Origin of the sequence: Enterococcus sp. AZ088 (genome assembly GCF_051714845.1) — a bacterium.
GTDB classification, from domain to species: domain Bacteria; phylum Bacillota; class Bacilli; order Lactobacillales; family Enterococcaceae; genus Enterococcus; species Enterococcus faecalis.
On sequence record NZ_JBIOSQ010000001.1, the window covers coordinates 817,501 to 929,791 of the forward strand.

Annotated in this window: 131 protein-coding genes, 12 tRNA genes, 1 pseudogene and 2 riboswitches (2 of these 146 running past the window's edge); of the genes and pseudogenes, 114 read left to right on the forward strand and 30 right to left on the reverse strand. The window is 33.8% G+C overall.

Translation table 11 applies throughout. The features are described 5' to 3' along the window. From IGL17_RS03975 to IGL17_RS04020, 10 genes are all read left to right on the forward strand, one after another. Positions 1-44: transfer RNA gene (locus IGL17_RS03975), tRNA-Glu, on the forward strand; it begins 28 nt to the left of the window's first position. 27 nt (positions 45-71) lie between these two features. Then, a tRNA-Val gene (locus IGL17_RS03980) sits at positions 72-144 on the forward strand. A gap of 10 nt (positions 145-154) precedes the next feature. Further along, positions 155-230 (forward strand) — tRNA-Asp (locus IGL17_RS03985). 45 nt (positions 231-275) lie between these two features. Beyond that, positions 276-348, forward strand: a tRNA-Phe gene (locus tag IGL17_RS03990). A gap of 5 nt (positions 349-353) precedes the next feature. Further along, positions 354-434: transfer RNA gene (locus IGL17_RS03995), tRNA-Tyr, on the forward strand. 4 nt (positions 435-438) lie between these two features. After that, a tRNA-Trp gene (locus IGL17_RS04000) sits at positions 439-512 on the forward strand. Positions 513-548: 36 nt separating this feature from the next. Further along, positions 549-621 (forward strand) — tRNA-His (locus IGL17_RS04005). Positions 622-635: 14 nt separating this feature from the next. Then, a tRNA-Gln gene (locus IGL17_RS04010) sits at positions 636-707 on the forward strand. 25 nt (positions 708-732) lie between these two features. Then, positions 733-803 (forward strand) — tRNA-Cys (locus tag IGL17_RS04015). Between the two features lie 14 nt (positions 804-817). Next, positions 818-901 (forward strand) — tRNA-Leu (locus IGL17_RS04020). Positions 902-1,299: 398 nt separating this feature from the next. Here the strand turns inward: IGL17_RS04020 and IGL17_RS04025 are convergent. The 6 genes from IGL17_RS04025 to IGL17_RS04050 all read right to left on the reverse strand — a co-directional run bounded on the left by IGL17_RS04025 (position 1,300) and on the right by IGL17_RS04050 (position 7,168). Further along, positions 1,300-2,412: a tyrosine-type recombinase/integrase gene (locus IGL17_RS04025; RefSeq protein WP_033778484.1), complete on the reverse strand. Its 1,113-nt coding sequence runs from the start codon at positions 2,410-2,412 to the stop codon at positions 1,300-1,302. 1 nt (position 2,413) lies between these two features. Continuing rightward, positions 2,414-2,626, reverse strand: a complete 213-nt coding sequence (locus tag IGL17_RS04030; protein WP_002405208.1) for a DUF3173 domain-containing protein — start codon at positions 2,624-2,626, stop codon at positions 2,414-2,416. A gap of 350 nt (positions 2,627-2,976) precedes the next feature. Next, positions 2,977-3,576: a tyrosine-type recombinase/integrase gene (locus IGL17_RS04035; protein ID WP_368014504.1), complete on the reverse strand. Its 600-nt coding sequence runs from the start codon at positions 3,574-3,576 to the stop codon at positions 2,977-2,979. Between the two features lie 571 nt (positions 3,577-4,147). Continuing rightward, on the reverse strand, positions 4,148-5,977 hold the full coding sequence (locus tag IGL17_RS04040) for a hypothetical protein (RefSeq protein WP_368014503.1): 1,830 nt from the start codon (positions 5,975-5,977) through the stop codon (positions 4,148-4,150). A 177-nt stretch (positions 5,978-6,154) separates the two neighbouring features. Continuing rightward, positions 6,155-6,760, reverse strand: coding sequence for a hypothetical protein (locus IGL17_RS04045; RefSeq protein WP_174113007.1), 606 nt, complete (start codon positions 6,758-6,760; stop codon positions 6,155-6,157). A gap of 78 nt (positions 6,761-6,838) precedes the next feature. Continuing rightward, entirely contained in the window at positions 6,839-7,168 is a 330-nt protein-coding gene (locus IGL17_RS04050) for a winged helix-turn-helix transcriptional regulator (protein WP_002405202.1), read from the reverse strand. A 246-nt stretch (positions 7,169-7,414) separates the two neighbouring features. Here IGL17_RS04050 and IGL17_RS04055 point away from each other — a divergent pair, with 246 nt between their 5' ends. Further along, complete coding sequence (locus tag IGL17_RS04055; RefSeq protein WP_438839734.1) at positions 7,415-7,567, forward strand: hypothetical protein; 153 nt, start codon at positions 7,415-7,417, stop codon at positions 7,565-7,567. 424 nt (positions 7,568-7,991) lie between these two features. Here IGL17_RS04055 and IGL17_RS04060 read toward each other — a convergent pair whose 3' ends face one another. Both IGL17_RS04060 and IGL17_RS04065 read right to left on the reverse strand, forming a co-directional pair. After that, the gene (locus IGL17_RS04060) at positions 7,992-8,867 is read right to left on the reverse strand and encodes a replication protein (protein WP_173950774.1); all 876 of its coding nucleotides are present in this window, start codon (positions 8,865-8,867) and stop codon (positions 7,992-7,994) included. Between the two features lie 22 nt (positions 8,868-8,889). Next, positions 8,890-9,636 carry a hypothetical protein gene (locus tag IGL17_RS04065; RefSeq protein WP_368014501.1) on the reverse strand — a complete coding sequence of 249 codons (747 nt, stop codon included), beginning with the start codon at positions 9,634-9,636 and terminating at the stop codon, positions 8,890-8,892. Positions 9,637-10,991: 1,355 nt separating this feature from the next. On the opposite strand from IGL17_RS04065, the gene IGL17_RS04070 reads away from it, so the two are divergent. The 4 genes from IGL17_RS04070 (at position 10,992) to IGL17_RS04085 (ending at position 14,437) form a co-directional block, all read left to right on the forward strand. Continuing rightward, on the forward strand, positions 10,992-11,135 hold the full coding sequence (locus IGL17_RS04070) for a hypothetical protein (RefSeq protein WP_174113003.1): 144 nt from the start codon (positions 10,992-10,994) through the stop codon (positions 11,133-11,135). A gap of 253 nt (positions 11,136-11,388) precedes the next feature. After that, complete coding sequence (locus tag IGL17_RS04075) at positions 11,389-12,927, forward strand: RNA-directed DNA polymerase (protein WP_368014500.1); 1,539 nt, start codon at positions 11,389-11,391, stop codon at positions 12,925-12,927. Positions 12,928-12,945: 18 nt separating this feature from the next. After that, positions 12,946-13,728 carry an abortive infection family protein gene (locus IGL17_RS04080; protein ID WP_174112977.1) on the forward strand — a complete coding sequence of 261 codons (783 nt, stop codon included), beginning with the start codon at positions 12,946-12,948 and terminating at the stop codon, positions 13,726-13,728. Between the two features lie 73 nt (positions 13,729-13,801). Next, positions 13,802-14,437 (forward strand): hypothetical protein, encoded by a 636-nt coding sequence (locus IGL17_RS04085; protein WP_368014499.1) that lies wholly within the window; start codon positions 13,802-13,804, stop codon positions 14,435-14,437. Between the two features lie 557 nt (positions 14,438-14,994). On the opposite strand, the gene IGL17_RS04090 is transcribed toward IGL17_RS04085, so the two are convergent. From IGL17_RS04090 to IGL17_RS04100, 3 genes are all read right to left on the reverse strand, one after another. After that, the gene (locus IGL17_RS04090; protein WP_002358168.1) at positions 14,995-15,255 is read right to left on the reverse strand and encodes a hypothetical protein; all 261 of its coding nucleotides are present in this window, start codon (positions 15,253-15,255) and stop codon (positions 14,995-14,997) included. A gap of 64 nt (positions 15,256-15,319) precedes the next feature. Beyond that, positions 15,320-15,487: riboswitch (M-box (ykoK) riboswitch) on the reverse strand. A gap of 62 nt (positions 15,488-15,549) precedes the next feature. Next, a complete protein-coding gene (locus IGL17_RS04095) occupies positions 15,550-16,329 on the reverse strand; it encodes an ABC transporter ATP-binding protein (RefSeq protein WP_002360638.1) in 780 nt (259 codons plus the stop codon). An 88-nt stretch (positions 16,330-16,417) separates the two neighbouring features. Then, complete coding sequence (locus tag IGL17_RS04100) at positions 16,418-18,190, reverse strand: ABC transporter permease subunit (protein ID WP_438839735.1); 1,773 nt, start codon at positions 18,188-18,190, stop codon at positions 16,418-16,420. Between the two features lie 44 nt (positions 18,191-18,234). After that, positions 18,235-18,402: riboswitch (M-box (ykoK) riboswitch) on the reverse strand. 314 nt (positions 18,403-18,716) lie between these two features. On the opposite strand from IGL17_RS04100, the gene IGL17_RS04105 reads away from it, so the two are divergent. The 3 genes from IGL17_RS04105 to IGL17_RS04115 all read left to right on the forward strand — a co-directional run bounded on the left by IGL17_RS04105 (position 18,717) and on the right by IGL17_RS04115 (position 21,519). Then, the gene (locus IGL17_RS04105; RefSeq protein WP_002384763.1) at positions 18,717-19,232 is read left to right on the forward strand and encodes an AAA family ATPase; all 516 of its coding nucleotides are present in this window, start codon (positions 18,717-18,719) and stop codon (positions 19,230-19,232) included. A gap of 263 nt (positions 19,233-19,495) precedes the next feature. Further along, positions 19,496-21,094: an Nramp family divalent metal transporter gene (locus IGL17_RS04110; RefSeq protein ID WP_002382010.1), complete on the forward strand. Its 1,599-nt coding sequence runs from the start codon at positions 19,496-19,498 to the stop codon at positions 21,092-21,094. Continuing rightward, on the forward strand, positions 21,094-21,519 hold the full coding sequence (locus IGL17_RS04115; RefSeq protein ID WP_002358161.1) for a universal stress protein: 426 nt from the start codon (positions 21,094-21,096) through the stop codon (positions 21,517-21,519). The genes IGL17_RS04110 and IGL17_RS04115 overlap by 1 nt, the downstream gene beginning before the upstream one ends. Positions 21,520-21,573: 54 nt before the next feature. Here the strand turns inward: IGL17_RS04115 and IGL17_RS04120 are convergent, their stop codons facing one another. After that, positions 21,574-23,244 (reverse strand): PucR family transcriptional regulator, encoded by a 1,671-nt coding sequence (locus tag IGL17_RS04120; RefSeq protein ID WP_025193339.1) that lies wholly within the window; start codon positions 23,242-23,244, stop codon positions 21,574-21,576. Positions 23,245-23,624: 380 nt separating this feature from the next. On the opposite strand from IGL17_RS04120, the gene IGL17_RS04125 reads away from it, so the two are divergent. Continuing rightward, complete coding sequence (locus IGL17_RS04125; RefSeq protein WP_438759986.1) at positions 23,625-25,007, forward strand: peptide ABC transporter substrate-binding protein; 1,383 nt, start codon at positions 23,625-23,627, stop codon at positions 25,005-25,007. 71 nt (positions 25,008-25,078) lie between these two features. Here the strand turns inward: IGL17_RS04125 and IGL17_RS04130 are convergent, their stop codons facing one another. From IGL17_RS04130 to IGL17_RS04160, 7 genes are all read right to left on the reverse strand, one after another. Next, a complete protein-coding gene (locus IGL17_RS04130) occupies positions 25,079-26,215 on the reverse strand; it encodes a site-specific integrase (protein ID WP_104680727.1) in 1,137 nt (378 codons plus the stop codon). 17 nt (positions 26,216-26,232) lie between these two features. Further along, on the reverse strand, positions 26,233-26,550 hold the full coding sequence (locus IGL17_RS04135) for a hypothetical protein (protein WP_258076843.1): 318 nt from the start codon (positions 26,548-26,550) through the stop codon (positions 26,233-26,235). An 88-nt stretch (positions 26,551-26,638) separates the two neighbouring features. Then, the gene (locus tag IGL17_RS04140) at positions 26,639-27,604 is read right to left on the reverse strand and encodes an Abi family protein (protein WP_438839736.1); all 966 of its coding nucleotides are present in this window, start codon (positions 27,602-27,604) and stop codon (positions 26,639-26,641) included. A gap of 174 nt (positions 27,605-27,778) precedes the next feature. Continuing rightward, positions 27,779-28,213 carry a hypothetical protein gene (locus IGL17_RS04145; RefSeq protein WP_104680724.1) on the reverse strand — a complete coding sequence of 145 codons (435 nt, stop codon included), beginning with the start codon at positions 28,211-28,213 and terminating at the stop codon, positions 27,779-27,781. A gap of 273 nt (positions 28,214-28,486) precedes the next feature. Further along, a complete protein-coding gene (locus IGL17_RS04150; protein ID WP_104680723.1) occupies positions 28,487-29,632 on the reverse strand; it encodes a hypothetical protein in 1,146 nt (381 codons plus the stop codon). Between the two features lie 13 nt (positions 29,633-29,645). Continuing rightward, a complete protein-coding gene (locus tag IGL17_RS04155) occupies positions 29,646-30,113 on the reverse strand; it encodes an ImmA/IrrE family metallo-endopeptidase (protein ID WP_010711575.1) in 468 nt (155 codons plus the stop codon). A 17-nt stretch (positions 30,114-30,130) separates the two neighbouring features. Next, a complete protein-coding gene (locus IGL17_RS04160; protein ID WP_010711576.1) occupies positions 30,131-30,502 on the reverse strand; it encodes a helix-turn-helix domain-containing protein in 372 nt (123 codons plus the stop codon). A gap of 134 nt (positions 30,503-30,636) precedes the next feature. Here IGL17_RS04160 and IGL17_RS04165 point away from each other — a divergent pair, with 134 nt between their 5' ends. The 3 genes from IGL17_RS04165 to IGL17_RS04175 all read left to right on the forward strand — a co-directional run bounded on the left by IGL17_RS04165 (position 30,637) and on the right by IGL17_RS04175 (position 31,958). Next, complete coding sequence (locus tag IGL17_RS04165; RefSeq protein ID WP_258076842.1) at positions 30,637-30,891, forward strand: helix-turn-helix transcriptional regulator; 255 nt, start codon at positions 30,637-30,639, stop codon at positions 30,889-30,891. A gap of 184 nt (positions 30,892-31,075) precedes the next feature. Further along, the gene (locus tag IGL17_RS04170; RefSeq protein WP_010711578.1) at positions 31,076-31,651 is read left to right on the forward strand and encodes a hypothetical protein; all 576 of its coding nucleotides are present in this window, start codon (positions 31,076-31,078) and stop codon (positions 31,649-31,651) included. Then, complete coding sequence (locus IGL17_RS04175) at positions 31,641-31,958, forward strand: MarR family transcriptional regulator (protein ID WP_010711579.1); 318 nt, start codon at positions 31,641-31,643, stop codon at positions 31,956-31,958. The genes IGL17_RS04170 and IGL17_RS04175 overlap by 11 nt, the downstream gene beginning before the upstream one ends. 23 nt (positions 31,959-31,981) lie before the next feature. Here the strand turns inward: IGL17_RS04175 and IGL17_RS04180 are convergent, their stop codons facing one another. Further along, on the reverse strand, positions 31,982-32,164 hold the full coding sequence (locus IGL17_RS04180) for a YegP family protein (protein ID WP_002364224.1): 183 nt from the start codon (positions 32,162-32,164) through the stop codon (positions 31,982-31,984). A gap of 207 nt (positions 32,165-32,371) precedes the next feature. Between IGL17_RS04180 and IGL17_RS04185 the strand changes: the two genes are divergently transcribed. The 5 genes from IGL17_RS04185 (at position 32,372) to IGL17_RS04205 (ending at position 33,705) form a co-directional block, all read left to right on the forward strand. Then, positions 32,372-32,566, forward strand: coding sequence for a hypothetical protein (locus tag IGL17_RS04185; protein ID WP_104680721.1), 195 nt, complete (start codon positions 32,372-32,374; stop codon positions 32,564-32,566). Further along, a complete protein-coding gene (locus tag IGL17_RS04190; protein WP_002403882.1) occupies positions 32,557-32,730 on the forward strand; it encodes a hypothetical protein in 174 nt (57 codons plus the stop codon). Before IGL17_RS04185 ends, IGL17_RS04190 begins: the two co-directional genes overlap by 10 nt. Positions 32,731-32,784: 54 nt before the next feature. Next, a complete protein-coding gene (locus IGL17_RS04195) occupies positions 32,785-33,108 on the forward strand; it encodes a hypothetical protein (RefSeq protein WP_104680720.1) in 324 nt (107 codons plus the stop codon). Beyond that, positions 33,108-33,335, forward strand: coding sequence for a hypothetical protein (locus IGL17_RS04200; RefSeq protein ID WP_042888979.1), 228 nt, complete (start codon positions 33,108-33,110; stop codon positions 33,333-33,335). Before IGL17_RS04195 ends, IGL17_RS04200 begins: the two co-directional genes overlap by 1 nt. A 94-nt stretch (positions 33,336-33,429) precedes the next feature. Further along, complete coding sequence (locus IGL17_RS04205) at positions 33,430-33,705, forward strand: hypothetical protein (RefSeq protein ID WP_104680718.1); 276 nt, start codon at positions 33,430-33,432, stop codon at positions 33,703-33,705. Here IGL17_RS04205 and IGL17_RS04210 read toward each other — a convergent pair. Beyond that, on the reverse strand, positions 33,667-34,044 hold the full coding sequence (locus tag IGL17_RS04210) for a hypothetical protein (protein WP_002410219.1): 378 nt from the start codon (positions 34,042-34,044) through the stop codon (positions 33,667-33,669). The genes IGL17_RS04205 and IGL17_RS04210 overlap by 39 nt on opposite strands. A 72-nt stretch (positions 34,045-34,116) precedes the next feature. On the opposite strand from IGL17_RS04210, the gene IGL17_RS04215 reads away from it, so the two are divergent. The 14 genes from IGL17_RS04215 to IGL17_RS04280 all read left to right on the forward strand — a co-directional run bounded on the left by IGL17_RS04215 (position 34,117) and on the right by IGL17_RS04280 (position 42,119). Beyond that, a complete protein-coding gene (locus tag IGL17_RS04215) occupies positions 34,117-35,058 on the forward strand; it encodes a YqaJ viral recombinase family protein (RefSeq protein WP_104680717.1) in 942 nt (313 codons plus the stop codon). 2 nt (positions 35,059-35,060) lie between these two features. After that, positions 35,061-35,954 carry a recombinase RecT gene (locus tag IGL17_RS04220; RefSeq protein WP_002369907.1) on the forward strand — a complete coding sequence of 298 codons (894 nt, stop codon included), beginning with the start codon at positions 35,061-35,063 and terminating at the stop codon, positions 35,952-35,954. Positions 35,955-35,990: 36 nt separating this feature from the next. Further along, a complete protein-coding gene (locus tag IGL17_RS04225) occupies positions 35,991-36,989 on the forward strand; it encodes a Lin1244/Lin1753 domain-containing protein (protein ID WP_438759994.1) in 999 nt (332 codons plus the stop codon). 3 nt (positions 36,990-36,992) lie between these two features. Beyond that, on the forward strand, positions 36,993-37,292 hold the full coding sequence (locus IGL17_RS04230) for a MazG-like family protein (RefSeq protein WP_029678144.1): 300 nt from the start codon (positions 36,993-36,995) through the stop codon (positions 37,290-37,292). A gap of 8 nt (positions 37,293-37,300) precedes the next feature. Continuing rightward, a complete protein-coding gene (locus tag IGL17_RS04235) occupies positions 37,301-37,741 on the forward strand; it encodes a RusA family crossover junction endodeoxyribonuclease (protein WP_181033990.1) in 441 nt (146 codons plus the stop codon). After that, the gene (locus IGL17_RS04240) at positions 37,731-38,366 is read left to right on the forward strand and encodes a hypothetical protein (protein WP_104680714.1); all 636 of its coding nucleotides are present in this window, start codon (positions 37,731-37,733) and stop codon (positions 38,364-38,366) included. Before IGL17_RS04235 ends, IGL17_RS04240 begins: the two co-directional genes overlap by 11 nt. Continuing rightward, positions 38,359-38,502 carry a hypothetical protein gene (locus tag IGL17_RS04245; protein ID WP_002382585.1) on the forward strand — a complete coding sequence of 48 codons (144 nt, stop codon included), beginning with the start codon at positions 38,359-38,361 and terminating at the stop codon, positions 38,500-38,502. Before IGL17_RS04240 ends, IGL17_RS04245 begins: the two co-directional genes overlap by 8 nt. Positions 38,503-38,931: 429 nt before the next feature. After that, the gene (locus tag IGL17_RS04250) at positions 38,932-39,141 is read left to right on the forward strand and encodes a hypothetical protein (RefSeq protein WP_002411119.1); all 210 of its coding nucleotides are present in this window, start codon (positions 38,932-38,934) and stop codon (positions 39,139-39,141) included. Further along, a complete protein-coding gene (locus IGL17_RS04255) occupies positions 39,128-39,352 on the forward strand; it encodes a hypothetical protein (protein WP_002406924.1) in 225 nt (74 codons plus the stop codon). Before IGL17_RS04250 ends, IGL17_RS04255 begins: the two co-directional genes overlap by 14 nt. A gap of 52 nt (positions 39,353-39,404) precedes the next feature. Further along, on the forward strand, positions 39,405-39,728 hold the full coding sequence (locus IGL17_RS04260; protein ID WP_104680712.1) for a DNA-directed RNA polymerase subunit delta: 324 nt from the start codon (positions 39,405-39,407) through the stop codon (positions 39,726-39,728). Next, the gene (locus IGL17_RS04265; RefSeq protein WP_080292518.1) at positions 39,725-39,937 is read left to right on the forward strand and encodes a hypothetical protein; all 213 of its coding nucleotides are present in this window, start codon (positions 39,725-39,727) and stop codon (positions 39,935-39,937) included. The genes IGL17_RS04260 and IGL17_RS04265 overlap by 4 nt, the downstream gene beginning before the upstream one ends. Continuing rightward, positions 39,934-40,131, forward strand: a complete 198-nt coding sequence (locus IGL17_RS04270) for a hypothetical protein (RefSeq protein WP_016632675.1) — start codon at positions 39,934-39,936, stop codon at positions 40,129-40,131. Before IGL17_RS04265 ends, IGL17_RS04270 begins: the two co-directional genes overlap by 4 nt. A gap of 397 nt (positions 40,132-40,528) precedes the next feature. Next, positions 40,529-40,945 (forward strand): ArpU family phage packaging/lysis transcriptional regulator, encoded by a 417-nt coding sequence (locus IGL17_RS04275; RefSeq protein WP_202494467.1) that lies wholly within the window; start codon positions 40,529-40,531, stop codon positions 40,943-40,945. Positions 40,946-41,966: 1,021 nt separating this feature from the next. Next, positions 41,967-42,119: a hypothetical protein gene (locus IGL17_RS04280; protein WP_202494476.1), complete on the forward strand. Its 153-nt coding sequence runs from the start codon at positions 41,967-41,969 to the stop codon at positions 42,117-42,119. 14 nt (positions 42,120-42,133) lie between these two features. Here IGL17_RS04280 and IGL17_RS04285 read toward each other — a convergent pair whose 3' ends face one another. Beyond that, the gene (locus tag IGL17_RS04285) at positions 42,134-42,403 is read right to left on the reverse strand and encodes a DUF3892 domain-containing protein (RefSeq protein WP_016632917.1); all 270 of its coding nucleotides are present in this window, start codon (positions 42,401-42,403) and stop codon (positions 42,134-42,136) included. 237 nt (positions 42,404-42,640) lie between these two features. Between IGL17_RS04285 and IGL17_RS04290 the strand changes: the two genes are divergently transcribed. The 36 genes from IGL17_RS04290 to IGL17_RS04465 all read left to right on the forward strand — a co-directional run bounded on the left by IGL17_RS04290 (position 42,641) and on the right by IGL17_RS04465 (position 71,485). Next, positions 42,641-42,711 (forward strand) — tRNA-Arg (locus IGL17_RS04290). 295 nt (positions 42,712-43,006) lie between these two features. Then, positions 43,007-43,093 (forward strand): putative holin-like toxin, encoded by an 87-nt coding sequence (locus IGL17_RS04295; RefSeq protein WP_219842374.1) that lies wholly within the window; start codon positions 43,007-43,009, stop codon positions 43,091-43,093. Positions 43,094-43,425: 332 nt separating this feature from the next. Further along, entirely contained in the window at positions 43,426-43,659 is a 234-nt protein-coding gene (locus IGL17_RS04300; RefSeq protein WP_181033988.1) for a hypothetical protein, read from the forward strand. Positions 43,660-43,661: 2 nt separating this feature from the next. Then, complete coding sequence (locus IGL17_RS04305; RefSeq protein ID WP_104680710.1) at positions 43,662-44,858, forward strand: site-specific DNA-methyltransferase; 1,197 nt, start codon at positions 43,662-43,664, stop codon at positions 44,856-44,858. Between the two features lie 125 nt (positions 44,859-44,983). Then, positions 44,984-45,214 carry a hypothetical protein gene (locus tag IGL17_RS04310; protein WP_010711272.1) on the forward strand — a complete coding sequence of 77 codons (231 nt, stop codon included), beginning with the start codon at positions 44,984-44,986 and terminating at the stop codon, positions 45,212-45,214. A gap of 14 nt (positions 45,215-45,228) precedes the next feature. Next, entirely contained in the window at positions 45,229-45,954 is a 726-nt protein-coding gene (locus IGL17_RS04315; protein ID WP_104680709.1) for a terminase small subunit, read from the forward strand. Beyond that, positions 45,935-47,371, forward strand: coding sequence for a phage terminase large subunit (gene terL, locus IGL17_RS04320; protein ID WP_010711274.1), 1,437 nt, complete (start codon positions 45,935-45,937; stop codon positions 47,369-47,371). The genes IGL17_RS04315 and terL overlap by 20 nt, the downstream gene beginning before the upstream one ends. A gap of 20 nt (positions 47,372-47,391) precedes the next feature. After that, positions 47,392-48,786, forward strand: a complete 1,395-nt coding sequence (locus tag IGL17_RS04325) for an anti-CBASS protein Acb1 family protein (RefSeq protein WP_033918911.1) — start codon at positions 47,392-47,394, stop codon at positions 48,784-48,786. Further along, positions 48,776-49,558 carry a minor capsid protein gene (locus tag IGL17_RS04330; RefSeq protein ID WP_229255071.1) on the forward strand — a complete coding sequence of 261 codons (783 nt, stop codon included), beginning with the start codon at positions 48,776-48,778 and terminating at the stop codon, positions 49,556-49,558. Before IGL17_RS04325 ends, IGL17_RS04330 begins: the two co-directional genes overlap by 11 nt. An 18-nt stretch (positions 49,559-49,576) precedes the next feature. Further along, positions 49,577-49,789 (forward strand): LysM peptidoglycan-binding domain-containing protein, encoded by a 213-nt coding sequence (locus IGL17_RS04335; protein ID WP_010711277.1) that lies wholly within the window; start codon positions 49,577-49,579, stop codon positions 49,787-49,789. An 11-nt stretch (positions 49,790-49,800) separates the two neighbouring features. After that, entirely contained in the window at positions 49,801-50,907 is a 1,107-nt protein-coding gene (locus IGL17_RS04340) for a DUF2213 domain-containing protein (RefSeq protein WP_047648869.1), read from the forward strand. A 2-nt stretch (positions 50,908-50,909) separates the two neighbouring features. Further along, positions 50,910-51,356 carry a structural cement protein Gp24 gene (locus IGL17_RS04345; protein ID WP_033918908.1) on the forward strand — a complete coding sequence of 149 codons (447 nt, stop codon included), beginning with the start codon at positions 50,910-50,912 and terminating at the stop codon, positions 51,354-51,356. Positions 51,357-51,379: 23 nt separating this feature from the next. Beyond that, positions 51,380-52,261 (forward strand): DUF2184 domain-containing protein, encoded by an 882-nt coding sequence (locus IGL17_RS04350; protein WP_033918907.1) that lies wholly within the window; start codon positions 51,380-51,382, stop codon positions 52,259-52,261. A 16-nt stretch (positions 52,262-52,277) separates the two neighbouring features. Continuing rightward, positions 52,278-52,664 (forward strand): hypothetical protein, encoded by a 387-nt coding sequence (locus IGL17_RS04355; RefSeq protein ID WP_033918906.1) that lies wholly within the window; start codon positions 52,278-52,280, stop codon positions 52,662-52,664. A 10-nt stretch (positions 52,665-52,674) separates the two neighbouring features. Next, positions 52,675-53,016, forward strand: coding sequence for a DUF4054 domain-containing protein (locus IGL17_RS04360; RefSeq protein ID WP_033918905.1), 342 nt, complete (start codon positions 52,675-52,677; stop codon positions 53,014-53,016). Continuing rightward, a complete protein-coding gene (locus IGL17_RS04365; protein WP_033918904.1) occupies positions 53,016-53,618 on the forward strand; it encodes a hypothetical protein in 603 nt (200 codons plus the stop codon). Before IGL17_RS04360 ends, IGL17_RS04365 begins: the two co-directional genes overlap by 1 nt. Beyond that, positions 53,618-53,977, forward strand: coding sequence for a hypothetical protein (locus tag IGL17_RS04370; protein WP_033918903.1), 360 nt, complete (start codon positions 53,618-53,620; stop codon positions 53,975-53,977). The genes IGL17_RS04365 and IGL17_RS04370 overlap by 1 nt, the downstream gene beginning before the upstream one ends. After that, positions 53,964-54,440 (forward strand): phage neck terminator protein, encoded by a 477-nt coding sequence (locus tag IGL17_RS04375; protein WP_033918902.1) that lies wholly within the window; start codon positions 53,964-53,966, stop codon positions 54,438-54,440. Before IGL17_RS04370 ends, IGL17_RS04375 begins: the two co-directional genes overlap by 14 nt. Positions 54,441-54,478: 38 nt before the next feature. Further along, positions 54,479-55,429, forward strand: coding sequence for a DUF3383 family protein (locus IGL17_RS04380; RefSeq protein WP_438839737.1), 951 nt, complete (start codon positions 54,479-54,481; stop codon positions 55,427-55,429). A gap of 15 nt (positions 55,430-55,444) precedes the next feature. After that, complete coding sequence (locus tag IGL17_RS04385; protein WP_010711287.1) at positions 55,445-55,843, forward strand: phage structural protein; 399 nt, start codon at positions 55,445-55,447, stop codon at positions 55,841-55,843. A 52-nt stretch (positions 55,844-55,895) separates the two neighbouring features. Further along, the gene (locus tag IGL17_RS04390; protein WP_033918900.1) at positions 55,896-56,228 is read left to right on the forward strand and encodes a hypothetical protein; all 333 of its coding nucleotides are present in this window, start codon (positions 55,896-55,898) and stop codon (positions 56,226-56,228) included. 40 nt (positions 56,229-56,268) lie between these two features. After that, positions 56,269-56,409 carry a hypothetical protein gene (locus tag IGL17_RS04395; RefSeq protein ID WP_016619016.1) on the forward strand — a complete coding sequence of 47 codons (141 nt, stop codon included), beginning with the start codon at positions 56,269-56,271 and terminating at the stop codon, positions 56,407-56,409. A gap of 2 nt (positions 56,410-56,411) precedes the next feature. Then, positions 56,412-61,556 (forward strand): peptidoglycan DD-metalloendopeptidase family protein, encoded by a 5,145-nt coding sequence (locus IGL17_RS04400; RefSeq protein ID WP_438760001.1) that lies wholly within the window; start codon positions 56,412-56,414, stop codon positions 61,554-61,556. Then, positions 61,556-62,113, forward strand: coding sequence for a LysM peptidoglycan-binding domain-containing protein (locus IGL17_RS04405; RefSeq protein WP_010711291.1), 558 nt, complete (start codon positions 61,556-61,558; stop codon positions 62,111-62,113). Before IGL17_RS04400 ends, IGL17_RS04405 begins: the two co-directional genes overlap by 1 nt. Before the next feature lie 9 nt (positions 62,114-62,122). Further along, a complete protein-coding gene (locus tag IGL17_RS04410; protein WP_010711292.1) occupies positions 62,123-62,485 on the forward strand; it encodes a phage baseplate plug family protein in 363 nt (120 codons plus the stop codon). Further along, a complete protein-coding gene (locus tag IGL17_RS04415) occupies positions 62,485-63,315 on the forward strand; it encodes a phage protein (RefSeq protein ID WP_010711293.1) in 831 nt (276 codons plus the stop codon). The genes IGL17_RS04410 and IGL17_RS04415 overlap by 1 nt, the downstream gene beginning before the upstream one ends. Next, positions 63,315-63,647: a hypothetical protein gene (locus tag IGL17_RS04420; RefSeq protein ID WP_010711294.1), complete on the forward strand. Its 333-nt coding sequence runs from the start codon at positions 63,315-63,317 to the stop codon at positions 63,645-63,647. Before IGL17_RS04415 ends, IGL17_RS04420 begins: the two co-directional genes overlap by 1 nt. Continuing rightward, positions 63,647-63,997: a DUF2634 domain-containing protein gene (locus tag IGL17_RS04425; RefSeq protein ID WP_010711295.1), complete on the forward strand. Its 351-nt coding sequence runs from the start codon at positions 63,647-63,649 to the stop codon at positions 63,995-63,997. Before IGL17_RS04420 ends, IGL17_RS04425 begins: the two co-directional genes overlap by 1 nt. After that, positions 63,987-65,141 (forward strand): baseplate J/gp47 family protein, encoded by a 1,155-nt coding sequence (locus IGL17_RS04430; protein ID WP_010711296.1) that lies wholly within the window; start codon positions 63,987-63,989, stop codon positions 65,139-65,141. Before IGL17_RS04425 ends, IGL17_RS04430 begins: the two co-directional genes overlap by 11 nt. Beyond that, positions 65,125-65,754: a hypothetical protein gene (locus IGL17_RS04435; RefSeq protein WP_016619024.1), complete on the forward strand. Its 630-nt coding sequence runs from the start codon at positions 65,125-65,127 to the stop codon at positions 65,752-65,754. The genes IGL17_RS04430 and IGL17_RS04435 overlap by 17 nt, the downstream gene beginning before the upstream one ends. A gap of 19 nt (positions 65,755-65,773) precedes the next feature. Next, complete coding sequence (locus tag IGL17_RS04440; protein ID WP_010711298.1) at positions 65,774-66,754, forward strand: phage tail protein; 981 nt, start codon at positions 65,774-65,776, stop codon at positions 66,752-66,754. Positions 66,755-66,782: 28 nt separating this feature from the next. Beyond that, on the forward strand, positions 66,783-66,992 hold the full coding sequence (locus tag IGL17_RS04445; RefSeq protein ID WP_010711299.1) for a BhlA/UviB family holin-like peptide: 210 nt from the start codon (positions 66,783-66,785) through the stop codon (positions 66,990-66,992). 52 nt (positions 66,993-67,044) lie between these two features. Continuing rightward, complete coding sequence (locus IGL17_RS04450; RefSeq protein ID WP_438760003.1) at positions 67,045-68,151, forward strand: SH3 domain-containing protein; 1,107 nt, start codon at positions 67,045-67,047, stop codon at positions 68,149-68,151. 668 nt (positions 68,152-68,819) lie between these two features. Continuing rightward, a tRNA-Ile gene (locus IGL17_RS04455) sits at positions 68,820-68,893 on the forward strand. A 230-nt stretch (positions 68,894-69,123) separates the two neighbouring features. After that, entirely contained in the window at positions 69,124-69,891 is a 768-nt protein-coding gene (locus IGL17_RS04460; protein WP_104680705.1) for a hypothetical protein, read from the forward strand. A 331-nt stretch (positions 69,892-70,222) separates the two neighbouring features. Further along, on the forward strand, positions 70,223-71,485 hold the full coding sequence (locus IGL17_RS04465; RefSeq protein WP_104680704.1) for a hypothetical protein: 1,263 nt from the start codon (positions 70,223-70,225) through the stop codon (positions 71,483-71,485). Between the two features lie 242 nt (positions 71,486-71,727). On the opposite strand, the gene IGL17_RS04470 is transcribed toward IGL17_RS04465, so the two are convergent. Further along, positions 71,728-71,970, reverse strand: coding sequence for a hypothetical protein (locus tag IGL17_RS04470; RefSeq protein ID WP_104680702.1), 243 nt, complete (start codon positions 71,968-71,970; stop codon positions 71,728-71,730). A 193-nt stretch (positions 71,971-72,163) separates the two neighbouring features. Between IGL17_RS04470 and IGL17_RS04475 the strand changes: the two are divergent. The 5 genes and pseudogenes from IGL17_RS04475 to IGL17_RS04495 all read left to right on the forward strand — a co-directional run. Continuing rightward, positions 72,164-72,466, forward strand: a pseudogene (locus IGL17_RS04475) (peptide ABC transporter substrate-binding protein); the annotation flags it as partial. Then, positions 72,467-73,717 carry an amidohydrolase family protein gene (locus tag IGL17_RS04480; RefSeq protein WP_016618214.1) on the forward strand — a complete coding sequence of 417 codons (1,251 nt, stop codon included), beginning with the start codon at positions 72,467-72,469 and terminating at the stop codon, positions 73,715-73,717. It abuts the pseudogene before it with no gap. Then, positions 73,714-74,931, forward strand: coding sequence for an amidohydrolase (locus IGL17_RS04485; protein ID WP_016618213.1), 1,218 nt, complete (start codon positions 73,714-73,716; stop codon positions 74,929-74,931). The genes IGL17_RS04480 and IGL17_RS04485 overlap by 4 nt, the downstream gene beginning before the upstream one ends. 234 nt (positions 74,932-75,165) lie before the next feature. Then, complete coding sequence (locus IGL17_RS04490) at positions 75,166-75,645, forward strand: GAF domain-containing protein (protein WP_002360627.1); 480 nt, start codon at positions 75,166-75,168, stop codon at positions 75,643-75,645. A gap of 66 nt (positions 75,646-75,711) precedes the next feature. Then, positions 75,712-76,143, forward strand: coding sequence for a VOC family protein (locus tag IGL17_RS04495; protein WP_002382065.1), 432 nt, complete (start codon positions 75,712-75,714; stop codon positions 76,141-76,143). Between the two features lie 45 nt (positions 76,144-76,188). Here IGL17_RS04495 and IGL17_RS04500 read toward each other — a convergent pair whose 3' ends face one another. The 3 genes from IGL17_RS04500 to galM all read right to left on the reverse strand — a co-directional run bounded on the left by IGL17_RS04500 (position 76,189) and on the right by galM (position 78,283). Beyond that, positions 76,189-76,827, reverse strand: coding sequence for a sugar O-acetyltransferase (locus IGL17_RS04500; protein ID WP_002379300.1), 639 nt, complete (start codon positions 76,825-76,827; stop codon positions 76,189-76,191). Positions 76,828-76,947: 120 nt separating this feature from the next. After that, positions 76,948-77,094 (reverse strand): hypothetical protein, encoded by a 147-nt coding sequence (locus IGL17_RS04505; RefSeq protein ID WP_002384758.1) that lies wholly within the window; start codon positions 77,092-77,094, stop codon positions 76,948-76,950. Between the two features lie 130 nt (positions 77,095-77,224). Continuing rightward, positions 77,225-78,283 (reverse strand): galactose-1-epimerase, encoded by a 1,059-nt coding sequence (galM, locus tag IGL17_RS04510; protein ID WP_016618211.1) that lies wholly within the window; start codon positions 78,281-78,283, stop codon positions 77,225-77,227. Positions 78,284-78,481: 198 nt separating this feature from the next. Here galM and IGL17_RS04515 point away from each other — a divergent pair, with 198 nt between their 5' ends. The 18 genes from IGL17_RS04515 (at position 78,482) to IGL17_RS04600 (ending at position 91,872) form a co-directional block, all read left to right on the forward strand. Beyond that, positions 78,482-79,645, forward strand: a complete 1,164-nt coding sequence (locus IGL17_RS04515; protein WP_002382071.1) for a galactokinase — start codon at positions 78,482-78,484, stop codon at positions 79,643-79,645. 15 nt (positions 79,646-79,660) lie between these two features. Further along, entirely contained in the window at positions 79,661-80,650 is a 990-nt protein-coding gene (gene galE / locus IGL17_RS04520) for a UDP-glucose 4-epimerase GalE (protein WP_002361578.1), read from the forward strand. A gap of 14 nt (positions 80,651-80,664) precedes the next feature. After that, entirely contained in the window at positions 80,665-82,155 is a 1,491-nt protein-coding gene (galT, locus tag IGL17_RS04525) for a UDP-glucose--hexose-1-phosphate uridylyltransferase (protein WP_025193357.1), read from the forward strand. Between the two features lie 6 nt (positions 82,156-82,161). Beyond that, entirely contained in the window at positions 82,162-83,166 is a 1,005-nt protein-coding gene (locus tag IGL17_RS04530) for a LacI family DNA-binding transcriptional regulator (RefSeq protein ID WP_002360622.1), read from the forward strand. A 9-nt stretch (positions 83,167-83,175) separates the two neighbouring features. Beyond that, entirely contained in the window at positions 83,176-83,742 is a 567-nt protein-coding gene (locus IGL17_RS04535) for a kinase (protein ID WP_002408620.1), read from the forward strand. 27 nt (positions 83,743-83,769) lie between these two features. Further along, positions 83,770-84,069: a hypothetical protein gene (locus tag IGL17_RS04540; RefSeq protein WP_002390034.1), complete on the forward strand. Its 300-nt coding sequence runs from the start codon at positions 83,770-83,772 to the stop codon at positions 84,067-84,069. A gap of 66 nt (positions 84,070-84,135) precedes the next feature. After that, positions 84,136-84,648, forward strand: a complete 513-nt coding sequence (locus tag IGL17_RS04545) for a GNAT family N-acetyltransferase (protein ID WP_016618003.1) — start codon at positions 84,136-84,138, stop codon at positions 84,646-84,648. 48 nt (positions 84,649-84,696) lie between these two features. Further along, entirely contained in the window at positions 84,697-85,137 is a 441-nt protein-coding gene (locus IGL17_RS04550) for a GNAT family N-acetyltransferase (RefSeq protein ID WP_002369669.1), read from the forward strand. A 192-nt stretch (positions 85,138-85,329) separates the two neighbouring features. Further along, a complete protein-coding gene (gene emeA / locus IGL17_RS04555) occupies positions 85,330-86,484 on the forward strand; it encodes a multidrug efflux MFS transporter EmeA (protein ID WP_002358140.1) in 1,155 nt (384 codons plus the stop codon). Positions 86,485-86,631: 147 nt separating this feature from the next. Continuing rightward, positions 86,632-87,954, forward strand: a complete 1,323-nt coding sequence (locus tag IGL17_RS04560) for a Y-family DNA polymerase (RefSeq protein ID WP_002386016.1) — start codon at positions 86,632-86,634, stop codon at positions 87,952-87,954. A gap of 4 nt (positions 87,955-87,958) precedes the next feature. Beyond that, entirely contained in the window at positions 87,959-88,348 is a 390-nt protein-coding gene (locus tag IGL17_RS04565; RefSeq protein WP_002358138.1) for a hypothetical protein, read from the forward strand. Positions 88,349-88,419: 71 nt separating this feature from the next. Continuing rightward, entirely contained in the window at positions 88,420-88,617 is a 198-nt protein-coding gene (locus tag IGL17_RS04570; RefSeq protein WP_002375234.1) for a hypothetical protein, read from the forward strand. 17 nt (positions 88,618-88,634) lie between these two features. Further along, a complete protein-coding gene (locus IGL17_RS04575) occupies positions 88,635-88,940 on the forward strand; it encodes a hypothetical protein (protein ID WP_002358136.1) in 306 nt (101 codons plus the stop codon). Positions 88,941-88,992: 52 nt separating this feature from the next. After that, positions 88,993-89,424: a universal stress protein gene (locus tag IGL17_RS04580; protein ID WP_002391595.1), complete on the forward strand. Its 432-nt coding sequence runs from the start codon at positions 88,993-88,995 to the stop codon at positions 89,422-89,424. 70 nt (positions 89,425-89,494) lie between these two features. After that, a complete protein-coding gene (locus IGL17_RS04585; RefSeq protein ID WP_002377858.1) occupies positions 89,495-89,737 on the forward strand; it encodes a hypothetical protein in 243 nt (80 codons plus the stop codon). Positions 89,738-90,106: 369 nt separating this feature from the next. Then, on the forward strand, positions 90,107-90,553 hold the full coding sequence (locus IGL17_RS04590; RefSeq protein ID WP_002396414.1) for a GNAT family N-acetyltransferase: 447 nt from the start codon (positions 90,107-90,109) through the stop codon (positions 90,551-90,553). A 139-nt stretch (positions 90,554-90,692) separates the two neighbouring features. Further along, positions 90,693-91,406 (forward strand): DsbA family oxidoreductase, encoded by a 714-nt coding sequence (locus IGL17_RS04595; RefSeq protein ID WP_016618002.1) that lies wholly within the window; start codon positions 90,693-90,695, stop codon positions 91,404-91,406. Between the two features lie 70 nt (positions 91,407-91,476). After that, positions 91,477-91,872 (forward strand): DUF805 domain-containing protein, encoded by a 396-nt coding sequence (locus IGL17_RS04600; RefSeq protein ID WP_002358131.1) that lies wholly within the window; start codon positions 91,477-91,479, stop codon positions 91,870-91,872. Between the two features lie 185 nt (positions 91,873-92,057). On the opposite strand, the gene IGL17_RS04605 is transcribed toward IGL17_RS04600, so the two are convergent. Next, entirely contained in the window at positions 92,058-93,479 is a 1,422-nt protein-coding gene (locus tag IGL17_RS04605; protein WP_438760008.1) for a helix-turn-helix domain-containing protein, read from the reverse strand. Between the two features lie 174 nt (positions 93,480-93,653). Here IGL17_RS04605 and ebpA point away from each other — a divergent pair, with 174 nt between their 5' ends. From ebpA to srtC, 4 genes are all read left to right on the forward strand, one after another. Further along, the gene (gene ebpA, locus IGL17_RS04610) at positions 93,654-97,118 is read left to right on the forward strand and encodes an endocarditis and biofilm-associated pilus tip protein EbpA (protein WP_154212439.1); all 3,465 of its coding nucleotides are present in this window, start codon (positions 93,654-93,656) and stop codon (positions 97,116-97,118) included. 3 nt (positions 97,119-97,121) lie between these two features. Beyond that, on the forward strand, positions 97,122-98,552 hold the full coding sequence (gene ebpB / locus IGL17_RS04615; protein WP_016618000.1) for an endocarditis and biofilm-associated pilus minor subunit EbpB: 1,431 nt from the start codon (positions 97,122-97,124) through the stop codon (positions 98,550-98,552). Then, a complete protein-coding gene (ebpC, locus tag IGL17_RS04620) occupies positions 98,549-100,432 on the forward strand; it encodes an endocarditis and biofilm-associated pilus major subunit EbpC (RefSeq protein ID WP_002379310.1) in 1,884 nt (627 codons plus the stop codon). The genes ebpB and ebpC overlap by 4 nt, the downstream gene beginning before the upstream one ends. A 93-nt stretch (positions 100,433-100,525) precedes the next feature. Next, entirely contained in the window at positions 100,526-101,383 is an 858-nt protein-coding gene (gene srtC / locus IGL17_RS04625; protein ID WP_002360607.1) for an Ebp pilus assembly class C sortase, read from the forward strand. Between the two features lie 21 nt (positions 101,384-101,404). Here srtC and IGL17_RS04630 read toward each other — a convergent pair whose 3' ends face one another. Together IGL17_RS04630 and IGL17_RS04635 are read right to left on the reverse strand one after the other, a co-directional pair. Beyond that, the gene (locus IGL17_RS04630) at positions 101,405-101,683 is read right to left on the reverse strand and encodes a hypothetical protein (RefSeq protein WP_229201965.1); all 279 of its coding nucleotides are present in this window, start codon (positions 101,681-101,683) and stop codon (positions 101,405-101,407) included. Positions 101,684-101,696: 13 nt separating this feature from the next. After that, the gene (locus IGL17_RS04635) at positions 101,697-101,990 is read right to left on the reverse strand and encodes a hypothetical protein (protein WP_002358125.1); all 294 of its coding nucleotides are present in this window, start codon (positions 101,988-101,990) and stop codon (positions 101,697-101,699) included. A 197-nt stretch (positions 101,991-102,187) separates the two neighbouring features. Here IGL17_RS04635 and IGL17_RS04640 point away from each other — a divergent pair, with 197 nt between their 5' ends. The 8 genes from IGL17_RS04640 to IGL17_RS04675 all read left to right on the forward strand — a co-directional run bounded on the left by IGL17_RS04640 (position 102,188) and on the right by IGL17_RS04675 (position 107,387). After that, positions 102,188-102,391 carry a DUF378 domain-containing protein gene (locus tag IGL17_RS04640; protein WP_002381996.1) on the forward strand — a complete coding sequence of 68 codons (204 nt, stop codon included), beginning with the start codon at positions 102,188-102,190 and terminating at the stop codon, positions 102,389-102,391. A 360-nt stretch (positions 102,392-102,751) separates the two neighbouring features. After that, on the forward strand, positions 102,752-103,264 hold the full coding sequence (gene entV, locus IGL17_RS04645; protein ID WP_002358120.1) for an enterococcin EntV: 513 nt from the start codon (positions 102,752-102,754) through the stop codon (positions 103,262-103,264). Next, positions 103,249-103,434: a hypothetical protein gene (locus IGL17_RS04650; protein ID WP_002384733.1), complete on the forward strand. Its 186-nt coding sequence runs from the start codon at positions 103,249-103,251 to the stop codon at positions 103,432-103,434. The genes entV and IGL17_RS04650 overlap by 16 nt, the downstream gene beginning before the upstream one ends. Before the next feature lie 709 nt (positions 103,435-104,143). Continuing rightward, on the forward strand, positions 104,144-104,353 hold the full coding sequence (locus IGL17_RS04655) for a hypothetical protein (RefSeq protein ID WP_242508446.1): 210 nt from the start codon (positions 104,144-104,146) through the stop codon (positions 104,351-104,353). Between the two features lie 32 nt (positions 104,354-104,385). Further along, positions 104,386-104,574: a hypothetical protein gene (locus tag IGL17_RS04660; protein WP_104681237.1), complete on the forward strand. Its 189-nt coding sequence runs from the start codon at positions 104,386-104,388 to the stop codon at positions 104,572-104,574. A gap of 57 nt (positions 104,575-104,631) precedes the next feature. Further along, a complete protein-coding gene (locus IGL17_RS04665) occupies positions 104,632-105,018 on the forward strand; it encodes a hypothetical protein (protein ID WP_104874995.1) in 387 nt (128 codons plus the stop codon). A gap of 75 nt (positions 105,019-105,093) precedes the next feature. Further along, on the forward strand, positions 105,094-105,402 hold the full coding sequence (locus tag IGL17_RS04670) for a hypothetical protein (RefSeq protein ID WP_104681398.1): 309 nt from the start codon (positions 105,094-105,096) through the stop codon (positions 105,400-105,402). Positions 105,403-105,500: 98 nt separating this feature from the next. After that, positions 105,501-107,387, forward strand: a complete 1,887-nt coding sequence (locus IGL17_RS04675) for a hypothetical protein (RefSeq protein WP_174115539.1) — start codon at positions 105,501-105,503, stop codon at positions 107,385-107,387. Positions 107,388-108,026: 639 nt separating this feature from the next. Here the strand turns inward: IGL17_RS04675 and IGL17_RS04680 are convergent. Beyond that, complete coding sequence (locus IGL17_RS04680; RefSeq protein ID WP_438760012.1) at positions 108,027-108,872, reverse strand: hypothetical protein; 846 nt, start codon at positions 108,870-108,872, stop codon at positions 108,027-108,029. A gap of 707 nt (positions 108,873-109,579) precedes the next feature. Here IGL17_RS04680 and IGL17_RS04685 point away from each other — a divergent pair. Then, complete coding sequence (locus IGL17_RS04685) at positions 109,580-110,353, forward strand: hypothetical protein (protein ID WP_265614636.1); 774 nt, start codon at positions 109,580-109,582, stop codon at positions 110,351-110,353. After that, positions 110,346-112,291, forward strand: the 5' portion of a protein-coding gene (locus IGL17_RS04690) for a hypothetical protein (protein WP_438760015.1). 418 nt of this gene lie beyond the right edge of the window; the window shows 1,946 of its 2,364 coding nt (coding positions 1-1,946); the start codon lies at positions 110,346-110,348; its stop codon lies beyond the right edge, outside the window. Before IGL17_RS04685 ends, IGL17_RS04690 begins: the two co-directional genes overlap by 8 nt.

A 112,291-nucleotide genomic window follows, 5' to 3' on the forward strand; every position in this document is an offset into this window, starting at 1 on the left:
GCCCTTTCACGGCGGTAACACGGGTTCGAGTCCCGTACGGGTCATTTATTTTAATAGTAACATTCCTTTTTGGAGGTTTAGCTCAGCTGGGAGAGCACCTGCCTTACAAGCAGGGGGTCAGCGGTTCGATCCCGTTAACCTCCATTACTCGGTTGGTTCCGTGGTGTAGGGGTTAACATGCCTGCCTGTCACGCAGGAGATCGCGGGTTCAAATCCCGTCGGAACCGCCATTTAATGTTGTTACTTGAAAATTATTTGAACAAGCTTTTGTTTTAGGCGTGGTAGCTCAGTTGGTAGAGCAACGGATTGAAGCTCCGTGTGTCGGCAGTTCGACTCTGTCTCACGCCATTTATGGAGGAATAGCGAAGTGGCTAAACGCGACGGACTGTAAATCCGTTCCTTAGGGTTCAGTGGTTCGAATCCACTTTCCTCCATTTTAGGGGCATAGTTTAAAGGTAGAACAACGGTCTCCAAAACCGTTGGTGTGGGTTCAATTCCTGCTGCCCCTGCCATTTAATTATTTAATAGATACACTTTTTAAGATTACGGCGATCGTGGTGAAGTGGTTAACACACCAGATTGTGGCTCTGGCATTCGTGGGTTCGATTCCCATCGGTCGCCCTTTGTAATTTTATTGGGGTATAGCCAAGCGGTAAGGCAACGGACTTTGACTCCGTCATGCGTTGGTTCGAATCCAGCTACCCCAGTTTTTTTGTAACAAAAATGGAATATGGCGGTATAGCCAAGTGGTAAGGCAGAGGTCTGCAAAACCTTCATCACCGGTTCAAATCCGGTTACCGCCTTCCAAAAATATCTTGCCGGCGTGGCGGAATTGGCAGACGCGCTGGACTCAAAATCCAGTGATCTCACGATCGTGCCGGTTCGACCCCGGCCGCCGGTATACCAATAAACCCCTACTGTAAGTCTATCTTACAGTAGGGGTTTTCTTTTTATATTATGTGAAAACAGTAGTACCTATGCTGTAATATCATGTCTAACTTTTCTCTTTATTTTAGGAGAAAAAAGGAGAACTCCATTTTGTACCATTATTTTTTTTACATTTTTCTTTTTAACTTATCTCTTATAGTTTTTCAAATAAAAAGGATTGGTCATTATGTAAAAAGAGAAGATAACTAATACTATGTTCAAACTTGAATTATAACTCATTTTTTGAACTATTTAATTAAATTGATTCTGGTAACTATTTATTACTCCATATTATGTTCTGTATGAGTGTACCTGCTGACTAGAAAGAATAGTAGAACTTCATTCTACTTGAAGTTCTACTACTATCTATATCTATACAATTGCATTATTCAATTTATCGGCTAAGCTTTGTTGCTTATTTGGGTAGAGGTGTCCGTAAATATCATAGGTCGTATTAATTGAGGCGTGTCCTATGCGTTCTTTAATGATGAATGGATCTTCCTCATTATCAATTAAAAATGCTACGTGGGAATGTCTGAGGTCGTGAATTCGGATTCTTTTGAGAGTAGAACTACGTTCTACTACGTCATCATATTTCTTTGATACCTTGAAACGTGTCATGATTTCGGGGACGAATTGAAAGACTTGGAGTTTCTCTGTTTCTGGTACGAAAGGCGAGAGAAGCTCATGCTGTTTATCTTTCCAATCCCATAATTCATCTGATAAGTTGCTGTGAAGAGCAATTTGACGACTTCCAGCGCTCGTTTTGGGTTCATTGAGGACGTTTTTGCCTGTCAAATGAATCAAAGTTTTATTAACGTCTATAATGTTTCTGCGTAAGTTGATGTCTTCCCACGTCAGTCCTAAAAGTTCTCCCATACGCATACCAGTTGAGAAGGCAACTTTGAAAAAGAGCTTGTATGGATACTCATCAGGTTTAAAAAGTGACATAAAATGATTGAAGTCCTCCGTTGTCCAATAGTCCATCTTTTTCTTTTTGACAGGTAATTTCTTTAATTGTGTGCATGGATTTACTTTTAGAAATCCTTGTTTGACGGCTACATCTAAGAGTTTCTTTAGTTGTATCATGAGTTTATTAACCGTGTTATTGGATAAACCTTTATTCGTGAGTGAAGTACGAAAGACTTCTAGCTCTTTATAAGTTAAAAGCTCAATTTTAGCTTTCTCAAAGTACCCCTTAATATGCCTGTTGTAATTATACTCTTGTGTCTGTAAGTAGCTTTCCTTACGATTACTTCTTTTATCTTCTTCAACAACAATCTGATACAGCATTTCAATAGTAGCACCTGTAAGAGAGGTATCTCCAAACTTAGTAAATCTAAGTTCCTGTTCTAGTTTAATAGCTTCTTTACGGGTCTTAATTTGACGTTTGATAAATCGGTTACGCTTACCAGTAACGGGGTTAAAACCATCTGAAATATCTACAATCCATGTCCCTGTTGCTTTGTCTTTTCTGATTGTCATTTTAGTCTACCTCCTCAATTGGTTTTACTGCTAACTGAATGCCTAGTATTTCCTCTATGGCTTTAACAGGCACACGTCCAAGTCGTGTATTCTCATAGTAAGAGAATCCTTTGTGTACCATCAAAGCTTTAGCTCTCTTAATTAGGTCTTCTGCCGTACAGTGTCCATAGCCCAATTCGATTAAGTCGTGTTTAGTGATTGTTGGATTTGTCATAGTTTCTTGTCTCCTTTTATTATGTGACTAGATATAATCATCTGAAATAATTATTTTCAGGAAGTAAGAGAATGTAAATCATTTTCCATGGAATTGTTCTTCATTGCTTGTCTCTTTCTTCTATATACTAATTATAAGGGATAAGAAATTTCTTTGAAAGCCCTCCAAATAAGGGTTTATAGCGATTCCAAACAGAGCTGTCTTGTCAAATAGGTAGTCCAGATTGATAGTTAGATACATTGAAAGATAAGCAGTACCCCTAGAAGTGGAGAGTAGGTCGGACAATTTTAATGACAAAAATAAATTGGTTTTGAAATTATTTTCATTGTTTTTCACCATCTTTCATGGGTTTAACCGAAGTTAATCGTGTCAAGAAGCTCTTCTTTCTGTACCTCGTCTAGTCCTAAATAACTTAGGGTGGACTTTTGGTCAGAGTGATTCAGTAGTTTCATGACAAAACCTATGTTGTAGTTGGTCTGTTCGTAGACTCTGTAGGCACCTGTCTTTCTCATGGTATGAGTACCCAAGTAATTAATGCCTAAGAGATCGCCAGTCTTCTGCATGATTTTGTAGTATTGCTTGCGTGTAACTGGTGAATTCCAATCGGAAGAAGAGGGGAAGAGCCATTGGCTCTTGATGTCGTTATCATCAAGCCATTCTTTGTAGAGATACAAATCTTTTTCGATTGGTTTGAGGTACAAGGTATTTGGCTTGCCTGTCTTTTGGTCTCTGATGTAGGCACGTTCTTTCAATACCCCCTCAGCTGTAAATACGTCGGAATATTCGAGAGATAACACGTCACTGACTCTTAGTAGCGTTGCTTTGCCAAGCTGAAAGATGGTGTAGTTTCTACGTCCAGCTTTGAAACTGTCTAAAAGCGTATCCTGTACCTGTCTGAGTACATTTGAATCCTTGATTGGTTGGACGTTGGTCGTTTGTCTTTTTGCCATGATGATGGTCTCCTTTGTTCGTTATATTTGGAGAAACTATAAAAATAGCTCCTATTCTATTGGAACAAAGAAGCCAATCCTTGTCAGTAAAGGATTTCCGAGGTGTTAAAATCTCAAAAGGACTCCTGTTTACTTTTATTTCACCACTGATTAACTGTTATTTAATCTCTCTAAGTATTCTACTAGGCCAGATACCCCCATGTTAGATAGAAATAAGTACAGGGAGTTCATATAGCTATCAGACAAATAAAGATGCACTAGAAACAGCCTCATATAGCCATTCTTAGTGCTTTTTAATTGGTTATTTCATTCAGTTCTCTTTGGATTACTAGCTATCTAAGGTTCGATAGGTGGCACTACAAAAAGGACGAAAAATGCGATTTGCGGGATTTTCCTGCGTGGGGTAGGTCAAGTGTAGGGTAACGTATTTTCGGACGCTGAGGAGCAAATTTGGACTGTTTTTTAGTGGTTGGATAGCAGAGGAAAGGCTGTACCATAGGGATTCACACCACTATTCGTCCTTTTGAGATAAGGACTCCTGAGTGTGAGGAAAAAGGTATTTAGTTTCGTATCAGTCAAATGGATTAGTTGCATCTTCACCAGTATACCCCTGTAATGATTTTTCACCTTTAGGGTCTGTGTCGTTTTTATTCCCATCTGATTGATTTTGTTGTTTCTCTTCATAAGCTTTATCTGATTGTTTTTGTCGAGTATTTTTATTACTGGTTACAGCAATATAATCGCCAGTTAGATTTCCTACAGGCGTATCTGCTTGTAGTTTATACCCATCCCAATCACTATTTGGCGTTATATTCAAAAGAAACTCTTTACTTGATTCTTTATCTCTCATTTTAAACTGTACTGTTCCATCTGCAGAACTGTTAGCAACCCCAAGAAATTCGGCAGTTATTAGTAGTTTGCTACTGTCTTCAAATCGCCAACTTTTAGGAGATTCATTGAAATAACTAGCTGTATGATTATCAAGGTTATTTGTTATAAATTTACCACTGAATAAATGACAATAGCTTTCTATAGTTGCATTATCCATGGTTTCTTTACTGACATTAGCTGATGACAGAACTTCTTCACTTGTAGAACTATCCGCTTTCTTGGTACTTTTATTTGATATGGGCGTATAATCATGATTGATTTCACCTGCAGGAGTTTGTCCTGTGACATGGTAAGAGCCATTATCATTGTTCTTAATGGTAATATCAAAAGATTCTTTTGTCTTGGTATCGGTCATGGAGTATGTTGCAAAAAAAGTGTCAGTTCCATGATTCTCTTGTATACTATTGAAAGAAGCTTTTAATACTATCTTGTCGTCCTTTTGAAGTACCCATGAAGAAGGTGTAATGACACTACTAATAGTTTTATCATCATCTTGTGTCGCACGTTCATAGTACCCCATAGAAGCTAATGAATAGATTAGGTTTCTACTTAATTCTTCTTCAGACATATCATTTGGATCTTGTTTTTCCATTTCTTTTTTAGAAAACTGTCCCTCAATCATATCGGAAAAAGCATCGGATACAACTGTATCGCCTAGATTTAGGTTGTTTTCAAATGATGCCACAGCTTCAGGTCTTCCTTTTAAATCGAGATAATATCTGTATAGTGACTCTCCCCAAGATAGAATACCATAGGCGCCATTATCCCAATCAGTTTCGCGAATATCAGATGTAGTATTTTCTTCTGTATCTGCATTTGGATTATAGTCATCATAGCTGTAATCTAATTCGTCAGAGATTTTTTTACAGTATTGATTTGCGACATCTGTGTTTAATGGAAATTTATAGGCAGTAGGTATTAGGTCTGATTTTTCAATTGGGATATAGTAGGATTTGTTGTAGTCACTAATTATTTCCAATGATTTTTTAGCCCTATCTAAGCTATCTTTTACAGGCTTAAATTGATTTTTCCCCTCAGTAGTCAGACCATCAAAATAGGCGTACATTTTATCTAACCGCTTCTGTTCATCTTCAATCGAAAATTCTTTTGAAGTATCTCCAATATTACCCGCTTTACTGTACTCATTTCCTAAATCGGATAGGAGTTGTTCATCATGGCTGATTCTCTTAATTTGTTTTTGCTTTTCAAATCGAGAGGGGAGAAAATTTGTTTTATTCTCTTTATCCATCTTCTTACCGGTTGTTAATGGGATATACTTGTTATTTTTAGGATTCAATAAACTCAAATCTAGGTTTCCCTCTGATTCAATTTCTTTCCAGCGTTCATTGAAATAGTTAAGAGAGCTTTTCACTCTGTTCTGGGAATGAAAACTCATAGCTAGTAAGATCCCTAAGACTGCTAAAGTAGCAATGATAAGCTGAATAGAGCGTTTTTTTGTTAAAGTAAGTTTTTTAATTTTTGTTCTCTCCTTGGTTTCTCCTTTCCTCACAGAAATAATTTTCCCATGGAAGATAGTGAAAAGCAAATACTTTTTTATTTGAAGTGTTGCAAAATTGCAGATAATTAAATATATGTGATAAGAAGTATCTTTAATTGGTTATAGAAAGTATAAATAAAAAGAGCAGTAATAACTGCTCTTAGTAAGATCATGTTTATATTAGTCAAATTAATCAAACGATGTGATTCTTAAATCTTTAAAAAACCCCTCTGTTCCGATATCTACAAATAAACCAATCGCTCCTTTAGAATCTCCATGTTTCATATTTTCAACAACTAAAACTGGGTTTTCTTCATGATTAAGATAAAATTCTCCTCTTGCTCCATTTATTACCGCTCTTAAGGTAATCCATTCATTAAGCCCAATATCTGCTGAACCTTCGTAATCGATAATTCCTTTTTTTCTAAAATATTCAAATGTATATTTAGGGTAAGAGAAATATTGTATTGCTCGGTTTTTCCTTACTGAGTCATCAACCCTTCCATTGGTTGGTCTTATATAAAAGGATTCAAATTTCGAATCATCTTCATTGACTCTAAAAGTAATGCCAATAAAACCACGAGCAAAATCAGGAGCATCTGGTAATAATTTACTTAGCATTTTTACTTCAATAATTCCGTTATGAAAGGAATTATCAGCTAATTTAGCATAAGTATTCTCATCAAATTCCATAATTTTATTTGATTTCACTACTCTTGAAACAATTTCTCCATTTAAATTGACTAATCTTGAATCAACATTTATTGGTTTAAATTCAAGCATTTCTATATCCATATTATCACTCTCCTAAAGAATCTATATCTAAAGAATAACTGATTAATTTTAAGATGAGAAGTAGGCACAAAAATGTAACTATGCAATAAATTGTTTTTTATAAAACTGTCCCCATTTCCTCATAGCTTCGATTACAGGTAATAATGTATTTCCTAGCTCGGTTAGTTGATATTCAACGTGAGGAGGATTCTTCTGAAAATCAATACGCTCAACAATTCCATCCTCAATCATTGATTTTAAACTTTCTGTTAGTACTTTTTGAGAGATACCCTTTAGAGAACGTTTTAACTCAGAATTTCTTTTTGAACCAGTCATAAGGTCTCTAATAATTAATGTTTTCCATTTACTGCCGATTAATTGGACTGTAGTTGCTACATCACATTCGGGCATGTGATCTTTCATTATCATTTATTAACACTCCTTCACATAAGGTCTTTTCGCTTATTTTATCATAATTTCAAAAGAGTTTATCTTATTATAAATAGAACCACTTATATTATTGTAATATATTTGAAGGGTCATTTAATTTTGTATAGCTGATAAGTACCCCAAGTATAGTTAATAGCATGAAAAAGTTGGGAGATGAATACCACGACCCCCAGTAACAAGCTGTTCAGTGTTCAGAATAGATGAAAGCCAAGTGTACCAAGGGATTTGGTTTCTTTAAAGGTAGAAAGTCGGTTGTACCAATGGATTGCGGTGGTAGTGATGGTCAGAAGCAGTCTCATTGCTGATACCCGAGATAAGCAACTTGCCTTTGGGCTTGTACAACTACCAGCTATGATTTATACCTTTCAAACTTGGTAAATCTGCTATACATGGTAGATTTAAGAATCTTACTCACTGGGTGGGGTGGATTTAGTATCTAACCTTGAGTCATGGAAAATACCTTTGGTTTTCTAGTGATTTGATTTATCTGATTTTATTTGACATACTTGGAAAGTTTAATAGTCTTATTGATTGAATTCATTCTTTCAGTATCTACAAAAATACCCCTACTATCTAGTATCTATGGCATGATAGATAGTAGGGGAGAAGTAGAACAACTTATCAAAGAGGATTGAAAAGCTAAAAGAGGAGAAATACCTATTTTTTCAGACTGGGTATTTCTTATCCTCTATTAATTAGTCCTAATCTACTGAAATTACATTAGTCTGACTGTTAGTAGATTTATCAAGAGTTAGACTACTGATAAAAACTAAAAATTGGTAACATTGACATTGTCGAAATCTTACAAGCAAGACTCTTGGTATTCCTTTATTGTTAATGCCCATAGTTCCAAATCAATCCCTCTTGGCACTAAGGGTATGTTGTACGTTTGCGTATTACTATCAAAAGAATTTACCCACACTTTGGGCTTATTTCTTCGTATCGTACTTTCTAAATAGCTATTAATTTCAAGATAATTCGTATCCATTAAGTAGCCCCATTGAGGGGCTGTTTCATCTAAGAAATCGTACACAGCACTTATTTCTGTTATACCGTTGTCTTTAATGAAAGTACGAATGAAGTGTAGTCCTTTGTAGTTTTCATTCTGTTCGGACTTAGAACTATATCGACAGCTATTAATATAGTCTCTGATACCAATGTGGTATCTGTTGATGACGTACCCCCATCGTGGGGATTCTTCATCTGCATAGTCCATAAAGTCTTTCATTTCTTTGATATTATTTTCTCTGATAAACTTCCTTATTTCTCTCATCATGGCGGTTTGTTGGGTCTTACTTGGTCTTAGTATTTCTTTGACATCTAGTCCATTGAATGCCATGATGTCATCTTGCTCATATTGATACTTTTCAGGGTTATCAAGATGGAGCCAATACCTTACTTTTCCGACAATAGACTCACAGGGTTGTGGATTTGGTGCATGGAGTTTGCCAGTTATCTTTAGGATTTGTCTGTAAGACTTTAAGCTATTAAATTTGATAAGGCAATGGTAGTGGGGCTTTTTAGCCCCACCATATTCATTTTCATCTTTATCGTGCAAGGGACTATGCCCCCATGGTGCACCAATATCTGTTACAATATCTCTCCAGTTTTTTTGTGCTGAATCTGGATAGACAATAAATATCCAGTTTCTGTGTCTAGGTGTTGGTTGTTTAGTCATTATATTTTATTCCTTTCTCTGTTTAAAATGGAAGTTCGTCATCAGTAAAGCTAAATAGGTCATAATCAATAGTAAAGTTAAATAGGTCACAGTCATCTCTGTCATCATGGTCTTGAGCCGTTTTCTTTGGAAAAAGAGGTTCAGGCTGAAAATATGAGTCAAAGAGTCCTGGAGCAGTAGCAATCCCACAGTCATATTTGGAAAGAATTTGGTACAGTTTTTTAACATCATCGGGAGAGAGAAGCACACCTAAATAGATAAAATCTTTCATAAGATTATATCCTTGACACCATTTATTATTTATAAGGTCAAAGTTATCATCAAGTTCACATGGGTCAATATTTAAGACACATTCAATTTTAGAACGGATAGTTAGAATCGCCTCTTTAACATCATCTTTCAGTAGAAATACCTCAAATTCTTCATAGGGTGGTACGTCTTCTTTTCTGTTTTTACTTTTATTACGGCGGGTAGTATAGCCAGTTATTATCGGTAAGAACCAAGTATCCGACATATCAGTAATAACAGTTATTTTACAACCTAATTTAGATACGGCTTGGTACAATCCTTGACAGTTTTCAACCCAGTTAGGTTCATCTTGAAAGCAGAAAATGGTTCCAATTTCTATATTCTCTGTAGGGTCAACACGGTCATCGGTCGTTGTTACAAAAGCAAATTTATGGATAGTTTCATTTACTACCTCAGCGTCCTTTGGTGATAAAGTGATTCTAAATTCTAAAAATTCCTTACTACTTAATTTTTTTCCCATTATAAATTCCTCTTTTCTTATTTTATTGCTCCACCTTCATGGTACAAGCCAATCTCCATGCCTAAAGAGCCTGAATCCCTTGAGCCACTCGATTTCTTCCTTACTAGTTGCCACAATCCTTTGCAAGAGTAGGAGCGACAAGTAAATGTCCAGCGTTCAGCCTAATACTGGGGTCTTGGTTTTGGGTACGCCACAGGCAAAGGCTGAGACAGACGCCAGTCAATGGAAAAATACCCCTTGACGTCTTTAGAGCGCTTCTTAGTGTCCGCAAGAAAGCGATAATGTCTTTCTCTTTCCTCAAAGAAAAATCCACCTTGCGTCCCTTTTTGGCTCTACAGTACCCCAGTGAGGGGAGACGTGCAGACGAAATGGTTAAAAAGAATCTGCCAAGCCTCGTACTACGACCCCCAGTAATATACTGATCACTATTCAAAATAGCTGAAAGTCAAGTGTACCAATGAATGTGGTCTTTGATTCATGAAAAAATCGGTTGTACCAATGGCTAGAGTTGTTTTGATTGGTTATTTTTCTGTCCTAGTGACTTTGTGCGCTAAAAGTGTGGGACAGTTTGATATTTGCTAGGTAGCTACCATATCTATATTATTTACTGATAGTAATTCCTAAGCAACCCAGTCTATACCACGAATTTGAAAAGTTTTGGGTGGTAAAATCCGTATCTAACAGATATTATTTGAGAAGTCATTTCCGAGCTATTAAAGTCACTTGACTCAATTTCATCTAGCTATAGGGATTTTGAGTCTTGCCTTATTTGCTATTTGGACTCCTTTTGGTGTTCATTTTTTGGTCAACTCCTTTCGTTATACTGGTTAGATCCCCTATGTCTCTGCTGTTAAAATCTAGAGATAAAAGTTCATGTTGCCTATATATTTACTGGAGGGTTGGGCTTTAGGGGGATAAAAGTACCAAGTTACTTATCTAATGCTTTTCTTCCTGTGATGCTGCTGGCTTTAGTTGGCTAGAATAGTTATCTGTATGCAGACTTGATAGTCAGATGGATAATAGAAAAGATGTCAAGCATTTGAGCAAGAATTGCAGGAAGAGATTCCGTATCTCTCTTGAAATCAGCTTACTTGGGTGCTACTTTAAGCTTATCTTGGTTCAATCAGCTTAGCTGATGGGGAGTAGGCTGAATTTAGGTTGCTTAGTTATCAGTGGGGGGAAAAGGGGTATTTACAATAGAAGAAACTTATCTGCATTCGATAGCTGAAAGAAGGGTGGGGAGAAGCAAGAAGCATGGTTGCACAGAAAAATAGTCATACCAATCGGTCTCTGTGGTTATTGCTAAAATTCATCTCAAGGGTGCCTGACTGCATCACTGGTGGTGGCTGTGGCAGATGGCACAAATGACCATAGCCATACAATTATTTTTTCCATTGCCTAGCAAAGAAGCTGATTTGGAGAAAAAAGTTATGTGGGTGGGGGTGAAAAATCATGTTGCTGGAGATGAAAAAATGATAGTAATTTTCATATGCATCTGATTTATCGTAGAAAAAATAAATAGGTTGATAGCTAAGTAAATTTATTAAAAAGGGAAAGCAACCCTTCGGAAAACATAGAAGATTTTTAGTTTGGAATCTGCCAATAAATTAAGAGAATACCTAAAAAAATGTAAACAAGAAGCATATATAACTAATATCATAAAATAAAAGCTAGATGAATCTATAAAAATATGTCAGTCTGTAGCCACCTATAGTATAATAATATGAGAAATGGTCAAGTAGGAGTATAAATATGAGGAAAAGTAGAAAAAATATCATTGAAATGACACATTTTGAAGCTAGACGATTCTTATTAAAAAGTGAAAGTTATGTTAATTCCAGTCTTCCTAGCTACATTAATATTAGTTGTATGCTTGAAAAAGCAGAAATCCTATTAAAAAATACAAGCTTAGAAAATCTATCAAAAAGTAAAAGTGAACTTTCTAAACATGAAAACGTAAATCATGTGATATTAGCCAATAAAGATGGTAATTATGCATGGAGACCAATTGAATTAATTCATCCTATAGTATATGTAGATTTAGTTAATACCATAACTGATGAGTCTAATTGGAATACGCTCTGTAATAGAGTTAGAGAACTTAATTCTAAATCAGTAGTTGACTGTATATCATTACCTGCTGAATCTAAGTCTAATAAAAGTGATAAAGCGGAAACTATTCTAAATTGGTGGGAGAATTTGGAACAATCACAAATTAAATACTCTCTTGATTACGAATACTGTGGACATACTGATATTAGTAATTGTTATGGATCGATATATACCCATTCAGTTTCTTGGGCTGTACATTCTAAAGCTTGGGCTAAAACTCATAGAAGGCCGAATCAAGGTATAGGAAATAAAATAGACGCCAAGATACAATATATGCGGAATGGGCAAACAAATGGTATACCTCAAGGTAGTGTTTTGATGGATTTTATTGCTGAAATTGTTCTAGCATATGCGGATTATAAATTAACTGATAAATTACAGGAAGAGGATTTATCAAATTTTTATATTATGAGATACAGAGATGATTATCGTGTATTCTCAAATTCTAAGGGTGATGTAGAATTAATTATAAAATTATTATCTGAGATTTTGGCTGATTTAAATATGAAATTAAATGCAAATAAGACGTTTATATCTACAGATATTATTAAAGATGCCGTTAAACCAGATAAGCTATACTGGGATATGAAACGTTCTAGCATTGAATTGAAACAGTTTGGTGATGTGAAATTTAGTTTAGGTATTCAAAAACATTTAATACAAATAAAATTGCTGGCAGATAAATATCCACATTCTGGTAGTATAAGACGTGCATTAACGGATATATATAAATATAGGATTGAAAACATTGAGAATTCTCCTGAAGATATCAATCAGCTAATTAGCATAACTATTGATATAATGGTTAAAAATCCTAATACTATAGAACATTGTGTAGTGATACTAAGTAAATTGGTTACATTAATAGAGCAAGATGAAATACCACATATTATTGACAAGATAATTAAAAAGTTTGATAAGACACCTAACACAAATTTTGTAGAGTTATGGCTTCAAAGACTTTCTCTAGTTCATGATAGGGAAAAAGAATATAAATCAAGGATCTGTCAAAAAGTAAGAAAACCAGATGAAAATACTCTATGGAATTCTAAATGGTTGAAAAATGGTTTTGATGAATCGGGATTAATAAATGAATCATATATAGAAGACATGAATATTACTCTAACATCAGGAGAAATTGATTTATTTGCTAATATTTATGACAGTGAATTTATTTAGATTAATGGGGGATAATTATTGAATATTAGAGATAAAAATAGAATTAAGGCTTTTTTCAATGATGGTGGATATGTCTTTGACTTCAACAATAGTACATTTGACAGTTTTACAACGCAATCAATTGGTATTGCTATTCAAAGTGAATATGGACTTTCTAAGGGTAAGTCATTATCAAAATTTATTGATGAAGGTAAACCATTTCAAATAGTTAAATTAACTAAAGATTTGTTAGATTATTACGAAGATTTACCTAAAGAAACTATTTGGAGAACTGAACAGAAAGATTCGCAACTGAAGGTTATTAGAGATAGTATTGAAGAATATGTGAATTCTTCAGATATATATTTACAAGAAGAAGCTATAAATCTTACTAAAAAGTTTGATAGTTTATATATAGAAAAGCAAGTTGGTTTAATGACAGAGCTTATTAATACTCATCCTGCTGATTCTATAGGAAAAGCAAAAGAGTTGTTAGAATCATGTTTTAAGCATATTTTAGATAAAGAAAAAATTGATTATAGTTCATCTGTAACATTGCAAGAGTTGAGGAAAAAAGTTTTTAAATTATTGAATTTAGATGCAAATGAAAATATCAGTGCCCAATCTAACCAAGAAGTTAAAAAGATTTTGAGCAGTTTTGTCCAAATTATCGAAGGTATTAGCCATTTGAGAAACGAAAAAGGAGATGGACATGGTAAAGGTAGCGACTTTATAGAATTACCTTCTCGATATGCTAGATTGGTGGTTAATTCAGCTGTTAGTATTGTTTTATTTATATGGGAAACTTATGAAATGAGATAAGTATGTCTTTTTTGATTAATAGAAAGTATAATAATAGCATTAAAAGAGTGAAACTTTTTATAGAGGTGATTTTTTGGAAAGTGAATTATTAAGTGCTTTAGTTGGCGGCGTTATAGGAGTTGTGGGAACAATTATTACTCAAAGAGGGGCTAAAATTGTAAAAGAGTCAGAATTGAGACAAACTGAGAAGCAAGCAAAGAGGGGGATTTTAACTGAAGTATATAAATCTTTAATATCAGTAGTTGACTTATATCCTGAAGAATCACCAAATGATATCCTTGAACATATTCAATATGGTCCAAATTATAGTTTAGAAAGTTACGATGCAATATTCAATATTTTAGATATTAAGTTGGAGGATTATAAGGAGCAATTAAAGATAGTTAATATTGATTATCAGAGAAGAGCTGATATTGAGGTTGAAATATCAAATATAAACTATGCTAAAGATAAACTTGAAATGAATAGAGATTCTTATTACAAAGCAGTTAAAGAATATGCTTCTTTTTTAGATTCAGATAAAACAGTTTTTGAACTATATGCGAGTCAATCTGTTAAAAATTGCTTAGTAAGGTTTGAAGTTATTATTCACAATGTTTTTATTTCAGGTTATAGTGCGATGATTCCTGATAATCAAAATGAAAATATTATCAAAATGCGTCGACGTGAGTTGATTCAAGCTATGAGAGATGATATTGGCATTGTTTAAAGAGTCATAGGTGTTAAAATCCTATGACAGTATTAACTAGCTTGGAAAGAATTATCTGTGGATATTAAAAATATTGAACTTAGCTATGTAATTTTCCGAATGACTTATATTATGTAAAGAGCAGAAAATTCCAACAATCTAGGATGGGGGTTCTGCATGGATTCAAGCATTAGATACCCTATGATTTGCGTACCATCTACATATAGTAAAACGCAGTTTAGGTCATCTAAGTATGTTTGAAATACATCATCTAATCAAACTGAACAAAGAAGATACGAGGGTGGCAATCATCTAACTTAAATCTAGCTAAAAAATTCTGGACAAGGATAGAAATAGATGGTATACTTAGGATGTAGAAGTATACAGGTAAATAGAATCTCCAAATAATATCCTAGATGGCTAACCCATAACTTGTTTAAATCGGTTATAAATGGGTATAGTCTTATTTATTTTTGTCAGACTGACTTATAGTAATAAGAGCGGTAAAACTCAAAATCCAGTTCCTTCACGGGAGTGCCGGTTCGACCCCGGCCGCCGGTATACTAAAGACTGTTAAATCATTGATTTAACAGTCTTTTTTGTTTATTATTTTCTCGAATACATAAAAAAACCATCTCAAAAAAATGAGATGGAAAGTTAAGTGAGAGAGTGATAAGTATAGTGCGAATAAATACAAGGGTTACAGAAGAATGTGGGGGTTCTGCATCATCGTCATTAAATGTTCCTGCAGTAGGAATATGAATTTCTGTCATATTATATTCAATAACTTGAACTGTGATGATTGCAACAGTTCCAATGATTGCTAACATAGTAGTCATACTTTCACTCCTCTCTTAATTTTAAATAAAAGTACTTAACTGATTAACTAGAGACTAAAAAGATACATCAACATGAACGTTGAGCTTTAGCACTATACAACGTAAAGATCACTCTTAGCTATTTTGAGAAAAGCCTTCTCCTCGACCAGTCTTGTTCTACTCATTGGTGTCTCTCGACATTTCTGAGCAATAGCCTATGTTTGTATAGGAGCCTCACCTAACTTATTACAAAGAAATAATAGTCTTTTAAGTAACTCTTTGTCAAGACATAAGCAGAAGTCAAAACAGTTCTATTTACAAATGAATGCGACGAACCATTTCTTCTGTTATTTGTTCTACAATATCAATGGTTGTTTTTGGCGAACGTTGATTTCTGGGGATATCGATTGAGTAAATTTTGGCAATACGACCAGGATTTGCATCCATTAATACAACCCGATCAGAAAGTTGAACTGCTTGTTGGACATCATGCGTGATCATCACAATTGATTTAGTCGCAATTTGATTGTTTAGCCAAATTTCTAATAAATCGTTGGATAATTGGCTGGCTGTAATGATATCTAAAGCTGAAAAAGGTTCGTCTAAGAGCAATAAGCTAGGTTCGATGGCTAATGCACGAGCAAAGCCTACACGCTGTTTCATTCCACCAGATAACTCTCTAGGATAAGCTTTTTCAAAACCAGTTAAACCAATCATTTCAATGAGATTACTGACTCTTTTATTTATTTGTTCGCGAGAAATTTCTTTACGGTTTTCTAAGCCAAAGCTGATATTTTTTTCAACTGTCAACCAAGGAAAAAGGGCAAAATGTTGAAAAACCATGCCGATATTGGCATCAGGCTCATTAATGATTTTATCTTCAAAAGTAATTTCACCTCTAGTTGTACGAAGAAGTCCAGCAATACTTCTGAGCAACGTTGATTTTCCTGTTCCTGATTGTCCGATAATACTTAAAAATTCATTCGTTTTAACTGTTAAATCAATATTTTCAAGGACTTTTAAATGTTCTGAATGTCCTTCAATTTCAAATTCTTTATATACTGATTTTATGCTTAATAATTCTTTATTTTCCATCGTCTTATTAGATAGGTCAAGGGAAATCACCTATCGTTCTCCTCTCTAGTTTATCTTAAAAATTTAGTCGAGTTGAGTCGTCCAGCTATTAATAGTGAAATTTTTGTTTTGCTGCTCGATATAAAGGTTGCCAAACAAAGGCGATACATAAACCAACAACGAAACACATCGCTAAGGTTCCTAAGGCAGATTTATCTTTTACACCATCGTTTGCCGCAATATATTGTCCTAGACCAGTAACATCTATTGATTTTTTGCCCCATTGAATGCTTTCTGCTGCGATATCAGCGTTCCAAGCAGCACCAGCAGCGTTAATAATTGCTGTAATGAGGTAAGGTAAAATAGAAGGGATCAAAAATTTTGTCCACCATTGCCATTTAGATAATTTAAAAAGTTTGGTTACGTCACGAATATCATCAGGGATGGCTAAGTAGCCAGCAATTACATTAAAGAAAAAATACCATTGGCAACCAACCATGATGAGTGGTAGAATCCACCATTCTAATTTGTTGAAGCCCATACTAATAATCAACACAATGAATGGAGTATAAACATTTGACGGAATGGAGCCTAAAATTTGTCCAATCGGTTGAACGATACTTAAGCGCCGATTATCATTCGCAACCCAGATTGCTAAGGGAGTAAAGATAATGCCAGCAACGACCATGGCCAAGGTAACCCGTAGTGTAGTATAAAGGGTTAATCTAGGAATCATGCTGAAATCTTGATGGGGCAAGAAATGATAGAGCTTAATAGAACAATAAACCCCAATAATGGTTAAGCTGACATACCATAATGTTTTGAAGAAATGGCGTAATTTTGCTAGTAATCGATAGAGATAGTCTAGCTTGAAAAAGTACCAAACTTTTGGTAAATCGTAAATCCAAAAATGACTGAATTTCACAAAAGCTTTTGAAAAGTATTTCGTTAAAGTTGCTTTTTTTAATAAATGATAAATGATGGATTTAGGTGGCGTCGTACTTTCGACATCTGTTTCATATTTAAAATAATAAGTGGCTCGAACTAAAGGTTGAAAAACTAAAAAGTTTAAAATCACCACATTGATTAATAAGGCAAAAACAGCCCATAAACAGGATTTAAAGTCGGCTCGATTTAATGCTACTTGGATATAAGAACCAATTCCTGGTAAATAAAGGTTGGTTTCTTTAGGAAAGGCAACAGAAGCTTGCTTGCTGGCCACCAAGGCAAACCAAGCCGCAGTTTGAGAAATAATAACGTTCCAAAGTAAGCCAGGAATTGAGTAAACAAATTCAAGACGCCAAAATTTTTCCCAAGCATTGTACTTGAACTGATCGGTCACATTGACTAGATCTGAAGGAATAACTTCCATTATTTGATAAAGAGTCAACATGATGTTCCAAGCTTGACCTGTGAAGATGGCAAAAATAGCAACCGCTTCTGCGCCCATCACATTTCCTGGAAATAAACCAAGTAACCAAGCAGTTGTAAAGGTCAAAAAGCCTAGTAATGGAACGGATTCAAGGAAATTAACTAATGGTAAAATGACTCTTCGTGCCGTTTTATATTTTACGGCTAAAATACCAAAAACAAAGGAAAACAGGAAGGACCAAGCCATACCCACAATCATTCGAAACATGGTTCGAATTGAAAAGTAAAAAAGATTTGATGGAGATAAGAAATCATCTGTTTTACTTGGTGTTGCGAGGAATTCTTCTGAGGGAAGGGTGTGAAGAGGGCGATTCATTTTTAGCCAAGAGAAGACGATGATAAAAATGAAAATGCCTAAAATGATGAGTAAGGTAAGATTCCCGATACTTTTAGCAAGTAGGGTATTTTTCTTAGATGATGCAGTGACAGCTTTCAATTTAAAAACCTCCAATTAATCATATTAAAGAGGTCGCCGAATAAAAGAAGAAGATTATAGGGTAATCACAATAATTGAGCTTTGGCTTTCTGAGACGTAAGAAAAAAATTCTAGTTATCTTAGGAAAGCCTTAATTCGACAATCCCTGCTTTACTCGTTACTGTCTCTCGACATTTCCGAGCGATAACCTGTGTTCTTCAGAGTAACCTCACCTAATATGATTCTATTTGATTTACATGCTTATCATACTCGTGACTAAAAATAAAACAATTTCTAGCTGGTTATACCTGAATTACTGTTTGTTGTTATTCTATTCAATGATTCTTAAAAAGATTGCCCACATTCTGTTTTTTTAGGGAGAAATTATCAGATGAGTATGTTATGTAACCCGAGGTTAATAGCGTAGGATGTTGTATTTTTAGTTTGTCTCGTTTACTGTTAAAGATGTAAGTAGTAACTATAAGTGAATGGCTAAAAAAATTAAAAGTAATCTAGCACCTAAATTAAACAACAAAGAAATTTGTTCAGAAGAAAGGAAATTATGATGATTATTTGGTTAAACGGTGCGTTTGGAGCCGGAAAAACGACCATTGCACATGAGTTACAACAAAAACTTCCCAATGCAATCATTTATGATCCAGAAATTATTGGTAGTGCATTGATGGAGCTAGTTCCCGAAGAAATGAAAGAAAATGATTTTCAAGAGTATCAGGAATGGCGTTGCTGGAATGCTCATTTATTAAAACGAATGTCCAAAGAGTCTGGACGGCCGATTATTGTTCCAATGACCCTTTATAAAAATGAATATGAAGAAGAGCTGATTGGATATCTGAGACGAGCAGGCATTGACGTTTATCATTTTTTGTTAGCGGTCGAGAAAGAAGAAATTTTACAGAGATTATTGAAAAGAAATGATGGAACTTTTGAATGGGGGAAAAATAAGTTGCCCGAAGTACTTGAAGGTTTTCGTCAGATTCAGTTTACCGAGATTTTTAGAAATCATTCAGCTGACACGACAGAAATTGTAGCAACCATTCTTAATAGAATAACCGAATAAAAATAAGGGACCTAAGCCGAAATGACTTAGGTCTCTTATTTTCTACTTCTTAAGATAATCAACTACCAGCTACCCTGATTTCTTCAAACTTTAAGACCGCACATTTACGACAATCTATTTTTACACTGTCAAAATTTTCTTTCAAGTCTTGCATTTTGTTATTTTTAGCAGTATATTTTAGGTGTACCTAAAATATATTAGAGGTTAACCTTCTGACGGGAAGGGCCTTTTAAAATTATTGCAAAACGAAAGAAGGAATTGAATTGAAAAATTCAGAAGAACATGAACCAAAGCAAAGACATCATTTGATTGAATATGCAAATGGTCCTTCGCTTGAAGAAATTAATGGCACCATCGACGTGCCTAAAAATATGAGTTTTTGGAAAACGTTATTTGCTTACTCAGGTCCAGGAGCATTGGTAGCAGTGGGGTATATGGATCCAGGAAACTGGTCTACTTCAATTACTGGGGGACAAAATTTTCAATATTTATTGATGTCGATTATTTTAATTTCCAGTTTGATTGCAATGTTGCTCCAATATATGGCTGCTAAATTAGGCATTGTTTCACAGATGGATTTAGCACAAGCGATTCGTGCTAGAACTAGTAAGACGTTAGGTATTGTATTATGGATTTTAACAGAGTTAGCAATTATGGCTACAGATATCGCTGAAGTTATCGGGGGCGCAATTGCCTTATATTTATTATTTCATATTCCTTTAGGTCTGGCTGTCTTCATTACGGTATTTGATGTTTTACTTTTGTTGTTATTGACAAAAATTGGTTTTAGAAAAATTGAAGCTATTGTTGTTGCTTTAATTGTTGTTATTTTTGTGATTTTTGCTTATCAAGTGGCATTGTCAAATCCAGTATGGGGAGATGTAATTAAAGGGCTGGTTCCTAGCGCAGAAGCTTTTTCTACATCACATGCGGTGAATGGGCAAACGCCACTGACAGGTGCATTGGGGATTATTGGTGCAACAGTGATGCCTCATAATTTGTATTTACATTCTTCTGTTGTACAAAGTCGTAAAATTGATCGTAAAGATAAAACCGATATTCAACGCGCTTTACGTTTTTCAACTTGGGATTCTAATATTCAATTAACGATGGCATTTTTTGTTAACTCTTTGTTATTGATTATGGGTGTGGCCGTTTTTAAATCCGGTAGTGTCAAAGATCCTTCATTCTTTGGTTTGTTTGATGCTTTATCAAATCCAGCGGTTATGAGTAATTCTATTTTAGCGCATATTGCAGGTTCTGGAATTTTATCGATTTTATTTGCGGTAGCCTTATTGGCATCAGGACAAAATTCAACAATTACAGGAACGTTAACTGGTCAAATCATTATGGAAGGGTTTATTCATATGCGTGTGCCAATTTGGTTACGTCGGATGGTCACACGTTTGTTATCTGTTATTCCTGTCTTAATCTGTGTTTTAATGACCAGCGGGAAAAGTACAGTGGAAGAGCATATCGCGATTAATAATTTAATGAACAATTCACAAGTTTTTCTAGCATTTGCTTTGCCATTTTCTATGTTGCCTTTACTGATGTTTACAGATAGCCGTGTTGAAATGGGTGAACATTTTAAAAACTCGTGGTTAATTAAATTGTTAGGCTGGGTTTCTGTCATTGGCTTAATTTACCTCAATATGAAAGGCTTACCTGATCAAATTGAAGGATTTTTCGGTGATAATCCGACAGCGAGTCAAATTACGTTAGCCGATAATATTGCCTATGTCATCATAGCACTCGTCATCCTCTTGTTAGTTTGGACGGTTGTGGAATTATATAAAGGCGATAAACGATATGCACAGCAGCTTGCAGCTATGGAGCAACAAGTAGAGGAGGTTAAATAATGAAATTTTCAAAAATTATGGTTGGTGTTGAAGAGTCGCCAGATGCGTTAAAAGCATTTCATTATGCTATCCAAAAAGCAAAAGAAGAACAAGCTGAATTGGTTATTGTTTCGATTTTAGAAGAGAAAGAGATTAATGTTTACCAATCGTTAGATAAAAATTATTGGCAAGAACAGTTGGCGAAATTAGAGAAACAAACGGAAAAATATCAACAAGAAGCGTTAGCGAATGGCATCGATAAAGTAAGTGTAATTGTCAATGAAGGGAACCCAGGAGAATTAATTATTAATAAGCTTATTCCTTTGAATAAACCAGATTTGTTAATTATTGGCTCCAAGTCAACTAGCAAATTAAAAAGCTTTTTTGGTAGCCAAGCAGCTTATATGGCTCGATATGCACCAATTTCTGTAATGATTATTCGCTAACAAAATTGAAACAGTTAAAAAAGCCGCCACGATTTACTATTCGTGGTGGCCTTTTTATAGTAATTTTTGTTTATATAAATAAACAGCCAAACTTAGTTGTAGCGAACTATCAGGAAATTCTAAAGTTAAGTGAAGAATCTCTTCTATTTTTTTTAAGCGGTAAATAATTGTATTACGATGTACATACATATTTGTGGCAGTCAACGAAATATTTTTATTCGATTGAAAGTAGGTGTTGATGGTTTCTAGTAGGGAACTTTCATGTTTTTGATCTTCTTTTTCTAATGGTGCAATCAATCGTTGATATATTTTTTGTTTGGCTTGTTTGGTCAGGGTTTCGATCATTAAACGATAAAAAAAGAGGTCGTCATAATTCAAAATAGTTCGTTGTTGTAATTCTTGACTTGCTTGTGCTAAGTGGAATGTTTCTTGTGCTAATTTATAAGAATCACACAGATTGGTGATTTTCTTGACAGTTGGACCAATCGCTAATTTAAATGATAATTTTGGATTCAGTTTCATTAGTTGCTCTAGTAAATTCTTGGCAAGATGAGTGGTTTGTGCAAGGTAGGTGGCTTCCTCTTGCGCTGGATTTTCTAGTAATAAAATAAAGCCAGTTTGTGTAGGAAAGGCAGTAATTTTTTGTCGATATCCTTCTAAAATATGATTCAATTGATGGCCAATGCTATTCATTTGAATAGTCGGATTAAACAGTTGTTCCAATTGTTCAATGGCTACAAGCAAGAGACTAAATGTATCTTTTTCATTTAATTGCAGATAATTACTAAATTCTTGCCAAGCTTGAGGATTGGTATTTTTTTCTTGGATAAGGTCTTGAAACAGCGCCCCGATCTTTTGCCTCGTTGTTAAATTTTCCGAAGATTCTAATTGAAGTTGTGGTAAAAGGTAGTGAGCACAGACCTCCACAGATAATAAATCAATCGTCTGTAATTTTTTGGTAGTTTGCCAAATCACTAAGTAAGATAAGCTGAGATTTTTCTTTTTGATGGGTAAAATTCGCAAAGATAACTGATGGTTCGCTAAGGAAAATTCAACAGTCAATGGTTCTTTATAAAATAATAGTAGCTCATTGTTCTGGGCTTTTAAAGCTGTCTCAAACTGTTTTTTGAGAGTCGCGTTGTTTAAAATACTGGTGATTCTTGTTGGCGCATCAGGTAAATCAAAATGATTCATAATCTGAAAACGCTCATCTAAAAGCATTACAGGCGCTTGAATCGCGGCACTTAATACTTCCAGTAATTGGGTACTTTTTCCGCCAGCTTTGATAATTGTATAAAATTTATTATGCATATGAACAGAATGTTGGCTAATCGTTTCGTCAGGTTGATTGACTCGGCGATTGACCAATGAAATAATTTGAGAAAAGTTGTAATTATAAGGGATTGAGAGAATTGGTAATCCGACGTCATTCGCTAATTGGATCATCTCTTGTGGAACTTCATTGAAATAGCGTTGGACTTTAAAGCCTAGAGCAGCGCAGTTCATATTTGCTAGTTCTTGAATAAGACGTTTTTGCAAGCAAGGCTGATCTTTGAAAATATAGCCGGTAGTTAATAAAATTTCTCCTGGCGTTAACCAGTCAAAAGCATCAGGATTTTCTAAAATATTTGCTTGTAGAATTGGCGCATCTAAATTGGTCTCGTGCGTCAATAAGGTTAAACCAGGTAGTTCTTCTGCATGGAGTAGATCATTGACCGTCATCATTAGCAAGGCCTCCTTTTGTATGAATTATCTAAAAATTAAGTGTATTTATTGTAAGATGTTACAAAACTATTTTAGGGAAAATAAGGTATCCTTATACTAATAGAAAAAAGTTCCAAGTCATCACGTGATTGGTAGTCACAAGTGACCAAATAAGAACAATCAGCGCTTACAACCTATAGAAACGCATCGTTTAAAGATATAGCAATAGTATACTTAATTTTTAATGCTTTTACTATTGTTTCAGCTACTTTAAATTTCTCAAGTATTTCTATAATCTGTAAGTTTTTTGAGACTCTTATCAGATATGCTTCTTTTTCTATATTTTATCAGAAAATTCTGGTAACTTTGAAGGTTATAGTTTGTAAAATGGAGGGATCGGTATGAAGAAATTAAAAATGTTAGGATGCGTCGGTTTGCTTTTAGCTTTAACGGCTTGTCAGGCGGGAACGGGAAACTCGGCTGATAGTAACAAAGCAGCGGAACAAAAAATTGCAATTAGTTCTGAAGCGGCTATTTCGACAATGGAACCACACACAGCGGGGGATACGACCTCGACTTTAGTCATGAATCAAGTTTATGAAGGACTCTATGTTTTAGGTAAAGACGATGAATTAGAGTTGGGGGTCGCTGCCGAAGAACCAGCGATTTCTGAAGATGAAACCGTTTATACATTTAAGATTAGAGAAGATGCCAAATGGTCGAATGATGATCCAGTAACAGCAAACGACTTTGTTTATGCATGGCAACAAGTTGCTTCCCCTAAATCAGGATCGATTCATCAAGCTTTATTTTTTGATGTCATTAAAAATGCTAAGGAAATTGCTTTAGAAGGCGCAGATGTGAATACTCTTGGGGTTAAGGCGCTAGATGATAAAACGTTAGAAATAACTTTAGAACGGCCCACCCCTTATTTGAAATCTTTGCTTTCGTTTCCTGTTTTGTTTCCACAAAATGAAAAATATATCAAAGAACAAGGGGATAAATATGCCACTGATGCAGAACATTTGATTTATAATGGTCCTTTTAAATTGAAAGAATGGGATAATGCCTCTTCCGATGACTGGACCTACGAAAAAAATGATACGTATTGGGATGCTGAAAAAGTTAAATTAACAGAAGCGAAAGTTTCAGTAATTAAGAGCCCAACGACAGCGGTGAATTTGTTTGACTCGAATGAATTGGATGTAGTGAATAAGCTAAGTGGTGAATTTATTCCTGGTTATGTTGATAATCCAGCCTTTCTTTCAATTCCTCAATTCGTCACATACTTTTTAAAAATGAACAGCGTTCGTGATGGAAAAGAAAATCCGGCTTTAGCTAACAACAATATTCGTAAAGCGTTGGCACAAGCTTTTGATAAAGAAAGTTTTGTAAAAGAAGTCTTGCAAGATCAATCAACGGCTACAGATCAAGTAATTCCTCCGGGACAAACGATTGCGCCAGATGGAACAGATTTCACAAAACTAGCTGCTAAGAAAAATAACTACTTAACCTACGATACAGCGAAAGCAAAAGAATTCTGGGAAAAAGGGAAAAAAGAAATTGGGCTGGATAAAATCAAATTAGAATTTTTAACAGATGATACAGACAGCGCCAAAAAAGCTGCTGAGTTTTTCCAATTTCAATTGGAAGAAAATCTAGATGGATTAGAAGTGAATGTTACTCAAGTTCCTTTTACTATTCGTGTTGATCGTGATCAAACGAGAGACTATGATTTAGAATTATCTGGTTGGGGAACCGATTATCGTGATCTATTATTATGAATTTTAAATGCACTTATATCAGTGTTTGTTATTGATAAATTGGAGTTTGAATACCATGTTGAATACCATATTTATGAATTCATAAAATTTAAAAATTTGTTTGCTACATCTTTTTCAGCGTTTTTAGTTACATGTGTATAGATATCTAATGTAGTACTTACGTTACTGTGTCCTAATCTTTCTTGTACCTGTTTAATTGAAGCTCCTGATTCAAACAATAGAGAGGCATGTGTATGTCTGAACCCATGTGGAGATATATTAAATTGAGGATATTTTTTCAATTTTTTCCATAAAATATTAGCTGGCATAATTTGATTGTTTGTATTACTAAAAACTAATTGCTTTTTATCTTCTTCAACTCTTATACCTCGAGCTAAGAGTTCTTTTTTTTGTTCTAATTTCCATTTTTTTAAAATATTTAAAGTTGTAGAATCAATTGAAATAGTACGATCAGAAGAACTTGTTTTAGTAGTTGATATTGTTCTGTTATTAGCCGTGTAAGATACATTTTTACTGATATTAATTGTTTCGTTATTCCAATTAATATCTGACCAATTTAAAGCAGCTAATTCACTTTTTCTCATACCAGTAAAGGCTAGCAAATGAAAAATGGTGTAGTATTGTATAGGTTCTTTTTGTTTAATAAAATTTAAAAATGTTTGGAGCTCATGTCTATCTAAAAAGTTTTGATTCTCTTTTGTTTTAATTTCTCGTTGTCGTTTAGGCATAATAATTCGTTTCATGGGGTTTATTGACAGTAAATTTTGTGCAATTGCAAATTCAAATATTGTTGATGTATACATTTTCATAGAATCAAAACGTTTATATTTTTTGCTCCATTCATTGACTACTTTTTGACAATAAGAAGGAGTGATTTTAGCTAATTTTAGTTCACCGAAAGCAGGTAAAATTTGTTTTTCAAAATATATTTTTACTCTTTCAGCAGAAGATGTTTTAACAGTGTTTACATATTGAGCATACCAGAGTTCGTAAACATCCTTAAATAAGCTATAATCTTGTTTTACAAATTTTCCACGGTCAATTTCTATCTGTAATTGAGCAAGAGCAAGTTTTGCTTCTTTTTGAGTTTTAAAGCCACGTCTAGTTGTGCGTTTGGATTTTCCCGTTAATGGGTCAATTCCTAAATAAGCTTGAAACATATAGGCAGTTGAACCATCTTTCTTTGTATATTTTTTTATTGTAGTCATATTTATGAACTCCTTTTTTACTCAAATTCCAGTTCCGCAACGCTTTCTTCGAAATAGTCTAAAACATTATGCTCATCAATAAACTCTAACCATTGTTTACGCCAATAATCTTCGAGCGGACATTTAGGTACATGAGGACTGATTTGGTTATACAAATTGCTAACAGTAGTTTCCCACATGGTGTTTACTTCATGTTCTAATTTAATTAGATTCCAACGTTTGTCTTTTGGACGTTTTTGATTTTTTTCATTTTGATAATCAATTGCTTTTTCTAAAAAGATATTCTTAGCTTTACAATTTTCTTCTAAATATTTTTTGAATTCATCTAGGTACATAGTTTTCTTCCTTTCTCGAATGTATGTTCTTGTTGTTGCAAAAGAAAAGCCCGAAGGCTAATCTTAATTTTTTTTACTTTATAAAGTCTTAGTTAGGTTGATTGATTGCGTTTTTTTCATGCCAATCACTCGGAAATCCTAAGGAATTAGTGATAGTTTCGACGGGTATAGAATTTAATTTATTATTCAAACTGCGAATTCTTTTTCTAACAGTATTGTTGAATAATGCATATTGTTCTTTTTCAAGTAGAAATTGCATCATTAGAAAACAATTGAACAAGTCTTGTCTAGGGGAGTTTTTTCTTATTCCATTTAATTCGTGAATCTCCGGAATGAATTTTACGTTATTCTTTGATTTAAAGTTGAAGAGCATATTATTGTGAGCAACACAATTTCTAAGATCCAAAAGATTGAAAAGCAAATGTTGAAGTTCTAATGGTTCCAAAATAATTTTTTTGTCAATATTACGCTCTAAGTAATGAGTGGTATCACGGGCAATTGTATTTTTTAATTTATTGTTAAAGTGGCTGTACATATAGACAACTTGTCCGAATGTTAACTGATTGATTAAAACCCATATAGGTACATTTTTGTGATTATTACTATAATGTTTAATAGAATTTGTTTTTTTACTTTTTAAATTATCACTAATAATTTTAGAAAGTTGTGATATTGTAGTACTAAGATTTAATAAATTTTTATTGTCATAACTAGAGGAAAGCAAGTACGCATAAGGAGTGTCAGAATATGTTTCGCCAAAACGATAAGACACTATAGATTTTAGGTGTTTTTCACATTCGATTAGATATTTAAAGAAAATTGATTTTATTTCTGAATCGAATGTGTGAACTGCACGAATTTCATTAAATGTTGTACCTGGAATATATTTATCAGTTTCTGCTTGAAAAAATCGACTATAAACATTGATAACATTGTAATAACTATATTGAAGAAGATAGTACTTTGCTTTTTCATGGTCAGGAATGGAAAGACCTCGAGATTCAAGTAATGCAATTTGTTCATCTAAATTTTTAAAAGGTTTCATATTCGCCATCCTTTCTTACAAACAAAAGCGCCCCTTACTCATTATGAGTAAGAGGCGCTTTGCGCAAGTAGGTCCTCCAAATAAATTGGTCAGATCTCCCACTGCTTTTCCTTACTCATATTGTATTCTAATGGTATTTGTATGTCAACTATTATTTGTAAAAGAAATCTGCATTACATAGTATTATTGTTTTTCTCTATTAAAATATTTTGCTGCCCCGTTAACAAAATAAACTTGTACTTCTCGTTTTCCAGATGAACTTTTTTCTAAATAAGTATATTCTTTTATATTTTTTTTAGAATCAACTGCTATACTTAATTCATTTAAAGCATCTAATCTAGTTTCTAAATTATCATCAGAAACTAGATTATTCATTTCATATAAAGGTTTGTATGCTGAATATATATTTTCAGAAATAGTTGCTGGATTATTTTCTATTTTTCTAGGTTTGCCTATTTGTTTTTCAACTTCTTGAATACTCATTCCGAGCTGCAATGAATCCCATTCTTTCTTGGTGATGACACCTTTAAAAGAAAAAAATATAAAAGTGCTTAAAATAATTATCGCAATAGTTCCAATCGCAATTAAATTATATTTATTTTTAAGTAATTTTTTCATAGATACCTCTCTTCTCTTAATTTAAGTATATAAAAAACCACCTAGCCGAATTGGTCAGGTGGTTCTTTTTCGTTAACATAAAACCACTTTCCAAAGTTTCTGATTAGTCGTTTTTTAGTTATATTTATTTTTTTCTGTTTGTCTCTTGTTTTCCATAAGATAACAGAGATGTTAGTAATTAAAACTAGTAAAACAATAAGAATATAAGGAGCTATTTTAAAAAATAGTATTAAATATTCTAAAAATTTTTCCATTATAAAATCCTATCTGATTTTAATAATCAATAATTTCAACAAAACCTGAATTAGAAGATGTTGGAGTTATTCTTATTTCGACAGTACACCGTCTTTTTGCACCGTAAGCATTCACTACGGTTGCTTTTGCTGCATAGAACCAGTGATCTTCTTCTTGAGTCCAGTTTTTTATCATTCCTGTCCAAGTATGGATTTTACTTCCCTCATATGGAAAATCCCTTTCAAATTGCGTTTGTGCTAATTCATTTAATATAGCCTTTTGTTCAACTGTTGGAGAAGGAACTATATTTGTGATGTCATCTTTGGAACGAATATTAGCGTTATTTTTAGAAGTACTTGTGTTATTCTCGATAGAATAAGAAGATGTAGATTCAGTTGTACTACTAGTTGTCATAGTATTTTCATTTATTGAAGAACTTGGATGTTTTAACTCTTCTTGCTTAGTTTTCCAATAGTCATCTTCCTCAGCTAATATTTGTTTAGTTTTGATTTCAGCTGTTTTTTTATGGCCATATTGGTCTTTGAAATAATATATAGTTTTATCCATAGGGATTTTTTCATTTATTTCAAATTTCCCATTTTCATCTGAAATTAGTTGCTTTTCTTCTTTGTCTTTACTGGATACATATATTTTTGTTTTTGGTAATGTTTTTCCAGGCAAACGAAAAGTATTATTTTTTAAATTATATTCAACGGCATATAAAACGAACTCAGCAGATTTATTTTTGGATATTACTGCGGAAGTATCGGTAGTATTTTTATTTTTTTCTGAAACCTGTTTACTTGAAGATGAAAAATAAATACATGATAGTATGATTAACATGGTAGATACAGTTATTAAAATTTTTCGTTTATAAGAAAATGATTTTATAGTTTCAAAAAGATTTAACAAAGGCATTGTAGCTGAAATGTGTTTGTTTAATAAAAAGTTAGTGATTATTATAAGAAATAATAGTATACAAATGACCATTATTCCTAATAAATTAAATGTTTTTGAAGAAAGTATATAACTAAAAAATAAAACTATAAAACTAACTAAAGATATAGTGCTTAATTTTTTTGAAAGTTCATACTTAGATATACCGAAAGATATAAGACTAAATATGGTTGTGAGTAAACAACTAATTAGGCCAATAACAAATGTTAAACTTATAAATATTTGCATAATATAACTCCTATTAATTAAAACTTTCAATAATACTTATAGTACCATTGGGGTTGAATAACAATTTATAGTTGTTATAAACAAGACCTTCTGGATATTTTTTGTAATACGTATTTAAAGCATATTCTAAAGTTTGTATGGTTATACCTAAAAACTCAGCGCATTCCCAAATATATGTAAAGCACTCATGATAGCAGTCAATTAGGTCTTGTGGGGTAACAACCATAGTTGCACCAACTTCACGAGCTTTTTGCTCTTGTTTTCTTTTTTCATTCGTATCTTGATCTATTATATCACCGACAGTAGTGAGATGATGTCCGATTTCTTCTGCAACAGTGCAGGTTAACTCATTAGAATTTTGTTTTGGATTTAAGTACACTATATTATTAATGTATAATCCTTTTTGTTTTTCAGGCATATTCGGCTCAAATTTATATATTAAATCTGAATATTGAGCCATAAGTTCTTCTGAATTTACCATAAAAAAACACCGACTACTTAATTTTTATGATCTCTTTTTTTAATGTAATCAATGAAGGAAAGAATTTCATCCATTTCTTTGTCTGAAACGTCATCATCAATGTGAGCAGCAATAGTCATTTGTTTCTTTGATAGTTTTTTTGTTTTTTCGTTTTTATTATCCAAATAACCTGCTAAACTCATTAATTTGTCGTAATCTACATCGTAAGCTTCTGAAAGTACTTTTAGAGCTTCTGGTGTTGGTTTGATAGGGGTGCCACGTCTACTAATCCCTTTTTCTAAATCAGAAATATAAGAATGACTCAAACGGCCATTTATTCTCTCGGAAACACTACGTAATGATTCTTTGCCTCGTAATTCCCGTAAATACTCTCCTAATGTGTATGACATAGTTCCCACCTCCTTAAATAAGTGTAATCTATAGCTTACAAAAAAGTAAATAAAAAAAATGTAATTTATGATTGACAAGGTGTAGTTCATGTACTACAATAGTTTTTGTAAGATATAGCGAACAACAGAGAGGGGTGAAAAAATTGAGTAATTCAGTTCGTGAATTTCGTGTTAGTAAGGGAATTACCCAAACAAAATTAGCAAAGATGGCCAATATATCTAGACCTTATTTAGCGGAAATAGAGAAAGGTGATAGTAATCCAAGTGCGCAAATTGCCATTTCTATTGCAAAGTCTTTAGGAACAACTGTTGAGACTATTTTTTTACCAAAAACGTCGTACATGAACTACAAAAAGAATAAAAATGTCAGAAAACAAAAAAATGATTAGTTTCATTTTGGAAATCAAGTCAAATGTGAAGCTTATTATTGAACTAGCAACATATGATCGATTAGTTCGTCTGTATGAACAAACACAAGCTAAGTTGAACTATCAGTTAGAACTAATCTGATTATAAACAAAATTTTATCGTATAAAAAGATATTCAAATAAGAAAGGAAATCGAAAAAGTCCAATGTCAACATCAATGATATTAAGAAAATCGTTAAATGATGTTCTTAATAAGAAAAATGAAAAAAAGAAAGATGTAGCGCAAGAAATCAATGTATCTCAACAATCATTAAGTGATTGGACATCTCAGAATAATGCTAAACCAGTAACAATCGAAAATGCACTGAGACTAAGTAATTATTTTAGAGATTCAACATTTACTTTGGAAGTAATTCATCAATTTTTTGGAGTATTTAAAACGTGTGATGGTGATGTTTATCGAAAAGATCCAACATCACTAGAGAGATTACAAAAAATTGAATCTGATGAAAGAAAATCTTTAGAAGAAAATGTTGAAAGAATTATTTTAAAAAATCCAGAATATTTTTCTGAGAATGATATTTCTAAAATAATTACCTATATAAATGAATATTTGGATGAAGTGATGATAGAAATTACTTTGTTGAGTATTTTATGCGATCTTGTTGCAATTGATATTCGATATCTAAGTGAGCAGAGATTAACTCATTGGGAACAATTAGGATATGTAAGAAGTAAAAAAGCTAATAGTTTGTATAGGAGGTGTAGCCATGAGCGTTAAAGAGGAATTAGCAAATGTAATAGAAAAAATGGTGGAAGAACAGGTGTCGGAGCAAATGAAAATCATTGAAGAGAAATACTTTGCTAAGTCAAAACAAACACGATTTACTCAAGCAGAACTTGCTGAAAAATGGGGTTGTTCCAAAGGCTATGTTAATCGTTTATTGAAAAAATATGGCATTGAGCCTATTGGTAAACGTGGAAAAGAGTATGAGTATGAGGGAAGTCAAGCTGAGAAAGTAAAGAGTGTCTACGATGACGAAGTACTTTATCAAGAACAACTTAACTGGAAAGTTAGAGCAATGTAAAAAAGGATAAGCCTAACTTATCCTCAGTTAAAAGTAGTATCAACAATGATTGCTTTTGGATTCATATCATTCTTAATGGATTCAATGATTTCTAAAACAGAAGATTTGTAATAGTAAGTTTTGCTTGATGCGATTATTTCATTCTCTTCGGTTTTAATCAAAAAATAGTATTTTTTATCAGAAGCTCGTTTAATCACAAAAAACACATTGGCACCTCGCTTTAAAAAATTTTTATCAAAAATAACGAAAGGATAGAAGCTAATGTTTAATTTTTTAATCAATCCAGAATTTTGGAAAGGATTTATAGTCTTGGGGATTTTAGTAATTATAGCTATCTATTTGGCGATTAAGCTTGATAATTAATCACTTTACTTTCAACTAAATTATATCAAAAAAATCATAGGAGGTTAACCATGAAAGCAATCCGAGAAGCACGATTGATAGGCGCATTTTTAGTGATGATTGTATTAGGAGTATTACTGAAAACCCACTTTTCAATGTCAACACTAGTAACACTAAGTGCACCTTTCTTTATCCATTGGTTTTTTAACTGGGATGAAGCGAAGTATCAATACTCTAAAAAAGGAGGCGGTGAAAAATGTATGTAGCTGTAGGTGAAGCTAGTAGAGAAACATATGTGATTGGAGAAACACAAGCGGAAGTCTTTAGAAAATTGCTCGAAGAATATCCATATGTTTCATTTGATGAAGGTGTTTATCCAGAGAGATTAAGCATAGTACAAAAAGAGCCCCAATCGTCTGCAAACGAATAGGGCAAATATTGAACAAAAAAATCAAAAATTATTAACTAAGGAGAGTATATCAAAATGAACGATAAAATTCAAAATTTATTAATGGAACTTGTTAAAGAATGTCGGAAAGGAAAAGTTGCGATTGTTTTGTCAACTGTTGATTCAGAAATGATGGAAGCATCCAGTGTTCTGCTTGCAGGGTCTTTGTCTGAACAAGCAATCGCATTTAGTGAAATACTTAAAAGATTTGAAGAAGAAGCACTTTCTGTTGATTGTGATTGTCCGCAATGTAAACAAATAAAAGAAGCATTTATTGATGCAAAATCATCTTCAACTAAACAAAACAATGAGGAAAAACTAGATATATTGTTAAAAGATTTTTTACGAGGTGAGTTGTAATGATTAAAGTAAGAGGTTTAGGTAACGACATTTACGAATTAATGCTAGCAAATGCACAGAATAACATTATTCAATCTGTTCGGACATCTGCATCTTATGGCAATACAAGTTGTGTGGTAAGCAGTAAAGGAGCTACAAAACCATTTTTAGATCAATTACAAATGCAAGGTGTCGATTATATCGAATTGGAAGATGAAAAAATAAAACTATTTTGGGAGGGGTTGTAATGCCTGAATTTGATTCGCTAGGGGCAAGACAAGAGCCACCTGAAGAAAAAGAAGTGTTAGAGCCAACGTGGGAACACGACGAGGAGGAAGAACAATGACCGAAGAAATATTACACAGTATCAAGAAAGAACAAGAAATTACAAATAGTTTGTTAGAAATTATCGCTAATAGAATAGAACGAAAACGTAAATCAGTGGTTTATTCTTCGGATAATTCAAAGGATGATCTTTTAAAAAGAATTGAAGAACTATCCGAAGAAAACATACTTTTGAAGAGTCGAGCGGAACAAGCTGAAAAGTCATCGAATATAGCTAATGATGAACTTTCTAAATTAAGAATGAGTATCTTTAGTAATCGAAGAATCGGATAGAAACAACTTAATGCTATCTAATTCAAAACCAATAAAATCTGTGTCAAAGCGATTGTTTTTGTATACTTTTTCAATCATTGATAAACAGGATGTGTCCATTTCTAGTTCTAGGTGTCCGAGAATCGGTTTGGTAGGAAATATACCAGTAACAATGTCGTAACAGCTATTTTTATTTGGCAAAAGAAAATTAATAGAATGTCTCGTTTCGTCAATCATCAGTACAACATCTGATTTAAGTTTGATAAAAATGACATTTTCTCCACAAAGATAAGTTTTTACTTCGATGAATTCGCCATCAATAGTTTTTTGTAGTTTTGGCTCCATCAAATAATCATACATTAAAATCACTCCTTTAAGGAAAGTGTATCAAATTTATAATACGAACAAAAAGAGAACAAGGAGGTAAGTACGATGAGCAAATCAACGCTTGAAATGACTCACGATGAGTGGTTATTAGATCGTTTAAAGGGTATAGGTGGATCAGACGTTGCAACGATTTTAGGCTTGAATCAATATAAATCAGCTTATCAATTATGGCTAGAGAAAACAGGTCAAGTTGAGTTGAAAGATACAGAAAGCGAGCCAGCCTATTGGGGAAATGTTTTAGAAGAAGTTGTTGCAAAAGAGTTCCAAGAAAGAACAGGAAAAAAAGTTCGTCGTAGAAATCAAGTCTTCGAACATTCGCTCCATCCTTTTTTAAGAGCAAATATTGATAGAGAAGTGGTTAGAGAAAATGCCATTTTAGAATGCAAAACTGCAAATCAATTTTTAGCGAAAGAATGGGCAGGAGACGAAGTGCCATTGAGTTATCTTTGTCAAGTTCAGCATTATATGAATGTTTTGAACAAAGACTATTGTTATATTGCAGTTTTAATTGGTGGTCAGAAATTTATTTGGAAACGAGTAGAACGTGATCAGGAATTAATCGATGTACTGACCGAGCAATTAGTTGATTTTTGGGAAAACAACGTAATCAAAGGCGTTGAACCTATTATTGACGGAAGTAAGGCAACAGCTGACTTTTTAAAGGATAAGTATAGCGATATAGAAGAAACGCAAACTACTTTACCTGCTTCGTTTGACGAATTGATAGATCAAAAAAATGAAATGAAGAAAACCAAAAAAGAGTTGGATGTAGCTATTAGAAAAATTGAAAATGAAATAAAAAGCGAATTGGGAAAAAGAAATGCAAGCATTGGTATTACCAAAAAACATATTGTTGAGTGGAAGGAAATACCTACTAAAAGATTGAACAGTAAAAAGTTTGCTGAAAAATATCCTCAAATTGCAGAAGATGAAGAAATATATATGGTTACTACGCCACGAAGATTAATAGAAAAGGAGATTAAGTAATAATGGCAACAAACGAAACCTTAAAAAATCAATTATCACAACAAAATCAAAAACAAGTTCCTGCGAATCAATTAGGTTTGAAAGGATTAATGAATACTCCTACTATGAAACGGAAATTTGAGGAAGTTCTTCATGAAAATGCTAATGCTTTTATGTCAAATGTCATGACTTTAGTTTCTAATGATAGCTATTTGGCAGAAAGCGAGCCAATGTCTATTTTAAGCGGGGCTTTAACAGCTGCTACATTAAATTTAGGATTAGATAAAAATCTAGGTTATGCCTATCTCGTACCATTTAATACTAAAAATAAGCAGACTGGCAAATGGGAGAGGAAAGCTCAATTTATTTTAGGATATAAAGGATATATTCAATTGGCTCAACGGTCAGGTAAATATAAAGCATTAAATGTTATTGAAGTCTACGAAGGAGAGTTACTGAGTTGGAACAGGTTAACGGAAGAATTTGAATTTGATCCAAATGGTAGACAATCAGACGATGTAATCGGATATGTAGGATATTTTGAACTATTAAATGGATTCAAGAAAACTGTTTATTGGACCAAACAAGAAATTGAAGCTCATCGAATTGCAAATAGCAAAGACAAAGAAAAAACAAAATTGAGCGGTGTCTGGGCTACAGATTATAATGCGATGGCTCGTAAAACAGTATTAAGAAATATGTTATCAAAATGGGGAATTTTGTCCATCGAAATGCAAGAAGCGACAACTTCAGATGAAAAAGTTCAACAAATGCAAGAAGATGGAAATATTATTTCTGAAACGGAAGTAGAAGAAAATACTACGATGAAAACAGCAGAAGTAATTAATGAAGCTGATTCAGATTCATTGAATCAAACAGATTTATTTGATACTAAAAATCCACCATTAGACAAATAAAGAGGGGATTTTTCCCTCTTATAAGGAAGTGATAAAGTGGCAAGGCCATATAAACAAGGCGTTGACTACTATTCATTAGATGTTGATTTTTTGAAAGATATTAAGTATCGAAAAATTCGAAAATCGTGTGGACCACAAACTTGCGAGATACTACTTTGCTTGCTGAGTTATATCTATGGAGACATGGGATATTTCTTGCGGTGGGATGAAGATTCGGCGTTCTTAGTTGCTGACGATGTTGGGGCGAAAGAGGGTCTAGTAGAAGAAGTTGTAAACAAAGCGGTACAAGTAGGATTTTTTGATTATGATAAATATCAAAAATATAAAATCTTAACATCAAATGGTATTCAAAAAAGATATAAATTGATGACATCTAAACGGAAAGAAGTAGTCTTACAAGAAGAGTATTTGATTATTGATGGCAATAATTCTCTTTCAACTGTAGTTAATGATGTCAATAACTCACCTTCAACTGTAGTTAATGGTGTCAATAATACACAAAGAGAAAAAGAAAGAGAAAGTAAAGTAAATAAAAGTAAAGTAAACAAAAAAGAAACAGAAAGTAGCATCAATCCGTCGTCACCTGAAACATCGGTTGAAAAAGCATTCTTTGAAGAGCCGTTAGGTGAAGAAAAGCTAACGGAGTTAATCCGCTATTATTCACAGAATGTAAGTCCTGCTACTCCTGTTAATATCACTGATTTACAATATGATCTTGCTGATTTTGGCGGAGACCTCGAGCTATTGAAAGAGGCTGTTAATATCTGTGCTAGAAATAATGAACGAAGATATAGCTATTTTGCTGGTATTTTGAAAAATTGGCGAGCAAATGGTGTAAAAACATATGCTGATTATCTAAATAACGAGAGAGAACGAGCAGATAAAAAAACACAAAATAAGCAATATCAAAATAAACCTGTTCGGCAAGAAAAGGTGCCTGAATGGATGAATCAAGCAAACGGTGAAGAAGAAAAAGTTTCGCCAGAAGAACAAGCTGAATTTGAAAGGCAAATGCAAGAATTGTTGGGAGGATAAAACATGGATGAATTAGTTAAATTAGTGGAAGAATGGGCAAAAGAAAAGCGTTTAGATAAAGCAGAGCCTGAAAAGCAAATGCTAAAAGTGATTGAGGAAGTCGGAGAAGTTGGTGCTGCATTGGCAAGAAACAACGAAAACGACCTAAGAGATGGTATCGGTGATGTGGTTGTGACGCTAATTATTCTCGCTATGCAAAATAACATGGACTTATACGAATGCTTAAATCAAGCATATAGCGAAATCAAAAATCGCCAAGGGGAAATGGTAAACGGAGTATTCGTCAAAGAAGCCGATTTGTAAGGTTCGAGGTGGAAGAGATGCGAATTATTTTGCCGATTGAACCTAAGCCACAAAGTCGCCCTAGGTTTGCAAGACGTGGGAATTATGTTCAAACGTACGAAGATCGAGCGATGAAAGAATACAAAAATCAAGTAAAAAATTATCTTCGTAAATCAAGAGCAAAGTTGATTGAAAAAGGGCCGATTTCCGCACATGTGACGTTTTATATCCATCCGCCTAAATCAGCTCTAAGCAATAAACAAAAGCGATTAGAGGTAAATATGGAGCGAATGTATTGCGATAAAAAGCCCGATTTGGACAACTATTTCAAAGCAGTGACAGATGCTGCCGAAGGTATTTTATATAAAAACGATGGTCAAATTGCTGTGATGGTTTGTCAAAAGTTATACAGTATGCGACCACGGACAGAAATTGAAATTATGAGTTTGGAGAATATAAATGAAAATTGATATTGGCAAAACCTATGAAATTATTCCTCATAATCGCTTTCAGCATGTTTTACATGGAACAGTACAAAAAGTCTATGATAATTCGGTGTTAGTCAAAGTTTGTCATGTACATCAAAATGAGGAAGAAATGATAACAGATTCTAACAATCAAATCATTGTTAGTAAAAAATATCTATCCAAGCAAATTAAAACAAAAGAAACGAAGGAGACAAAACACATGAAATTTAATTTAAATACAGCAACGTTACTTATTTCAGGAAATTTTGGAGTGAAAGCAGAGGAATGTTTAACGATCTCAAAAAGCGGTCTGGCTTTAAGTGGTCCAGTAGTTCAACGATTGAACAAACCAGAATGGGTTCAACTATATTTAGACGAACAAAACAAAGCGTTATTTGTTTTGCCGTGTGAAGCAACTGCAGAAGGTGCAAGAAGTTGTGTAAGTCCTAAAGCAAATAAAAAAACAGGCTATCGAAAAAGCTGGAATGGTCATGTGTTAAGAAAAGCTGCCGAAGTTGGAGGATTTAACATTGAAACAGATGTTTACCATGTAAAACCAGAAGAAGTGGAAGGACATCCAAACGCTTTAGGATTTGATTTGACAAAGGCGGTCAAAGTGAATGGGTAAAACTAAATCTAAAATCAAAAAGAAAAAACGCCGACTTAAAGAAAAAGCTATCGCAAACGGCACATACAATAAGCGAGGTAAAAACGATGACGTGCATAAAATGCAAGGGACAGATGATTGTCTGGGAAAAAGATAGATTCGGTCATGCGAAATCAATGCCTTGTCCGTTATGCAACAAAAGTGGGCAAGGTGTTGCGAAAAAGTTAGCTGAAATAAAGAAGAAATAAACGAAAGGAGTGGAGGTTTGGTCGACCATAAAGAATTCTTTACTCCTGAAATGATGAATAGTTACCAAAAGAAACGCAAAACACATTAGAAATACTAAAAGAAGCAATGGAACTTCTGGAAAATAAAACAAGCAGTTCATTTACTGAACCAGAACAGCTGTCATTATTTTAGAAGTGGATCCAAGAAGGCAAAGTGCAAAATCAGTGCGTGTTTTTGTCTGTTTTACGTTTCTTTATGGCTGGAAGGCTAAACCATAGAAGCAGAGCTGCAGGGAAAAATAGCAAGAAAACGCCTAAACTGATTTTATGTAATAAAAAGGCAACAGCGGAGGCTAATTATGAAATTAATCTATGTTTTAACTGGAAAAGAAGAAAATAAAAACTATGTAAAAAAATTTGTTGGAAATTATTGCAGTTTTGGACCTAAAGAGGATGCAAAAGCATTTACTAGTGAAGAAGCTGAACAGATGAGAAGACTGTTAGAGAATAGTGTAGGCAATGCGTTTGTTATTGATGATGATAGGGAGGAAGAAAATGATTTATATTAAAAATTTTGTACATGATTTTGATTCTTCAACAATTACCTTTGAAGTAGAACGTGAAGGGGTCACGAATCATGTAGAAACTAGAGATACTGGTTATGGAACGACTTCTACAGATATTAATGATTTTACTGAAGATTGGCCAGATTCTGAATACAATCAATTAGAAGAGTTTTTAAACGGTTGTCAAGAAATAGTGCATTCATTTTATCGTTGAAAGATTATATCGTAGGTGTTGAAATTATTGATTTTGTAGAGGAGGAATCAAAATGAAACTATATCGATATGAAAGTTCAAAAAATACTGGACGTTGGACAGAAAGCTTAATTCAAGCAACTAAAGAATTTGAAGATGAAAAAGACTACTTAATGGCTGATGATCCAGAAGAAGATGAAACAGTAAAACTAGTATCGATTGAGATATCAGATGACTTGATAGATGAACTAGAAGATGAACGTAAAGAGTTGAAACAGGCTATATTAATGCCTGATCCAGATCGTTTAGATGGAAATCCAAGAGAAGATGGCTATGACTTTGATTTTTATGCTGCTTGGTCCGATGATATAGCGAAACGTAAGGAGGTATCGGAATGAGTATTCAACCAGGAGACAAAGTAAAGTATATTGGTACGGCAATTCCCAAATATACTGGGAAAATATTAGAGGTAGAGAAGGTAATTCCGTTAGGCTATATTCTTTTATTTCCAGAAGAAGATAGAGGATTAATAGGATTTGAAGGGTTCGGCGTATGGAAAAAAGAATCGTTAATCTGTGGATTTGATGAAGTGGAGGAACAGCGATGAATAAACGCCAAAAAAATAAGCAGTTAAAAAAGTGGCTAATTAAAAACGGATATTCAGACAAAAAAGGAAAACTTCATTGTTTGGAATGTGGGAACATATTAAGTTTTAAGGACGAATATCAAAAAAGATACTTAGTATGTAATGAATTGTGCTATATGCACAGTGTGGGATTAAGCTGGCGTGATTTTATATGAAAGAAGAGAGAAACAGCAATGAATAAACGTTTTTAATTAATTGCAACTTTTTTACAATAACTAGCTGATTTTTGCAACTAACAAAAAAAGCCAACCGACCACTGGTTGACTAAGAAGAATATTTTACCAGAAAAGTGGTAGCTTGTGATATGTGAGGTTACTTTACCCCAAACATTGGTCACAATAAAAATATTTTACCATAAATAGAAAAACTCAACTAGTTTTTTCTAGTCGAGTTTTTCCAGATGACATCACTCAAGATGAATTGAGTTGTCTATATTATATCATGATGAAATAAGAAATTTCAATAAAAGTAAATAAAAAAAGCCGGATTGCTCCGACTGTGAGTAATGTTTTCGACATAGTTATTATACCACAAAAGGAGCGATTTCACTTGATTAAATTGCTAAAAGAAGTAGATTTTCGACAAACAAAAGCGAATGCTAGAAATGTGTTGAAGAATTTTAGACGTTTAGAGCGAATAGCTGGTCGCTCTTTGATAGATTTAAAATCACCAATTATTACAGATATGCCTAAAAGCCAAAGTCATGGGAACAAAGCAGAAGATGCGCTAGTACAATTAGCAGATGCAGAAGCAGAAAGAGACGCAATTTTATCTGCGCTTATGGCATTAAGTCTTATTAGTCGTCAAGTGTTATACTATAGTTTTTGCGATGTAGAAAAACATACCAATTGGGAAATAGGGCAGTTAATACGTGGATATGGTGAAAAAAATGTTGAGAAGTTAAAATCTAATGCTTTGATTGAATTTGCTGAAGCCTATAAACACGGAATTTTAGTTGTTTATAAATAGAAAATTTTGTAGGGTTTTTGTAGGGAAATTGTAGGGATTTTATTCGGAAATCCATGTTATTATGGTAGTGTCGAAAGATAAGGAGACGAGGTAAGGCATGCATTACCTATCTTAGCTCCGTTTCGCTTATCTTTGGAGGCTACCTACAAAAAATAAAGAATAAGGATGTGGAAAGTCCAGTTCTTTTGGTCTCGTTTAGTCGTAGGTAGCCAAATATTGCAATAAACTTGGCATGAAGCTTACACGTAGACGTATGTTGCAAGCACTTGTCAAGATAGCGCTATGTTAGTTGCAATGATCACTCACAAATCAGACGTTCTCAAACTAAAAGAAATGGGGTGCAATTCCTCTCTCTTTTTTCTACAGGTTTGTGAGTGATTACTATTAAAAATTGAAAAATCAATAGATTTAAACCTAGTGGAGAGCATTTGAACAATGTGCTAGGGTAGTATGGGATAAGTCGATAACTAAAATGAATTGGGATACTGATTGATTTTAGTGGTGGATTTTACAGCAATGTAAAAAGGACTAATAGTAAAAGCTATTAATCGCAAAGTACTACGTGGAATTTGTGCAGGTGTAAGGTACGAAACTTTCGGGCGTGACAATAGACGCTCCAGTGGAGAATAATCTAAGTTAGGTGGAAGTGTGAGAAGCTTGGCAGACCTTAGAAACCTCAAACCAAGCGCTTTGCAGAGAAACTGAGAAATCAGTGTTTAACGAAAGAAGTCGGTACGAGTAGCTTAATGCAGCAATTTATTTACAGATGACAAATAATAAAAATGGGACTCTTATGTAAATGCTGAATGTTCAAGTGAAAGTTATTAGCCAGTAGAGCTAGATCATACAGAAAAAGCAAAGAGAAGCTATTGGGTAGCGCCTGATAGTTCAGCCTCTTTGGGTATGTGACTGAATAACACTGTAAACAAAGGAAGCAGGAAGAAAAGCCTAAATCTGTTGATTTTTGAGTTTTTAATGAGGCATATTGTCTAGTTAATTATTATAAAAGGATTGAGTGAAATTGAAAACATGTAAAGAAAAATTGCAAGAACTTTTGGGAAATAAAGATTTAACTTTTGTAGAATGGTCGCAAACGAATGAAGAAAAGGACGATGGTTTTACAGAAGTTGAGGTAACTTTTAAGTATAAAGTAAAAACTCCTGTTAAAGAATAACAGGAGCTGAAATTTTAGAATCTAGGCAAACTCAATAAATTATCTTTTATAGTATGGTTTGCTTTTGTTCTAATATAAGGACGTCCATTTTGAGGATGGACAGATTCTACTAGAGCTTTTGAGTAGTTTGAAGTGGTATAGTAGTATTCAAAATTCATGTCTAAATACATCACTACTTGTTCAACAGATTCTACTTTTCCGTCTTCTAATTTTACATAGGTAATTTTATCAGTAGATGTAGAATAAGCCTCAGAAGTTCTAATATGCGTGATTCTGCGAGACATAAAAATCACCTCCTTGAGTATATTATAACAAATGTGTATTGTTTCACAATATGAAAAATTATCGCTGTGGCGGAAGTAGAGAGACGCAAAGGTGAAGATAGAAAGCGTAAGGCGCACTATTGAGACCTTGTACAAAACTAAAGAGGGTTAGTGCATGAGTGGTGCAATCCCACTCCAGCGATATTGAGATTATGGTAGGAAATCTCAAAAATGGCATAGTGGGAAAATCCTTTCGGTTGGCGTGTAGCATCTGGGATGCAACGAGCATATAGCGAGATAAGAGGCAGGTTCGATTCCTGCCACGCCAATAGGTAGCTTAGCTACTTAAATAAAAGAATCGTCAATAAATGTTTCTTACTTTAACGGTCGGTTCACCTCCTTTCAGAATTAGCCAGCCTGCGGAAACAGGATAAAGTGGCTAGCAACCTAGTATTGCTAAATAAGTGTTAGATTGGCTAGGCAGTCTAACAACATTTCGTCTGGTAAGGCGGTAAAAAATTATGTATAATAACTTTTGTAGAAAAGTGAAAAGATGGTGGCTAATCTCTTGAATAAAGGGGTGATGCCTATGGTTCATAGCTTTATCCCTAGAAGGGAGTAGGCATGTCTGTATACGAAGCATTATCGCTAATGCTTGCATTTGCAACGTTAGTTTTGCTTATTATAGACCATACGAACACAAAAAAATAACCATCTAACACTTTAGCAGAGAGTAGATGGTTAAACCATTGAAATTAAGCTGCCGTCTTTTTAACGGTTCTACATTTGGGCGTGTTAGCAGCACGTCCTTTTTCTATATACATTATATCATGAAACAAAATAAATTCAATCGAGACTACTCAACGTAAGTGAGTGGTCTTTTTTGTACATAAAAAGCCACTAGACTATGGGTTCTAGTGGCTAGGTAGCATTCGTGAAAAATTAGTTGGTTGCTATTTACAAAAAGGAGTTGCTACCTATGAGTAGTATATCAAGAAATAATTTATTGAATCAAGTACATAAAACAACTAGGAGAGAAAAACATGAAAAGCTATTGGTATGTATCGCTAACACATAAATATCCACAGCTGAACCGCTCAACTGATTCAATGCGCGTTGTTATGTCTGTGCAGATAAAAAAGAATGCATCTATTGTCGAAATGACGAGAGAAGCCACACCAAAGGAAATTGACGCGTGCAAGCTTATTTATTGTGGGCATGGCTATTTTGATGAAAAGAACATTCAAGAGAACATTAAGCGAAATATGAGGGATTAGATATGAATATTGAAAAGATGAAGTTATCAGAACTACGCCCTGCTGAATATAATCCAAGGGTTGAATTAAAGCCAGGTATGGAAGAATATGAGAAGCTTAAACAATCCATTTTGGAATTTGGCTTTGTTGATCCACCAATTTTTAACAAAAGAACAGGAAATTTAGTTGGTGGACATCAACGTGTAACGGTAGCAAAAGATTTAGGAATTGGCGAAATTGAAGTATCTATTGTAGATTTACCTATCGAAAAAGAAAAAGCTTTAAACATAGCTTTAAATAAGATTTCTGGCCAGTGGGATGAAGATAAATTAGCTTTGCTATTAAATGAATTAGATGAGAACGAACTTAATATATCAGGGTTTACTGATAAAGAAATCCAAGAGGTTATTGATCAGTATGATATGCGGCTAGATTTGGAAACAGAAGCAATAGATGATGGTTTTGAATTTGAGTTACCTGAAAAGCCCAAAGCAGCTTTAGGTGATATCTATCAATTGGGAAGACATCGATTAATGTGTGGAGATAGCACCAATAAAGCACATATAGAGTTATTGATGGATGGAGAAAAAGCGGATTTATTAATTACTGATCCACCGTATAACGTAAATTACGAAGGAAAAACAGAAGCAGCATTAAAAATTAAGAACGATAATAAAACAGCCAGTGAATTTTATGATTTTTTAAGAAGTGCATTCAGTTCAGCTTATGATAATTTAAAAGAAGGTGCTTCTTTTTATGTTTGGTATGCATCATCTGAAGTAATTAATTTTGTTAATTCGTTGGTAGATTCTCAATTTATGGTGAAACAAGAACTTATTTGGTTAAAAAATTCTTTTGTTCTCGGGAGACAAGATTATCATTGGCAACATGAACCTTGTTTGTACGGATGGAAAAAAGATGGAAGTCATCGTTGGTATGGAGATAGGAAACAAACCACTATTCTTGATTTTGATAAGCCAATAGCTAATAAAGAGCATCCAACTATGAAGCCTATTCCTTTATTCGATTATCAAATTAAAAATAGCTCAAAAAAAGGAGATAAGATACTAGATATATTTGGAGGAAGCGGCACGACGATGATTGCATGTGAACAAAATGACAGGCAAGCTTATTTGATGGAATTAGACCCAAAATATGTCGATGTAATTATTAATCGTTGGGAAGAGTTTACAGGCAAAGAAGCTATAAAACTGAATTAAATAAAAAGAAGCCGAGTGCGCTAACACTCGACTACTTCAACGAGGCACCAAAAACACCCCGAAGACACAGAGAATTCCCACGCGTGGATTTTCGACACCCTCTGTGTCTTTTAGCATTTTATCAAATGCGGGGTGTTTTAACAATGGGAACAAAAGCAGAACATGAAGAAATTGATATTTTAGATTTAGAATTGGAAAAAGAATTTGAAGATGCTGAAGATTATGAGCAATATAGAAAAATCATACGTGCAACGATGGCTCAATGGTTAAAAAATCTTAAAAACGGTGAAATTAAATTAACTTCAGTGAATGATCTAAAAATACTTATTGAAGCTGATAAAATACTTAGAAGTTAGAGGAGGTGCGGTCAATGACAAGAAATGAAAAAGAACCATCAAATAAAACAAAAGAAAGATATGACTTGTTTGTTGACTGTTATCTGCAAACTTTTAATGCAACGCAATCAGCAATCAAAGTTGGATATTCAAAAAAAACTGCTCGCCAACAAGCCCATAAGTTATTGACAAATGCTTACATTAAGCAAAAAATTCAATTTGAAATGAAAAGACTACGTAATCGCATGAAAGACGAGGGATTGCGTAGTTTTTCTATGCTTTTAGATATAGCAATGCAGACTGAGGAAAAAATACAAGCTCATAATGAAGCAGAGATAGAAATCGATAGGATAAAGTCCGAGCTTAGTGATTTAGAGCTTGAAATGCTTAAAGCCAATAATGACTTAGAAAAGGTACAAAAGGCTGCAGATGCTATTGATGGTCGAAAAAAAGAAATGAGAAACCACAAAAGAAGTCTTTTGGAGCAAGTTGATTCTATAAAGAAAGAATACTTTGAATTAAACATTAAAAGAGTTGTACTATTAAATGAATTGTCAAAACATCAATCTCGTTATCTTGATGCTAAAGAATGGGAAAAGTTGCAAAGCTTAAAAAAATCTATTTTCCAAGATATTTTAGACCGAGGTGGTTTTAAAGCCATTGATCAGGTACAGCATAGTGGAAAAGTGAGTGTTAATCCACTAGCTAATTTTTCGGAAGAAGAATTGAGGCGATTAGCAAATGGACCAAGAGCAACTTGATGCATTAGCTAACGCTGCGTTAGAAGAATTGGCTAGGAGAAATTACAGTGATTTTTTCTATTTGTCTCATGGTAAACAGTGGGATTTGTTAAGACATCAGAAGTACATTACAGATCGGCTTCAAAAAATAATTGATGGGGAGCAAAAGTATTATATTATCGAAATACCTCCCCAACACGGCAAATCTACTGTAATTACAGAAACATTTCCAGCTTATTATTTAATGAGGCATCCAGATAGTCTGGTGATGGTTGTTTCCTATTCAAAAGAATTATTTCAAAAGTTTGGTAGAAAGAACCGCGAAAAGTTCCGCTTGTTTTCGGACCAGTTATTTGGCTTACAAATAAGCTCTGAAACATCATCTGTTAGCGAATGGGGAGTTGAAGGACATCTAGGCTCGCTGTATAGTACATCCATATTAGGTGGTGCTACAGGTCGTGGAGCAAGACTATTGATTATAGATGATCCAATTAAAAACAGGGCAGAAGCAGAGTCTAAAACAATTAGAGATAAAATATACAATGAATGGCAGGATACTTTTTATTCACGTTTAACAGCAGATGCTAGCGTAATTGTAATTATGACTCGTTGGCACGAAGATGACTTGGCAGGACGTTTATTAAAAGAACAAGCATTACCGTGGGAAGAAATAAAAATACCTGCAATTGCAGAAGAGAATGATTTGCTAGGAAGAGAACCAGGAGAAGCTTTAGCTCCTGAAATTGGCAAAGATGAAGAATGGGCAGCTAAAACAAAGGCTGTTACTGGCTCTCGTGGATGGGCTGCTTTATACCAACAAAGACCAACTCCTGCAGGAGGAAATATATTTAAACGTTCTTGGATTAAGTTTTATGTACCAACATTAGAAAAGAAAATAGAATTTAACTTAGGAGATGACGTGGTTATTTTACCACGTCTTTTTGATCGTCAAGCACAGTCTTGGGATTGCACATTTAAAGATACTGAGACATCTGACTTTGTTTCTGGTCAAGTCTGGGGCAAAAAGAGAGCTGATTTTTATTTGTTGGATCGGCATCATGAAAGAATGGGGATTGTGGAAACAATGAAAGCTATCAAGGTTATGTGTAATAAGTGGCCTAAAGCTAGAGGGATTTACATTGAGGATAAAGCAAACGGAACCGCTGTTATTGAGATGCTTAAGAAAAAGATATCTGGAATTGTTCCCGTTACTCCTGATGGTGGTAAGGAAGTTAGGGCTAACGCTGTTGCTCCTCTTTGGGAAGCAGGAAATGTTTATCTTCCACATCCGTTAATTTGTCCGTGGATAAATGATTTTATTGATGAATTAGTTGCATTTCCTAATGCTGAACATGATGACGATGTTGATAGTATGACTCAAATGTTAAATAAAATGATTGGTAAAGCAAGTCTAAGAGAAAGATATCTTGAAAACTAAAAATAAAAGGTGGTGAGTAAATGGGCAATATAGCAAATGAAGCAAAATTATTGAAAGTAGATGGCAAAGCGTACAGAAATGATTTCATGATTGGTAATGGTAAAGGTTACGCTAAAGACAATTTATCTAGACAAAGACCAGGAATAAGCAAAAGATTATCATACTCTCAATTAGAGGATTTGTATTCGTCTAATTCAATGGCGAAAAACATTGTAGATATTCCAGCGGAAGATTTAACTAGAAATGGTTGGAATTTAAAAATGAAAGATGAACAGGCAAAAGCTTTGTACGAAAGTAAATTAAGACAGCTAAAAGCAAAGGATCGTTTGCAACAATTATTTACCTACGAACGATTATATGGTGATGGCTTTGTCAGTATTGGAACTATTGAAAAAAGTAATTACTCATTGGATAAACCATTGAATTTTAAAAACATTAAAAGCGTGCCCTATATTAATGCATTTTCAGGAAAGAAAATAAGTAACCGAATTATTAATGAAGATGTATTTAGTCCTAATTATGGTCAGATAGAATCTTTTGAGATTAATAATAGATCAAGAGATGCTCGCATTGAATTATTACCTAATTCAACGTATAGCACTACGACAAAGATTCATTATTCACGAGTTTTACATCAGCAAAATCTTCGTTTTGAAGATGAGCTTGCAGGTTCGTCTTTGCTTGATAATCTCTATGATATTTTAACGGTAGTAGATACTTCTATTTGGTCTGTAGGGCAAATTCTATATGATTATATATTCAAAGTATATAAATCTTCTGATGTAAGTAATCTTACATCAGAAGAAAAGTTAGAAATTGCAATGAAAATGGATTATAAGTTTAGAACAGAAGCTCTGGCTATTATTGATTCAGAAGAAAGTTTAGGAAAAGAAAGTTCTTCAGTATCTGGTATTGGAGAGCTTTTAGATTTTGTTTGGGATTACTTAGCAGGAGCTGCTCGAATGCCTAAGACTGTTTTAAAAGGTCAAGAAGGTGGAACTGTTACTGGAGCACAATATGATGTTATGAACTATTATTCTCGTATAACTGCTATACAAGAGAACCAGTTAAGACCACATCTTGAATATCTTATTCGCTGTTTGATGTGGGCAGAAGATGAGTGCAATGGTCGTCTTGATCCAGATTCAATCGAGTGGTCTATTGAATTTAATCCTTTATGGAATGTGGATAGTAAGACTGATGCTGAAATTAGAAAACTTACTGCAGAAGCTGACAAGATATATATTGAATCAGGTGTAGTAGCTCCAGATGAAATCGAAGAAGCAAGATTTGGACGATTTGGTGTAACTGAAACATCAAAATTTAATGCAGATAGTTTGTCTAGGGATGAGCTAGATAAGATGGCTGCTATAGTTTATGAAAATTACAAACAGGACAGAGATAATGAAAAATAATCTGAAAACCCGTTATCCTCTGCGTTTAGAAGAAAGCTACGCCAAAAATATCCAGAAACTTATAAATGAAATTGAAAAAGTCTTATTATATGAATTTGATAAACATCTAGCTTCTAAAATAGATGAATCAAGACTAGTCAATGATTCAAGATTTATTCAAGATGGATTATTCGATACAGCATCTAAACTGGTAAAAAAAGTACAAACCTATTTTTTAGGCATTTTTCAAAATAGAACAGCACAAAAAATTGTTCGTAAGCATATAAGAAGTGTTAATACATTTAATAAATCTAATGTAAATGCTCAATTAAAATCCAGAGGAATAAATCCTTTAGAAAATGAAATTTGGTTAAATAACTATATGAAAGCTAAAATATCGGAAAATATTAGTTATATTACCAATATTCGTGATGACTACTCGCAAAAATTTGAACAGATTATTTATAGAGGAGTCACTAGTGCTAAATCATCTAGTGAAATCAGAGATGAACTAGTTAAATTAACTGAAATGTCATTGAAAAGAGCCTCTTTTATTGCACGTGATCAAACTGGAACAATTCTTGGGCAACTTAATAGTGAACGGCAAAAAAGAGCAGGATTTCGTGCTTTTCGATGGAGCGATAGCGGAGATGAAAGAGTTCGAGATTCACATCGAGAGCGAAATGGAAAAATCTATTTTTATGCAGATAATCCATTATTACCAGGTGAAGAATACAATTGCCGATGTGTTGCTGAACCTGTTGATGAGGATAGCATAATGGAAAAATCATAATTAAAGGAGGTGATATAGATGGTTAAAGAAAAGAAAGCTATTGATAAGGAAACAAAAGAGGTAAAAGAAGTACTTAAACCTAATAGCAAAACGACACATACAGTTTCTAAAGATGAAACAGCAAGTGAAATAGCGACTAAGTACCATATGAGTCTAAAAAAATTACTTGTTATTAATAATTTAGATTCTGTAAAAGAAATCAAGGAAGGTGTTAGTTTAATCGTCGAGTAGGAGTTGACAAAATGGTAATTAGATATGATAAAGCCTTCATTCAGGATTTTAAAGAAACTGATGAAGGTTATTTGACGATCACTGCGTGCCCGATTACTCGTCCAGGAGTTTTTCCTTATCGTCGAACTGACGGAGGAGTGTCAATGGAAGCAAAGTTACCTGATGAATTATTTTCAAAAACAACGGTACTTTCAGCTAATGCTAAGCCAATGACTGACGATCATCCAACAGAACCAGTAACAGCAGCTAATTATAATAAATATTCAAAAGGCATGACTCATAATGATGCGCATGTTTTAGATAATAAATTAGTGGTCTCGTTTACTATTACAGATGTTGAGACAATCAAAAAAATTAACGATGGGAAACGTGAATTGAGTATCGGTTTTCAAGCAGATGTTTCCAAAGAAACAGGTATTTATAATGGCATGCAATATGATTCTGTGCAAAGGAATATGCTAATTAATCATATTGCAATAGTTGATGAAGGCAGAGCTGGTCCAGAAGTTGCTATACGTGGCGATTCAGTTGCTTTCATGATTGATTCAAAAGATAAACAAACAGGAGGAAATAACATGTCAAAATTAATTATTGATTCAAAAGAATTTGAAGTAGACCCAATTGTAAAAGCAAAATTTGAATCTTTAGAAGCAAAATTAGATGCAGCAAAACAGCGTAACACCAATATTGAAAAATTAGAAGGTGAGCGTGATGCTTTAAAAGCTCAAATTGATGAGTTGAATAAAGAAATTGCTGAAGCAAAGAAAAAAGAGGTAACTGGTGATGCGTTAGATAAACTTGTTCAAGATCGTGTTGATTTAATTAGTAAAGCACAGAAGTTTCTTGGTGATTCAGCTGATTTTTCTGGTAAATCTGATCGAGAAATTAAAGAATCTGCAATTGCTAAAATATCACCTGATTTTAAAGGTGATGGAAAATCAGATGATTATATTGCAGCGTATTTTGATTCAGCTGTAGCACATATTGAGAAAAAAGGATTTACAAATCCTGCTGCATTCAATGATGCAAAAAATCAAGATAAAGACAAAGAAAAAGAAGAAGAGATTGAAAAACAAAAAAAAGCTCGATTAAACATGAATAAAAAGGAGGATAAATAATTATGACTATTCCTTATCCAGAAAAATATATGAAACCTGAATTAGGTATTGGCAAATTAGCAGACTATCAAGATGTGCAAGCTGATAGTCTTGTTGTTGGAGCGGAAGGCTTAGGATTTGGTGTTGGTGTACAAGTAAAAGAAAATGTTGCAACAGCATATAAAGACGGGAAATTTTATGGCGTTTCTTATGCTAAAAACTATGTAGAAGAAATCCCTTATGGTGACGTTGAAAAAATTGGTAAGTACAAAGAACATGAAATGGTACCAATTTTACGAAAAGGTTCTATTTGGGTGAAAGTAAATGAAGATGTTTTAGCAGGTGAAGATGCCAAAGTATTAAATGGTGGTAATTTTGGTAAAGCTACTACATCAGATACTGTAATTGGTATTTTTAAAACAACAGCATCATCTGGTAATTTAGCAATTTTACAAATTAATTTACCTTAATGAAAGTTTAGGAGGAAAAATATATGTCAAATGAAGTAACAGCAACTTTAGAAGCACGTGACTTACAAGCGATTGATAATGTTATTTATCAAGCGCCACAAGAGGAGCTTGTAGCACGTACATTATTTAATGTGAAAACAGATATTAATCCAGGAGCGGAAACATACGCATATAATGTCATGACTAGAAGTGGCGCTGCAAAAATTATTGCAAATGGAGCAGATGATCTTCCTTTAGTTGATATTGATATGAAACGTTATCAATCACCAATTTTTACAATTGCAGCTGGTATTCGTTATAGTCGTCAAGAAATTCGCCAAGCTCAAATGATGGGAACTTCAATTGATGCAACAAAAGCAGAAGTAGCACGTCGTACTATTGCTGAAAAAGAAAATAGCTTTATTTTTGTGGGAGATCCTAAAGTAAATCACAAAGGTGTTGCGAATGCTGAAGGTATTCAAGTTATTAGTTCACCTAAGAAATGGAAAGAAATGACTAGCGAAGAAATTGTCGAACAATTACGAACATCTAGAGCTAAAATTACTATTATTCCAGGTTTTAAAGGCGCTAATCTAAAATTAATGGTTGCTCCAGAACAATATGAAGAATTGAATCGTCGTTATGGTGAATATGATGCACGATCAATTATGAAAGTTGTTCAGGAGAATGGCTGGTTTTCATCTATTGAGCAAGTTTATGATTTAAAAGGTGTAGGTACTGATAATTCTGATTCGTTTATTATCATGGATACAAAACCATCAACCTGTGAAATCTTACTTCCAGAAGACATCGTGCGTTTAGAAGTTGAATGGTCCTATCCAAACTGGAAAGTACCATTTGAAGAACGTTGTGGTGGTGCGTTAATTAGAACACCATATGCAATTGTTCGTGTAGATGGTATCTAAAAAGGAGGTAAAGATTATGTTAGTACACAATAAAGGTTTGTATATTAGACATATCGGGAATGTTCGATTAATTCCAGGAGTAAATGATTTAAATAGTTCAGATGCTGAAGCATTTCTTAAAGGCATGGAATTACCGCTAAATAAATCGTTGGAAAAATTAGGAGAGATTGAGATTTTAGATCGTACAACAAAAGGAAAATCAAAAGAAACAGCTGGTTTTACTGAATTGAGTGCCAATAAAGCAGTAGAAGCTGTTTCTGATACTTTTGATTTAGACTTGTTGGAAAAATGGTTAGAAGAAGAGCAAACTAATAAAAATCGAACAACAGTAGTAAAAGCTATTGAAAATCAAATTGACGACATCAAGAATCCAGATGAAGATAGTGTAGTCACACCAGATTAGGAGCGATCTTATGACCAAAAGTACAGTTGATAATGTCCGATTAACAGCTAGTGAATTATCAGGAGTTAGTGATGATGCTATTGAGTTATTTATTGATGATGCTTGGATTGAAGTAAATAGTATTTTTTCTAGAGATGACATAAAAGAAAAAGCTTGTCGTTATTTAGCTTGTCATTTGGCTGTTTTGAACAATCAAAATACGAAATCCGAGCAAGTAGGTTCGTTAAAAAAAGAATATTCAGGTTTTCATTCGTCTTTTACCGATTTAAAAAGAACAGTCTACGGACAAGAATATCTTCGTCTTTATAATAAATACGCTAAAAAAGATTTATTAAATATGGTAGTACTCTAATGAAAATTACCGAAAATAATAGGATTATTAAGCTGATTGAAGAGCTGAATCAGCTTAATAAGTATTCATTACAGATAGGAATATTCGGAGAAGATGACTCTTTTATAGCTATGTTGGCTCAAGTTCATGAATTTGGAGTTACTATCCGTCCAAAAGGTAGATTTCTTGTTATACCATTGATGAAGAAATACAAAGGGAAGAATCCACGTCAATTTGACTTATTTTTTATGCAAACAAAAGAAAATCATAAATTTTTGGTAAGAAATAAGGGGAAAGATCAACTAGAATTTGCTTATATGCTGGCAGAGCAAGTAACAATTCCTGAACGATCATTTATTAGGTCTACATTTGATGAACAATCTAGAGCGTGGTCAGATTATGCACTAACTCTTGTAAAAAAATTAATTGACGGTAAAATGACTGCTACAGAATTAATGAATCGATTAGGATTACGAATGCAGAGAGATATTCAACGAACAATCAGAAATTTATCTGATCCACCAAATTCTCCAATTACAATAAATAACAAAAAATCAAGTAATCCATTAATAGATACAGGAAAACTAAGGCAATCAGTTACTTATAAGGTGGTGAAAAGTTAATGCAAAAAATGAAATTTTCTAGTCTTGTAGAAACCTTTGCAGTTGATTTTCAGCTAATATTACCATGTGATGAAAATGGAGGAGAATATGTCCATGGTGAATGGATTCCTAAGAACAAGGAGCCTAAAACTGTTTCTGGAGTGATTATTCCGTATGATAATCGAACAATTTATCAAAGTGGAGGAACTCTCACGTCTAGTGATAGACAATTAGCTTATGTAGGTTCAATACCTCTTGGGGCTAAAGTAATCGACAATGGCAGAGAGTATAAAGTAGAAAGCGAAGAGCCATATGCAGAACATTATGCAGATGTAAATCTTTATCGATTGAAGGCGGTGACTAATAATGTCACAAATTAAACAATCCTTTAATTATGCTGTGCTTGTTGATGAATTAATTAGAATTGTAAATACATCGACGGAATGCCAACTTATTGAAAGTAGCACGACAGGACCACAACCTAAAAGACCATTTTTTTCATATGAAATTACTTCGCCATATATTCCTGTTACTGTTGATATCATTGATAATGAAGTGTTTGAATTAGTGGTATCAATTAAATGTCATACTGATTCAAGTATACAAGGGCTCAATTTATTGGAAAAATTCAGAAAATATTTAAATAGTTTTGACGTTAAAATAAGTTTGCAAAATTCTAAGATTACATTAGTTTCAACCACTCAACCTAAAAAAAGAGATAATTTTATAAGCATTGAATATGAACGGTTATCAGGATTTGATGCTCGTTTTAGAGTTCAAGATAGCTATTTAGACGATGCTATAGTTATTGAAAATATTGATATTCAGGAGGAAAACAAATGATTGAAAAAATTTCAGATGTTAATGTCAAAATTGATATTATGCATCCACAACCAATAGTCGGTCTTGGTAATCCAGCTATTTTTGTTCAAGGAGCCAAGCAAGACTATAAAGAATATACAAATTTAGAAACATTGGTAAAAGATTTTGCTAATTCAACTAATGTATATAAAAAAGCAGATGCAATTTGGAAACAAGATAATAAACCATATACGATTTCTGTAATTACATTTGCAGAAGATAGTATTGCTGATGCAGCTAAAAGTTATTTTTATAACGATTGGCATTTTGCTTTGTTAGCTAATTATGAAGAAAATGATGCTTTAGCTTTATCTAATCTTATTGAAGAAAATGAATTTAAGTTTTTGGTTCTTCAAACGAGTACAGTTGAAGAATTATCTGTTTTTGCAGGCAATAACTTAACAATTGGATTAGTTCATCCATCAGAAGAATATTTCGATGCAGCGTTAATTGGTAATACGGCTAATTTAACCGTTGGAAGTGTTACTTGGAAATTTCGTCATGATTTAGTAGGAATTACTGCTAATCCATTAACAGCAGGTCAACTCCAAGAAATTGATAGAGCTAATGCTATTGCATATGTTACAAAAGCGGGAATCCCTCAAACTTCTGAAGGAAAAACATTAGGTGGGGAGTTTATCGATTCGTTGCATGGTGATCATTGGGTAAAATCAAATATTGAAACAAAAGTACAACGATTATTATCTACTACAGACAAGTTAACTTTTGATTCTAACGGAATTGCTTTACTTGATACAACTGTTGCTAATGTGTTGGAAACAGCATTTACAAACGGGATTATCGATATTGTTGATGAAACAGGCGTTGGTAACTATAGTGTTACAGCTTTAAGTCGTCAAGAATTAAATCCAGATGATGTTGCAGCACGGAATTATAAAGGATTATCGTTCAAATACAAACGTTCTGGAGCAATCCACACAGTAGATGTTACTGGAACAATTGAAGTTTAAAGGAGGAATTAGCTAATGCAAAGTATGACAACTTATGATGCGAAAGAAGTATCTACTATTATTGATAATGTCGTTCAATTTGGTTTCCAAGATGGCGACATGGTATCTTTTTCAAAAGATAATTCATATATTGAAGTACAAACAGATGCACAAGGACAATCTAGTGCTGCTAAAAACAATGATAATTTGGGAACATTTACAATTAATTTATCTCAAAATTCACCTTGCAATAAGCAATTAATGGCTCTAGCAAATGGTCGTAAAGAATTTTCAATTTCTGTTACGCATTCTACAGAAAAAGCTTGGGCATCAAAAGCCTATATTGAAAAAACACCTGATGGTTCATTTGGTAAAGGTGTTCCAACTCGTTCTTATACGATTAAAGCATTAGATTACAAACACGAATATAACTAAGCGCTTAACATCTCGTTAAGTGCTTTTTATTTAATTTTAGGAGGAATTTATCATGGCAAAAAAAGATGAAGTAAAAGAATTAGAAGCAAAAAATAATATCCCAGAAGCAGAGAAAAAACCATTTAATAAATTTGGTAAACAAGAAAAACATACGGTTGAAGGCGTGGAATATACTTTCCAATTTCCAGGAACTCGTGCAGCGCAAGCCATTTTAGATAATTCAAAAGGTCCATCAAATACATTTTCTGATGTTGCCTATCATTCTCAATTGATGGATTCAGTTATTGTAGTACCTAAATTAGATTGGGATTATTGGGATGAACATGAAGGATATCGCGAGGTTATGGCTTTGGCCGATAATTTTCTTGGTCGAATGCTTAACTAGTCCAAATCCAAGAATTATTGAAAGGAAAGTACAAAAAGATATGTTTAGGTGGCTGCCTGTTATCGCAGGCATTGCCACTAAAGAAGAAGTTGAATTAGCTACAGCAGAGGAATTAGCTGTTTGGAACGAAGTAGCATATCAAAAAATAAATCTAACTAAATCAAGAGGAGGTGTCATCTAATAATGGCTGATGCATTACGTAGTTCGGTAATTGAGCTCGATTGGAAAATTAATAATAAATCTTTAGAACGCGCAAACGAAGAAACAGATAAAATTATTGCTAAAGCTGCACGAATGGAAGGAACTTATCAAAATTCAGCAAAGTCCATAGATGGCGCCACCTCCTCTTTAAAAAGAAACAGCGAAGGTTTAAAACAAAACACAGATAGAGTTGTTCAATTTGGAAATAGAGCAAAAGATTCTATGCAAAAAACAACAAACTCTGCCAAACAAACTGAAAAACAAGTAAAAAATGTCGGAAATCAGTTTGAAAAGAGTAAAAATTCTGCAAGTATTTTTGCTCAATCTAGTGCAACCTCTCTAAAATTAGTTGGAAAAGCTGCGAAAGGCGTTCAAACAAGCATTGACCATATAGGTACTGTAGCAACAAAGACCTCAGACGTTACTTGGAATGCGTTTACTAAGATTAGAAATGGTGCAGTAGTAGCAAGTGCTGCAATCGTAGGAGCTGGAAAAAAAGCTTTTGATTATGCATCTGATACAAATGAAGCTTTAAATAAAGTAGAGGTTGCTTTTGGTTCGCATAATCAAATGGTTAAAGAGTGGTCAAAATCTACGATTGATAATATTGGGTTAGCACGAGGAACAGCTTTAGATTTAGCAGCTACATACGGAGATATGTCAACCTCAATGGGTATTAGTACAGAAGAAGCTGCGAAAATGTCTACTTCCTTAGTTGATTTAGCAGGAGATCTTGCTTCATTTAAAAATATCGGAATAGATCGTGTAAATACTGCTTTAAATGGTGTGTTCACTGGTGAAACCGAAGCATTAAAGAGTCTAGGTATTGTAATGACCCAAACTAATTTGGAACAATTTGCAATGTCTACTGGTACTTTACAATCATCTGTTGATCATTCTAAAGCAGCTAAAAATGCATTAGCTAGAGAAAAAGCGCAAGATAAATTAAATAAGGCTATAAAAAAATACGGTAAGGATTCAATTGAAGCAAGAGAAGCACAGTTAAAATTAACTGAAGCTGAATCCAAAGGAGAAGAAGTACAACAAGCAAAATTAGATTCTTTAAGTCAGGAAGAATTAGTACGATTACGTTATAACTATGTAATGGCAAAAACAAAAAATTCTCAAGGTGACTTTGCAAGAACAAGTGATCAAGCAGCGAATGCAACCCGTGTTTTTTCTGAATCCATAAAAGAAACATCTGCAAAAATAGGTCAAGGCTTGCTTCCAATATTCACTCCTTTAATTATAAAAGCAACTGATTTTGTAAGAAAAGGCGAAAAAATACCAGACATGTTAGAGCGTGTCGGAGAAAAGATTGAACCGACAGCGAAACAAGTTATGAAGTACTTTGGAAAAGCAAAAGATTATTTTGTTGATGAAGTAATTCCTACAGCTAAAAAGGTTGGAAAAGCTATAGGACCAGGTATTACAGAAGGTGCTAAAGACATGTTCAATGTAATAGATAAAGGATTTGAATATGTTATTAAGCCAGGTATTCGCGTCCTAAAAGAATTTACCAATGATAATCCAGAAGCTATGAAACAAGTCGGAAAATGGGCCTCTTACGGAATTACAGGCCTACTTGGTTTTAAATTAGTAGGTAAACCATTATTAGGTGTTTCTAAAGGGATTCTTGGAATTATTGGAAAACTAGAGAAGCTTGGCAATACAGCACAAAGAGAAGCTTTTAAAACAAAAAAAGCTTTAGAAGATGTTGAGTCTACTACACAAATAGCTAGTACACGAACTCAAGCTAAACAAGGTACACTTCCAATTACACCTGTTGGGAAAGTAGGAAAAGGTGCTAAAATTTTAGGTGGAGCAAAAAGCTTTACTAAATCAGTACCTCTATTTTCTTATATTTCAGCAGGTTTAACTTTAACTCAGATTAATAAAGACAATAAATTCGAAAAAATTGGAGACTCTTTAGGAACTATTGTTGGTGGAGCACTAGGTGCTAAAGCAGCTACATGGGCTGGAGCTAAATTAGGTGCAGTAGCAGGAACGGCATTCGGTCCAGTAGGTACTTTAATTGGTGGCATTTTAGGAACTACAGCAGGTTCCATTTTCGGAAGTAAATTTGGAAAGAAATTACAAGAAAAGTGGCCTGATATTTCTGAAAAATTTGGTAAATTATGGGAATCTTCAAAAGATAATTTCTTATTAGGTCCTTTAGTTCAAGGAATTGATGAAGCATTAAAACATGCTAAAGCAGGAATAAAAGAAATTAGACAAGAAACAAAAGATTTATTTAAGAATCCTTTTGATAATAAAGTTAAATCTGGCAATGGAGTATCAAAACAATCTGCTAAGCGAGTTAATTCCTACCTTAAAAATTACGATAAAATTATTAGCAAAGATACTGAAAGTAAGATTGCTGGACGTGTTCTTACTGATGAGGAAATAGCAGAAAGAAATAAAATTTTAAGCGATATGGAGAAACAAGTAACTAATCGCTTAGAAGGAAAGAAAAACAAATCTTATAAGAATATTGATAAATTATCAGAATTAGGTATTCTTAGCGATAAAGATGTTCAAAGTGCAAAAGCAGTAAGTACTGAATTAGCAACTTTCCGTAAAAGAGCATATTCAGATAATGTTAATGAATTAAAAAAATTAGAAAAAGAAGAACATGATGCTGGAATTCAAGCTGCTGAAAGATATACTGCTAGAATTAATGCTATTAAAGAAAAAGCACGTCAAGAAAATCGCAATTTATCTAAAAGTGATTTAGAAGAAATTGAATCAAATGAAAAAAGTGCTACAGCAGCAACTCGAGTTGTACAAGAAGAGTATGCGCAAAAAAAAGCTGCTTTGAATGAAAACATGAAAAGACAAGCTGTCGGCGCTCTTTCAGAATCTGCAAAAGAGCAAAAAATCATTATGGGTAATTTAAAAAATACATCTGGTGAGATTAGTTCACAGCAAGCTGCAGATATTGTTTCTGCTTCTTATAAAGCAAAAGAAGGAGCTATAAAATCTGCGAATGAAAAATATGCTGAAACTAAACGTATTTTAGATGAAGAAAGATATGTTAATGGAACAATTACTCAAGCACAATATGAAGAAGCTCTAAAAAAAGCACAGGAACAAAGAGATGGTGTAGTTTCACAAGCAGAGAAACAGCATGAAGAAGTTGTGACTCAAGCGAAGAAACAAGCAGAAGGCCATTTAGAGCAAGTAGATTGGGAAACTGGTGAAACGTTGTCTAAATGGGATGTTTTCAAGAAAAGTTCTAAAAAGAAATTTAAAGAAATTTGGGATGGAACAGTTGAAGGAGCTAAAAATTTTGGTAAGTCTTTTGGAGAGGCTATCGATAAAGTTGTTTCTAGTGCTTTAGAAACATGGGATAATTTCAAAACAGGATTAGCTGATAAAGTAAATGCAGTAACAGGCGGAATTAACGTTGTATTAGACTTTTTTGGAATTAAAAAAATACCTAAATGGGAACCTAACACGCCTAATTCTACGAAAAATAAGAAAGGTCGTTCCTTTAGCACGGGGTCTCGTGGAGCTTCTTATAGTGGACAAGCCTTAGTTGGAGAAGAAGGTGTTGAATTAGCATACAACAAAAGTACTTCTTCTATGCGTTTATTAGGGGAAAATGGGCCTGAAATAACAAATGTTTCTTCAGGTGAACGAATTTTAAATCATACAGATACAAAGGCTGTGTTAAATGGTGGGATGGGTCAAGGTACAGTCTTGCCAGGTTTCCACAAAGGTAAAGGAAATGGGCTTTCTGATTTTGTTGATAGCGCTAAGGATTTCGGTGCAAATGCTGTTGATAAATTAAAAGACTTTGGATCTAATGCAGTAGATAAAGCAAAAGAAATAGGAACGAAAGCTATAGAAAAAACTAAAGATATAGCTGAAACAGCAAAAGATTGGTTATTAGACCCAGTAGGAAAAGTAACAAGTTTATTTAAGAAACATAACACATATAAAAAGGGCAATAATATCCAAGGTTTAGGATATGGTGTCATGAATAAATTAAAAGATTCTAGTGTTGAATGGGTAAAAAATAAACTTGAAGCTTTTAAAGGATTTTTTGATTCAGAAGACGGTGGAACTTTTGGTTCAGGAGCTTTTGCTCCACATTTTGGTTCTCCGTTTGTTCGCACTTCTGATTACGGCAAGCGACCAGGTCTTTATGGTGATTTTCATACAGGAATTGATTACGCTGCTCCAATGGGAACGTCTATTCCTGCTCAACATCCTGGTCTAGTCGATTGGGTTCAATCCTCTTCTATTGGATTAGGTGAACATGTAGGTGTTAAAGTTGCTAATAACTTATGGGCAATGTACGGACATATGAGTCGAATCAGAGCTAAAAAAGGCGAACAAGTTAAAGCTGGAGAAATAATTGGTAATGTTGGTTCTTCTGGATGGTCAACTGGTCCTCATGTTCACTATGAACTTAGAAAAGGCGGTCCAAATGGTCAACATGTCAATCCTGATACCTATGGTGGTGCACATGTGGCTGTTGGAGCAGCAGGATGGGAACCACAAGTTAGGAAAGCTGCCAAACAAATGAATCAACAAGTTAGCGATTCAGAAGTTAACGGTATTTTAGCTCAAATTCAGAGAGAATCTAGTGGAAATCAAAGCATTATCCAAAGTTCTGCTGTTTGGGATGTAAACACAGCTAGTGGAAATCCAGCTAGAGGTTTGCTTCAGTATATTCCACAAACTTTTGATGCATATAAAGTACGTGGTTACGAGAACATTATGAATGGTTTCCATCAATTAATGGCATTTTTCAATAATTCAAACTGGAGAACAGATTTGCCATATGGACGTTCTGGATGGGGACCTACTGGACATAGAATCAGAGCTTATGCTAAAGGAGGGCGTCCTTCAAAAGGGGAAACTGTTTTAGTAGGAGAAAATGGTCCAGAGTTGTTTGAAGCAGACACAGCAGGAACGGTACATCCGCATGAAAAAACTAAAGAACTATTCAAACAAGGAACGCCAGCTGTTAATTTTAGTCCTAATATTACTATTAATGTAGGAGATAGTACTGATAAATCCGTTGTTGGTGATATTAGAGAAGCTGTAAAAAAAGTGTTAGAAGATGAATATGCAAAATTGCTTAATATTTTAGGAACAGGAGAGGTTGTTTAATGGGATACATTCAAAGTGGTAAGTCTAAAATAGAAATTGTAAACGTTAGTGAAAATGTAACTAGTGCTGCTAATGTATCTCAATATCCTGTTGAGTCAGGAGCGCCGATTACTGATCATATGATGTATACAGGAGGTCCAGTCACAATTAGTGGCTGGATTCTTGCTAAAAATGGTAATGCAGCAGAACAAGCATATAATACATTGGTTTCTTGGCAAAAAGATGTGCGTTGGATTGTTTATCGAGGTCGATCATATTTTAAAAATGCTGTAATACAGGACATCAGCAAAGGTTATGACACTGTGGAAAATGGATTTAATATAACTATTACGTTGCAACCGATTCGTGTAGCTAAAACTATTTGGGAAAAAATCCCACAACCACCAGTTGCAAAACAACCTTCAAAACCAAGTAATGCAGTATATGTGACAGTTCAGCCTGGAAATACTTATTGGGGTTGGTGGCAACAATACGGAACGTCCATTCAGCAACTAAGAGATTGGAATAAATGGCCAGATAGATTTATTCCAATAGGTGCTCGAGCGCGTGTGAAATGAGGTGAGTAAATGTCTTTAAGAGCGTATATTCCTATTGATAAATATTCTTTACCTGAAAGATTTGAAATTCCTTTAGGAAATACTCACTATATTTTTGAAGTTGATTATAATCGTACAGAACAATTTTTTACTGTAGATTTATATGATATGGAATTTACTCCACTAGTGATTGGAGAACGAATGGTAATTAATGAAAGACTTTGGCAAGATATTGTAGATACTCGATTACCTTCTGCAGATTTAATTCCTATGGATGAATCAGGTTCTGCTAAAGAAATAACTTTTGAAAATTTCGGTGTTCAAGTCTTTCTTTATATTGATGATTTACCTCCAAACTATGATGTGCCAAGCTTGGAAAGGGAAGATACTTAATGGGAAATACACAATGGCAACGTTTATTACAAATTGAAATACATGATAAAAATGGTAAGAATCGAGTTTTATTAAGAGCTGATTCAGGTAGATTAGATCGGTTAGAAATTCATTTTACAGCACCATTTTCTGATTCTCCTAATCCGTCAGAAGTTAGTGTGACAATATATAATTTAAATCAAAAAAGCATTAATTTTATTAAGAAAGGAAATCCAGTTTATATTCATGCAGGATATGCAGGAACTTCACATGGAGTTATTACATCTGGAACAATAGCAGAAGTAAAACCATCTGTTCTGAATGGTGTAGATAGAGCGACAACCTTTACTTTTTTAGAAGGAAAAGATTATTCAGAACAAAAAGAAGTAAATATTACTTTTAATAATGGAACTGATGCAAATACAATAATAAATCGGGTTGCTAGAGAAGCAAATATTCCGTTGGCAGAAATAAAATTAAAAAATAACAAAATATACGGTTCAGGATATACCGCTGATGGCCAAGCAATGACAATTTTGGAAGAAATTGCTAAAGCTTGTGATACATCATTATATTTTAAAAGAGGTCAACTTGTAATCAAAAATTTTCGTGATGGAAATAAAGAACGATATAAATTAAGCCCTGATACAGGGCTTATTAATCAACCGACAAGAGTTGAAAGTCGTGATTATACGGGTTGGTCTATAGAATGTCTTTTACAACATAAAATTACTACAGGTACAGCAGTTTATATTGATTCAAAAAACATAAAAGGAAATTTTTATGTAAAAAATGGACAGCATTCTTATGATGGTACTCGATTTGTTACAACATGTGAGGTGGTTACCTAATGAATGAAGTAGACTTAGCTTTTTTTCGATCCTTTAAAAATAGAATTTTAAAGGAAATTAATGTTATGCAATTATGTCGAGTTGTTAACATTAAAGGCACAAAAGCTGATGTACAACCACTAGCTTTAAAATCAGATGGAAGTAAAAGAGCATTGATATTAAATGCTCTTATTACTAAACATTGTCAGTCTGATATTTCTCAAGGAGTTGTTGTAGTAGTAGCTTTTTGTGACCGTGATATTGATAATTACAGAAACTCTGCTGACTATTCGTTATCATCTGATAGAATGCATAGTCAAAATGATGCTGTAATTGTAGGAGTGATTGCCTAATGCGTGATTTGAAATTAGTTAATGGTGATTTATCTATTCGCGATTATGATATTTTATTGGTTGAAGATAATTCAGAACTTACACAAAGTGTATTTATGATTTTATCCATTCGATTAAAGGAATTTAAATTAGATCCATCGGTTGGTTTGGAAAGTGAGAATATGCTTGGTAAAAATTACAATGAAGACTATTTGAAACAAGATATAACAGAAGCGATTTTAGATCAAGAACCTAGAATTAATAGCATTGAAAATATAGAAATTGTAAGAAATAATAGAAAATTAGATATTAAAATAAGTATGCTATCAATCTTGAATGAGGAAATGGAGGTACGAATAAATGTTGGATGAAAACGGATTTAAACGGAAAACATATAATGAATTGCTTTATGATATGTCTGAAAAAGCAAAAGCTTTGTTTGGTTCGGATGTTAATGTTTCAGGACATTCTGTTCTGGGAATCATTATTCGTATTGTTGCATGGTTTTTATCTATTTCTCATGAATTGACTGAAAGGGTTTATTATAGTGGATTTATTAGTCAAGCAACAGGTGTTTCATTAGATCGTTTAGGCGCAAATAATGGTATTTATCGTAATCCTGCAACAGTTGCGGTAGTTGAACTAGAATTTTCTGGAAAAGCTGGTTATGTCATTAATGAAGGTGTATGTTTTTCTACAGAAAATAAAATAATGTTTCAAATGATTGATATAGTTAAAATTGATGATAGTGGTTTTGGTAAAGGACATGCAATTTCTTTAGAAAAAAATGCAAGTTCAAATGTACCTGCAAACACTATTACAGTTCAAGTTGAACCTACAGAAGAAATAATCTCTGTTAATAATCCTGCTAGAGCTGAAGGTGGTGCAGAACGTGAAACAGATAAGGCTTATCGTGATAGAATTGGTATTTCTGTCCGAGGGAATCCAGGACCACCTATTAATGGAATATTAACAGCATTATTAGAAGTTAGCGGAGTACGAACTGCAAGTGTTGTTGAAAATAAAACTATGAAAACAGACTCATATGGAAATCCACCTAAGTCAGTTCATGTGCACATTTTAGGTGGTGTGAAAGAAGATATTGGACAGGCAATTTTTAAAAGTGTGGCAGCAGGAATTGATACTGTTGGTGCAGAAGAAGTGGAAGTAAAAGATTTAGGAGGATTTAGCCATATTGTTAAATTTGATTATGCAAAGGCAGTTCCTATATTTGTAAATATTTCTATTCAAGTAGACTCGAAATTTGAAGAAAGTGGAACAGAAAAACTTAAAACTGTGGTAAATAATTACATCAATAATCTGACTATGGGAGAAGTAGTCAGATTTTCTTATATTTATCCTCTTGTCTATCAAATACCAGGTATTGTTGTTGCTGATGTGAAAATTGGATTATCTGCAGAAGCTACGGAAGCGAAAGATATCAAATTGAAGCCTGATGAGTCAGCTGAATGTATACCAGAAAATGTGGTGATTACAAATGTTGAAAAAACTTAAGGATTATTTGCCAGATGTATTTAATCGAGAAAATTCAAATATATTGAAATTATTCGAAATATTTGAACTTGAAATTAAAGAATTAAATGATTTGCTACACAAAATTGCAAAATGGCGTTCAATAGATGAAGCGCAAGGAAAAAGTTTAGATGAACTAGGAGCAAATGTAGGGCAAGCGAGAGGGAAAACTACTGATGAAATTTATCGGGTGTTGATTCGTGGAAAGATGTCAAGAAATACAAGCGATGGAACAATAGACAAAATGCTACATGCAATTTCAACTTCACTAAATTGTCAACCGAGTGATATACATGTTATATCAGCAAATGAAACAATAGATGAAAAGGAGCCAGCGTGTATTATTATAAAAAAAGCACCTTTAGACTCTTTAAATAGCTCTGGATTAAGTATTAATCAATTTTTACAAATTGTTGAAAGTATAAGTGCTGGTGGAGTTAGAATAGCATATGTTCATTTAGAAGGAAGTTTTTCTTTTTCAAGCACAAATGATTTAGAAAGTAGCGTTGAAGGATTTGCTGATATTGAAGGTACTGTCGGTGGTACTTTAGGTGGAGTATTTATTCCTGCAGAAGATTACAAATTACCAATTTAACAAAAGGAGATTGATCTAAATGAAATTTATACAAGAATTACCGACTTGGTTAGCTTCAGGAGTTAAACCTCCAGAAAGTTTAATTAACAATGGTTGGAAAGCTTCACAAAAGCCTCCTGCTGATTATTTTAATTGGTTTTTTTTTAGAACCCATGAAGCTTTAAAAGAATTACAAGAAAAAGCAACACATATAGAAGATTTTGATAATCATAAATCTAATAAAGCAAATCCTCATGGAGTTACCGCTAGTCAGGTTGGATTGGGGAATGTATTGAATCAAAAACAAGCAACAAAAGTTGAATTTGACGCACATACTCAAAATAATACTAGACACGTTACAGAAGAAGAAAGAACATTTTGGAATGAAAAAGCTGATGCGGTCCATAATCAATCTTGGGACACAATTACTGATGTCCCAGAGGCAACGATTACGAAAAAAGGAATTGTTAAATTAACAGATTCAATAACAAGTACAGACGTATATACAGCAGCAACACCTAATTCAGTAAAAAATGTTAATGATGAGTTAGAAAATCATAAATCTAATAAAGCAAATCCTCATGGAGTTACCGCTAGTCAGGTTGGAACATATAGTTCTGGAGAAATTGATAAAAAATTTGTAGCAAAAACAGCATATGCTAATGATTTAGATAAAAAAATTGATAAAAGTGCTTTTAATGCATCAGGACAGCATATTTCATTTAATGGTATTACTATTCATGTTCAAAAATCAAATACAATTGTTGTATGTAATGTAGAAGGAATTTTTAAAAAGGGAAAAGTTAATGGGTGGCATGAGGTTTCTACTAAATTAGAAAATAATTATAGACCAGTAAATATGATTATTAAGATACCTTTTACTATAAATATCGCAAATACTATTCAAACTAATAAATATGGAGCGATACAAATAGAGCCTTCAGGACGAATAATGATTAGAACTTATGGATTGCAAAATGATAATGTGGAATTTGGTGGAAGTGCGACGTGGATAAGATAGAAATATTTCAGAAAGTAGGTAAGTAGTTTTGATTGAAGAATTTGTAAGAGGTTTATTAACAAATCCAGAGCAAGTAACATTTACAACTCTATTTGTTGGTTTATTTATTTGGGTGATGAAACAAAATAATGATCGTGAGCGTAATTATCAAGAAACAATTGGAAAGCTTGCGGACTCGTTAAAAGATGTTGAAGACATTAAAACGACGGTAGAAAAAATTCATGAGAAATTAAATTAAGGTATGGCTCTAAGCTATACCTTTTTATTATTAATTTTAGGAAGGTGTTTTTATGAAAAAAACTGTTAAATTATTAGTAGCTGGTGCAATGACCTTAGGTTTGATGTTACCAGTTGGCGTAGATGCTTATCAAATTGAACAAGACCCAATCAATTTTGGTGGTTATTTTCCTGGCTATGCAACCAATGAATTAATTGTGTTACATGAGTCAGGAAATGGAAATAATGTCGGTCCCAATAGTTTAGACAATGAAACGGCATATATGAAACGAAACTGGCAAAATGCGTACGTTTCATATTTTGTTGGTTCTGGTGGTCGAGTGAAACAGTTAGCACCAGCAGGACAAATTCAATGGGGCGCAGGACCAACAGCGAATGCAAAAGCCTATGCACAAATCGAATTAGCTCGAACGAATAACAAAGAAACATTCAAAAAAGACTATGCAGCCTATGTTAACTTGATCCGCGATTTAGCAACTCAAATCGGGGCAACATTTGACTTAGATGATGGTACAGGATACGGAATTGTATCGCATGATTGGGTGTCTAAAACTTGGTGGGGTGATCACACTGACCCATATGGATATTTAGCAAGTTGGGGAATTAGCAAAGCACAATTAGCACAAGATTTACAAACTGGACTTCCAGAAGATGGTCACGATGTTATTGTAAATCCTGGCAAACCAAACAAACCTAAATATAAAGTAGGGCAGAACGTTCGCTTTACAACAATCTACAAAACCCCAGATGCACCGATTAATGAGCATATCAACGCTAGCGCGCTTTGGACGCAAGTTGGTACAATCACACAGAAATTAGACGGTCGTAAAAATCTATATCGGATTGAAAATAGCGGTAAATTATTAGGATATGCGAACGATGGAGATATTGCGGAGCTTTGGGAAAATAGCAAACCTAAGCCAGCTAAAGTTTTTACTATCGGTGTAAATGAAGGGATTGTGTTACGTACTGGCTCACCTAGTCTGTATGCGCCAGTATATGGTATCTGGCCAAAAGGTGCACAATTTAGATATGATTCTGTCCACGTGGCAGACGGTTATGTTTGGCTAGGGGGAACAGACTCAAACGGAACAAGAATTTACATTCCTGTTGGACCAAATGATGGTGATCCAAGCAATACATGGGGGACAGGATATTAAGCAAAAAAAGTATTGAAAAATCTCTCAAAATTTTTTATAATATCCTTACATTTGGTACATTATTAAATTTCTCGTTCACACTCTATCAATGATTGATAGGGTGCTTTTTATTGTTGAAATTTAGAATAAATAGATTTAAAATATAGTTACCTTTTAATAAATTCATAGTATGACCTTCTTTTATTAATAATACAAGAAGGGTGCACCTATCTTTTCCCAAGTCCTAAGATAGGTGCATTTTTTGTTGAAATATATTGAAAGCCTGTATAAAATGATAGTAGGCCTTTTTGATAAAGGTTGCATGGTTTTCTCAATTGTAACGGAGCTCTCTATGTTTTATAGAGAGTTCTCTTTTTTTATTGAAATTCAAAAAAGAAAGCGGTAAAATATATTTACCAAACAGTTTTATTTTTCATTTTATTACTACCTCTTGCCGCCTTTCCCCAATGAGGCGGCCTTTTTTTACATAAAAATATTGAACTCAAAAAACAGATATTGTAAAATGTTGATACATATTTAAACTCTTATTTTTTCACACAGATCGCCTTTTCTCAATAAGACGGTCGCTTTTTTTTTGTTGAAAATTGAAAATCAGTAAAGTAAAATTATTATATATTAAGCTATAACCAGTAAGAACTATTTTATCCCCAATAGGGTGGTTCTTACTTGGACCATTAGCTCAGCTGGTTAGAGCAAACGGCTCATAACCGTTCGGTCACAGGTTCGAATCCTGTATGGTCCATAATTAAAGGCTTACTTCTCGTTTAAGAGGTAAGCCTTTTTTGTTGTAGTAAATCCACTTTTATATGAACATCATTTGAATACCAAATTTAGAACAAAAAAAGATAGGAAAAAATGAAAGTGTTAATTTTTATCAATGCACTAGTTGCTCTACTTATCGAAATATGCAAATTTGCATTTTATTTTTCTGTATGTAATTTGTTATATTAAAAACAAAAAGGAGTTTATATAATGGTTGAACCCATATTAAGTTTAGCTAGTGCAGTGATTACTTTGATTACAGCAATATTTGGAATTATCCAAGATAAAAAATCTTTAGAAAAGAAACAAGAAATCAAAAATATACAGTTACAAAAAATTAGCGATATAAGCACTAGTGGAGATAATTCATCAATAAACATCATGGCGATGCAGATTCAAGATTCTATACTAATACGAAAACATCAAGAGGAACAAATAGAAAATCAGATGTTTCTTGAAAATTTGGGCAGGCTATCTGCTTATAATAAATGTTTTTTAGTCTTGTGTCCTGCTATAATAGTGGCTCTGTTTTTTGCAGAAAAAATAAATTCGTTAACGATTGCACTACAAACTTGTAGTATTATAGTAAGCTCGTTTGCCATTTCTCTATATTTTAGGTATATGTTTCATAGATATGTACGCAAAATAAAAGTTAGAGGTAGGGAAATGGATCTCGCTAGTAGAATGATAAGAGCTGTGGAATTTACTGTTTTTCCACTATTGCTACTCATAATTTCAGTTTTAAGTTTAATTTTTTCAGTTGTTAAATATCCTAGCAAAATTGATGAGAATAGTCTGTATATAATTTTAGTAGTAGTATATTTTATTTCAGCTTATGTAGAATTTTCATTATTTAACCTTGTAGTAGCAGGAAATATATGGTCAATTAAAATGTTTTTAAAGAAATTTTTTATTGTTTTTGGACTAATGTTTATTATTATATTGATGGGATTGGTTGTTTATACATCGTCTATTTAAATGAAAAGTTAAATCTATCAGCGTGATGATTTTGTCTGTGCAAAGGTCTGTGACTTTAGTTAAAACTATGTGTATTTAATGGAGTAGACTAGATTACAAAATCCTATTGTATCAATTAAAATTAGAGTACATGTTGTTAATTAAATAACATAATTTGTTCTTGTAGCTTAGCTGGTTAGGGTAAACAGCTCATAATTGTTTGATCACAGGTCCGAGTCCTATATGGTCCATGGTAAAATATCCCCTTCTTGTTAGGAGGTAGATATTTTTTGTTAAATTATTGACGTAAAAGTGCATAAAGAAGACAATTATAAAAAATGAGAGGTGTAATATGACTGCTGAAATAGGTATTTTAAATAAACATGGAGTGGTTTTAGCTGCTGATAGTGCTGTTACTATAGGTGGAGGGAAAGTATATAACTCAGCCCGTAAGTTATTTACTGTAGGAACTGCACACTCAATAGGAATTATGATATATGGTAATGCAAGTTTAATGGGGGTTCCTTGGGAAATATTAATTAAGCGCTTTTCGAAGCAAATATCAATGAAACCATTGGATTCTACTGAAAGTTATGTGGAAAGTTTTTTAGAATATTTAAAAAATGAAAGTTTATTAGATGATGAAAATGCTGCAATACATTATATTTTTTCTTTTTCGAATAATTTAGTTCAAATAATTACTCAGTTATCTGCTCCTAGCTTAGATTACTATGTGCAAAGTGGTAGATCAATAGATAATAATGACATTGTTTTAATTACAAATAGTGTAATTGATGATCTTCTGAATGACATTAAACAAGAGAAAACAATTACTAAAATAAAAGAAGAGGAATTTCATAGTCTTTATGATGATGTAATAAAACAAGCGATGGAATTAGAATTTAAAATTCCAGAAGTTCTAGAAAATACATTTAAAAAGTTTACTGAATTAGTATTTTTATTGCTAAATAGATCTAACGATATACTATCTTCTAGCGGCTTAGTTATTGCTGGATATGGTACAAATGACTCTTTTCCATCATTGTATTGCCATGAGTTTCAAGGAAAAGTTTTAGGTGAAATTATTTATTCTAAAACAGTTGCACAAAAAGTTGATGTTACTAATTTTCCTAAAAGAGATGAGGAAAATGCTGAATACTCGAAAGTAACAAGTTCAATAGTTCCGTTTGCACAAGAAGATGTTGTACAAACTGTTTTAACAGGAATTGCCCCTGAATTAAAAAATAAGCTATTTAGTTTATTGGGAGAGTCTGGTAAAATGGAAAGTAGTGATGTCGCATCATTTTTAAATGAATTTGAAAAATACCAGAATGAAATTTTTATTCGTAAAATGGTTGATACAATTGAAGTTTTACAAATTGATGAAATAGCTGATGTAGCAGAAACATTAGTAAATCTAACTGGTTTTAAAAGAAAATATACTAGTGACATTCCAACGGTAGGGGGACCTATAGATGTATTAGCTATAAACTTAGGAGAAGGACCTATTTGGATTAAAAGAAAACACTATTTTGATATTAATAAAAATATCGAGTTTAGGAATAGAAAGGAGAAATATAATTATGATTACGGTAATAAGCAAAAATACAAATAATAGTAAGCTTTTTTACTCAAAGAGGAATGATTTTGATAACAGCTTATATGAATTGGAAAAAATTTTTAAGAAATCGTACGTTTCTTCTGATGCTCTGGAAGAGTATGAGCAATATAAACGTAAAAGAAAAATTATAGAAAAAATGAAAAAGTGTTAGCTCGAAGAATAGAGCTTACTAGTTATAGTCATATATAATCCATAAAATATAATTTAAAAAGCGCTCTATTTGAGCGCTTTTTAAATTATACCTTTCTTTTTCCGCACACACATTTCACCACAACTAGTTGCCTTTTTTGATTATACCTACCATAAACAGCAAGCTCTGTGCCATCAGGTAACATGAGTAATTCGTCCGCCAATTCTTTTTTAGAAATAATACAATTGATAGTCTCTTTTTGAGTTTGTAAAGAAAAGCGGACTAACATTTCTGGATAAGTAGTTAATACCTTGATTTTATGAATTGTTCCTACATAATTTGGTTTCATAGAAATCAACTCCTTGCTAGTAGTTAACTATATTATAGTAAGATTGTTTTTATTCGTCTAGGTATGAAATTGACTACCATTTGACTACCAAATTAGTGGTATTCAGAGGTTTTGAAGATAGTAATAAAATAATGAAAAAGCCTATTTAATAAGGCTTTTACATACAAAATTATTCAGTTTCACGGAGTAAAAAGATTATCGTGATCCATTAACAGTTATGCGCATCTTTACTTCGGATAGTACCTTGGGCGGCGTAACGTTCAAGAGTGATACGTATGATCAATTAATTCAAGAAACTAGAACAACACATGCGGCTGATCAAGAGGCTCGTTTAAATGACTTTGCTCAAGCACAAGATATTTTGGTGAATCAGGAAACGGTTTTAGCACCAATCTACAATCGAAGCATTTCTGTATTAGCTAATCAAAAAATCAAGGATCTGTATTGGCATTCATTTGGACCTACGTACAGTTTAAAATGGGCTTATGTTAACTAATTGAATGAAGGTAGGAAGGGGTTTGTCATGCTTTTAAAAAACTGTAAATTAGAAACAGGATTTTCTACTGTGAATCAGCGAATTGTTGCGACAGAAACAGCTAGCTATGATATTCGAATTGAAAACGAGGTCTGTACTGCGGTCGCACCGCAGTTAAGGCCTTTAGAGAGCGAAACAGTTATCGATGTGAATCAGCAACTCGTTTTACCTGCTCTAAGAGAAATGCATATTCATATTGATAAAACGTATTTTGGGGGACCTTGGAAGGCCTGTCGTCCACTAACGAAAGGAATTTTAACACGTATTGAAGAAGAAACTTGGCTGTTACCTGAACAATTACCAACTAGTTTAGAACGTGCTTGCCAAGTTATTGAGCAGTATATTCAACAAGGCCATTATCATATTCGCAGTCATTGTAATGTAGATCCATCTATTGGAACGAAACATATTGAAATCACTAAAGAAGCATTTAGTCGATATGAACAATACATTACTCATGAAATTGTGGCTTTTCCTCAACACGGATTACTCCGCTCACAAGTCGAACCTTTGATGCGCGAAGCCTTACGCATGGGGGCAACTCATGTCGGCGGCGTTGATCCAGCCCTTGTGGATCGTCATGTGGATCATTCAATCGCAAAAATATTTGAATTAGCTACCACATTTAATAAAAAAATTGATGTTCATTTACACGCCCGTGATACTTTGGGACTTTATGAATTTAATAAATTTGTTGATTATACAGAACAAGCAAAGATGTTTGGCAAAGTTACTTTAAGTCATGCTTTAGCTTTGGGGAGCTTAGAAGAAGCAGCAATTAGAGACATTGCGCAAAAATTCATCGAAACAGGGATTGATTTGACTTCGACTGTACCGATTGGAATGCCCACCATGCCGATTCCAACCTTGGTTGAACAAGGTGTTAAGATCTCCGTGGCTCATGACAGTTTGACGGATCATTGGTCGCCTTTTGGCAGTGGCAATACAATAGAAAAATTAAATACAGCCGCTCAAAGATTTAAAATTAGCGATGAGTATCGCTTGAATCGTTTATGGGGCTTAGCGAGTAATTTTGTAACGCCTCTTGATCCTAACGGGCAGCGAGTTTGGCCTAACGTCGGCGATTCTGCAGATTTCCTACTATTTAATGCTGAGAGCACTGCTCACGTGATTGCACGCCAACAGCCAATCCAACAACTGATACTAAAAGGACAACTGGTTGAAGCCGTTCAAAAGGGGGAAAGAGAATGACAGCATCCATTGTTTATTTGAATAATGTTCGTTTAGAAACTGGTTTTGCTAAAGACCACCACGAATTAACGTATACTAAAACCGCACGCTATACTTTAGCGATTCAAGAAGGCAAAATTCAAGCGATTATTCCGCAAAATCAAGTCACTGAAAAGCAACAAGGAACTGATTTAAACGGACAACTGGCTATTCCCGCTTTTCAAGAGAGCCATAACCACTTAGATAAAACCTACCTTTCATTAGGCTGGCGTGCTAGCCAACCTGTTAAGAATTTAAAAGAGCGTTTAGCAGACGAAGCCAGTGAACTTAAATTGTTAGCGCCGTCAACAGAACAACGAGCGACGGCCATGATTGAAAAATTGATTGGGTATGGAGCCTCTTATATTCGGACACATGTCAACATTGATCCTTATGTAGAACTAGAAAACTTCTGGGGCGTCAAAAGAGCCTTAGAAAAATATGCGCATGTGATTGATTATGATATTGTTGTCTTTCCACAGCATGGATTATTAAAAAATCCCCACACGGTTTTACTCATGAGAGAAGCCCTAAAAAATGGTGGAACAATGGTTGGCGGTTTAGATCCTGCAGGCATTGATTATGCAATTGAAGAATCTTTAGAAACCATTTTTGATCTGGCAGAAGAATTTCAAGTAGGAATCGATATCCACTTGCATGATACGGGGGAGGTTGGTGTTTATACAATTGATAAATTTTTAGACATTTTGGAAGAACGAAAATTTACTCAGCGAACCGCTATCAGTCACGCCTTTGCGCTGCTAGATGTACGACCAGGAGAAAAAGAAAAACTATACCAACGCTTGGCAACACATCAAACGGCGATTATGTCTACAATTCCCTATGATCCTCGTTATTTATTGCCACCAATTGATGTGTTACGCCAAGCTGGTGTATCGGTTCATTTAGGTAGTGATGGCTTTTTTGACTCTTGGAGTTCTAATGTTTCAGGTGATTTATTTGAAAAATTACGTAATTTTTGTGAAATGACAGGAAAGATTACAGAAGAGCAACTTACTCAAGCTTACGTCCATGGCTGCGGCAAAGAAGCACCTTTTTCATTTGAAGAAGAACGTCTTTGGTTTACAGAAGGCGACGAAGCAAACTTTATCTTTACAGAAGCAGCTTCTACAGCAGAAGTGATTGCTAGAAAACCACAGAAACGCCAGATTATGTTGAAAGGACAATGGGTTTAACTTGCTTTAAAATTAGGTAGAAATAGAATGCTAAAAAGCCAAACAGAGGAAACAGGGTTCAGCTCTGAGCGACGCATAGTGTCAGTCCAGCGGTTACTCGTCACAGTTTAATCCTTATAAAGTGCTTCTGCTCACAACGTGTATCAGCGTTTCAAGTTTGTTTGACTCACTTTAACATAGCACTTTTGCGTATCTTCCTTTATAATAAGACAAAATGAAGGAGATGAACCAAGCATGACTGAACAAACGAGAGAAAACAAAAAAGCAGCCTACGAATTGTGCTTACAACAATTGAGCGGTTTGTTAGAAATAGAAACGGATGCTATTGCAAATTTAGCAAACTCGTCCGCGTTACTTGCACAAACGTTACCAGACACCGTTTTTGCTGGGTATTATTTATATAAAGATGAAGAATTAGTTTTGGGGCCTTTTCAAGGGAAAGTCTCTTGTACCAGAATTAAAATGGGCAAAGGTGTCTGTGGTGAGTCCGCGGAAAAACAAGCTACATTGATTGTTGATAACGTGAAGACACACGCCAATTATATTTCTTGTGACTCAGCTGCGATGTCTGAAATCGTTGTACCGATGGTAAAAAATCATCAATTGGTCGGTGTTTTAGATATTGATAGTGGTGTAACAAATAGCTATGATGCGGTTGACCAACTGTATTTGGAAAAATTTGTTACCTTGTTACTAGAAAAATCAGATTTTTAAGCAGACTATTTTTGCTTTCTGACAAATCATGAGAAAATAAAGTATAAAATTTGATCATGAAAGAAGGTGAGTCATTTGTTAGAGCTGTATATAAATTTTAAAGGTGAAGCAAAAGAAGCAATTGCGTTCTATGAAGATGTTTTTGATACAAAATGTCAAAATTTAATGACTTTTGGCGAAGCACCTGAAGATCCTGAGCATCCTATAAACGACGAGATAAAGGATTTAGTGATGAACGCAAGTATCATTATTGAAGGAACCTATGTAATGATTTCAGATGTTCCTGATATGTTTGGTTTTGAAGTTACGGAAGGAAATAACCTTTCGCTCGTGGTTAGCACAGATGATGATGAAAAAATTGATCGCTTATTTAAACGATTATCTGAAGGTGGCACTGTTACAATGCCGTTATCTGAAACTTTTTGGTCCAAAAAGTATGGTTCCCTAAAAGATCAGTTTGGCATCCATTGGATGTTTAATTATTATGAAGAAGATTAAAATAAAAAATCCCCAATCCGTTATTTTCATTGGATTGGGGATTTTTTATTCATGAAAGAATTGCTTCTTAGCGATTTGATACTGCCGTTGCTTTTCTGTCCAAAATTGCTGATCGTTTTCATCAATTTTGCGAATGACTTTTGCTGGATTGCCCCCAACAATCGTGTTGGCAGGAACGTCTTTTGTAACCACAGCACCAGCAGCGACAATAGCATTTTTTCCAATTGTAACGCCAGGTAAAATGGTGGCACTTCCGCCAATCCACACGTTATCTTCAACAATAATTGGCGTCCCGAATTCTAATTCTGCAGTTCGAATCGTTGGATCAATTGGATGGCCGGCAGTATAAAAACTAGCACGAGGGCCAACCATGACATTATCACCGAAGATGATTTTGTTTACATCTAAAAAAATGCAATCCATATTTGCATAAAAATTTTCTCCTACCTCAATATGGCGACCGTAGTCTACATGGAGGGGTGGAGTGATATATAACTCATTGCCAGTTTTTCCTAATAATTCTTTTTCTAGGGCCACAATTTCTTTCACATTATCGATAGGAAGTTGATTGATTTTTTGAGCTAACACCTTGCCTTTTGTTGATTTGTTTTCGGGTAAAATGGTGGGGGCGTAATATAATTCACCTTTTAACATTTGCATATAATCAAAGTCATTTTGTTTCATGTAAGCGCTCCTTTAGGCTTTTTCTCTATTGTATCAAATCAATACAATAAGTCGAGGAATATGTAAAATAAAAAAGGACAGATAGCAAAATAGCCTTGCTTATCTATCCTTTACCTAAGGTTATCCAATTTTTTTAACTCTCCCGCCAATTTTATCTGCTAATTTTTGTGCTTCTTTTTCAGAGTGGTAAACTAAACAACCTGATTTATCTCGCGTACGTTTACCATCTGCAGTTAAATAGCCATGAAAAAATTTGATTGCATACATAGACATCACCGCCTTTCTAATTGAAAATAGTGTAAATGGAGCGATTAAAAATGTCAAATAATAGAAGTGCTCTTAACCATTCTTATCTTTTTTAGTTCGAAGATAAGCTTGGTTAAGAGCATCTTTTCACTTAATAAATTAGTTTGAAACGGGTCGTTGAGTGAAATTCCTGTTCAGGTGAGAGGGTGATAGAACCGAACAAGGGAAATCTTTCAGCACCAGGACAGACTTGGGTTTCAAATGTGAGCGCTCCGTGATTGACTAATTTTTGCCCTTGAATATCGGGACCGTTATCAGCAAAATTTGCTGAAAAAATAACAACTGAAGGTTGATCAGTGAACATTTCTAAGGTGATATCTTTAGTAGGACTTTTTAAGATAACATCTGGGTTAATTAAATCATGATTGGTTAAGATGAAAGGGTGATCGAAGCCGTTCATCTTTTGGATTTGTTCATCGTTACTTGAAAAAACCTCAGCTAATTTTTTAGGTTTTTGTAAATCAAAAGCTGTCTGGTCGACGGAAGCTAATTCTCCAAGCGGTAAAACTCTTTCATCAAGCGGGACATACTTTTGGGCATTTATTTGTAACTCATGCGTATCAATGGGGATTGTAGGATTTCCAGTTAAATTAAAGTAGACATGATTGGTTGGATTAAAAAGTGTTTGTTCATCTGTAGTTGCCTGATACTCAATTTGCCATTCATTTTCTTCAGTCAATGTATACGTGACTGAAACAGTGAGATTTCCAGGAAAACCATTTTCACCAGCAGGACTCTCTAGCCAAAATTTCACAGAAGGATTCACTTGTGCCTCTTGGATTTCACTGTGCCATTTTTTACTTTCAAACCCAGGTGTGCCGCCGTGAAGTGTTGTTTGAGTAGGAGTATTAATCATCGTTTGATACGTTTTACCCGCTAGTTCAAAGGAGCCATCGGCAATTCGGCCAGCTGTTCGACCAATTGTTGCACCAAAATATAAGTCTTTAGACAAATATTCATCTGCTGAGGGAAAGCCTAGCACGAGTGATCGGGATTCATTTTTTGTAAGAGGAACGTCGAGCGCAACAATTCGCGCACCAAAATCTGTTGCTTTTAAAGTCACACCATTTTTATTCGTCAGTGTGTAAAGAAGCATTCCTTGTCCAAATGATTCAGTTGAAATAGTCAAAATAATCAATCCTTCCTTCAAGTAAATATTTAGTAAATTTAACTTTGTTGTTTAGATTATTTAAATAGTCAAAAAGAAACGCTAAGAAAATAAATCTTTATTTAATTGTATTGTACACGTTTTCAATCAAAATGACAATTAAGAAAATATTAAGTAAACATTTGCAAAAATTTAGTAAATATTATACAATTTGTTTACTAATGAAAGGAGCGATTAGTGATGGAAGAACTGTTAATGAATCGATTTGTAGAAATATTTGGTGAGAAAGGGACAGCCTGTTATTTTGCCCCTGGAAGAATTAATTTGATTGGTGAACATACAGATTACAATGGCGGTCATGTTTTCCCAGCGGCTATTACGTTAGGGACATTTGGTGTGGCAAGAAAAAGAGACGACCAAAAAATTCGGATGTTTTCTGATAATTTTAAAGAGGTTGGTCTCATCGAATTTTCATTAGAAGATTTAACCTATTCAGATTCGGATGATTGGGCAAATTATCCTAAAGGCGTTTTAAATTACTTGATTGAAAGCGGACACAATATTGATTCTGGCTTAGATGTGCTCTTCTACGGTACGATTCCTAATGGTGCTGGCTTGTCTTCTTCTGCTTCTATTGAACTTTTAATGGGAACGATCTGTAATGATTTATATGCTTTACACTGTCCAATGCTTGAATTGGTGCAAATCGGTAAAAAAGTGGAGAATGAATTTATTGGCGTTAATTCAGGAATTATGGACCAATTTGCCGTAGGAATGGGAGAAAAAGATCAAGCTATTCTACTAGATACCAATAATATGCACTATGAAATGGTTCCCGCCAAATTAGGTGAGTATACGATTGTTATTATGAATACTAACAAACGTCGTGAATTAGCAGATTCAAAATATAATGAACGCCGTGCAGAATGCGAAGAAGCCGTTCGTTTGCTTCAAAAAGAGTTATCTATTGAATTTTTAGGTGAATTAGACAGCGAGACATTTGAACAATATCAAGCATTGATTGGAGATCCAACGTTGATTAAACGAGCGCGTCATGCCGTCACAGAAAATGAACGAACTTTATTGGCAAAACAAGCGCTAACTGAAGGGGATTTGGAAGAATTTGGCTTATTATTAAATGCCTCACATCGTTCGCTAAAAGAAGATTACGAAGTAACTGGCATTGAGTTAGATACCTTAGTGGCTTGTGCGCAAGAACAACCAGGCGTTTTGGGCGCACGGATGACTGGTGCAGGGTTTGGCGGTTGTAGTATTGCTTTGGTACCAAAGCAAAATATAGATGCATTTATTGAAGCTGTTGGCCAGAGTTATCAAGATAAAATTGGCTATGCTGCTGATTTTTATCCTGCATCAATTGATGATGGTGCCAGAAAGTTATTTTAGAAAGGAAGGCTTTAAATGTCTATTTTAGTATTAGGTGGCGCAGGCTACATCGGCTCACATGCCGTCGATCAATTAATTTCAAAAGGATATGCCGTTGTGGTTGTTGATAATTTATTAACGGGGCATCGTTCAGCAGTTCATGAACAAGCGACTTTCTATGAAGGCGATATTCGTGATAAAGCTTTTTTACGTAGTGTCTTTGAAAAGGAATCAATTGAAGGGGTGTTGCACTTTGCGGCCAATTCTTTAGTAGGAGAATCCGTGGAGAAACCGTTAATGTATTTCAATAACAATGTTCACGGCACTCAAATTGCCTTGGAAGTCATGCAAGAATTCGGAGTGAAACACATTGTTTTTTCTTCCACAGCGGCCACTTATGGCGAACCAAAAGCAATGCCTATTACAGAAGAAACCCCAACGAATCCTAAAAACCCGTATGGGGAAAGTAAATTAATGATGGAAAAAATCATGAAATGGTGCGACAACGCTTATGGAATGAAATATGTTGCTTTGCGTTATTTTAATGTTGCGGGAGCAAAAAAAGATGCCTCAATTGGTGAGGATCACACGCCAGAAACGCATATTGTGCCAATTATTTTACAAGTGGCATTAGGCCAACGAGCAGAGCTAAGTATTTTTGGGGATGATTATGATACACCAGATGGCACGTGCATTCGAGATTATGTTTATATTGAAGACTTGATTGCAGCACATATTTTGGCTTTAGAATATTTGAAAAATGGCGGCGAAAGTGACGTCTTTAACCTGGGAAGCAACAACGGCTATTCTGTTAAAGAAATGTTAGATGCTGCTCGCGAAGTGACAGGCCAAGAAATTCCTGCGACAATCGCGCCACGCCGAGCAGGGGATCCTAGTACGTTAATTGCTTCTAGTGAAAAAGCCAAACGAGTTTTAGGCTGGCAACCAGAAGTAACTGAGGTCAAGGACATTATCGCCACCGCTTGGCAATGGCATGTGAAACATCCTCAAGGCTATAATGAATAGGAGAACATCAGATGATGAAAGAAAGTAGTAAATGGATTGCTGCATTTGTAGAGATAATCATAGAAAATGGCGATTGGACGGAAACAGACCGCTATTATTTGACGAATCGGATTGCCAAACTAGTTGGCTGTGATTTTTTTGAACAACCAGAAGCGGTTGCTTGTGAGCAAGAACCGTTGCGTGTGGTGGAACATCTTTTAAATATTGCACAAGCCAATCACCAAATCGATGACTCAATTACGGAAGCAGAACAACTAGAAGCGGAGTTAATGGATTTTGTTACGCCGACCCCAACCATCATTAATCGGAAGTTTATGGACTATTATCAAGAGTCTCCACGAAAAGCAACGGATTATTTTTATCAGTTATGTAAAACGAATAACTACATTAAAACGAAAGCAATCGCCAAAAACATTATTTTCCCAATGGACTCACCCTATGGTAAACTAGAAATTACCATTAACTTATCGAAGCCAGAAAAGGATGCTCGAAAAATTTTGGCTGAAAAGAAAATGAGTCAAAAAAAATATCCAGCGTGTATGTTATGTATGGAGAATGAAGGTTATTATGGCCGTGTGAATTATCCAGCACGGACAAACCATCGGATTATCCGACTAAATTTAGAGGACGAAGCTTGGGGCTTTCAATATTCGCCATATGCTTACTATAATGAGCATGCGATTTTCTTGGACCAACAACATCGAGAAATGAAAATCGAGAAAAAAACGTTCCAGCGGCTCCTTAAAATTACGGAGTTATTCCCTGAATATTTTGTGGGCTCTAATGCAGATTTGCCAATTGTTGGTGGTTCTATTTTATCTCATGATCATTACCAAGCAGGACGTCATACATTTCCAATGGATTTAGCACCAATGGAAAAAAGATTTTCTTTGAAAAAATATCCTGAGATAACTGCTGGTATTTTAAAATGGCCGATGTCTGTGATTCGTCTTCAAAGTGATCGTCAAGAGGAACTAGTTGAGGCGGCCGAATTAATTTTGACCAAATGGCGCAATTATTCTGATGAACGTGTCTCAGTTCGGGCCTATTCAGAAGATGGCACACCGCATCATACGATTACGCCAATTGCCCGACGCAAAGGGTCATTATTTGAATTGGATTTAGTTTTACGAGATAATAATGTTTCGGAGGAATTTCCAGATGGCATTTTTCATCCACATCCAGAAGTACAACATATTAAGCAAGAAAATATTGGCTTAATTGAAGTAATGGGACTAGCTATTTTGCCACCAAGGCTGGCACAAGAATTAAGAGAAGTCGAAAAGTATTTATTAAAGCAACCCAATCAAATTGCTGAAAGTCATCGAGCTTGGGCGGATGAACTCAGTCAGCAAACCATCACTGAAGCCAATGTCAAAGAAGTGATCCAACAAGGAATTGGGACAATTTTTGTTCAAATTTTAACAGATGCCGGCGTCTTTAAACGTGACGAAGAAGGCCGTCGTGCTTTTGAACGATTTATTCAATGTATTGAAAATGATTAATTTGAGGTGAGGAACATCGTAACCATTAAAGATATAGCAGAGCAAGTCGGTGTTTCTTCAGCGACAGTTTCGAGAGTTTTGAACTATGATGAAACATTATCAGTTAGTGATGAAACGAAGAAGAAAATATTTGAAACAGCAGAAACGTTAAATTATAAAAAGCGAGCCAGAAAAAAACAAGCAGGCAAAAAGAAAATTCGGTTTGTCCAATGGTTCAGCGATCCAGAAGAACTGGATGATATTTACTATTTATCGATTCGTTTAGGTGTTGAAAAGCGGGCAGAGGAATTGGGTTTTCTTTTAGTCAAAGAATCTCTGACAAACCTGTCTCAAAAAAGATTTGATGGGACAATTGCCCTAGGAAAATTTGATGAAAAGCAAGTGGCGGCCTTAGCCGCCTTAGGCGCACCTCTTCTATTTGTAGACTTTGATGCAATGGCTTTTGGCCAAAACTCCATTGTTGTTGATTTTGCTGGAAGTGTTAAAACAATTGTGCAAGAATTTTTGGCGCAAGGGCATCAGAAAATTGGTATGCTTTCTGGGCAAGAATATACGAAAGAGTCCCGCGTGGCATTGGTTGATCCACGTTTTGTCGCTTTTAAAGAAACCTTAAAAGATCTGGACCTTTATCATCAAGAATGGGTTGTCGAAGCAGCTTTTTCTGTTGAAGAAGGCTATCAAGCGATGAAAGACTTTATTGAAAAAGCGGACACTCGTCCAACCGCTTTTTTCGCTGCAAGTGATACGTTGGCAATTGGTGCGATGCGGGCGTTACAAGAAGCAGCCATTCGTGTGCCAGAAGATATTTCTATCATTGGTTTTAATGATATTAGTGTCGCAAAATATGTTTCACCAACATTAACAACAGTTAAAGTTCATACTGAATGGATGGGTGAGCTAGCCGTTGAGACAATGAAAGAGTTATGCTTGAATACCCCACCAGTTCCTAGAAAAATTATTGTCGGAACGGAATTCATTCAGCGAGATTCAACGAAACATTCATCAAAATAACAGCAAAACTTGGAGAGTTTTTTCCAAGTTTTTTGCTCTTTTCTGCTGGTTTTCAACAATCAAGAAAATGGAGGGAAACAGATGCAACCGAAATTAATTATTTTACGTGGTAATTCTGGTAGTGGTAAAACAACAATAGCTAAAGCGCTTCATCAGTGTCTTAAAGAACAATCGTTATTGATTTCTCAAGATGTGGTGCGCAGAGAAATGCTTCGTGTTAAAGATGAAACAGGTAATCTAAGTATTGCTTTGTTAAAACAGTTGGTAGCTTTTGGTTATCAAGAATGCCAGTATGTGATTGTTGAAGGGATTTTTCAAAAAGCCATTTATCATTCCTTTTTTCAGGAAATAATCCATCTCTTTGAAGGAAACGTTCAGGTTTATTATTTTGATATTTCTTTTGAAGAAACGCTGAAAAGACATAGCCAGAGAAACAAGAATCAAGAATTTGGTGTCGTGGAAATGAAACGTTGGTGGCTACCAGAAGATTATTTAGAGCTTCCGGGAGAAAAGCGGTTATCTGAACAACTGTCTGAAAAGCAGATTATCAGGCAAATTTTAGCAGATATTCAGTAGTAAGTGCTGCGCTTTTTAGAGAAATGGATGTTGTGGTATGATAAAAAAGAAGGAGTGGTTTCAATGGATTACCAAGAACGATTAAAAAATTTACCACCTGAAGTCATGACAGCTTTTTCAGAATCATTTATTTTTTTAATCAGTAACGATAAAGTTCAACATTTCCCTGCACGAGACTTAACGCAAGCTGAAATGATTCAACGAGTGAAAGAGAAATTAGGTGAAGCGGTGACGTGGTCCTTATGGCAAGGGTTCGTTATTGCTGTTAATTCAGAAGAAACATGTGTTGCTGTTTTGCCCAAATATCATCAACTCGATGGTTTTTGAAAATGAATAAGGGAGCGAAGAATTATTCGCTTCGTTGTATAAAATGAAAGCGTTTTTCGGGAGGGAATGCTAATGTCTGAGCTAGTGGTTATTAGAGAAATGCAAGAGAAAGATATCTTAGCGCTGGATACTCAATTTGTCCAACAAGGTTGGCCAAGTCGCCAAGAGATTTTAATGAACTATTTAGAAGAACAATTAGTCAAGCAACGAACGGTTTTTGTAGCGGAGAAAAAGGCAACGCTGTTAGGTTATGTGACGTTACTGCCATTAGCTAAGGAAGGACCTTTTAAAAGTTTATATCCTGAAATAGCTGATTTCAATGTATTCTTACCATTTCAAAAACAAGGAGTGGGGCGGTTATTATTAAATCGTGCAGAAAATGTTGCCAAAAGTTATGCAGATACTGTTTCCTTGGGAGTAGGCCTGCATCCTGGTTATGGTGCAGCGCAAAGATTATATATCAAACAAGGATATGTGCCAGACGGTTCAGGAGTTTGGTTTCAAAATAAGCAGCTGAAACCAAACGAACGGTGTGTTAATGATGATGAGTTAGTTCTTTATTTATCGAAAAAACTATAGAGTAGCCAAAGTAATACTCTATAAATATCATTTAGGAGGTTGTCACCCTTGATTAGAAAAATGAAGCCAACAGATGCAGCGGCGTTAACTATCATTAATAAAGAACAATTGGGCTATGAAGTTCCCGTTGACGTGACCTGTAAACAGATTGAGAAATTACTACTAGCCAGTGACAGAGAGTTTTTATATGTTTATGAAGAAACGAAGACAGGCAAGATTTTAGGCTATGTGCATGCGCAACTGTATGAAACAATTTATTCCCAAACGTTATTGAACGTTCTGGGATTAGCAGTGGCAAAAGAAGCAGAAGGCCGTGGAATTGGTAAACAATTAATGACGAAACTAGAAACGGAAGCTAAAAAGTGTAACTTGTCTGCGATTCGCTTAAATTCAGGGGAACAGCGTACAGCAGCCCATCAATTTTATGAACACATTGGCTATGTTTCTGATAAAAAACAAAAGCGATTCATTAAATACTTGGATACTTAAGTTATGTCTTTAAAAAATAACAATTTCCTTTAAAAAAATAAGTAAAAACTAGTGAAATTTTCAGCGAATTAGTGTAAAATGTATCTCAATGACTCAACGAGTGTTTCAGCCGAAACACTGTCAAAGAAAGTACATACAAAGAAACAGAAATAGCCATTTTTGATGGCTGTTTTTTTATGGAGGAGGCAAATTATGACGAAAAAAAATAGTATGATGTACTTAGCAATTTCTAACTTATTTCTTGTTTTTCTAGGCGTAGGCCTAGTCATTCCCGTAATTCCCCAATTAAAAGAAGAAATGCATTTTTCTGGTACCACAATGGGAATGATGATTTCTATTTTTGCGATTGCCCAATTAATCACATCGCCAATCGCAGGTGTCCTTTCGGATAAAATTGGTCGGAAAAAAATGATTGCAACGGGCATGTTGGTGTTTTCAATTTCTGAGTTATTATTTGGTTTAGCCCAAGCGAAAAGCGGTTTTTATATTTCTCGTGGTTTAGGTGGGATTGCCGCCGCTTTATTAATGCCGTCAGTGACAGCTTTTGTGGCAGATATGACCACGATTTCTGAACGTCCGAAAGCGATGGGGCTTGTGTCAGCTGCAATTAGTGGTGGTTTTATTATCGGACCAGGAGTTGGTGGTTTTATTGCTTATTTAGGCATTCGCGCCCCGTTTTTTGCGGCCGCATTTTTAGCGTTTATTGGTTTTATTTTGACATTAACTGTTTTGAAGGAGCCAGAGAAACGAATTTTAGCCGCTGTTGAAGCGAAAAAAGGTTCATTTATGGATATTTTAAGAAATCCAATGTTTACCTCATTATTTGTGATTATCTTAATTTCCTCTTTTGGCCTGCAAGCGTTCGAATCTATTTATAGTATTATGGCGACTATTAATTTTGGCTTTACCACAAGTGAAATAGCAATCGTGATTACGGTTAGTGGTATTTTAGCGTTGATTTGTCAGTTGTTTTTCTTTGATGCAATCGTCCAAAAAATAGGTGAAATGGGTTTAATCCAATTAACCTTTTTTGCAAGTGCCATTTTTATTGCCGTGATTGCCTTTACAAAAAATAATTTAGTTGTTGTATTTTCAACGTTTATTGTCTTTTTAGCGTTTGACTTGTTTAGACCAGCAGTAACTACTTATTTATCCAAACATGCTGGAGATCAACAAGGAACCATCAACGGACTAAATTCGACATTTACAAGTTTTGGTAATATTTTAGGACCAATGGCAGCAGGAGCTTTATTTGATATCAATCACTTTTTCCCTTATTATGTTTCAGCAGTAATTCTGTTAGGAACGGGCTTTTTATCGTTATTTTTAAATCGAAATAAGATGTAAAAGAAAAAATAAGTATTTGGAATATAAAAATTCCGAATACTTATTTTTTTTTTGATCACCGACCGTTCTTGAAAAAAACAAAAAAATAAACAGTGTTCGCTTGATTAATCGAACGTTTGTTCGTATAATGATTTTGCAAGTGAGGTGATGTTTGTGAAATTTGATTATGAAAAAGAACCTAGTCGCGATATTCTTTGTATTGATTGCAAAAGTTTTTACGCTAGTGTAGAATGCGCAGAACGTGGGTTAGATCCGTTGAAAACGATGTTGGTAGTGATGAGTAATGCCGAAAATGCGGGGGGATTAGTTTTATCAGCATCGCCAATGGCAAAAAAAGTTTTAGGTGTTTCAAATGTTACGCGTAAAAATCAAGTGCCCGCTCATCCTGATTTATATGTGGTTCCGCCACGAATGAATTTGTACATGAAAAAAAATCAAGAAATTAATAATTTATATAAAAAGTTTGTCGCAGATGAAGATCACTCTGTGTTTAGTGTAGATGAATCATTTCTTGATGTAACGGCTTCTTTAAGTTATTTTCATTGTGAAACTGCCTATAAAATGGCTCGGATTATCCAAAGAGTCGTTTATAATCATGTGGGTATTTATGTGACCGTTGGGATAGGGGACAATCCGTTACTGGCTAAATTGGCGTTGGACAATGGCGCCAAACATTCGCCAGATTTTATTGCAGAATGGCGGTATGATCGTGTACCAGATACTGTCTGGCAGTTGCCTTCTTTGACAGATTTTTGTGGGATTGGTCGCAGAATGGCTAAACGACTGAATCGTTTAGGAATTGATTCTGTATATGAGTTAGCGCAAGCGAATCCGCATCTTTTACAAGAAACATTTGGCGTGATGGGGCTTCAATTGTATGCTCATTCATGGGGGATTGATCGTACCTTTTTAGGAAAAAAAGCACCACATAAAGCTGAAAAATCATTTGGGAATAGTCAGATTTTACCGAGAGATTATGCGCGAAGAGATCAGATTGAACTAGTCTTAAAGGAACTGACAGAACAAGTGGCTGCTCGTTTAAGAAAAGCGCATTGTCAAACGGAATGTATCACAGTCTACGTTGGTTATTCCAAAGGACAAATTGACCGTGAAGGACGAACTGGTTGGCGAAAACAACAAACGATTCCTGCAACAAACAATACAAAAGTTTTGATTACCTATGTATTAGCCCTTTTTAGAGAACATTATCTAGCGGGAACCGATGTCCGGCAATTAGGGCTTTCTTATGGGAAATTAGTTTGGAATGAATCTTTACAATTAGATTTATTTTCGGAACCAGAAGAGCAAATTAGTGAAATGGAGTTAAACTATCTGATTGATAAAATCCGACAAAAATTTGGCTTTCAAGCTTTAATCCACGCCTCTTCTTTGTTGGAAGGCGCGACGGCAATTCATCGTTCAGGATTAGTCGGTGGACATGCTGGAGGAAATGTCGGTTTAGGAGGATAACATCATGAAACGAACAAAAAAAGAATTTACACCTTATAATGAGTACCATGATCGGCCCTTTGAACTGAAATGGGCGACCGCTTTTGCATTGGGGGAGTTACAAGAAGGAATCGAAGCTTCTGACGAATATTCTAAGAGAGCGTTTGAACGCTTACCGCAACAGACAACAGAAGAAATTGAAGAATACTTAGAGCAGTCTTTAAAAAATAACCAGGTTTTAGAAATCCAATTGAATACATTGGATGATTTTGGCCGTGTTCAACCGCCAATTGTTGGTGTTTTTGAAGGGATGAGTTCAATGGAGTATGCAAAAGTTGGACATACACATATTTTATTTGAAGAGATTCGGCATATTAAAAGTCATGAGTTTACAAAGTGGTCGAGCCTTGATTAAAAAACTATTGTTATACGTGCGTTTTGTGAAAACATATGAGATAATGTTCATAGGTAATAGAAATAAAAATTATGGAGGTGGCTAGGATGGGACATCATTTAAAAGGACACCATGGCAAAAAAACAAATGCGAGTGGCGGCTTTTTAACAAAGTTATTGGCTGGTGGTGCCTTAGTGGGCGTAGGAAAAAAGTTATACGACAATCGTGAAAAAATTAAAGAGCTGTTAAGTGACGACAAAGAAAAAAGCAACGATACTGAAAACAAATAAAGGACTGGATTGACGGAATGGTAAAAGATGCAGCGTATATTATTGAAGAGATTACCACGATTTTAGAAGGAACCTATTTTGTGATAACCAAGAAAGCGAATAAGCGCCGCATGTGTTTACATGTTTCAGATACCGCGAAAGAATTTTTACGTTGTCGACTGGAATATGAAACATTCTTAGAGCAACAGTTTGATTATGCCACAATGTTTTTAGAAACATGTACGGAAGATGTTTCTGTTGAAATTCAAACGGGACTACTTGAAGAAACAAATTATCAAGCATTAACCGTGGAAAAATTACAACAGATAGCCACTAAAATGTAACACAGCTGTTGTGTTAGTTTTGATTCTTAATTTGGTTAAGGAGGCGGATAAAATGTCAGTATATCAACATATTTTGGTTGCTCTTGATGGCTCAGATCAATCTGAAAAAGCTTTTCATGAAGCTGTCAGGATTGCCAAAGAGGAACAAGCCACTCTTTATTTAGCTACAATTATTAATGATGCTGAATTTACGACGAGTCCATTTTCTTTTGAAGAATTGTATGATTTAGAAAAACACAAGTCAGAAGAGATGCTCACTGAAAAGGCAAAACAAGCGAGTGAAATTGGTGTAAAAACAGTCAAAAAAATTGTTGAGCTTGGGAGCCCAAAACGTTATCTTGCCAACACGATTTCTGAAAATTATGCCATAGATTTAATTGTGCTAGGTGCCACGGGAAGAGGTGCTATTCAACGAACCTTAATTGGTTCTACTACAGATTATGTGGTTAACCATGCTTTGTGCAATGTCTTAGTCGTTCGCTAATTGTGAGTAAATAATCAAGGGAACAATGTTTTATCGGGACGTTTTTTTAAATTAAACGAGAGGTGAGTTTATGAAAACAAAAATCGGAAAAACAGTTATCTTGTCAGCGTTTTTATTCACAAGTTTCTTTTTACTGAGTGGTTGTACCTCGGCTGGCGAAGAGATGGAAAAAACAATTGATCGACAGAAAGAAAAAGTCGATAAAACGGTCGATAAGCAGAAACATAAAAATGAAAATTCCATGGAAAGTTACGACGAAAAAGTTGACCGTTCTTTAGATAGTCAAGAAGACAAAATCGATACTACTGAGTAACGGGAAAGCTTTCAACTATCGGCTAGTAAATAAATAATATACAAAAGGGAGCATCCACTGCAGTTATTTCTCACAGCGGATCCTCTCTTTTGTGGTTAAAAAGAAAAAGTTAACTGCTCCCCAACAGTTAACTTTTAATCATGTTGCACATAGTTAAAACACTCTATGTATCATTTATATCATTTGAAACGGGTAGTGTAAAAAGAAATCTCTTGAAAAGAGTCTCCATTTATAGGGAAGAATTCCCATAAAAAAGAGAAACGTATAATCACAGAGAGTTAGAGAAAGCAAAGGGAAATAAGTATGTTAAAATAAGAAGCAAGAAAGAATACAAGTATGCAGAAAATAACAACTAATTAGGTGAAAACAATGGAAATACATTTTGAAAAAGTAACAAGCGATAATCGTAAAGCAGTGGAAAACCTACAAGTTTTCGCTGAACAACAAACCTTCATTGAATCAATGGCAGAAAATCTAAAAGAATCGGACCAATTTCCAGAATGGGAATCGGCAGGTATTTATGACGGCAATCAATTAATCGGCTATGCCATGTATGGACGTTGGCAAGATGGGCGCGTTTGGTTAGACCGCTTTTTAATTGATCAACGGTTCCAAGGACAAGGTTATGGGAAAGCAGCCTGTCGACTTTTAATGTTAATGCTAATAGAAAAATACCAAACAAACAAGCTATACTTGAGTGTTTATGATACGAACAGCTCAGCAATTCGGTTGTATCAACAACTCGGTTTTGTATTTAATGGTGAATTAGATACGAATGGTGAGCGGGTAATGGAATGGACACATCAGAATAAGTAGATAGAACAGGTGAGACAAAAGCCATAGCGCATTTTGTTTCACCTTTTTCTTTTAATTGGCTTCATTTGTTTACTTTTAGTAAGTAAAATGGTAAATTTAGTTCAATCTGTTTTGAAAAAAGAGTTACTGGAGGGTAAGGATGAAAATAGAATTTTTCCATGATGTTATTTGTAGTTTTTGTTTTCCAATGTCTGACCGCATGCATGAGATTCAACAAGAATTTCCTGAAATTGAATTGATCCATCGGTCGTTTGCGTTGGGGTGGTCCGCAAACGATTTTGAAACAATGTTTGGCTCACGAGCAGCAGTAAAAGAAGAAGTTTTGACGCATTGGGTGCATGCCAATCAAAACGATTCAAAGCATCGTTTTAATATTGAAGGGATGAGGAAGCAACGATTTGATTTTCCAACATCAAAGAATGCATTATTAGCAGCAAAAGCAGCTGGATACATTGGCAACCAAGACACTTATTGGTTACTGTTTGATAAGTTACAAGAAGGTTTATTTATGAGAAGTTTAAATATTGAAGAGCCAGAAGTAATTGAGGAGCTAGTAAAAGAGACAACGATTGATTTTGCTTTATGGAAAGAAGCTGTTGCTTCCGAGGCTGTTTGGGCGGCGGTTCAAGAAGATTTTGCGCTAGCTTCTGCTTATGGTTTACAAGGAGTTCCTGCACTAATCATTAATCAAAAATATTTAATTAATGGTGCAGTACCGAAACAGCAAATCAGCCAAACTATTCAAAAAATTCTCGCAGAAGAAAAACAACAGCAACCGTTAGTTTCATTAACTCCTTCTTCTGAAGAGTCAGCTTCGTGTGAGTTTAAGGAAGGCACATGGACGTGTCATTAAGCAGCATAAAATAACGTTATTCTTTGACAAAACGAAAGACTTCTGTAATAGTTAATGCGGGGGTGATAATATGTTTAACGCGTATAGAGAATACTGGAATAATATTACAACAATGAATGCGTCAGCAACACGAGCACAATATTGGTGGCCACAATTAATTAATTATTTGGTGTTAGGGATTTATTCAGCAATTACGGGCGTTTACAGATATATTGAAGTAACACCCAATGATGGAACAATCATTAAAGAATGGAATACCGTGACCATTATCTTTTTCTTGCTGACTGCTTTAATTTGGTTGGCAAACTTTACTGTTCGAGCAAGAAGATTGCATGATCGCGACCACAGTAACTGGTGGATTTTATTCTATTTACTTCCTTTTATCGGTACTTTAGTGATCTTCATTACATTAATTTTGCCAAGTAAAAGTCACACAAGATGGCCAGTGAATCAATCAGAAATTTAATTTGCTGGTTTCGTTTAGCTGATTATCTTAAGAGTGAAAATAGGACATAAGTCGAAATGACTTATGTCCTATTTTCTTTTTTATTTCAGAAAAATAAAAATATCTTCTGTATGATGGCACCTCACATTACGTGGTTCTTGATAAAAGGGCTATCTTTTTGGTAGATAGGGAAAACCATTAAGACGTTAAAAGTTTAATAAATCGAGCAATTCTCTTTTGTTAGAAAATAAGATAGCATCATTAATTAAAATACTTGGAACACTGGTTTCAATAATTGGTTGATTGGTAATAATCAAATCAAATTCTTCAAGTTGATGGTCACCTAATTGTTCTTCCGTAATTGCTAAAGTATTTGAACGAATTCGATGCAAAGCTAAAATATCGTGGACATAGTTTCCAATATATTGACTATGATTCAGGCCCATGTCGCTAATAATCAAAATCTTTTTTGAGTAGAAACTCTGGTTAATTTCTGGAAAAGTATTAAGCAACCAAAAAATATAAGAAGATGAATAGTTTAATAGATTTGTTTCTAAAAGAGCGGAAAAGAAATGCAATTCTGCTTTTAATCGTGCATATAAGTGAAGCTGAGTAAAATGAATTTGTCGAGTGAAAAAGGTGGCCCTTTGTGTCAATTCGGAGGTGTCAAAAGGCACTAATTGAGAAAACAAATAAAGACAGGTTAACAAGTGAACAGCGAAGTCGACGACTTCTTCTGTTAATTGTTCAATCTGTGAAAAAGCATTAAATTTTAAATTTTCACGTATTCTTTGACTGATGACTTCTTGGTCTTCGGAGTAGTATTGCTGAAAAGCGCCTCTTTGAAAATACCGGAGAACTTCTCGATAGGTCTCACGGCTGAGTCCAGTGAAATGACGACTGAGTAAAAGATAATCTTCCATTTTGATTGGACTCTTTTTATCTGTTTTTTTCTGGAAACGTTGTTGAAATCCTTGATGTTCTCTTAATAAATCAACAATAAAATACATAATAAAGAAATCGTGTTCATAACTGTTATCCATACTAATAATATTTAATTGGCATTGATTACGGCGCATTAATTGTTTGATTTCCTGCTTATCTAATTGATAAGGCAATTCATAATGACCATAATACATTAAAAAGAAAAAGGTTGTAAAAATACGTAAAGGCAATTCTTCTGTTTGGCTAGTTAATTGATAGCCTTGATCAACGATAACGCGAAGAGAGTAAGTTTCCAAGACCTGATTACACTGCTTCAATTTTCGAGCAAAAGAAGAGCGACTAATATTGATGGTATCGCAATAATATTCGATGGTTTTGCCAGGATTTTGGATAAACTCATGGAGCAATTGGGTGGTCGTTGACGTTTTTGCCATATCCGTCAGCACGTTTAAATATAAGGACACATTAAAGTTTTCTAAACGATAGCCTAATTTATGCGATGTTTTAATGGTTAAACTTTCGCCCCAACGCTGTTTAATCTCCTCAATATAACGAATAAAAGTAGACTCAGAACTACCAATATATTTTGCAAGTTCTTTTTTAGTCATCCATTTATCAGAAATGGATAAGACACGAATGATTTCTTCCATTTTCCGATAATTTTTTTCTAAAAACCTAATCATATTGTTTCCTCCCAAGTCCTTTACTTTAATGAAACAATCATCGAAACAATAACGCAATTTCAGAAATGAAACCGCTTGGTATGAAAGCTGGTGTGATTTAATGAGCTCCTTCTCTGTATAATAATTATCAGATTAGAATAATGAAATTTTACGTGCTAGGCAATTCTAATTTAACTGTTAATTCATAAAAGAAAGGAGAGAACAGACATTAAATTACTAAAGAAATTTGGGGTTTTCGGCGTAGTCTTTTTACTTGTCTCATCCTATTTCATACCGCTCATTGGCTATGCAGAAACAGCCAAAGAAGTTGAAATTACATCCGCTCAAATGATAACAGATGAGAATGATAAAACGAATATTAATATCGAGTTAAATCTTCTCAACCAAACAGAGCAGCCATTACAACGAGAAATTCAATTGAAAAATGCACAGTTCATGGATACTGCTGTAATTGAAAAAGACGGATATTCTTACCAAGTGACTAATGGTACGCTTTATCTGACTTTGGACGCACAAGTAAAAAAGCCGGTACAGCTTTCGTTAGCTGTTGAGCAAAGTTCGCTTCAAACAGCTCAGCCACCTAAGTTATTGTATGAAAACAACGAATATGATGTTTCAGTTACTTCTGAAAAAATAACAGTAGAGGATTCTGCTAAAGAATCAACTGAACCAGAAAAAATAACTGTACCAGAAAATACGAAAGAAACTAACAAAAATGATTCGGCTCCAGAAAAAACAGAACAGCCGACCGCAACAGAAGAGGTAACCAATCCATTTGCAGAAGCAAGAATGGCGCCAGCCACTTTGAGAGCGAATCTGGCACTACCTTTAATTGCACCACAATACACGACGGATAATTCTGGTACTTATCCGACAGCTAATTGGCGGCCCACAGGCAATCAAAATGTGCTAAACCATCAAGGGAATAAAGACGGTGGTGCACAATGGGACGGCCAAACGAGTTGGAATGGGGACCCTACTAATCGCACAAATTCTTATATTGAGTATGGCGGTACAGGAGACCAAGCCGATTATGCCATCCGAAAATATGCTAGAGAAACAACAACACCAGGGCTTTTTGATGTATATCTTAATGTGCGTGGGAATGTTCAGAAAGAAATCACGCCATTGGATTTGGTCTTAGTCGTTGACTGGTCCGGTAGTATGAATGAAAACAATCGGATTGGTGAAGTACAAAAAGGAGTGAACCGTTTTGTTGATACATTGGCAGATAGCGGTATTACCAATAACATCAACATGGGCTATGTTGGCTACTCAAGTGACGGTTATAATAACAACGCCATTCAAATGGGGCCGTTTGATACAGTCAAAAATCCAATTAAAAATATTACGCCAAGTAGCACTAGAGGAGGAACTTTCACTCAAAAAGCATTAAGAGATGCTGGTGATATGTTAGCAACGCCAAATGGACATAAGAAAGTCATTGTACTTTTAACGGATGGCGTCCCAACCTTCTCTTATAAAGTGAGTCGAGTTCAAACAGAGGCGGATGGTCGCTTTTACGGGACACAATTTACGAATCGACAAGATCAACCAGGTAGCACTTCTTATATCTCTGGTAGCTATAATGCGCCAGATCAAAACAATATCAATAAACGGATTAACAGTACGTTTATCGCCACGATAGGTGAGGCAATGGCCTTAAAACAACGTGGGATTGAAATACATGGATTGGGCATTCAATTGCAAAGCGATCCACGAGCTAATTTATCTAAACAACAAGTTGAAGATAAAATGCGTGAGATGGTGTCAGCCGATGAAAATGGAGACCTTTATTATGAATCCGCGGATTATGCACCAGACATTTCTGATTATTTAGCGAAAAAAGCCGTTCAGATTTCAGGAACGGTTGTAAACGGAAAAGTAGTTGATCCAATTGCTGAACCTTTTAAATACGAGCCAAATACATTATCAATGAAAAGTGTGGGTCCTGTTCAGGTTCAAACATTACCAGAAGTGTCGCTAACAGGCGCTACAATTAATAGTAATGAGATTTATTTGGGTAAAGGGCAAGAAATTCAAATTCATTATCAAGTACGTATTCAAACAGAGTCAGAAAACTTCAAACCTGATTTTTGGTATCAAATGAATGGTCGGACAACGTTTCAGCCATTAGCCACGGCCCCTGAAAAAGTTGATTTTGGGGTTCCTTCGGGAAAAGCACCTGGCGTGAAGTTAAACGTGAAAAAAATCTGGGAAGAGTATGATCAAGACCCGACAAGTCGGCCAGATAATGTGATTTATGAAATTAGTAGAAAGCAAGTAACTGACACAGCCAACTGGCAAACTGGGTATATTAAATTATCAAAACCAGAAAATGATACCAGCAATAGTTGGGAGCGCAAAAATGTAACCCAACTTTCCAAAACCGCGGATGAAAGCTATCAAGAAGTTCTTGGGCTTCCCCAATACAACAATCAAGGACAAGCTTTCAATTATCAAACAACCCGTGAATTAGCAGTTCCTGGTTACAGTCAAGAAAAAATCGACGATACTACTTGGAAAAACACGAAGCAGTTCAAGCCATTAGATTTAAAAGTAATCAAAAATTCTTCCTCAGGTGAGAAAAACTTAGTGGGAGCCGTCTTTGAATTGAGTGGTAAAAATGTTCAAACAACATTAGTGGACAATAAAGATGGTAGCTATTCCTTGCCAAAAGATGTGCGCCTACAAAAAGGGGAACGCTATACATTAACTGAAGTAAAAGCACCTGCAGGACATGAGTTAGGCAAGAAAACGACTTGGCAAATTGAGGTGAGTGAGCAAGGCAAAGTAAGCATCGATGGACAAGAAGTGACCACCACAAATCAAGTTATTCCATTGGAAATTGAAAATAAATTTTCTTCTTTGCCAATCAGAATTAGAAAATACACCATGCAAAATGGCAAACAAGTGAACTTAGCAGAGGCGACTTTTGCGTTGCAAAGAAAAAATGCTCAAGGAAGTTACCAAACTGTGGCAACTCAAAAAACAGATACTACAGGATTGAGCTATTTTAAAATTAGTGAACCTGGTGAGTATCGAATGGTGGAACAATCAGGACCATTAGGCTACGACACTCTTGCTGGAAATTATGAATTTACTGTTGATAAATATGGGAAAATTCACTATGCAGGCAAAAATATTGAAGAAAATGCGCCAGAATGGACACTGACACATCAAAATAATTTGAAACCTTTTGACTTAACAGTTCATAAAAAAGCCGATAATCAGACGCCACTTAAAGGAGCGAAATTCCGTTTAACAGGACCAGATACGGATATTGAATTACCAAAAGATGGCAAAGAAACGGATACTTTTGTTTTTGAAAACTTAAAACCAGGGAAATATGTTCTAACAGAAACCTTTACGCCAGAAGGATATCAGGGGTTAAAAGAACCAATCGAATTAATAATTCGTGAAGATGGTTCAGTCACGATAGATGGGGAAAAAGTAGCAGATGTTTTAATTTCTGGAGAGAAGAATAATCAAATTACTTTAGACGTTACGAACCAAGCAAAGGTTCCTTTACCTGAAACTGGTGGCATAGGACGCTTGTGGTTTTACTTGATAGCGATTAGTACATTCGTGATAGCGGGTGTTTATCTCTTTATTAGACGACCAGAAGGGAGTGTGTAATCAATGAAAAACGCACGTTGGTTAAGTATTTGCGTCATGCTACTCGCTCTTTTCGGGTTTTCACAGCAAGCATTAGCAGAGGCATCGCAAGCAAGCGTTCAAGTTACGTTGCACAAATTATTGTTCCCTGATGGTCAATTACCAGAACAGCAGCAAAACACAGGGGAAGAGGGAACGCTGCTTCAAAATTATCGGGGCTTAAATGACGTCACTTATCAAGTCTATGATGTGACGGATCCGTTTTATCAGCTTCGTTCTGAAGGAAAAACGGTCCAAGAGGCACAGCGTCAATTAGCAGAAACCGGTGCAACAAATAGAAAACCGATCGCAGAAGATAAAACACAGACAATAAATGGAGAAGATGGAGTGGTTTCTTTTTCATTAGCTAGCAAAGATTCGCAGCAACGAGATAAAGCCTATTTATTTGTTGAAGCGGAAGCACCAGAAGTGGTAAAGGAAAAAGCTAGCAACCTAGTAGTGATTTTGCCTGTTCAAGATCCACAAGGGCAATCGTTAACGCATATTCATTTATATCCAAAAAATGAAGAAAATGCCTATGACTTACCACCACTTGAAAAAACGGTACTCGATAAGCAACAAGGCTTTAATCAAGGAGAGCACATTAACTATCAGTTAACGACTCAGATTCCAGCGAATATTTTAGGATATCAGGAATTCCGTTTGTCAGATAAGGCGGATACAACGTTGACACTTTTACCAGAATCAATTGAGGTAAAAGTGGCTGGAAAAACAGTTACTACAGGTTACACATTGACGACGCAAAAGCATGGATTTACGCTTGATTTTTCAATTAAAGACTTACAAAACTTTGCAAATCAAACAATGACTGTGTCGTATCAAATGCGTTTAGAAAAGACCGCTGAACCAGACACTGCGATTAACAACGAAGGACAATTAGTCACGGACAAGCATACCTTGACTAAAAGAGCCGCAGTTCGTACAGGCGGCAAGTCTTTTGTCAAAGTTGATAGTGAACATGCGAAAATCACCTTGCCAGAGGCTGTTTTTATCGTCAAAAATCAAGCGGGGGAATACCTCAATGAAACAGCAAACGGGTATCGTTGGCAAAAAGAAAAAGCATTAGCTAAAAAAATCACGTCTAATCAAGCCGGTGAATTTTCAGTTAAAGGTTTAAAAGATGGCCAGTACTTCTTGGAAGAAATCTCTGCACCAAAAGGTTATCTTCTGAATCAAACAGAAATTCCTTTTACGGTGGAAAAAAATTCTTATGCAACGAACGGACAACGAACAGCACCGTTACATGTAATCAATAAAAAAGTAAAAGAGTCAGGCTTCTTACCAAAAACAAATGAAGAACGTTCTATTTGGTTGACGATTGCAGGCCTGCTAATCATTGGGCTGGTAGTCATTTGGCTATTTTACCAAAAACAAAAAAGAGGAGAGAGAAAATGAAGCAATTAAAAAAAGTTTGGTACACCGTTAGTACCTTGTTACTAATTTTGCCACTTTTCACGAGTGTATTAGGGACAACAACTGCATTTGCAGAAGAAAATGGGGAGAGCGCACAGCTCGTGATTCACAAAAAGAAAATGACGGATTTACCAGATCCGCTTATTCAAAATAGCGGGAAAGAAATGAGCGAGTTTGATAAATATCAAGGACTGGCAGATGTGACGTTTAGTATTTATAACGTGACGAACGAATTTTACGAGCAACGAGCGGCAGGCGCAAGCGTTGATGCAGCTAAACAAGCTGTCCAAAGTTTAACTCCTGGGAAACCTGTTGCTCAAGGAACCACCGATGCAAATGGGAATGTCACTGTTCAGTTACCTAAAAAACAAAATGGTAAAGATGCAGTGTATACCATTAAAGAAGAACCAAAAGAGGGTGTAGTTGCTGCTACGAATATGGTGGTGGCGTTCCCAGTTTACGAAATGATCAAGCAAACAGATGGTTCCTATAAATATGGAACAGAAGAATTAGCGGTTGTTCATATTTATCCTAAAAATGTGGTAGCCAATGATGGTAGTTTACATGTGAAAAAAGTAGGAACTGCTGAAAATGAAGGATTAAATGGCGCAGAATTTGTTATTTCTAAAAGCGAAGGCTCACCAGGCACAGTAAAATATATCCAAGGAGTCAAAGATGGATTATATACATGGACAACGGATAAAGAACAAGCAAAACGCTTTATTACTGGGAAAAGTTATGAAATTGGCGAAAATGATTTCACAGAAGCAGAGAATGGAACGGGAGAATTAACAGTTAAAAATCTTGAGGTTGGTTCGTATATTTTAGAAGAAGTAAAAGCTCCAAATAATGCAGAATTAATTGAAAATCAAACAAAAACACCATTTACAATTGAAGCAAACAATCAAACACCTGTTGAAAAAACAGTCAAAAATGATACCTCTAAAGTTGATAAAACAACACCAAGCTTAGATGGTAAAGATGTGGCAATTGGCGAAAAAATTAAATATCAAATTTCTGTAAATATTCCATTGGGGATTGCAGACAAAGAAGGCGACGCTAATAAATACGTCAAATTCAATTTAGTTGATAAACATGATGCAGCCTTAACTTTTGATAACGTGACTTCTGGAGAGTATGCTTATGCGTTATATGATGGGGATACAGTGATTGCTCCTGAAAATTATCAAGTGACTGAACAAGCAAATGGCTTCACTGTCGCCGTTAATCCAGCGTATATTCCTACGCTAACACCAGGCGGCACACTAAAATTCGTTTACTTTATGCATTTAAATGAAAAAGCAGATCCTACGAAAGGCTTTAAAAATGAGGCGAATGTTGATAACGGTCATACCGACGACCAAACACCACCAACTGTTGAAGTTGTGACAGGTGGGAAACGTTTCATTAAAGTCGATGGCGATGTGACAGCGACACAAGCCTTGGCGGGAGCTTCCTTTGTCGTCCGTGATCAAAACAGCGACACAGCAAATTATTTGAAAATCGATGAAACAACGAAAGCAGCAACTTGGGTGAAAACAAAAGCTGAAGCAACTACTTTTACAACAACGGCTGATGGATTAGTTGATATCACAGGGCTTAAATACGGTACCTATTATTTAGAAGAAACTGTAGCTCCTGATGATTATGTCTTGTTAACAAATCGGATTGAATTTGTGGTCAATGAACAATCATATGGCACAACAGAAAACCTAGTTTCACCAGAAAAAGTACCAAACAAACACAAAGGTACCTTACCTTCAACAGGTGGCAAAGGAATCTACGTTTACTTAGGAAGTGGCGCAGTCTTGCTACTTATTGCAGGAGTCTACTTTGCTAGACGTAGAAAAGAAAATGCTTAATTTCTAGCATCACCGAAGAAATTTTTAGAAAAACAAAGAGCCTGGGCCAATCACTGTCCCAGGCTTTCATGCTTTATTTTTAAGGAGGAAGCAATGAAGTCAAAAAAGAAACGTCGTATCATTGATGGTTTTATGATTCTTTTACTGATTATTGGAATAGGTGCATTTGCGTATCCTTTTGTTAGCGATGCATTAAATAACTATCTGGATCAACAAATTATCGCTCATTATCAAGCAAAAGCAAGCCAAGAAAACACCAAAGAAATGGCTGAACTTCAAGAAAAAATGGAAAAGAAAAACCAAGAATTAGCGAAAAAAGGCAGCAATCCTGGATTAGATCCTTTTTCTGAAACGCAAAAAACAACGAAAAAACCAGACAAATCCTATTTTGAAAGTCATACGATTGGTGTTTTAACCATTCCAAAAATAAATGTCCGTTTACCAATTTTTGATAAAACGAATGCATTACTATTGGAAAAAGGAAGCTCCTTGTTAGAAGGAACCTCCTATCCTACAGGTGGTGCGAATACACATGCGGTCATTTCAGGACATCGTGGTCTCCCTCAAGCCAAATTATTTACAGATTTGCCAGAATTAAAAAAAGGCGATGAATTTTATATCGAAGTCAATGGGAAGACGCTCGCTTATCAAGTGGATCAAATAAAAACCGTTGAACCAACTGATACAAAAGATTTACACATTGAGTCTGGCCAAGATCTCGTCACTTTATTAACTTGCACACCGTATATGATAAACAGTCATCGGTTATTAGTTCGAGGACATCGTATCCCATATCAACCAGAAAAAGCAGCAGCAGGAATGAAAAAAGTGGCACAACAACAAAATTTACTATTATGGACATTACTTTTAATTGCCTGTGCGTTAATTATTAGTGGCTTCATCATCTGGTACAAGCGACGGAAAAAGACGACCAGAAAGCATGGAAATTAACGATTCGTATAATAAAAGTGACTATGTTTTTATTTTTTTAAACCCTTTACGTAGTAAATCAATGACCAAACCTAAGCAAAAATAAGTACAAAAATGAAGACCAGAAGAAATCAACATTCTGGTTGTTAAAGGCTGCTGGGAATAATAAGTATCCAGCGCAGGCGTTTGGTGAATAATAGAAAAACCTAGAAAATCTGTAAGGGCCAATAGAAATCCCTTACTATCATATCCAGAAAACCAAAGTAGTATGACGAAAAGGCTAAACATACTAAAAAAAAGAGTAAAAAAATAGCTTTTCAATTTTTAATCCTCCTTATCGTGCATAATTGAACCAGAGAAACAGAAGTATTAACGAAATAACTAAAAGAGCAAGCCCTGAATAAAAAGCGACAAAGGGCCAATCAATCGACTGTTTAAATTCCTGCCAAGTTTGGATTTTTCTGTTTTTTTTCGCGCTATCCTCAAGCGTGAGTAAATAATTCAATAGTAAGAGGAGCAGCAACACCGTGAAATCATTTGTGGTAAAAAGCACATGTAAAAATAGAATGACAAAGACAACACGGGATAACACTCGATTCCGCAAAATTAAAAATAACTTAGCACGCATAATAAATCACCATTTCTTATCAGAGATAATGAATCTGTTTTTGTCTACTCTTTAGTTATATCATAAAATTCTTAATAATGAAAAAATGATTCGAGAAAATAATTGAAAAAAAGTTTTTTTTTCCTGAATCATTATTTTCGTAAATAAAGAATAAACGTGTTACTCTTGGCTTATCAAATTTGGAAGGAGTGTTAAAAATGAAATATCTGGATATTATTGCTTTAATTTTATTGATTGTCGGAGGTTTAAACTGGTTATTAGTTGGTGCATTTAATTTTGATTTAGTTGCAACAATTAGTGGCGGTGCAACCACACCATTAGCAAAAATTATCTATATTATTGTCGGAATTTGTGCGATTTATTCTATTAAGTTTTTAGCTCCTTTGTTCCGCGAACCATAGGATTGATTTAAAAGATTTAGATTAACGTGAAGTTATTTTGACTTAGCAATTGAGAGTTTCCTTGAGAAAGGGGACTCTTTTTTTATTTTCTATATTCGTTTCAGAAGGTTTAGACAAGCTCAAAAAATATTTCAAGAGAGCTGCGTTGTTTTCAAAATAGAACCTAGCATTACCTCGAACGTACCTCAAATAACCTGTGTCTTTTTTTGAATCATTAGTTCAAATTGATGTGATCACTAGTGAGAAAAATCAGCTCTAGGATATATAGGAAAATATAAGCATCAAATAGGGATTTCGATGATAAATTATCTTTTTCCTTGTTATGATTATAACAAGGAAAAAGAAAGTAGGGATTTATTTATGGAATTACAGGTGACAAAAAAGGCTAAATTTTTTTGTTTGGCGATGGCATTACTAATGACATTAGGTATTTTTATCAGCGCTGGTACAAGTGTTTATGCATCTGACCAGCTAGAGGATTCAGAAGTTGAGGCTGTAGCAAAAGGACTGGAAGAAATGTATGCGAATGGAGTGACGGAAGATAACTTTAAAAACTATGTCAAAAATAATTTTGCTCAGCAAGAGATTTCTTCAGTTGAGGAAGAATTAAATGTAAATATTTCTGATGCTTCAACAGTAGTTCAAGCACGTTTTAATTGGAATGCATTAGGAAGTTGCGTTGCTAACAAAATCAAAGATGAGTTTTTTGCAATGATTAGTATCAGCGCAATTGTAAAAGCTGCACAAAAGAAAGCCTGGAAAGAATTAGCAGTGACTGTATTACGCTTCGCTAAAGCCAATGGGTTAAAGACGAATGCTATTATTGTAGCTGGACAACTAGCTTTATGGGCAGTTCAATGTGGGCTAAGCTAATGAATTTAAAAGATCATGTTACGGAAATAGTAATTACTTTTATCATCGCTTTTGTGTATACTTGGATAGATTCAGGAGAAATTGAAATCTTAAAAACTCTTTTGATAACAATAATATTTTTAGCCATGTTCTATGCAATACCCAAAATCACCAATAGAAAAAGAAAATGAAGTGGTTTTAGAAAGATAATGTGATAGGAAGTGTAAGAGGAGGTAACGAGCCTTCTCTTGCTTATAGAAAAAAAGAGCTAAAACCTTTATTTTATAAGGTTTTAGCTCTTTTTTGTTTTTCTCTACTTTTCTAAAAATGGAGATGGCGGGAGTCGAAGTGTTTTGCTACTTAAAAATAAGAAACAACAGATTACTGTTATATCAATGTTTCTCAAATTTTATTTTAAACAGAAACACTTAAAATTAAGCTAAAAATAGCTCTAGTTTAAAAATTTTGGGTCAAAAGTGTGTCATTTTAGTAGATAAATATATGTATAAATCATTGTTTTGTCGCAACTAAATCTTTTAAGTTTTTTATCAAAAAACACATAAATATACAAAAAAGTAGTCTAAAAGCGATTAGACTACTTTTTTATATATCTTTATATATAAATTATTAAGAAATTGTTAAGAATAATAAAAATGACAAAAAATATTTTATAGTATATAACTTTTATACTCAATCATATCGCAAAAATTAGAAATGCTTATATATCAATATTGTTGATGTATCAATGATTGACAGTTTAATTTTTATGGTATATTTGATTGATACATAAATTATAAATAAAGTCAACATTTAAATTTGACTTTATTTTTAAATATGCTATAACTGTAGATGTAACAGACAAAAGTATTGTATCTTTATAAATACAAAAATAAAAAAGGAGTGATTTATTTGAAAAATGAAGCGAAAGAAGGTGTTTTAAGACAAGAGTTGTTAGATTTAATCAATAAAAAAGGAGTAAAGCAGTCATTTATAGTTAGTAATTGCAATATATCGAAACAGCATTTAAGTAACTATCTAAAAAAGGGTTACAACATTAGTGATAATAAGAAATCAGAGTTAAAAAATTTTCTAGAAAAATATTATATTTAAATGAATACAAAAATAAAAGGAAGGTAAATATCATGAAAAATAAGGAAATTAAGCAATTAAAAGAGTTGGGATTAGATAGTGAACAAATAGAAATATATTATGCTTTAGTAAGTGATTTTAAACATCAAAAATACACAACAAAACAGTCTGAAACATTAGCATTGTATATTGTTTTAAGAGCTAATGCTATAACTAATTCAATTTTTGATAAGGATTTTTAATAAAAAATTTCAAAACAAATATTATATCTAAAATAATATAAAAATGGAGTGATTGAAATGTCAACAAAAAGACAAGAAGAACAATTATTTAATCAACTAGTATTTAGTAATGAAGAAGAATGGACAATAGAAACATTAAAAGATTTAATTAGCAATCATGAAACATGCAAAAACAGCTATTTTTGGAGGTCAGGATTTAGTGCAGATAGTAGAATTGAAACAGAGCAAAGATACAGTAGATATGCCGAATTTGAATTGGAAAATGGTGGATTGTTAGTAGTTAAACAAAATTTAAAACAATCATGTAAACATACTTACTATTACATGCTTATCTATATTGAAGATAATGATATTGAAGTAACAAATATGAACCTTAAAACATTAAAATCATTACTAAATCAATACTTAACTTACAATTTAGAATCACAAGTAGTAACACTTTAAAGTGTTTTAAAAAATTTAAAAATAATTATTGTATTCATTTGAATACTAAAAAATAAAAAGGACGGTAAAAATACTATGCAAAAAATTATTGAAGGAAAAAAATATGACACAGAAACAGCAACATTAATAGCAACTTATGAGTACTCTAATCAAAGAGATTTTAATTATTGTTTAGAAGAGCTTTATCAAACTAAAAAGGGGGCATTTTTTATGTATGGTGAAGGTGGTCCATTATCAAAATATGCGAAAGAAATCGGAAATAATACAACATCAGGTAGTTGTGAAATGTATCTAGTTTCTGAAGAAGAAGCTAAAGAATTTGCAATGGAAAACTTAGGTGCTGAGGATTTTGAAGAAATTTTTGGAGAAGTTGAAGAAGGTTGATTTTAAAGGTTTTTAAGTAGTTAGATATTAAGTTATCTAACTACTGATAAAGTTTTTAAAATTTAAAAACTAAAAAAATGACAGAAGGGAGTGTAAACATGCAAGTATATTTAGATAATCAACAATTTAAAAACAAACCAAAAAATTCAGAAATTGGAATAATCACAAACAAAATATATAAACAAAAAGCAGATTTAGATTTAAGAGATTTGGCTGAAGAAATAGCTGAAAAAGGCAGAACAGTAATGTTAGCAACTTATATAGCTAACTTAAAACAATCAGAATTAGAGCAACAATCACTACTAATGCTTGATTTTGATAACACAGATTTAAATAATCAATTTACTTTAGAGCAAGCACTTAATGATAAATTTATTAAAGACAATGCTTGCTTTATGTATAGAACATTTAGCAATTCTAAAGCAGTTGATAAGTTTAGAGTTGTATTTGCTTTAGAATCTGAATTAAACACAGCAGACGAAGTGACAAGAGCATATAGAACTTTATTATCTAAATATCCTCAAGCAGATAGACACACAATTAACCCTAACCGCCTGTTTTTTGGGAGTAATAGTGGTTTTATAGAGATTGATTTTAATAATAGACTTAAAAAATCTGAAGTGGTAAAAGAAGTTTTAGAAGTAAAAGAAAAAGTAAAGAAATATAAAGTAAATATACCTAAAAAATTTGAAATCATTGATAATACTAATGTTTATGACTTAATCAAAGACAAAAAATTTAAGCAAGCAAAAGAAATTATTGCTATTAAATATAGCAATACTAATGTTTTAAATAATCAATTCAAAAATGAGACTTCAGTCAATCACTTTTTTAAAACTGAGGTAGATATGTTAGAATTTCTTGATTTACCTTCTTCAAAGTCTTTTAATTGCATTGTTTTTGAAGACAATAAACCAAGTGCAGGAGTTTACATTTCTGAAACAGAAACACAGATTTATCATAATTTTGCTAACAATTATCGAGCTGATTTAGTTAGATTAGTTGCTAAATTAGCTGACATAACAGCATTCGAAGCTATTGAACTATTAATGTATCTAACAGATAGTCAATTAGTAACTGATACTTTGATTCAGCGACAAATTAGAACAGTGGATTATCTAATTAGTAGTTTAGAAAATCCTGATTTATCAAATCTTTATCCAACTTCTTATAAATTTTTAAGTCGAAATTTGGAAGAAATTACATCAATGCTTAAGATTGTATCTGAGTATAAATATATAGACAGTAGTGGTAATGTTAAGATAATGAGCTATCTAACTGTTGATTCTTTGACTAAACAAATCATTCATAGAGTCAAACATAAAAATGTAAGCAAAGAAACAGTAGTTAAATGTATGTATTTACTAACTTTGACAGATATTTTAATCAAAGAGAAAATAGAAAATGTGGATAAGCAATTATTAGAAAACATTGATAAATCTAGAGCTAAAAGCAATAACGAAACAGGTTTAAAAAGATATAAAAGATACCCAAATTTTTTGAGCATAGCAGACAATGCAGATTTAGAAACTGTTGAAAGCATTCTAAAAGAATTAAATTCTAAAAAATTTACAGTTGAAGGAAGTTTGAATTTTGAATGGTTATATACTAACTATAGTAAAGAAATAGCATTAAAAGTATTTCCCCAAAAATTTGATTCTGAAGTTAAGAATATTACTGATAATTTAGTGATAAGTAATGATTCGACCAAAAAAATTGAAATGATAATGAGTGTAATACATACTTATCTAACAACAAATGATACAAATTACATTAAAAATTCGACACTTGTCGAATTATTGAAAGAAAATAAATTCCCGAAAATACAGAAAAACCTAACAAAATTTAGGAATAAAGTAGCTTTAGAATATAGCAATTACTACTCGCAAGACTTAGCTTTTGATAAAATATCTAATGACTTAAAAGAGCAATTAGGTATTGATAAATCAACAGTAATCAAAGGTAATATATTTTATCTAAAATAATAAAAAATGAAAGGAGAGTACTGATTCAACAGTATTCTTTTTTATTTGCTATCTATTTATTCAATACATAAGATTAAGTAATATACTACATAAATTAATCATTATCAATGTAAGCTAAATACTGATATATCAATCTTATCTTTACTTTAATTGCTTCTTACCCCCCCTATATATAATATAATATTACTTTAGGGGGGGTATAAAAGGTTATCATTGATATATCAAGCTTTAAAGCACTTATTTTTCTAAATTTAAGGATTGAGTATTAGCAAGCAGAGCTTGCTTACTTATATAGATGTTTAAGTTTAGTCAAAAATGTAAAATTTGCTCTCTATTTAAAAATCAATAAAAGAGTGATATATCAATACTTATTAACTGTTTATCATTAGATATTTAAATTATTTGAGATAAAAAACACCTTAAATTTAAAAGTTAGTGTAGAATTACCCATAAATATTTTTTAAATGAATTTGAGAGGTATTTTTTCAAAAATAGATGCTTAAAACCTTGATATAACAATAATCTCTCTTTTTTGTCAACATAATAAAAACCCCTATAAAATCAAGGTTTTAAAGGGGGCATTTTTTAAGTGTGTTTTGTCATTAATTTTGAGTAAAAAAAAGACCTCGATTTGATGTCTTAATTTATGATTGCTTTTATTTCAACTTTAATGTTAGTTTCATTTAGATATTTTGTAATTTGTTCTAACTCTTTCTTTGCTTCTTCTTTTTCTTCAGTAGTTGCATTTTTATATAATTTAACAATATTTTTAGCTTGTTTTTCAATGTTTTCTGAAATCAAATCTAAGTATTCTCGATTTTTTTTTATCTGTAAATCTCTATGATAATAGTAATTTCCATTAAAATCTATAAAATGTTTATGATTTTTTAAATTAAATATTTTATCTCTATCGATTGTTAGATTACCTAATTTTGCTCTCTTTTTAAGTTTATCTTTCAACCTTTCTTTTGAGTTGTTACTGCCATTTATGCTGTGTATAAAAATTGGAAACTCGCTGTTAATTACTAAAATAAAGTCGATTCCAAATTTTTTATCTAAAGTGTCTGATGTTAATACATGAGCTTTAATCCCTTCAGCTTTTAATGTTTGTAAAGCCTTATAAATCTTATAATCTTCCGATAAAAAAGCATTGTAGAAAGTTGCTAATCTGTATCTAATTGCAGTATCGAGTATATTTTCTAACTGCTTATTAGCTTCAATTTCTCTTTTTACAAAGCGATTTGCATGTAAATAAGAGCTTTTTACACCATCAAAAGCATAGTCAACAAATTGAGTTTTGCAATTGACCTTTTTAAATAGACTAATTAAGTCAATATCAAAAAAATTAAATTGATTAAAATCAGAAACAATTCTATCTCTAAAATTATTAGTAATTTCTTCATTGATTAAATCATTATTTTTAAATTTTAGCTCGATAGTTTGTAACTCTTTTTCTGTCATTTTCTGTTTTTTTATTTCTAACATACATCATCCTCTCCAGTTTTTATTTTTGTATTTTTTTAAATACAATTTGTAAACTAACTATCTATATTTATATCATCATTTTTTGAATTAATCAAATTTAAACAACACTTTTAAATAACATTTGATAAATCAACTTTTTACTTACATGACAATCTATATAAAGTGGTGCATATATTGGTATGTAAGTAAATAATCTAATAAAATTAAGTCTTTTAAGCATAGTGTTGTTTAAATTTGACTACAGATAAATAACAATATATAATTTAATTATAGATTAAAAATGTATCTAGAAAAATACAATAAATCTTGATAAATAAGGAGTCTTTAAAGGTATCCTGATAAAAGAGTGATTTATCAACTGTTTTAAACCTTTTTATTTTTAATTAAAAAGGTGGAGAGGTGTTGCTACAGACCTGCTACAGCTATGCTACAGATATGCGGTAGCTATGCAGTAAATTTAAGTGATTTAAACATATCAAATTTTACTATTTTATAAAAAATAGTAAGTATAAAGGTTGATAAATAAGCTTTTTGAAGAGGTTAAATAAAACAAATAATGATTAAAAATTTTCTTGATTTTTAGAAAAAAATGGTCAAAAGGGGGTGTTTTAATTTTTTTAAATAAAAATTTATGATTTTTGAGGTGATTTTAAGATAAAAAATCTTAACTAAAATACTATGTAAAAATAAAATGGAGAGGATGGTATATGACATTAAACAATCGCAAAATAAACACAGCAGAGTTATTAAGTATTGTAAACAATTCAGATGGTGTGTATGAAAGAGATTTATTAAAGCTATTAAACTGTAATGACTCTAGATTAAACAATGTATTAGCTAACTATGCTAATGATAAAGTAATCAAAAAGGAAAAAATTAAACAGAATATTTATTATAAAAAAAGTTTGGATTTAGAAGATTTAAGAAATATCAATCTTTTAATTAGCTTTATGGATATTATCAACAAATTTAAAATCAAATACAGCAGAGTCAGTTTAAAAAAAAATAATAAAACAAAAGAAAAGTCTTTATTTATTGACACAATTATTGATTTTAAAGATGTGTTAAGAAAATACAAATTAAAAGTAAGTAATATTAACTATGACAATTTAAATGAGTTAAAAATTGAAGAATCTAAACAATATGCAGATATTTTAGTAGTTAGCGAATCGAGTCTACTAACTGAAATTCAGAAAAAGATAATCAAAAAAGAATTGCGAGAAGATATTTTAATTTATGATTGCAACTTAGAAATTATATATTGTTTTAAGACTCGTAAATCTGATGAAGGTAAAATAATCAACATATCAGCTTTAGAAATTGTTGATGTTTTGGGGTTTCTTAAATTTTTAACAGTTAACAAACTATTTATTACAATCACAAATAAAGTAGAAATTAAGATAGAAAAGCAGTTATATACTGCTAAAGAACAAGATAGAGCAAAATTTTTAAAAAGAAAGGGGGTTATCAATCATGAGTAATTTTGATTTTAGTAATTTAAGCAGTAACAACAATAATGATGACAAAGATTTATTAACTAAAGCTAAAGAAATAGCGACAGTAATAGTAGATAATATCATTAAATATAGTAAGTTAGCTTACAACACAGTAAGTCCGATTTTGAGGGAAAAATCAGGAGAATTAGCTGTTAGCACAAAAAAAATATCTAAAAAAATGTCAGATAAACAGAGTCAAAGACAAAAAGAAAAGAAAGTATATTTAAAATACAAGACAATAAACAAAATATATGATGACTATAAAGACAGCATTCTAGATTTAGAAAATGAAGTAAAAGAAGCAAATAAGAAAAATAAAAAAGAAAAAAATCAGGAACAAACTAATGATAAATCATCAATTGCATTAATATTATTGATTGCTGTTATAGCATTAGTAATCATTTTTAAGTTTATAGTTTCTAATTTGTTTTCGATAGTATTGATTTTATTAGCTTTTGCACCGCTTTTATTGATTTATAAAGAAAAATGGATAATAAAAAATAATAAAGCAAAATTAGATAAAGTAGCAATTTTTAGACCTGATTTGATTAAGATTTTTGAGAAAATGGCATTATATATTGCTGATGATGAACTGTATGATTTTATCAAGTATTATCAGGCAGAATTGATTAATTTAGAGACATTTTTAAATATCAAACTAGATGCTAATGAGATTGAATTAGAAGAAGACAAAGAAGATGGAGAATTACATTTAGCTTTAGCAAATATTGCAGTAAATCAAAATAGTAAAGTATTTGCAAATACTTTAGATGATGTTGATATGAATAGATTTAATATTGCGACTATGACAAATTATTTAATTGATGTTAGAGATGTAAATAAGACAATGATTATCCTTTTTGATAATTGGATAACTGATTATCTAAAAGTTGGGAAAGCAATTGATATTGCTGAAAGAATTGAAATGTTGGGATATTTAAGCTTTTTTGAAACAGTAGAAGAAGCTGATGAAGTTGATTTAAGCAGATTTAGTAGAAAAGGTAAACAAATTATTAGCAAATTAAGACAAGATGATGTTAAAGAAAAATTAGGTATGTATGTGCATGATGCCTTTGCAGAAGGAATTATAGAAAACAAGTATTTTATTAAAATTAGGATGGTTTTGCAGAACACTAATAAAGCTAAAGCAAAGAGTTTGTTAAACGAAATTGGGCTAATAACAGGTATTACACCTTCTTTAATTGATGGAGAAAATGATAAAACTATCTATCTTAAGTTTAAATATAAAGTTGATGTCAAATCAAGAGAGTTTAAATTTAAAGACATATTAGAACAAGCAAAACAAGGTGTAATAAATATTGGTGCAACAGACAGTGGGGATTATGTAGTTAAATATCCTCGAGAAGACGACCCATTTTTTGCAGAAATTGGTGGATTATCTCGAAGCGGTAAGTCAACATTAGCATCTAGAATGATAGCTACTGCTTTATATTTAGCTGATGATAATGGATGTTATGATTATCAAGATGTGTTTATTGCATCTGTTAAAGCAAAAGATGACTATTTTCCATTGAAATGGTTTGAAAAAGGTATGTTTATTACTGATAGTCCGATTGAAACCTACAAAATGCTTTTAAAAATAAATGATATAGCACAAAAAAGAGCTGAAATATTTAGAAAAAATGGTTGTGTAAATATTAAGCAATATAACAAAAAGTTCAAAAATAATAAGATGGGTAAGATTTTGTTGGTCATGGATGAATATAGAAATACTTTAGACAGTGCTGAAAGAATGGGTAAAGTAGAAATTGATGGTAATGAAATTAAGAATTTATCGTTAGAAATTGAGAAAATATATACAAGTATCAATACTTTACATGGGAGCAGAGGTGTAAATACTATCTGTATTACACAGAAATTTGCAAAATCAAAAGGTGGCTTGGGGATGGTAGCAGACAGTTT

What these genes read in the sequence shown, in the direction of transcription:
- IGL17_RS04025 (WP_033778484.1), bottom strand. Translation starts at nt 2,412, where the DNA reads ATGACAATCAGAAAAGACAAAGCAACAGGGACATGGATTGTAGATATT.
- IGL17_RS04030 (WP_002405208.1), bottom strand. Translation starts at nt 2,626, where the DNA reads ATGACAAATCCAACAATCACTAAACACGACTTAATCGAATTGGGCTAT.
- IGL17_RS04035 (WP_368014504.1), bottom strand. Translation starts at nt 3,576, where the DNA reads ATGGCAAAAAGACAAACGACCAACGTCCAACCAATCAAGGATTCAAAT.
- IGL17_RS04045 (WP_174113007.1), bottom strand. Translation starts at nt 6,760, where the DNA reads ATGGATATAGAAATGCTTGAATTTAAACCAATAAATGTTGATTCAAGA.
- IGL17_RS04050 (WP_002405202.1), bottom strand. Translation starts at nt 7,168, where the DNA reads ATGATAATGAAAGATCACATGCCCGAATGTGATGTAGCAACTACAGTC.
- IGL17_RS04060 (WP_173950774.1), bottom strand. Translation starts at nt 8,867, where the DNA reads ATGACTAAACAACCAACACCTAGACACAGAAACTGGATATTTATTGTC.
- IGL17_RS04065 (WP_368014501.1), bottom strand. Translation starts at nt 9,636, where the DNA reads ATGGGAAAAAAATTAAGTAGTAAGGAATTTTTAGAATTTAGAATCACT.
- IGL17_RS04070 (WP_174113003.1), top strand. Translation starts at nt 10,992, where the DNA reads ATGGCACAAATGACCATAGCCATACAATTATTTTTTCCATTGCCTAGC.
- IGL17_RS04075 (WP_368014500.1), top strand. Translation starts at nt 11,389, where the DNA reads ATGAGGAAAAGTAGAAAAAATATCATTGAAATGACACATTTTGAAGCT.
- IGL17_RS04090 (WP_002358168.1), bottom strand. Translation starts at nt 15,255, where the DNA reads ATGACTACTATGTTAGCAATCATTGGAACTGTTGCAATCATCACAGTT.
- IGL17_RS04095 (WP_002360638.1), bottom strand. Translation starts at nt 16,329, where the DNA reads ATGGAAAATAAAGAATTATTAAGCATAAAATCAGTATATAAAGAATTT.
- IGL17_RS04105 (WP_002384763.1), top strand. Translation starts at nt 18,717, where the DNA reads ATGATGATTATTTGGTTAAACGGTGCGTTTGGAGCCGGAAAAACGACC.
- IGL17_RS04115 (WP_002358161.1), top strand. Translation starts at nt 21,094, where the DNA reads ATGAAATTTTCAAAAATTATGGTTGGTGTTGAAGAGTCGCCAGATGCG.
- IGL17_RS04120 (WP_025193339.1), bottom strand. Translation starts at nt 23,244, where the DNA reads ATGATGACGGTCAATGATCTACTCCATGCAGAAGAACTACCTGGTTTA.
- IGL17_RS04125 (WP_438759986.1), top strand. Translation starts at nt 23,625, where the DNA reads ATGAAGAAATTAAAAATGTTAGGATGCGTCGGTTTGCTTTTAGCTTTA.
- IGL17_RS04130 (WP_104680727.1), bottom strand. Translation starts at nt 26,215, where the DNA reads ATGACTACAATAAAAAAATATACAAAGAAAGATGGTTCAACTGCCTAT.
- IGL17_RS04135 (WP_258076843.1), bottom strand. Translation starts at nt 26,550, where the DNA reads ATGTACCTAGATGAATTCAAAAAATATTTAGAAGAAAATTGTAAAGCT.
- IGL17_RS04140 (WP_438839736.1), bottom strand. Translation starts at nt 27,604, where the DNA reads ATGGCGAATATGAAACCTTTTAAAAATTTAGATGAACAAATTGCATTA.
- IGL17_RS04145 (WP_104680724.1), bottom strand. Translation starts at nt 28,213, where the DNA reads ATGAAAAAATTACTTAAAAATAAATATAATTTAATTGCGATTGGAACT.
- IGL17_RS04150 (WP_104680723.1), bottom strand. Translation starts at nt 29,632, where the DNA reads ATGCAAATATTTATAAGTTTAACATTTGTTATTGGCCTAATTAGTTGT.
- IGL17_RS04155 (WP_010711575.1), bottom strand. Translation starts at nt 30,113, where the DNA reads ATGGTAAATTCAGAAGAACTTATGGCTCAATATTCAGATTTAATATAT.
- IGL17_RS04160 (WP_010711576.1), bottom strand. Translation starts at nt 30,502, where the DNA reads ATGTCATACACATTAGGAGAGTATTTACGGGAATTACGAGGCAAAGAA.
- IGL17_RS04170 (WP_010711578.1), top strand. Translation starts at nt 31,076, where the DNA reads ATGTCAACATCAATGATATTAAGAAAATCGTTAAATGATGTTCTTAAT.
- IGL17_RS04175 (WP_010711579.1), top strand. Translation starts at nt 31,641, where the DNA reads ATGAGCGTTAAAGAGGAATTAGCAAATGTAATAGAAAAAATGGTGGAA.
- IGL17_RS04185 (WP_104680721.1), top strand. Translation starts at nt 32,372, where the DNA reads ATGAAAGCAATCCGAGAAGCACGATTGATAGGCGCATTTTTAGTGATG.
- IGL17_RS04190 (WP_002403882.1), top strand. Translation starts at nt 32,557, where the DNA reads ATGTATGTAGCTGTAGGTGAAGCTAGTAGAGAAACATATGTGATTGGA.
- IGL17_RS04195 (WP_104680720.1), top strand. Translation starts at nt 32,785, where the DNA reads ATGAACGATAAAATTCAAAATTTATTAATGGAACTTGTTAAAGAATGT.
- IGL17_RS04200 (WP_042888979.1), top strand. Translation starts at nt 33,108, where the DNA reads ATGATTAAAGTAAGAGGTTTAGGTAACGACATTTACGAATTAATGCTA.
- IGL17_RS04205 (WP_104680718.1), top strand. Translation starts at nt 33,430, where the DNA reads ATGACCGAAGAAATATTACACAGTATCAAGAAAGAACAAGAAATTACA.
- IGL17_RS04210 (WP_002410219.1), bottom strand. Translation starts at nt 34,044, where the DNA reads ATGTATGATTATTTGATGGAGCCAAAACTACAAAAAACTATTGATGGC.
- IGL17_RS04215 (WP_104680717.1), top strand. Translation starts at nt 34,117, where the DNA reads ATGAGCAAATCAACGCTTGAAATGACTCACGATGAGTGGTTATTAGAT.
- IGL17_RS04220 (WP_002369907.1), top strand. Translation starts at nt 35,061, where the DNA reads ATGGCAACAAACGAAACCTTAAAAAATCAATTATCACAACAAAATCAA.
- IGL17_RS04230 (WP_029678144.1), top strand. Translation starts at nt 36,993, where the DNA reads ATGGATGAATTAGTTAAATTAGTGGAAGAATGGGCAAAAGAAAAGCGT.
- IGL17_RS04240 (WP_104680714.1), top strand. Translation starts at nt 37,731, where the DNA reads ATGAAAATTGATATTGGCAAAACCTATGAAATTATTCCTCATAATCGC.
- IGL17_RS04245 (WP_002382585.1), top strand. Translation starts at nt 38,359, where the DNA reads ATGGGTAAAACTAAATCTAAAATCAAAAAGAAAAAACGCCGACTTAAA.
- IGL17_RS04250 (WP_002411119.1), top strand. Translation starts at nt 38,932, where the DNA reads ATGAAATTAATCTATGTTTTAACTGGAAAAGAAGAAAATAAAAACTAT.
- IGL17_RS04255 (WP_002406924.1), top strand. Translation starts at nt 39,128, where the DNA reads ATGATTTATATTAAAAATTTTGTACATGATTTTGATTCTTCAACAATT.
- IGL17_RS04260 (WP_104680712.1), top strand. Translation starts at nt 39,405, where the DNA reads ATGAAACTATATCGATATGAAAGTTCAAAAAATACTGGACGTTGGACA.
- IGL17_RS04265 (WP_080292518.1), top strand. Translation starts at nt 39,725, where the DNA reads ATGAGTATTCAACCAGGAGACAAAGTAAAGTATATTGGTACGGCAATT.
- IGL17_RS04270 (WP_016632675.1), top strand. Translation starts at nt 39,934, where the DNA reads ATGAATAAACGCCAAAAAAATAAGCAGTTAAAAAAGTGGCTAATTAAA.
- IGL17_RS04285 (WP_016632917.1), bottom strand. Translation starts at nt 42,403, where the DNA reads ATGTCTCGCAGAATCACGCATATTAGAACTTCTGAGGCTTATTCTACA.
- IGL17_RS04295 (WP_219842374.1), top strand. Translation starts at nt 43,007, where the DNA reads ATGTCTGTATACGAAGCATTATCGCTAATGCTTGCATTTGCAACGTTA.
- IGL17_RS04300 (WP_181033988.1), top strand. Translation starts at nt 43,426, where the DNA reads ATGAAAAGCTATTGGTATGTATCGCTAACACATAAATATCCACAGCTG.
- IGL17_RS04305 (WP_104680710.1), top strand. Translation starts at nt 43,662, where the DNA reads ATGAATATTGAAAAGATGAAGTTATCAGAACTACGCCCTGCTGAATAT.
- IGL17_RS04310 (WP_010711272.1), top strand. Translation starts at nt 44,984, where the DNA reads ATGCGGGGTGTTTTAACAATGGGAACAAAAGCAGAACATGAAGAAATT.
- IGL17_RS04315 (WP_104680709.1), top strand. Translation starts at nt 45,229, where the DNA reads ATGACAAGAAATGAAAAAGAACCATCAAATAAAACAAAAGAAAGATAT.
- terL (WP_010711274.1), top strand. Translation starts at nt 45,935, where the DNA reads ATGGACCAAGAGCAACTTGATGCATTAGCTAACGCTGCGTTAGAAGAA.
- IGL17_RS04325 (WP_033918911.1), top strand. Translation starts at nt 47,392, where the DNA reads ATGGGCAATATAGCAAATGAAGCAAAATTATTGAAAGTAGATGGCAAA.
- IGL17_RS04330 (WP_229255071.1), top strand. Translation starts at nt 48,776, where the DNA reads ATGAAAAATAATCTGAAAACCCGTTATCCTCTGCGTTTAGAAGAAAGC.
- IGL17_RS04335 (WP_010711277.1), top strand. Translation starts at nt 49,577, where the DNA reads ATGGTTAAAGAAAAGAAAGCTATTGATAAGGAAACAAAAGAGGTAAAA.
- IGL17_RS04340 (WP_047648869.1), top strand. Translation starts at nt 49,801, where the DNA reads ATGGTAATTAGATATGATAAAGCCTTCATTCAGGATTTTAAAGAAACT.
- IGL17_RS04345 (WP_033918908.1), top strand. Translation starts at nt 50,910, where the DNA reads ATGACTATTCCTTATCCAGAAAAATATATGAAACCTGAATTAGGTATT.
- IGL17_RS04350 (WP_033918907.1), top strand. Translation starts at nt 51,380, where the DNA reads ATGTCAAATGAAGTAACAGCAACTTTAGAAGCACGTGACTTACAAGCG.
- IGL17_RS04355 (WP_033918906.1), top strand. Translation starts at nt 52,278, where the DNA reads ATGTTAGTACACAATAAAGGTTTGTATATTAGACATATCGGGAATGTT.
- IGL17_RS04360 (WP_033918905.1), top strand. Translation starts at nt 52,675, where the DNA reads ATGACCAAAAGTACAGTTGATAATGTCCGATTAACAGCTAGTGAATTA.
- IGL17_RS04365 (WP_033918904.1), top strand. Translation starts at nt 53,016, where the DNA reads ATGAAAATTACCGAAAATAATAGGATTATTAAGCTGATTGAAGAGCTG.
- IGL17_RS04370 (WP_033918903.1), top strand. Translation starts at nt 53,618, where the DNA reads ATGCAAAAAATGAAATTTTCTAGTCTTGTAGAAACCTTTGCAGTTGAT.
- IGL17_RS04375 (WP_033918902.1), top strand. Translation starts at nt 53,964, where the DNA reads ATGTCACAAATTAAACAATCCTTTAATTATGCTGTGCTTGTTGATGAA.
- IGL17_RS04380 (WP_438839737.1), top strand. Translation starts at nt 54,479, where the DNA reads ATGCATCCACAACCAATAGTCGGTCTTGGTAATCCAGCTATTTTTGTT.
- IGL17_RS04385 (WP_010711287.1), top strand. Translation starts at nt 55,445, where the DNA reads ATGCAAAGTATGACAACTTATGATGCGAAAGAAGTATCTACTATTATT.
- IGL17_RS04390 (WP_033918900.1), top strand. Translation starts at nt 55,896, where the DNA reads ATGGCAAAAAAAGATGAAGTAAAAGAATTAGAAGCAAAAAATAATATC.
- IGL17_RS04395 (WP_016619016.1), top strand. Translation starts at nt 56,269, where the DNA reads ATGTTTAGGTGGCTGCCTGTTATCGCAGGCATTGCCACTAAAGAAGAA.
- IGL17_RS04400 (WP_438760001.1), top strand. Translation starts at nt 56,412, where the DNA reads ATGGCTGATGCATTACGTAGTTCGGTAATTGAGCTCGATTGGAAAATT.
- IGL17_RS04405 (WP_010711291.1), top strand. Translation starts at nt 61,556, where the DNA reads ATGGGATACATTCAAAGTGGTAAGTCTAAAATAGAAATTGTAAACGTT.
- IGL17_RS04410 (WP_010711292.1), top strand. Translation starts at nt 62,123, where the DNA reads ATGTCTTTAAGAGCGTATATTCCTATTGATAAATATTCTTTACCTGAA.
- IGL17_RS04415 (WP_010711293.1), top strand. Translation starts at nt 62,485, where the DNA reads ATGGGAAATACACAATGGCAACGTTTATTACAAATTGAAATACATGAT.
- IGL17_RS04420 (WP_010711294.1), top strand. Translation starts at nt 63,315, where the DNA reads ATGAATGAAGTAGACTTAGCTTTTTTTCGATCCTTTAAAAATAGAATT.
- IGL17_RS04425 (WP_010711295.1), top strand. Translation starts at nt 63,647, where the DNA reads ATGCGTGATTTGAAATTAGTTAATGGTGATTTATCTATTCGCGATTAT.
- IGL17_RS04430 (WP_010711296.1), top strand. Translation starts at nt 63,987, where the DNA reads ATGTTGGATGAAAACGGATTTAAACGGAAAACATATAATGAATTGCTT.
- IGL17_RS04435 (WP_016619024.1), top strand. Translation starts at nt 65,125, where the DNA reads ATGTTGAAAAAACTTAAGGATTATTTGCCAGATGTATTTAATCGAGAA.
- IGL17_RS04440 (WP_010711298.1), top strand. Translation starts at nt 65,774, where the DNA reads ATGAAATTTATACAAGAATTACCGACTTGGTTAGCTTCAGGAGTTAAA.
- IGL17_RS04450 (WP_438760003.1), top strand. Translation starts at nt 67,045, where the DNA reads ATGAAAAAAACTGTTAAATTATTAGTAGCTGGTGCAATGACCTTAGGT.
- IGL17_RS04460 (WP_104680705.1), top strand. Translation starts at nt 69,124, where the DNA reads ATGGTTGAACCCATATTAAGTTTAGCTAGTGCAGTGATTACTTTGATT.
- IGL17_RS04465 (WP_104680704.1), top strand. Translation starts at nt 70,223, where the DNA reads ATGACTGCTGAAATAGGTATTTTAAATAAACATGGAGTGGTTTTAGCT.
- IGL17_RS04470 (WP_104680702.1), bottom strand. Translation starts at nt 71,970, where the DNA reads ATGAAACCAAATTATGTAGGAACAATTCATAAAATCAAGGTATTAACT.
- IGL17_RS04485 (WP_016618213.1), top strand. Translation starts at nt 73,714, where the DNA reads ATGACAGCATCCATTGTTTATTTGAATAATGTTCGTTTAGAAACTGGT.
- IGL17_RS04490 (WP_002360627.1), top strand. Translation starts at nt 75,166, where the DNA reads ATGACTGAACAAACGAGAGAAAACAAAAAAGCAGCCTACGAATTGTGC.
- IGL17_RS04500 (WP_002379300.1), bottom strand. Translation starts at nt 76,827, where the DNA reads ATGAAACAAAATGACTTTGATTATATGCAAATGTTAAAAGGTGAATTA.
- IGL17_RS04505 (WP_002384758.1), bottom strand. Translation starts at nt 77,094, where the DNA reads ATGTATGCAATCAAATTTTTTCATGGCTATTTAACTGCAGATGGTAAA.
- IGL17_RS04515 (WP_002382071.1), top strand. Translation starts at nt 78,482, where the DNA reads ATGGAAGAACTGTTAATGAATCGATTTGTAGAAATATTTGGTGAGAAA.
- galE (WP_002361578.1), top strand. Translation starts at nt 79,661, where the DNA reads ATGTCTATTTTAGTATTAGGTGGCGCAGGCTACATCGGCTCACATGCC.
- galT (WP_025193357.1), top strand. Translation starts at nt 80,665, where the DNA reads ATGAAAGAAAGTAGTAAATGGATTGCTGCATTTGTAGAGATAATCATA.
- IGL17_RS04540 (WP_002390034.1), top strand. Translation starts at nt 83,770, where the DNA reads ATGTTGTGGTATGATAAAAAAGAAGGAGTGGTTTCAATGGATTACCAA.
- IGL17_RS04545 (WP_016618003.1), top strand. Translation starts at nt 84,136, where the DNA reads ATGCTAATGTCTGAGCTAGTGGTTATTAGAGAAATGCAAGAGAAAGAT.
- emeA (WP_002358140.1), top strand. Translation starts at nt 85,330, where the DNA reads ATGACGAAAAAAAATAGTATGATGTACTTAGCAATTTCTAACTTATTT.
- IGL17_RS04560 (WP_002386016.1), top strand. Translation starts at nt 86,632, where the DNA reads ATGTTTGTGAAATTTGATTATGAAAAAGAACCTAGTCGCGATATTCTT.
- IGL17_RS04565 (WP_002358138.1), top strand. Translation starts at nt 87,959, where the DNA reads ATGAAACGAACAAAAAAAGAATTTACACCTTATAATGAGTACCATGAT.
- IGL17_RS04570 (WP_002375234.1), top strand. Translation starts at nt 88,420, where the DNA reads ATGGAGGTGGCTAGGATGGGACATCATTTAAAAGGACACCATGGCAAA.
- IGL17_RS04575 (WP_002358136.1), top strand. Translation starts at nt 88,635, where the DNA reads ATGGTAAAAGATGCAGCGTATATTATTGAAGAGATTACCACGATTTTA.
- IGL17_RS04580 (WP_002391595.1), top strand. Translation starts at nt 88,993, where the DNA reads ATGTCAGTATATCAACATATTTTGGTTGCTCTTGATGGCTCAGATCAA.
- IGL17_RS04585 (WP_002377858.1), top strand. Translation starts at nt 89,495, where the DNA reads ATGAAAACAAAAATCGGAAAAACAGTTATCTTGTCAGCGTTTTTATTC.
- IGL17_RS04590 (WP_002396414.1), top strand. Translation starts at nt 90,107, where the DNA reads ATGGAAATACATTTTGAAAAAGTAACAAGCGATAATCGTAAAGCAGTG.
- IGL17_RS04595 (WP_016618002.1), top strand. Translation starts at nt 90,693, where the DNA reads ATGAAAATAGAATTTTTCCATGATGTTATTTGTAGTTTTTGTTTTCCA.
- IGL17_RS04600 (WP_002358131.1), top strand. Translation starts at nt 91,477, where the DNA reads ATGTTTAACGCGTATAGAGAATACTGGAATAATATTACAACAATGAAT.
- IGL17_RS04605 (WP_438760008.1), bottom strand. Translation starts at nt 93,479, where the DNA reads ATGATTAGGTTTTTAGAAAAAAATTATCGGAAAATGGAAGAAATCATT.
- ebpB (WP_016618000.1), top strand. Translation starts at nt 97,122, where the DNA reads ATGAAAAACGCACGTTGGTTAAGTATTTGCGTCATGCTACTCGCTCTT.
- ebpC (WP_002379310.1), top strand. Translation starts at nt 98,549, where the DNA reads ATGAAGCAATTAAAAAAAGTTTGGTACACCGTTAGTACCTTGTTACTA.
- srtC (WP_002360607.1), top strand. Translation starts at nt 100,526, where the DNA reads ATGAAGTCAAAAAAGAAACGTCGTATCATTGATGGTTTTATGATTCTT.
- IGL17_RS04635 (WP_002358125.1), bottom strand. Translation starts at nt 101,990, where the DNA reads ATGCGTGCTAAGTTATTTTTAATTTTGCGGAATCGAGTGTTATCCCGT.
- IGL17_RS04640 (WP_002381996.1), top strand. Translation starts at nt 102,188, where the DNA reads ATGAAATATCTGGATATTATTGCTTTAATTTTATTGATTGTCGGAGGT.
- entV (WP_002358120.1), top strand. Translation starts at nt 102,752, where the DNA reads ATGGAATTACAGGTGACAAAAAAGGCTAAATTTTTTTGTTTGGCGATG.
- IGL17_RS04650 (WP_002384733.1), top strand. Translation starts at nt 103,249, where the DNA reads ATGTGGGCTAAGCTAATGAATTTAAAAGATCATGTTACGGAAATAGTA.
- IGL17_RS04660 (WP_104681237.1), top strand. Translation starts at nt 104,386, where the DNA reads ATGAAAAATAAGGAAATTAAGCAATTAAAAGAGTTGGGATTAGATAGT.
- IGL17_RS04665 (WP_104874995.1), top strand. Translation starts at nt 104,632, where the DNA reads ATGTCAACAAAAAGACAAGAAGAACAATTATTTAATCAACTAGTATTT.
- IGL17_RS04670 (WP_104681398.1), top strand. Translation starts at nt 105,094, where the DNA reads ATGCAAAAAATTATTGAAGGAAAAAAATATGACACAGAAACAGCAACA.
- IGL17_RS04675 (WP_174115539.1), top strand. Translation starts at nt 105,501, where the DNA reads ATGCAAGTATATTTAGATAATCAACAATTTAAAAACAAACCAAAAAAT.
- IGL17_RS04680 (WP_438760012.1), bottom strand. Translation starts at nt 108,872, where the DNA reads ATGTTAGAAATAAAAAAACAGAAAATGACAGAAAAAGAGTTACAAACT.
- IGL17_RS04685 (WP_265614636.1), top strand. Translation starts at nt 109,580, where the DNA reads ATGACATTAAACAATCGCAAAATAAACACAGCAGAGTTATTAAGTATT.